At 44.8% G+C, this 115,343-nt stretch carries 96 protein-coding genes, 8 tRNA genes, 6 rRNA genes and 1 pseudogene (2 of these 111 cut by a window edge); 49 read left to right on the top strand and 62 right to left on the bottom strand.

Annotated features, from left to right (window positions below; genetic code table 11):
* The 7 genes from priA to rraA form a co-directional block, all read left to right on the top strand.
* Positions 1 to 810: the 3' end of a primosomal protein N' gene (gene priA, locus AB8613_RS09955; protein WP_210446818.1), read on the top strand. Its footprint begins 1,392 nt before the window's first position; only the last 810 of its 2,202 coding nucleotides appear in the window; the start codon falls outside the window, past its left edge; its stop codon occupies positions 808 to 810.
* Positions 811 to 1,050: 240 nt separating this feature from the next.
* Positions 1,051 to 2,055 (top strand): DNA-binding transcriptional regulator CytR, encoded by a 1,005-nt coding sequence (cytR, locus tag AB8613_RS09950; RefSeq protein ID WP_048659182.1) that lies wholly within the window; start codon positions 1,051 to 1,053, stop codon positions 2,053 to 2,055.
* Positions 2,056 to 2,177: 122 nt separating this feature from the next.
* Positions 2,178 to 2,717 carry a cell division protein FtsN gene (ftsN, locus tag AB8613_RS09945; RefSeq protein WP_327785129.1) on the top strand — a complete coding sequence of 180 codons (540 nt, stop codon included), beginning with the start codon at positions 2,178 to 2,180 and terminating at the stop codon, positions 2,715 to 2,717.
* 223 nt (positions 2,718 to 2,940) lie between these two features.
* The gene (gene hslV / locus AB8613_RS09940; protein WP_004729692.1) at positions 2,941 to 3,489 is read left to right on the top strand and encodes an ATP-dependent protease subunit HslV; all 549 of its coding nucleotides are present in this window, start codon (positions 2,941 to 2,943) and stop codon (positions 3,487 to 3,489) included.
* A 58-nt stretch (positions 3,490 to 3,547) separates the two neighbouring features.
* On the top strand, positions 3,548 to 4,888 hold the full coding sequence (gene hslU / locus AB8613_RS09935) for an HslU--HslV peptidase ATPase subunit (RefSeq protein ID WP_048605412.1): 1,341 nt from the start codon (positions 3,548 to 3,550) through the stop codon (positions 4,886 to 4,888).
* Between the two features lie 155 nt (positions 4,889 to 5,043).
* The gene (locus AB8613_RS09930) at positions 5,044 to 5,961 is read left to right on the top strand and encodes a 1,4-dihydroxy-2-naphthoate polyprenyltransferase (protein WP_210446820.1); all 918 of its coding nucleotides are present in this window, start codon (positions 5,044 to 5,046) and stop codon (positions 5,959 to 5,961) included.
* 73 nt (positions 5,962 to 6,034) lie between these two features.
* Positions 6,035 to 6,553 (top strand): ribonuclease E activity regulator RraA, encoded by a 519-nt coding sequence (rraA, locus tag AB8613_RS09925; RefSeq protein WP_017061152.1) that lies wholly within the window; start codon positions 6,035 to 6,037, stop codon positions 6,551 to 6,553.
* A 93-nt stretch (positions 6,554 to 6,646) separates the two neighbouring features.
* Here the strand turns inward: rraA and zapB are convergent, their stop codons facing one another.
* The gene (gene zapB / locus AB8613_RS09920; RefSeq protein ID WP_008219652.1) at positions 6,647 to 6,889 is read right to left on the bottom strand and encodes a cell division protein ZapB; all 243 of its coding nucleotides are present in this window, start codon (positions 6,887 to 6,889) and stop codon (positions 6,647 to 6,649) included.
* Between the two features lie 324 nt (positions 6,890 to 7,213).
* On the opposite strand from zapB, the gene glpX reads away from it, so the two are divergent.
* From glpX to AB8613_RS09905, 3 genes are all read left to right on the top strand, one after another.
* Complete coding sequence (glpX, locus tag AB8613_RS09915) at positions 7,214 to 8,221, top strand: class II fructose-bisphosphatase (protein WP_285953296.1); 1,008 nt, start codon at positions 7,214 to 7,216, stop codon at positions 8,219 to 8,221.
* A 198-nt stretch (positions 8,222 to 8,419) separates the two neighbouring features.
* Positions 8,420 to 9,040: a metalloregulator ArsR/SmtB family transcription factor gene (locus AB8613_RS09910; protein WP_146492418.1), complete on the top strand. Its 621-nt coding sequence runs from the start codon at positions 8,420 to 8,422 to the stop codon at positions 9,038 to 9,040.
* A gap of 122 nt (positions 9,041 to 9,162) precedes the next feature.
* Positions 9,163 to 9,510, top strand: coding sequence for a DUF3135 domain-containing protein (locus AB8613_RS09905; RefSeq protein WP_372384816.1), 348 nt, complete (start codon positions 9,163 to 9,165; stop codon positions 9,508 to 9,510).
* 61 nt (positions 9,511 to 9,571) lie between these two features.
* On the opposite strand, the gene AB8613_RS09900 is transcribed toward AB8613_RS09905, so the two are convergent.
* Positions 9,572 to 10,000 (bottom strand): DUF805 domain-containing protein, encoded by a 429-nt coding sequence (locus tag AB8613_RS09900; RefSeq protein WP_060983409.1) that lies wholly within the window; start codon positions 9,998 to 10,000, stop codon positions 9,572 to 9,574.
* A 45-nt stretch (positions 10,001 to 10,045) separates the two neighbouring features.
* Positions 10,046 to 10,393: a 5-carboxymethyl-2-hydroxymuconate Delta-isomerase gene (locus AB8613_RS09895; protein ID WP_017061157.1), complete on the bottom strand. Its 348-nt coding sequence runs from the start codon at positions 10,391 to 10,393 to the stop codon at positions 10,046 to 10,048.
* 249 nt (positions 10,394 to 10,642) lie between these two features.
* On the opposite strand from AB8613_RS09895, the gene tpiA reads away from it, so the two are divergent.
* The gene (gene tpiA, locus AB8613_RS09890; protein ID WP_146492416.1) at positions 10,643 to 11,413 is read left to right on the top strand and encodes a triose-phosphate isomerase; all 771 of its coding nucleotides are present in this window, start codon (positions 10,643 to 10,645) and stop codon (positions 11,411 to 11,413) included.
* Positions 11,414 to 11,564: 151 nt separating this feature from the next.
* On the opposite strand, the gene pfkA is transcribed toward tpiA, so the two are convergent.
* From pfkA to AB8613_RS09875, 3 genes are all read right to left on the bottom strand, one after another.
* Positions 11,565 to 12,527: a 6-phosphofructokinase gene (pfkA, locus tag AB8613_RS09885; RefSeq protein ID WP_017061160.1), complete on the bottom strand. Its 963-nt coding sequence runs from the start codon at positions 12,525 to 12,527 to the stop codon at positions 11,565 to 11,567.
* Between the two features lie 315 nt (positions 12,528 to 12,842).
* Entirely contained in the window at positions 12,843 to 13,751 is a 909-nt protein-coding gene (gene fieF / locus AB8613_RS09880) for a CDF family cation-efflux transporter FieF (RefSeq protein ID WP_210446822.1), read from the bottom strand.
* A gap of 163 nt (positions 13,752 to 13,914) precedes the next feature.
* Positions 13,915 to 14,424, bottom strand: a complete 510-nt coding sequence (locus AB8613_RS09875; RefSeq protein ID WP_372383788.1) for a CpxP family protein — start codon at positions 14,422 to 14,424, stop codon at positions 13,915 to 13,917.
* Positions 14,425 to 14,602: 178 nt separating this feature from the next.
* Between AB8613_RS09875 and AB8613_RS09870 the strand changes: the two genes are divergently transcribed.
* The 4 genes from AB8613_RS09870 to trmL all read left to right on the top strand — a co-directional run bounded on the left by AB8613_RS09870 (position 14,603) and on the right by trmL (position 17,922).
* The gene (locus tag AB8613_RS09870) at positions 14,603 to 15,292 is read left to right on the top strand and encodes a response regulator (protein ID WP_146492413.1); all 690 of its coding nucleotides are present in this window, start codon (positions 14,603 to 14,605) and stop codon (positions 15,290 to 15,292) included.
* Positions 15,292 to 16,671, top strand: a complete 1,380-nt coding sequence (gene cpxA, locus AB8613_RS09865; protein ID WP_285953292.1) for an envelope stress sensor histidine kinase CpxA — start codon at positions 15,292 to 15,294, stop codon at positions 16,669 to 16,671. The genes AB8613_RS09870 and cpxA overlap by 1 nt, the downstream gene beginning before the upstream one ends.
* Before the next feature lie 76 nt (positions 16,672 to 16,747).
* Positions 16,748 to 17,365: a superoxide dismutase gene (locus tag AB8613_RS09860; RefSeq protein WP_372383787.1), complete on the top strand. Its 618-nt coding sequence runs from the start codon at positions 16,748 to 16,750 to the stop codon at positions 17,363 to 17,365.
* A gap of 77 nt (positions 17,366 to 17,442) precedes the next feature.
* A complete protein-coding gene (gene trmL / locus AB8613_RS09855) occupies positions 17,443 to 17,922 on the top strand; it encodes a tRNA (uridine(34)/cytosine(34)/5-carboxymethylaminomethyluridine(34)-2'-O)-methyltransferase TrmL (protein WP_060983415.1) in 480 nt (159 codons plus the stop codon).
* 167 nt (positions 17,923 to 18,089) lie between these two features.
* Here the strand turns inward: trmL and AB8613_RS09850 are convergent, their stop codons facing one another.
* Positions 18,090 to 18,614, bottom strand: coding sequence for an FxsA family protein (locus AB8613_RS09850; RefSeq protein WP_060983416.1), 525 nt, complete (start codon positions 18,612 to 18,614; stop codon positions 18,090 to 18,092).
* Between the two features lie 284 nt (positions 18,615 to 18,898).
* On the opposite strand from AB8613_RS09850, the gene aspA reads away from it, so the two are divergent.
* The 11 genes and pseudogenes from aspA (at position 18,899) to AB8613_RS09795 (ending at position 33,503) form a co-directional block, all read left to right on the top strand.
* Positions 18,899 to 20,350: an aspartate ammonia-lyase gene (gene aspA, locus AB8613_RS09845; protein ID WP_146492410.1), complete on the top strand. Its 1,452-nt coding sequence runs from the start codon at positions 18,899 to 18,901 to the stop codon at positions 20,348 to 20,350.
* Between the two features lie 180 nt (positions 20,351 to 20,530).
* Positions 20,531 to 21,838 carry an anaerobic C4-dicarboxylate transporter gene (locus tag AB8613_RS09840; RefSeq protein ID WP_017630904.1) on the top strand — a complete coding sequence of 436 codons (1,308 nt, stop codon included), beginning with the start codon at positions 20,531 to 20,533 and terminating at the stop codon, positions 21,836 to 21,838.
* A gap of 507 nt (positions 21,839 to 22,345) precedes the next feature.
* A pseudogene (locus tag AB8613_RS09835) lies at positions 22,346 to 23,793 on the top strand (YfcC family protein).
* Positions 23,794 to 24,601: 808 nt separating this feature from the next.
* Positions 24,602 to 25,825 (top strand): arginine deiminase, encoded by a 1,224-nt coding sequence (gene arcA, locus AB8613_RS09830; protein ID WP_146492409.1) that lies wholly within the window; start codon positions 24,602 to 24,604, stop codon positions 25,823 to 25,825.
* 71 nt (positions 25,826 to 25,896) lie between these two features.
* Entirely contained in the window at positions 25,897 to 26,808 is a 912-nt protein-coding gene (gene arcC / locus AB8613_RS09825) for a carbamate kinase (RefSeq protein WP_285953290.1), read from the top strand.
* A gap of 141 nt (positions 26,809 to 26,949) precedes the next feature.
* Positions 26,950 to 27,960, top strand: a complete 1,011-nt coding sequence (locus tag AB8613_RS09820; protein ID WP_017063666.1) for an ornithine carbamoyltransferase — start codon at positions 26,950 to 26,952, stop codon at positions 27,958 to 27,960.
* Between the two features lie 484 nt (positions 27,961 to 28,444).
* Positions 28,445 to 29,374: an aspartate carbamoyltransferase gene (pyrB, locus tag AB8613_RS09815; RefSeq protein WP_004729720.1), complete on the top strand. Its 930-nt coding sequence runs from the start codon at positions 28,445 to 28,447 to the stop codon at positions 29,372 to 29,374.
* A 15-nt stretch (positions 29,375 to 29,389) separates the two neighbouring features.
* Entirely contained in the window at positions 29,390 to 29,854 is a 465-nt protein-coding gene (gene pyrI, locus AB8613_RS09810) for an aspartate carbamoyltransferase regulatory subunit (protein WP_060983419.1), read from the top strand.
* Positions 29,855 to 30,180: 326 nt separating this feature from the next.
* The gene (locus tag AB8613_RS09805; RefSeq protein WP_285953288.1) at positions 30,181 to 30,669 is read left to right on the top strand and encodes an arginine repressor; all 489 of its coding nucleotides are present in this window, start codon (positions 30,181 to 30,183) and stop codon (positions 30,667 to 30,669) included.
* A 175-nt stretch (positions 30,670 to 30,844) separates the two neighbouring features.
* Positions 30,845 to 32,662: a protein-disulfide reductase DsbD gene (locus AB8613_RS09800; protein WP_372383786.1), complete on the top strand. Its 1,818-nt coding sequence runs from the start codon at positions 30,845 to 30,847 to the stop codon at positions 32,660 to 32,662.
* Positions 32,663 to 32,873: 211 nt separating this feature from the next.
* Complete coding sequence (locus AB8613_RS09795) at positions 32,874 to 33,503, top strand: response regulator transcription factor (protein WP_012604978.1); 630 nt, start codon at positions 32,874 to 32,876, stop codon at positions 33,501 to 33,503.
* Here the strand turns inward: AB8613_RS09795 and AB8613_RS09790 are convergent.
* Positions 33,500 to 35,251 (bottom strand): potassium/proton antiporter, encoded by a 1,752-nt coding sequence (locus AB8613_RS09790; RefSeq protein WP_210446829.1) that lies wholly within the window; start codon positions 35,249 to 35,251, stop codon positions 33,500 to 33,502. The genes AB8613_RS09795 and AB8613_RS09790 overlap by 4 nt on opposite strands.
* Positions 35,252 to 35,689: 438 nt before the next feature.
* Between AB8613_RS09790 and AB8613_RS09785 the strand changes: the two genes are divergently transcribed.
* From AB8613_RS09785 to AB8613_RS09770, 4 genes are all read left to right on the top strand, one after another.
* Positions 35,690 to 35,956 carry a DUF4212 domain-containing protein gene (locus AB8613_RS09785; protein WP_010435433.1) on the top strand — a complete coding sequence of 89 codons (267 nt, stop codon included), beginning with the start codon at positions 35,690 to 35,692 and terminating at the stop codon, positions 35,954 to 35,956.
* A gap of 10 nt (positions 35,957 to 35,966) precedes the next feature.
* Positions 35,967 to 37,670: a sodium:solute symporter family protein gene (locus AB8613_RS09780; protein WP_017062715.1), complete on the top strand. Its 1,704-nt coding sequence runs from the start codon at positions 35,967 to 35,969 to the stop codon at positions 37,668 to 37,670.
* 202 nt (positions 37,671 to 37,872) lie between these two features.
* Positions 37,873 to 38,259, top strand: a complete 387-nt coding sequence (locus tag AB8613_RS09775) for a hypothetical protein (protein WP_146492406.1) — start codon at positions 37,873 to 37,875, stop codon at positions 38,257 to 38,259.
* A 12-nt stretch (positions 38,260 to 38,271) separates the two neighbouring features.
* Positions 38,272 to 39,657: a class II fumarate hydratase gene (locus tag AB8613_RS09770; protein ID WP_372383785.1), complete on the top strand. Its 1,386-nt coding sequence runs from the start codon at positions 38,272 to 38,274 to the stop codon at positions 39,655 to 39,657.
* A gap of 77 nt (positions 39,658 to 39,734) precedes the next feature.
* Here the strand turns inward: AB8613_RS09770 and AB8613_RS09765 are convergent, their stop codons facing one another.
* The gene (locus tag AB8613_RS09765) at positions 39,735 to 43,166 is read right to left on the bottom strand and encodes a PAS-domain containing protein (RefSeq protein ID WP_372383784.1); all 3,432 of its coding nucleotides are present in this window, start codon (positions 43,164 to 43,166) and stop codon (positions 39,735 to 39,737) included.
* Positions 43,167 to 43,297: 131 nt separating this feature from the next.
* Positions 43,298 to 44,479, bottom strand: a complete 1,182-nt coding sequence (locus tag AB8613_RS09760) for a 3-phenylpropionate MFS transporter (protein WP_372383783.1) — start codon at positions 44,477 to 44,479, stop codon at positions 43,298 to 43,300.
* Positions 44,480 to 44,708: 229 nt separating this feature from the next.
* Between AB8613_RS09760 and AB8613_RS09755 the strand changes: the two genes are divergently transcribed.
* The 9 genes from AB8613_RS09755 (at position 44,709) to fis (ending at position 54,500) form a co-directional block, all read left to right on the top strand.
* Positions 44,709 to 46,541: a DUF294 nucleotidyltransferase-like domain-containing protein gene (locus AB8613_RS09755; RefSeq protein ID WP_372384815.1), complete on the top strand. Its 1,833-nt coding sequence runs from the start codon at positions 44,709 to 44,711 to the stop codon at positions 46,539 to 46,541.
* An 11-nt stretch (positions 46,542 to 46,552) separates the two neighbouring features.
* The gene (locus AB8613_RS09750; RefSeq protein WP_372383782.1) at positions 46,553 to 47,185 is read left to right on the top strand and encodes a 3'-5' exonuclease; all 633 of its coding nucleotides are present in this window, start codon (positions 46,553 to 46,555) and stop codon (positions 47,183 to 47,185) included.
* A gap of 218 nt (positions 47,186 to 47,403) precedes the next feature.
* Positions 47,404 to 49,353 carry an acetate--CoA ligase gene (gene acs / locus AB8613_RS09745; RefSeq protein WP_009844693.1) on the top strand — a complete coding sequence of 650 codons (1,950 nt, stop codon included), beginning with the start codon at positions 47,404 to 47,406 and terminating at the stop codon, positions 49,351 to 49,353.
* Positions 49,354 to 49,675: 322 nt separating this feature from the next.
* Positions 49,676 to 50,125 carry a type II 3-dehydroquinate dehydratase gene (aroQ, locus tag AB8613_RS09740; protein ID WP_010435475.1) on the top strand — a complete coding sequence of 150 codons (450 nt, stop codon included), beginning with the start codon at positions 49,676 to 49,678 and terminating at the stop codon, positions 50,123 to 50,125.
* A gap of 74 nt (positions 50,126 to 50,199) precedes the next feature.
* Entirely contained in the window at positions 50,200 to 50,655 is a 456-nt protein-coding gene (gene accB / locus AB8613_RS09735; RefSeq protein WP_146492402.1) for an acetyl-CoA carboxylase biotin carboxyl carrier protein, read from the top strand.
* Positions 50,656 to 50,669: 14 nt separating this feature from the next.
* Complete coding sequence (accC, locus tag AB8613_RS09730; RefSeq protein WP_017062706.1) at positions 50,670 to 52,013, top strand: acetyl-CoA carboxylase biotin carboxylase subunit; 1,344 nt, start codon at positions 50,670 to 50,672, stop codon at positions 52,011 to 52,013.
* 170 nt (positions 52,014 to 52,183) lie between these two features.
* Complete coding sequence (prmA, locus tag AB8613_RS09725) at positions 52,184 to 53,071, top strand: 50S ribosomal protein L11 methyltransferase (protein WP_146492401.1); 888 nt, start codon at positions 52,184 to 52,186, stop codon at positions 53,069 to 53,071.
* 140 nt (positions 53,072 to 53,211) lie between these two features.
* Entirely contained in the window at positions 53,212 to 54,180 is a 969-nt protein-coding gene (gene dusB, locus AB8613_RS09720) for a tRNA dihydrouridine synthase DusB (protein ID WP_032546269.1), read from the top strand.
* Positions 54,181 to 54,203: 23 nt separating this feature from the next.
* Positions 54,204 to 54,500 (top strand): DNA-binding transcriptional regulator Fis, encoded by a 297-nt coding sequence (fis, locus tag AB8613_RS09715; protein ID WP_004729744.1) that lies wholly within the window; start codon positions 54,204 to 54,206, stop codon positions 54,498 to 54,500.
* 89 nt (positions 54,501 to 54,589) lie between these two features.
* Here the strand turns inward: fis and zntR are convergent, their stop codons facing one another.
* Positions 54,590 to 55,030 carry a Zn(2+)-responsive transcriptional regulator gene (gene zntR / locus AB8613_RS09710; RefSeq protein ID WP_048612394.1) on the bottom strand — a complete coding sequence of 147 codons (441 nt, stop codon included), beginning with the start codon at positions 55,028 to 55,030 and terminating at the stop codon, positions 54,590 to 54,592.
* A 325-nt stretch (positions 55,031 to 55,355) separates the two neighbouring features.
* Between zntR and purH the strand changes: the two genes are divergently transcribed.
* Positions 55,356 to 56,948: a bifunctional phosphoribosylaminoimidazolecarboxamide formyltransferase/IMP cyclohydrolase gene (gene purH / locus AB8613_RS09705; protein WP_076655838.1), complete on the top strand. Its 1,593-nt coding sequence runs from the start codon at positions 55,356 to 55,358 to the stop codon at positions 56,946 to 56,948.
* Between the two features lie 92 nt (positions 56,949 to 57,040).
* A complete protein-coding gene (gene purD / locus AB8613_RS09700) occupies positions 57,041 to 58,330 on the top strand; it encodes a phosphoribosylamine--glycine ligase (RefSeq protein WP_372383781.1) in 1,290 nt (429 codons plus the stop codon).
* Positions 58,331 to 58,500: 170 nt separating this feature from the next.
* On the opposite strand, the gene AB8613_RS09695 is transcribed toward purD, so the two are convergent.
* The 6 genes from AB8613_RS09695 to AB8613_RS09670 all read right to left on the bottom strand — a co-directional run bounded on the left by AB8613_RS09695 (position 58,501) and on the right by AB8613_RS09670 (position 63,184).
* On the bottom strand, positions 58,501 to 59,199 hold the full coding sequence (locus tag AB8613_RS09695) for a DUF1481 domain-containing protein (protein ID WP_146492397.1): 699 nt from the start codon (positions 59,197 to 59,199) through the stop codon (positions 58,501 to 58,503).
* A 659-nt stretch (positions 59,200 to 59,858) separates the two neighbouring features.
* Positions 59,859 to 60,419: a DUF4209 domain-containing protein gene (locus tag AB8613_RS09690; protein ID WP_372383780.1), complete on the bottom strand. Its 561-nt coding sequence runs from the start codon at positions 60,417 to 60,419 to the stop codon at positions 59,859 to 59,861.
* On the bottom strand, positions 60,385 to 61,557 hold the full coding sequence (locus tag AB8613_RS09685; RefSeq protein ID WP_372383779.1) for a hypothetical protein: 1,173 nt from the start codon (positions 61,555 to 61,557) through the stop codon (positions 60,385 to 60,387). The genes AB8613_RS09690 and AB8613_RS09685 overlap by 35 nt, the downstream gene beginning before the upstream one ends.
* Before the next feature lie 137 nt (positions 61,558 to 61,694).
* Positions 61,695 to 62,204 (bottom strand): hypothetical protein, encoded by a 510-nt coding sequence (locus tag AB8613_RS09680; protein WP_372383778.1) that lies wholly within the window; start codon positions 62,202 to 62,204, stop codon positions 61,695 to 61,697.
* Positions 62,205 to 62,212: 8 nt separating this feature from the next.
* Complete coding sequence (locus AB8613_RS09675; RefSeq protein ID WP_372383777.1) at positions 62,213 to 62,413, bottom strand: hypothetical protein; 201 nt, start codon at positions 62,411 to 62,413, stop codon at positions 62,213 to 62,215.
* A gap of 489 nt (positions 62,414 to 62,902) precedes the next feature.
* Complete coding sequence (locus tag AB8613_RS09670; RefSeq protein WP_372383776.1) at positions 62,903 to 63,184, bottom strand: hypothetical protein; 282 nt, start codon at positions 63,182 to 63,184, stop codon at positions 62,903 to 62,905.
* A gap of 408 nt (positions 63,185 to 63,592) precedes the next feature.
* Between AB8613_RS09670 and AB8613_RS09665 the strand changes: the two genes are divergently transcribed.
* Positions 63,593 to 63,772, top strand: coding sequence for a hypothetical protein (locus tag AB8613_RS09665; protein ID WP_241819636.1), 180 nt, complete (start codon positions 63,593 to 63,595; stop codon positions 63,770 to 63,772).
* Positions 63,773 to 63,855: 83 nt separating this feature from the next.
* Here the strand turns inward: AB8613_RS09665 and AB8613_RS09660 are convergent, their stop codons facing one another.
* The 17 genes from AB8613_RS09660 to hupA form a co-directional block, all read right to left on the bottom strand.
* Entirely contained in the window at positions 63,856 to 64,098 is a 243-nt protein-coding gene (locus AB8613_RS09660) for a hypothetical protein (RefSeq protein WP_016768170.1), read from the bottom strand.
* A 1,062-nt stretch (positions 64,099 to 65,160) separates the two neighbouring features.
* Positions 65,161 to 65,724, bottom strand: coding sequence for a reverse transcriptase domain-containing protein (locus tag AB8613_RS09655; RefSeq protein ID WP_372383775.1), 564 nt, complete (start codon positions 65,722 to 65,724; stop codon positions 65,161 to 65,163).
* Positions 65,643 to 66,230 carry a reverse transcriptase domain-containing protein gene (locus tag AB8613_RS09650; RefSeq protein ID WP_372384814.1) on the bottom strand — a complete coding sequence of 196 codons (588 nt, stop codon included), beginning with the start codon at positions 66,228 to 66,230 and terminating at the stop codon, positions 65,643 to 65,645. The genes AB8613_RS09655 and AB8613_RS09650 overlap by 82 nt, the downstream gene beginning before the upstream one ends.
* 333 nt (positions 66,231 to 66,563) lie before the next feature.
* Positions 66,564 to 67,748, bottom strand: coding sequence for a hypothetical protein (locus AB8613_RS09645; protein ID WP_372383774.1), 1,185 nt, complete (start codon positions 67,746 to 67,748; stop codon positions 66,564 to 66,566).
* 12 nt (positions 67,749 to 67,760) lie between these two features.
* The gene (locus tag AB8613_RS09640; RefSeq protein ID WP_372383773.1) at positions 67,761 to 69,650 is read right to left on the bottom strand and encodes a hypothetical protein; all 1,890 of its coding nucleotides are present in this window, start codon (positions 69,648 to 69,650) and stop codon (positions 67,761 to 67,763) included.
* Positions 69,650 to 70,162 carry an ABC-three component system middle component 5 gene (locus AB8613_RS09635; RefSeq protein ID WP_372383772.1) on the bottom strand — a complete coding sequence of 171 codons (513 nt, stop codon included), beginning with the start codon at positions 70,160 to 70,162 and terminating at the stop codon, positions 69,650 to 69,652. The genes AB8613_RS09640 and AB8613_RS09635 overlap by 1 nt, the downstream gene beginning before the upstream one ends.
* On the bottom strand, positions 70,156 to 70,701 hold the full coding sequence (locus tag AB8613_RS09630) for an ABC-three component system protein (RefSeq protein ID WP_372383771.1): 546 nt from the start codon (positions 70,699 to 70,701) through the stop codon (positions 70,156 to 70,158). The genes AB8613_RS09635 and AB8613_RS09630 overlap by 7 nt, the downstream gene beginning before the upstream one ends.
* Position 70,702: 1 nt before the next feature.
* On the bottom strand, positions 70,703 to 71,035 hold the full coding sequence (locus tag AB8613_RS09625) for a hypothetical protein (RefSeq protein WP_372383770.1): 333 nt from the start codon (positions 71,033 to 71,035) through the stop codon (positions 70,703 to 70,705).
* A gap of 417 nt (positions 71,036 to 71,452) precedes the next feature.
* Positions 71,453 to 71,932, bottom strand: coding sequence for a hypothetical protein (locus AB8613_RS09620; RefSeq protein ID WP_372383769.1), 480 nt, complete (start codon positions 71,930 to 71,932; stop codon positions 71,453 to 71,455).
* A gap of 21 nt (positions 71,933 to 71,953) precedes the next feature.
* Entirely contained in the window at positions 71,954 to 72,139 is a 186-nt protein-coding gene (locus tag AB8613_RS09615) for a helix-hairpin-helix domain-containing protein (RefSeq protein ID WP_372383768.1), read from the bottom strand.
* Complete coding sequence (locus AB8613_RS09610) at positions 72,136 to 72,660, bottom strand: hypothetical protein (RefSeq protein ID WP_372383767.1); 525 nt, start codon at positions 72,658 to 72,660, stop codon at positions 72,136 to 72,138. The genes AB8613_RS09615 and AB8613_RS09610 overlap by 4 nt, the downstream gene beginning before the upstream one ends.
* Before the next feature lie 7 nt (positions 72,661 to 72,667).
* On the bottom strand, positions 72,668 to 73,006 hold the full coding sequence (locus AB8613_RS09605; protein ID WP_372384813.1) for a VPA1267 family protein: 339 nt from the start codon (positions 73,004 to 73,006) through the stop codon (positions 72,668 to 72,670).
* Positions 73,007 to 73,085: 79 nt separating this feature from the next.
* Positions 73,086 to 73,508 carry a hypothetical protein gene (locus AB8613_RS09600; protein ID WP_372383766.1) on the bottom strand — a complete coding sequence of 141 codons (423 nt, stop codon included), beginning with the start codon at positions 73,506 to 73,508 and terminating at the stop codon, positions 73,086 to 73,088.
* Positions 73,508 to 76,150, bottom strand: a complete 2,643-nt coding sequence (locus tag AB8613_RS09595) for a hypothetical protein (RefSeq protein ID WP_372383765.1) — start codon at positions 76,148 to 76,150, stop codon at positions 73,508 to 73,510. Before AB8613_RS09595 ends, AB8613_RS09600 begins: the two co-directional genes overlap by 1 nt.
* Positions 76,143 to 77,711: a tyrosine-type recombinase/integrase gene (locus tag AB8613_RS09590; RefSeq protein WP_372383764.1), complete on the bottom strand. Its 1,569-nt coding sequence runs from the start codon at positions 77,709 to 77,711 to the stop codon at positions 76,143 to 76,145. The genes AB8613_RS09595 and AB8613_RS09590 overlap by 8 nt, the downstream gene beginning before the upstream one ends.
* Entirely contained in the window at positions 77,711 to 78,982 is a 1,272-nt protein-coding gene (locus tag AB8613_RS09585; RefSeq protein ID WP_372383763.1) for a tyrosine-type recombinase/integrase, read from the bottom strand. Before AB8613_RS09585 ends, AB8613_RS09590 begins: the two co-directional genes overlap by 1 nt.
* A gap of 208 nt (positions 78,983 to 79,190) precedes the next feature.
* On the bottom strand, positions 79,191 to 79,466 hold the full coding sequence (hupA, locus tag AB8613_RS09580) for a nucleoid-associated protein HU-alpha (protein WP_372383762.1): 276 nt from the start codon (positions 79,464 to 79,466) through the stop codon (positions 79,191 to 79,193).
* A 270-nt stretch (positions 79,467 to 79,736) separates the two neighbouring features.
* Between hupA and AB8613_RS09575 the strand changes: the two genes are divergently transcribed.
* On the top strand, positions 79,737 to 80,900 hold the full coding sequence (locus AB8613_RS09575; RefSeq protein ID WP_285953280.1) for a CNNM domain-containing protein: 1,164 nt from the start codon (positions 79,737 to 79,739) through the stop codon (positions 80,898 to 80,900).
* Between the two features lie 80 nt (positions 80,901 to 80,980).
* On the opposite strand, the gene AB8613_RS09570 is transcribed toward AB8613_RS09575, so the two are convergent.
* Complete coding sequence (locus AB8613_RS09570; protein WP_017062699.1) at positions 80,981 to 81,568, bottom strand: YjaG family protein; 588 nt, start codon at positions 81,566 to 81,568, stop codon at positions 80,981 to 80,983.
* Positions 81,569 to 81,638: 70 nt separating this feature from the next.
* Here AB8613_RS09570 and AB8613_RS09565 point away from each other — a divergent pair, with 70 nt between their 5' ends.
* Positions 81,639 to 82,565: a D-2-hydroxyacid dehydrogenase gene (locus AB8613_RS09565; protein ID WP_372383761.1), complete on the top strand. Its 927-nt coding sequence runs from the start codon at positions 81,639 to 81,641 to the stop codon at positions 82,563 to 82,565.
* Positions 82,565 to 83,212, top strand: a complete 648-nt coding sequence (locus AB8613_RS09560; protein ID WP_372383760.1) for a uracil-DNA glycosylase family protein — start codon at positions 82,565 to 82,567, stop codon at positions 83,210 to 83,212. Before AB8613_RS09565 ends, AB8613_RS09560 begins: the two co-directional genes overlap by 1 nt.
* Before the next feature lie 49 nt (positions 83,213 to 83,261).
* Here AB8613_RS09560 and hemE read toward each other — a convergent pair whose 3' ends face one another.
* Positions 83,262 to 84,329 carry a uroporphyrinogen decarboxylase gene (gene hemE, locus AB8613_RS09555; protein ID WP_372383759.1) on the bottom strand — a complete coding sequence of 356 codons (1,068 nt, stop codon included), beginning with the start codon at positions 84,327 to 84,329 and terminating at the stop codon, positions 83,262 to 83,264.
* Positions 84,330 to 84,628: 299 nt separating this feature from the next.
* Complete coding sequence (gene nudC / locus AB8613_RS09550; RefSeq protein ID WP_372383758.1) at positions 84,629 to 85,438, bottom strand: NAD(+) diphosphatase; 810 nt, start codon at positions 85,436 to 85,438, stop codon at positions 84,629 to 84,631.
* A gap of 165 nt (positions 85,439 to 85,603) precedes the next feature.
* Between nudC and AB8613_RS09545 the strand changes: the two genes are divergently transcribed.
* Complete coding sequence (locus tag AB8613_RS09545; protein WP_048605474.1) at positions 85,604 to 86,101, top strand: Rsd/AlgQ family anti-sigma factor; 498 nt, start codon at positions 85,604 to 85,606, stop codon at positions 86,099 to 86,101.
* A 344-nt stretch (positions 86,102 to 86,445) separates the two neighbouring features.
* Here the strand turns inward: AB8613_RS09545 and rpoC are convergent, their stop codons facing one another.
* From rpoC to AB8613_RS09480, 13 genes are all read right to left on the bottom strand, one after another.
* Positions 86,446 to 90,648 carry a DNA-directed RNA polymerase subunit beta' gene (rpoC, locus tag AB8613_RS09540; protein WP_017060527.1) on the bottom strand — a complete coding sequence of 1,401 codons (4,203 nt, stop codon included), beginning with the start codon at positions 90,646 to 90,648 and terminating at the stop codon, positions 86,446 to 86,448.
* A 91-nt stretch (positions 90,649 to 90,739) separates the two neighbouring features.
* Positions 90,740 to 94,768 carry a DNA-directed RNA polymerase subunit beta gene (gene rpoB / locus AB8613_RS09535; protein ID WP_017060526.1) on the bottom strand — a complete coding sequence of 1,343 codons (4,029 nt, stop codon included), beginning with the start codon at positions 94,766 to 94,768 and terminating at the stop codon, positions 90,740 to 90,742.
* 235 nt (positions 94,769 to 95,003) lie between these two features.
* Positions 95,004 to 95,372: a 50S ribosomal protein L7/L12 gene (gene rplL, locus AB8613_RS09530; RefSeq protein ID WP_017631516.1), complete on the bottom strand. Its 369-nt coding sequence runs from the start codon at positions 95,370 to 95,372 to the stop codon at positions 95,004 to 95,006.
* Between the two features lie 57 nt (positions 95,373 to 95,429).
* On the bottom strand, positions 95,430 to 95,924 hold the full coding sequence (rplJ, locus tag AB8613_RS09525; protein ID WP_010435550.1) for a 50S ribosomal protein L10: 495 nt from the start codon (positions 95,922 to 95,924) through the stop codon (positions 95,430 to 95,432).
* 250 nt (positions 95,925 to 96,174) lie between these two features.
* The gene (rplA, locus tag AB8613_RS09520; RefSeq protein WP_048659214.1) at positions 96,175 to 96,879 is read right to left on the bottom strand and encodes a 50S ribosomal protein L1; all 705 of its coding nucleotides are present in this window, start codon (positions 96,877 to 96,879) and stop codon (positions 96,175 to 96,177) included.
* Positions 96,880 to 96,883: 4 nt separating this feature from the next.
* Positions 96,884 to 97,312 carry a 50S ribosomal protein L11 gene (gene rplK, locus AB8613_RS09515; RefSeq protein WP_010435555.1) on the bottom strand — a complete coding sequence of 143 codons (429 nt, stop codon included), beginning with the start codon at positions 97,310 to 97,312 and terminating at the stop codon, positions 96,884 to 96,886.
* Between the two features lie 213 nt (positions 97,313 to 97,525).
* Positions 97,526 to 98,074 (bottom strand): transcription termination/antitermination protein NusG, encoded by a 549-nt coding sequence (gene nusG / locus AB8613_RS09510; RefSeq protein ID WP_010435556.1) that lies wholly within the window; start codon positions 98,072 to 98,074, stop codon positions 97,526 to 97,528.
* A 13-nt stretch (positions 98,075 to 98,087) separates the two neighbouring features.
* Positions 98,088 to 98,465, bottom strand: a complete 378-nt coding sequence (gene secE, locus AB8613_RS09505) for a preprotein translocase subunit SecE (RefSeq protein ID WP_010435558.1) — start codon at positions 98,463 to 98,465, stop codon at positions 98,088 to 98,090.
* Positions 98,466 to 98,688: 223 nt separating this feature from the next.
* Positions 98,689 to 99,873, bottom strand: coding sequence for an elongation factor Tu (gene tuf, locus AB8613_RS09500; protein WP_010435158.1), 1,185 nt, complete (start codon positions 99,871 to 99,873; stop codon positions 98,689 to 98,691).
* Between the two features lie 95 nt (positions 99,874 to 99,968).
* A tRNA-Thr gene (locus AB8613_RS09495) sits at positions 99,969 to 100,044 on the bottom strand.
* Between the two features lie 13 nt (positions 100,045 to 100,057).
* Positions 100,058 to 100,132: transfer RNA gene (locus tag AB8613_RS09490), tRNA-Gly, on the bottom strand.
* 39 nt (positions 100,133 to 100,171) lie between these two features.
* Positions 100,172 to 100,256 (bottom strand) — tRNA-Tyr (locus AB8613_RS09485).
* A gap of 44 nt (positions 100,257 to 100,300) precedes the next feature.
* Positions 100,301 to 100,376, bottom strand: a tRNA-Thr gene (locus AB8613_RS09480).
* 210 nt (positions 100,377 to 100,586) lie between these two features.
* Between AB8613_RS09480 and coaA the strand changes: the two genes are divergently transcribed.
* Positions 100,587 to 101,510 (top strand): type I pantothenate kinase, encoded by a 924-nt coding sequence (gene coaA / locus AB8613_RS09475; protein ID WP_019823834.1) that lies wholly within the window; start codon positions 100,587 to 100,589, stop codon positions 101,508 to 101,510.
* Positions 101,511 to 101,517: 7 nt separating this feature from the next.
* On the opposite strand, the gene birA is transcribed toward coaA, so the two are convergent.
* Together birA and murB are read right to left on the bottom strand one after the other, a co-directional pair.
* Positions 101,518 to 102,483: a bifunctional biotin--[acetyl-CoA-carboxylase] ligase/biotin operon repressor BirA gene (birA, locus tag AB8613_RS09470; RefSeq protein ID WP_372383757.1), complete on the bottom strand. Its 966-nt coding sequence runs from the start codon at positions 102,481 to 102,483 to the stop codon at positions 101,518 to 101,520.
* On the bottom strand, positions 102,480 to 103,526 hold the full coding sequence (murB, locus tag AB8613_RS09465) for a UDP-N-acetylmuramate dehydrogenase (RefSeq protein ID WP_146492022.1): 1,047 nt from the start codon (positions 103,524 to 103,526) through the stop codon (positions 102,480 to 102,482). Before murB ends, birA begins: the two co-directional genes overlap by 4 nt.
* 66 nt (positions 103,527 to 103,592) lie before the next feature.
* Between murB and AB8613_RS09460 the strand changes: the two genes are divergently transcribed.
* Positions 103,593 to 104,024, top strand: a complete 432-nt coding sequence (locus AB8613_RS09460) for a GNAT family N-acetyltransferase (RefSeq protein WP_060983728.1) — start codon at positions 103,593 to 103,595, stop codon at positions 104,022 to 104,024.
* A 91-nt stretch (positions 104,025 to 104,115) separates the two neighbouring features.
* Positions 104,116 to 105,456: a CDP-diacylglycerol--serine O-phosphatidyltransferase gene (pssA, locus tag AB8613_RS09455; RefSeq protein ID WP_146492021.1), complete on the top strand. Its 1,341-nt coding sequence runs from the start codon at positions 104,116 to 104,118 to the stop codon at positions 105,454 to 105,456.
* A 332-nt stretch (positions 105,457 to 105,788) separates the two neighbouring features.
* Here the strand turns inward: pssA and AB8613_RS09450 are convergent.
* From AB8613_RS09450 to AB8613_RS09405, 10 genes are all read right to left on the bottom strand, one after another.
* Positions 105,789 to 105,865, bottom strand: a tRNA-Asp gene (locus AB8613_RS09450).
* A 43-nt stretch (positions 105,866 to 105,908) separates the two neighbouring features.
* Positions 105,909 to 106,024 (bottom strand): 5S ribosomal RNA (gene rrf / locus AB8613_RS09445).
* 112 nt (positions 106,025 to 106,136) lie between these two features.
* Positions 106,137 to 109,030: ribosomal RNA gene (locus AB8613_RS09440) — 23S ribosomal RNA — on the bottom strand.
* 364 nt (positions 109,031 to 109,394) lie between these two features.
* Positions 109,395 to 109,470: transfer RNA gene (locus tag AB8613_RS09435), tRNA-Val, on the bottom strand.
* Between the two features lie 33 nt (positions 109,471 to 109,503).
* A tRNA-Lys gene (locus AB8613_RS09430) sits at positions 109,504 to 109,579 on the bottom strand.
* Positions 109,580 to 109,581: 2 nt separating this feature from the next.
* Positions 109,582 to 109,657 (bottom strand) — tRNA-Glu (locus tag AB8613_RS09425).
* A 123-nt stretch (positions 109,658 to 109,780) separates the two neighbouring features.
* A 16S ribosomal RNA gene (locus tag AB8613_RS09420) occupies positions 109,781 to 111,335 on the bottom strand.
* A 392-nt stretch (positions 111,336 to 111,727) separates the two neighbouring features.
* Positions 111,728 to 111,843, bottom strand: a 5S ribosomal RNA gene (rrf, locus tag AB8613_RS09415).
* Positions 111,844 to 111,955: 112 nt separating this feature from the next.
* Positions 111,956 to 114,849: ribosomal RNA gene (locus AB8613_RS09410) — 23S ribosomal RNA — on the bottom strand.
* A gap of 351 nt (positions 114,850 to 115,200) precedes the next feature.
* Positions 115,201 to 115,343: ribosomal RNA gene (locus tag AB8613_RS09405) — 16S ribosomal RNA — on the bottom strand (it continues 1,412 nt past the right edge of the window).
* Together the 16S, 23S and 5S rRNA genes with 4 tRNA genes alongside form the textbook arrangement of a ribosomal RNA operon.

Here is a 115,343-nt window from a genome sequence, read left to right as displayed (position 1 = left end):
CATTGTGGCTCGCAACAGCATATCGTGCACAATTGCCAAGGTTGTGGGTCTGCGAACTTAGTGACTGTGGGTGTCGGTACCGAGCAGTTAGAGGCTCAGCTTGGCCAACTATTCCCTGAATACAAAACCATTCGTATTGACCGTGACAGCACCCGCAGGAAAGGCAGCTTAGAAAGCGCACTAGAGTCGATTCGTAAGGGGGAATACCAAATTCTTATCGGTACGCAGATGCTTGCTAAGGGCCACCATTTCCCTGATGTGACACTCGTGGCGTTATTGGATGTCGATGGCTCTTTATACAGCAGTGACTTCCGAGCCTCTGAGCGTCTTGCTCAGCTTTTTATTCAAGTGGCTGGTCGTGCAGGTCGTGCTAGTAAGCCAGGTGAGGTGATCTTACAAACGCACCACCCAGAACACGGGTTGCTGCAGGCGCTACTACATAAAGATTATAACCACTTTGCTCAAACGGCCTTGGCAGAGCGTAAACAGGCTATGTTGCCACCTTATACCTTTATGACGCTGTTTAGAGCAGAAGCGAACGACACGCGCTTGGTGGAAGAGTTCTTACGTCAAGTTCGTCACACATTGGAATCGCATCCACTGTTTGATCAATATTGCATGGTGTTAGGGCCAACCCCGGCCCCGTTAGCAAAACGAGCGGGCAAATCTCGCTGGCAGTTAATCTTACAAACTCAGACGCGCTCGTTAATGCAGAAGCTATTAATGAGTGCCAAGCCGGCCATCAATATGTTACCTGCTGCGAAAAAAGTCCGTTGGTCACTCGATATTGAGCCGCAAGATTTGAGCTAAACCCACTTGGGTTAAAACTAATGATAAGTTTGTTCACAAATATTTCATATTTATCGTGAGCAACTTCACACTAGTCATGTGATTTTTGTTAATCTAGCCGTAACTTTACACGGACTAAACGAATAAAATATTGCAATAAAAAAAGTGTTAGCAACACTTTCATAATATCTATTCGATTACATTTATTATTCATGCCTTAGATACTTAGGCAGCAAAGGAACTTAAAAGAGGGTTTAATTTATGGCGACAATGAAGGATGTTGCCCAGCTAGCAGGCGTCTCAACAGCCACAGTATCACGTGCATTGATGAACCCTGAGAAAGTCTCAGTTTCAACTCGTAAACGAGTGGAAACAGCAGTACTTGAAGCTGGATACTCACCCAATACATTAGCTCGAAACTTACGTCGCAACGAATCAAAAACCATCATCACAATCGTTCCTGATATCTGTGACCCTTATTTCGCCGAGATCATTCGTGGTATCGAAGATGCCGCAGTAGAAAATGACTACCTTGTCTTACTGGGTGATAGCGGCCAACAAAAGAAGCGTGAGTCTTCGTTTGTTAACTTAGTTTTCACCAAACAAGCTGACGGCATGCTGTTACTTGGCACTGACCATCCATTTGATGTCAGTAAGTCTGAACAAAAGAACTTACCACCAATGGTGATGGCGTGTGAGTTTGCCCCTGAGCTTGAACTTCCTACCGTACACATCGATAACCTGACCTCGGCATTTGAAGCGGTTAACTACCTAGCTCAGTTAGGTCATAAACGTATTGCTCAAATCTCAGGCCCAGTATCAGCAACACTTTGTAAGTTCCGTCAACAAGGCTACCAACAAGCGCTACGCCGTGCTGGAGTCTCAATGAATCCAGCCTACAGTACCGTCGGTGATTTTACCTTTGAAGCGGGTGCTCAAGCAGTTCGTCAATTGCTAGCACTACCTGAGCAACCAACCGCTATCTTCTGTCACAACGATGCGATGGCCATTGGCGCTATTCAAGAAGCGAAGAAGCTAGGCTTACGCGTTCCTCAAGACCTATCGATTGTCGGCTTCGATGACATCCAATTTGCTCAATACTGCGATCCACCGCTCACCACCATCTCTCAACCTCGTTATGAGATTGGACGCCAAGCGATGTTGATGATGCTTGATCTACTGAAAGGCAACGATGTGCAAGCAGGTTCGCGTCTACTTGAAGCTAAATTAGTGGTTCGAGGCAGTACAGCACCACCTCGAATGTAACCCTCAAAAATACCCTTACAAATCTGCGGCACATTTTGATGTGCCGCTTCCATTTCTACACTATTATCCTCGCGCAATCTGGATTACCATGAGGGCAGAATCAGCAACTATTGAATTGTCTTGTGGCTAATAGAGATTATGTAAAGCGCGGTCGTGGTACGAAAAAGCCGACCAAGAAACAAGCCCCTCGCCGTAAACCTTGGCGCAGTGGTCTTTTGGCGATCCTCCTTGCCGGTGGTTTTGGTTACGGACTTTACCTATTGAGTAATGATCCTGAGCCGCCAGCACCAACACCTGTGGCTACCAAACCAAAACCTAAGCCAAAACCAGCGAAAGTGATTCCACCGCCTCCCGAAGAGAAGTGGGACTACGTTGAAACGCTGCCAAGCCGCGAAATTGAAGTAAAAGCCAAAGAACAACAGATCTCTAAGATCCCTTACGTGATGCAGTGTGGCGCTTACAAAACGTCAGCACAGGCAGAAACGCGCAAGTTAGATATTGCGTTCCAAGGTATCTCGAGTGAAATCCGTAAAAAAGACGGCAGTAGCTGGTACCGTGTGGTTCTAGGGCCATACAAATTGAAGCGTGACGCAGAACGCGATCGCCATAAGCTGCAACGAGCAAAAATCGAACCTTGTGCTATTTGGAAAGACACCGAGTAGTTTTGAGTTCAGCGTCAGTCTCTGTCTTAGTAAAAGCCAAAACCAAACACCGAAAACCTCCCATTGTGGAGGTTTTCTTTTATCCCCCTCCCCTTTAGCCAAATTTCCTTACAACTTCCACCGATAAGTTGCACGACATCACTCCCCCTTCCTTGAATTATCCGAGCACCATCCTCATATACTTTTTATACCCAAAGATAAGAAATATTAAGAGGCCCTACTCGTGACTACCATTGTATCTGTACGTCGTAATAATAAAGTCGTCATCGCGGGTGATGGACAAGTATCTCTAGGCAATACTGTAATGAAGGGCAATGCCCGTAAAGTACGTCGCCTATACAACAACAAAGTACTGGCAGGTTTTGCTGGCGGTACCGCTGATGCTTTCACGCTATTCGAAAAATTTGAAAGCAAGCTGCAAATGCACCAAGGCCACCTGACCAAAGCTGCCGTTGAGCTAGCGAAGGATTGGCGTAGCGACCGTGCTCTACGTAAGTTAGAAGCACTGTTAGCAGTAGCGGATGAGACCGCTTCACTGATCATCACAGGTAACGGTGACGTAGTTCAACCTGAGAACGATCTGATTGCGATCGGTTCAGGCGGTAACTTTGCTCAAGCAGCAGCTACTGCACTATTAGAAAATACTGATTTAGATGCGCGTGAAATCGCAGAGAAGTCGCTGAACATTGCAGGCGATATCTGTGTCTTCACCAACCATCACCACACTATTGAAGAACTAGAAAGCACCGTTGAGCTGCCAAAGCCAGAGTAACGACCGCTTCCATCAATAACGTTGTATTCAACAGTGATTAAAGAATTAAGGAAAAACCATGTCTGAGATGACTCCTCGCGAAATTGTTCACGAACTCAATCGCCACATAATCGGCCAAGACAACGCTAAACGTTCAGTTGCCATCGCTCTGCGTAACCGCTGGCGTCGTATGCAGCTTGAAGAAAGCCTGCGTGTTGAAGTATCACCAAAGAACATCCTAATGATTGGCCCAACGGGTGTGGGTAAAACTGAAATTGCTCGCCGTCTAGCGAAACTAGCAAACGCGCCTTTCATCAAGGTAGAAGCGACTAAGTTCACCGAAGTTGGCTACGTTGGTAAAGAAGTTGAGACCATCATCCGTGATCTAACGGACGTTGCAATCAAGATGACACACCAACAAGCGATGGAAAAAGTACAATACCGCGCTGAAGAACAAGCGGAAGAACGCATTCTTGATGCCCTTCTACCACCTGCTCGTGATGCGTGGGGTCAGAACGAGCAATCAACTGAAGACACCACCTCTTCAAACACTCGTCAGATTTTCCGTAAGAAACTGCGTGAAGGTAAGCTAGACGACAAAGAGATCGAAGTTGATGTAGCTGCACCGCAAATGGGCGTTGAAATCATGTCACCTCCAGGTATGGAAGAGATGACAAACCAGCTGCAAGGTATGTTCCAAAACCTAGCGGGCGACACCAAGAAAAAACGCAAGATGAAAATCAAAGACGCATTCAAAGCACTGACGGAAGAAGAAGCTTCAAAGCTTGTGAACCAAGAAGAGCTAAAAGAGAATGCGATCTTCAACGCAGAAAATAACGGTATCGTCTTCATCGATGAGATCGACAAAATCTGTAAGCGTGGCGACAGCTCAGGCCCAGACGTATCTCGCGAAGGTGTGCAACGTGACCTACTGCCTCTTATTGAAGGCAGCACAGTATCAACGAAGCACGGCATGGTTAAAACTGACCACATATTGTTTATCACATCAGGCGCATTCCAAGTGGCTAAGCCATCTGATCTGATCCCTGAACTACAAGGTCGTCTGCCAATCCGCGTAGAGCTTGAAGCGCTTTCAGCACATGACTTCAAACGCATCCTGACTGAACCAAAAGCATCTCTAACAGAGCAATACATTGCCCTAATGAAAACAGAAGATGTCAGCATTGAGTTCACTGAAGATGGCATCAACCAGATTGCGGACGCAGCATGGCGCGTAAACGAAACCACTGAGAACATCGGTGCGCGTCGTCTACACACTGTAATGGAGCGCCTAATGGATGAGATTTCATTCGAAGCAACAGACAAAGCTGGCAGCAAGCTAGTGATTGATGAAGCTTACGTAACATCAAAACTTGGTGAGTTCGTAGAAGACGAAGACCTAAGTCGCTTCATCCTGTAGCACACCAAACTCCAACTTATTGCTCTATCTCAAAGAAATAGCAGCTAATAAGCGAATTCAAGGCCCACTTTCGAGTGGGCTTTTTATTACCCGAAAAATGGGCGTATACTCAAATCACAGTATGAAACGAAGACTTACAAAGAATTAGACCTACGATGAAACAATCTCTACTGATTTGGCTTGATGCCGCACGACCAAAAACTCTGCCTCTCGCACTTGTCTCTATTCTTACAGGAAGTAGTTTAGCGTTCGCCGGTGGTCAGTTTTCTTTATCAATAGCATTACTGGCTTTTTTAACCGCCACCCTATTACAGATTCTATCGAACCTCGCCAATGACTATGGCGACGCCGTAAAAGGCACAGACAACGAAAACCGTCTGGGGCCTACACGTGCCATGCAATCTGGCGCGGTAACAGCGAAAACCATGAAGCAAGCGATCATCCTCAACGTCATGTTTACCGTGATTGCCGGGCTGATTCTTATTTTTCATGCGCTGAGCTCGCTCGAAAGTATCTTATCTTTCATTGCGTTAGGCATATTGGCCATTGTTGCAGCCATCGCTTACACCGTCGGTAACAAACCTTATGGCTATATTGGCCTTGGTGACTTATCGGTGTTTATCTTCTTCGGTTTGTTAGGTGTTTCAGGGACTTACTTCTTACACACTGGCCATGTTGAACCCAGCCTGTTTTTGCCTGCTTTAGGCTGCGGACTGATGGCGGTGGCGGTACTCAATATCAACAACATGCGTGATATCGAAAACGACAGCGAATGCGGTAAGCGCACCATGGCGGTTCGCCTAGGACAGCGCAAAGCCAAGCACTATCATTTTGCACTGCTTGGCCTCGCCCTTGCGTCTTTCGCTATCTACCTACTTATTCAAGAAAAACCGGCCTGGATCAGTCTGCCGTTTTTACTGAGCATTATTATCGTTTATAAGCATGGTAAGGCTGTTTGGGAAACCGAAAAACCAGCACAGATCGCACCAATGATGCCTGTGATTGTGAAATGTTCATTGGTCACTAACCTATTGTTTGCAGGGGTTGTCGTAGCTCAAACTCTATTGAGTTAATTGAGACTAATCATTGCAAAGGGATCAAGCACCGATATACTCAAAGTAAGCTCATTGTTCAAAAGGTATACGAATGGAATACAACACTTCAGCACTGTGCGACATATATTTGGATCAAGTTGATGTCGTGGAGCCAATGTTCAGCAACTTCGGTGGACGTGCATCCTTCGCAGGACAGATCACGACATTAAAGTGTTTTGAAGATAACGCTTTAATTCGCTCCGTATTAGAACAAGATGGTCTAGGGCGTGTACTGTTAATCGATGGTGGCGGATCACTACGCAAAGCGCTGATCGATGCTGAAATTGCCTTACTTGCCGAAGACAATGAGTGGGAAGGGATTGTAGTTTACGGCTGCGTTCGTGAAGTCGATGAGCTTGAAGACATGAACCTCGGCATCCAAGCCTTGGCTTCTATCCCTGTAGGTGCGAGCCAAGAGGGTGTCGGTGAGTTAGACGTTCCTGTGAACTTTGGCAGCGTGACCTTCTTACCCGAAGATTACCTCTACGCAGACAACACCGGCATCATTCTTTCAGCAGAACCTTTGGACGTAGAACTCGATCTGGATGTTGAAGAAGAAGACGTCGAGTAATTCACTCAGCTTTGAATAATAAAACAAAGATTAAGAACAAACAAAAACGCCCGCTACTGAGTAGCGGGCGTTTTTTTAAACCTGAAGAGTCGATTACTCTACTTCATCCATTTTACCAAGAAGGTTACGGATGCGATCTTGCCATGCTGAATGCTCTTCCTGCATTTGCTGAGTTTTTTGCTCTAACTCGTGACGGCTTGCTTTAAGCTCACCAGCTTCTGTTGCTAGTGCTTGTTTCTCTTCTTTAAGCTCTTCCACTTCCATTTGAAGAAGTGCAATTGTATCTACTGCTGTTTGAATTTTTGCTTCTAGCTGCTCTAGTACTTCAAAAGACATTCTGGCCTACCTTTAAGTTATCCGTTTGATGGTGAAGGTTCACTCCACTTATTTCCCCATTCTACTCAGCAGAGCAAGGATAAACACTCAATATATTCGATATTTTGCGCCATTCGATGAAAAAAACAGCGCTTTTTACCGAATATTGACGTGAATGATTACCGCCACAACGGCAAACCGATTATTTTGATGAATAATAACTGTTTTCCACTGCGAATTGATCGAGAGCAATCTCCAAAAAACAAAAAGGCAAACGTTTCCTTTTGGATATGGTAAAATTCGCCGCGAAATTTCTATTCCCCCTTTGAAAATTTTGGAGTCCGCATGAAACGCGATTTAGCAATGTCATTCTCTCGTGTCACAGAAGGTGCAGCACTAGCTGGTTACAAGTGGCTTGGCCGTGGCGATAAAAACGCTGCAGATGGCGCTGCTGTAGAAGTAATGCGTAGCCTATTAAACAAAACCGAAATTAGCGGCGAGATTGTTATCGGCGAAGGTGAAATCGATGATGCACCTATGCTGTACATCGGCGAAAACGTAGGTGTAGGCGGCGACGCTGTCGACATCGCAGTTGACCCAATTGAAGGGACACGCATGACAGCAATGGGCCAATCAAATGCATTGGCTGTATTGGCGGCAGGCGAAAAAGGCAGCTTCCTTAAAGCGCCTGATATGTACATGGAAAAGCTAGTTGTTGGCCCGGGCGCTAAAGGCGTGATTGACCTAGAACTGCCACTCACAGAAAACCTAGAAAACATCGCTAAAGCACTAGGTAAAACACTCGATACTTTAGTAGTAACCACACTTGCGAAGCCTCGTCACGATCAAGTAATTGCCGATATGCAAGCCATGGGCGTTCGTGTATTCGCAGTACCAGATGGTGATGTTGCAGCGTCTATCCTAACCTGTATGCCAGACAGCGAAGTAGACGTCATGTACTGCATCGGCGGCGCACCTGAAGGTGTGGTTTCTGCTGCGGTAATTCGCGCACTCGACGGCGACATGCACGGACGTCTTCTACCTCGTCATGAAGTTAAAGGCGACACAGAAGAAAACCGCAAGCACGGTGAACTTGAGCTTGAGCGTTGTGCTGAAATGGGCGTAACGGCGGGTATCGTGTTGAAGATGGAAGACATGGCTCGCAGCGACAACGTTGTGTTCTCAGCAACAGGCATCACTAAAGGTGACTTGCTAGAAGGCATTTCTCGTCAAGGCAATATCGCGACAACAGAAACCCTGCTTATCCGTGGCCGCTGCCGTACTATTCGTCGTATCAAGTCTATTCACTACCTAGAGCGTAAAGACCCAGAAGTGATTGGTCACATCCTGTAAACCTAAACTAGGTTCAACAGAACACGCGAAGGCTGATACCAAGTATCAGCCTTTTGTTTTATTAGCGCACCAGAATCTGACCATGGCTGCCAATAGAGTAAAACGCTAGCTATAGAGTAAATCCCCATCAATATAGTAAATAGTTTGCTTTATAAACACCTTACCTCATAATAGTAAGGTTCATAAGGTAGGGATAGTATGAAAACAAGCGACAAAATCTTACAGACCATCAAACGTCAAGGTGCGGTAACCGCGAAACAACTGTCAGAAGAATTTGGCATGACGACAATGGGGGCAAGACAACATCTGCAAAGCCTGGAAGATGACGGTATTCTTGCGTTTCATGATGTGAAAGTAAAAGTGGGTCGCCCGACTCGCCACTGGTCCCTGACGCAACAAGGTCATAGTCAATTTTCCGACCGACATGGTGAACTCACCATTCAAGTGATTGATGCTGTAGAAAACCTATTTGGTAAAGAAGGATTGGCTAAGGTTGCTGCCGAACGTGAACAACACACACTCAAGCAGTATCAAACTGCGCTGTCTGATTGCGACTCACTCATCAGCAAACTTAAAAAACTCACCCAACTTCGTGAAAACGAAGGCTACATGGCAGAACTTCAAGAGCATGACGATCACTACATCTTGATCGAGAACCACTGCCCTATCTGCAAGGCTGCGACTCGTTGTCCTAGCCTGTGCCAATCTGAGCTCAATGTGTTTACTGAGTTACTCAAAGATGAGTGTCATGTGAGCCGTACAGAGCACATCATTGCTGGCGAGCGACGCTGTACTTATACCTTAACACCCACACTTTGATCATCACGGTAAGCGGTTAATGACGTCTCAATATTGAGAAAATATAAATAGATTAAAATTTGTACAAATTTCTTTCTTAAGCTTATAGCATATGAAACACGCTTAATGCTAAGGAAGGAATGATGGCGCATCCACAACCCGCTCAAAAACTGCCACCCTTTGATGAACTTGTCCAACTCGCGAAAAGCGATCCTAAAGCATTCAACCAATTCAAACACGAGATGTGCGAGCAGATGATTTGTTCGGCTTCTGAAGCCATGCAAGACAGGCTACGCGCTCAGCAAAGTCACATCGACTTAGTGGTTAGCCGTTGTAAAAACCCACACCATGCCAATGTTGTGCTCATGCAAGAACTTCGTTGTCAGGTATGTAAATTCCGAGATGCACTCGAAGGACGTTGCAGATTCGAAGAACCTCTACCTGAGAATGTTGTGCCCTTCAGGCCGAATACAGAGCCAAAAATGTACTGAAAGTAGAATAGTATAAAAAAGAAAAAAGGGAGCGCGATGCTCCCTTCTTATCTATTCCTTGTTAATACTTACACGGGTCTTCGCCGTAGTCGTTGCGGCCTTCTGTACCTTTCAACAAGCCACACTCAATAAGAATCCATAAACCACACACTAATGCCGCAACGGTTGCCGCCATATGAACTGGCGATACCGACTCTGTGGTAGTCGCAGCCATTGGTGAAGCTAAGCGACCCAGAACTAGAGGCACATTTAACAATAACCAGTAATTCGACTTATTGCGATCGTGCCAGCGCTTAGCGGTAACCGCTAGATCTGGGATCACTAGCAGCAATAGGAAGATTGGTAGCAGGATATAAGAGTAAGCAGGGAATAATACAGAGATACCAGAAGCAAAACCAGTAATCGCTATATAGTAGAAAATATTCCAAATCCAGTAAGTCTTACGACCAATTCTCCCCTTGAAAGAGAGCAGTAATTCTTTCATCGACATCTTAAATACTCAAATTTATACGCCGCTAAAAGTCAGCAGCAATGGTTAGTTTATTACTTTTTGAAAGCAACTTTTATCCATATCACGAATATTCACCGTTAAGCTTCTTACATGACTCGCTTGTTCTTGCAGGATCTGCATTAACGATCGTGACAATTCTCGCTTTTGCTCTTCCGTTCGTCCCGAAAGTAACTCAAAGCTGATATGAATAAAGTCTACACTATCTTCCTCATCACCGACCAACCAATTATGGCAACGCAGTGAACGAGACTTCACTGACGGCACATCAAACAAGCCACATGTGAGAGCGACTTGATGGAGATCTTCCAGTAAGCCTTGGATATTTACTCGCTCATCCACTGAATTGGAGTACTCAAGAACTAGATTCGGCATTGTTACTTCCTGTTGTTAACGCAATCGTTTGTCCCTTAATAACAACTAACGGTGAAAAATCCGAGAAGTTAGCTATTATTCTGTCTGCCGGATCACTGATATATGCTCAAAATCTACTCTGACCATTGAGTAAGATCCAAGAAAGTCATGACCACAGTCATGATCTGTTGATATTATTCTGTTATATTATTTCGTAATAAAGTTTACTTTTTTACATTCGATTTATTTAAATACTTTGGAGATATTCCTATGCGTCATCCTGTAGTTATGGGTAACTGGAAACTAAACGGCAGCAAAGAAATGGTTGTTGAACTACTAAACGGTCTTAACGCTGAACTTGAAGGCGTAACAGGCGTAGACGTAGCAGTTGCTCCACCAGCACTTTTCGTTGATCTAGCAGAGCGTACGCTTACTGAAGCGGGCAGCGCGATCATCCTAGGTGCTCAAAACTCTGACCTAAACAACAGCGGTGCATTCACTGGCGACATGTCTCCAGCAATGCTTAAAGAGTTCGGCGCATCTCACATCATCATCGGTCACTCTGAGCGTCGTGAATACCACAATGAATCAGATGAGTTCGTAGCTAAGAAATTCGCATTCCTAAAAGAGAACGGCCTAACTCCAGTTCTTTGTATCGGTGAATCTGAAGCACAAAACGAAGCAGGCGAAACTGTTGCAGTATGTGCACGTCAACTTGACGCAGTTATCAACACTCAAGGTGTTGAAGCTCTTGAAGGCGCTATCATCGCTTACGAACCAATCTGGGCTATCGGTACTGGTAAAGCAGCTACAGCTGAAGATGCACAACGCATCCACGCTCAAATCCGTGCACACATCGCAGAGAAATCTGAAGAAGTTGCTAAGAAAGTTGTTATCCAATACGGCGGTTCTGTTAAGCCAGAAAACGCAGCAGCTTACTTCGCACAACCAGACATCGACGGTGCTCTAGTTGGCGGTGCAGCTCTAGACGCGAAAAGCTTCGCAGCTATCGCTAAAGCAGCAGCTGAAGCAAAAGCTTAATTTAAACGTCACCGTTTAGATTAGATGAAAGGTCAACTTAGGTTGGCCTTTTTTATTGCCTGTAGTTTTTGAAACCTCAAACGACAGGTACAAAAAAACCGCTGATAAATCAGCGGTTTTTAAATATTTTCAAGCGAACGCTAAGCGTGGCTTAGAACAACTCTTCTGCAACGCGGAATAGCTCAGAACGGTCTGGGTTCTGCATGTTCTCGATACAATCGATGATATCGTGGTGAACAAGTTCTTCTTTCTCGATACCAACACAACGACCACCGTGGCCTTCTTGAAGAAGGTGAACAGCGTAGTTACCCATGCGAGAAGCCAGTACACGGTCAAATGCAGTAGGACGACCACCACGTTGGATGTGACCAAGAACCGTTGCACGAGTTTCACGACCAGTTGAAGATTCGATCTCTTTAGCCAGTTCGTTCGCATCCATCATTAGCTCAGTTAGAGCGATGATTGCGTGCTTCTTACCTTTAGCAATACCATCTTGGATGTTGCTGATAAGCTGTTCTTTATCTAGACCAGTCTCTGGAGTAATGATGTACTCACAACCACCCGCGATTGCTGACATAAGCGTAAGGTCACCACAGTGACGGCCCATGATTTCAACAATAGAAATACGTTGGTGAGAAGAAGACGTGTCACGTAGACGGTCAATTGAATCGATAACAGTGTTAAGCGCTGTTAGGTAGCCGATTGTGTAGTCAGTACCCGCGATATCGTTATCGATTGTGCCTGGAAGACCGATACATGGGTAACCCATTTCAGTCAGTTTCTTAGCACCCATGTAAGAGCCGTCACCACCGATAACAACTAGTGCTTCGATACCGTGCTTCTTAAGGTTCTCGATGCCTTTCTCACGAACAGCAACGTCTTTGAACTCAGGGAAACGTGCAGAACCTAAGAAAGTACCACCACGGTTGATTACGTCAGATACGCTTGAACGGTCAAGCTTTTCGATACGATCTTCAACAAGGCCTTGGTAGCCATCGTAAATGCCGTAAACTTCAATGCCAACTGATAGTGCAGTACGAACTACGCCGCGAACTGCTGCGTTCATGCCTGGAGCGTCACCACCACTGGTCAAAACACCGATCTTCTTAATCATGCTCACCCTCGATTTTTGGGAATCTATTATTCAATTCTTTTGCTTGCTGACTGTATATCAACAAGATTTTAAATCTGTATTTGTGCTTTATGTTACATTTCCTCAAAGGGAATAGCACTTAAATCGCGTAAATTTATGTAACATTTCTACTTCTGTAAGAGTATTACAGTTTTACTCAATAACTTTGTTGATTCACATCAGAATCAACATTAATTGTTATCAGCTGTATTTTGTCTCACCAAAGAGCTAGCAATTTTTACTCACTTTAGTTCAAAAGCCACTCACTTACCATTTGCTACCCATTTTTTAGCACGCTTACCATGAGTGGGATTTCTGCTGCTTCTCTGGTCCAAATACGACCGAGTATGGATCTTGATGAATTAATACATCAGCATCAGGGAAAACAGAGATAAGCTTGTCTTCTACTTCGTCAGAAATGCGGTGCGCTTCAATAAGTGGGATATTATCTTCGAGTTCTAAATGTAATTGAATGAACCGAACAGGCCCTGAACGGCGCGTTCTTAGTTGATGCACACCCAATACCCCTTCCACACTCAACGATGTCTCTTTAATTAGCTTGAGCTCTTCATCAGGCAACTTCCTATCAAGCAGAGATTGAATCGCCTCCATCGCCATTTGATAAGCGCTGTAAAGAATGTAGATACCGATACCAATCGCGAATACTGAGTCTGCTTGACCGATGCCAAACCAACTAAGTGCCAATGCCAGCATGATCGCCGCATTCATATAAAGATCAGACTGATAATGAAGAGAATCGGCAGCTATCGCCTGGCTACCTGTTTGGCTCACAACGTACTTTTGGAATCGAACCAAACCAAAGGTCATTACAATCGCGAACAAGCTGACATAAATGCCAACTTCTGGAGAATTCAGCTCATGTGGTCGGAAGAAACGCTCTATACCATTAAGAATAAGGAAACAAGCGGAACCAGAAATAAACATCGCTTGTGCTAATGCGGCAAGAGATTCAGCCTTACCATGGCCAAAGGTATGCTCTTTATCAGCGGGTTGCAGAGAGTAGCGAACAACGACGAGGTTGACTACAGAAGCAGCGATATCCAACAGTGAATCAACAACAGAAGCTAATAAACTGACTGAACCTGTCACCCACCACGCTGCAACCTTCACAACCAATAATATGGTAGCAATGATGGTGGCTGCCCAAGCGGCGAGCGTAACTAAACGTGCATATTTTTGTTTCATAAATTGGCTATAAAGTGACTGATAGCACAAAGTATAACCCGCAAACAACCGATTGAATATGACAGCCATGATGTAAAATATTCATTTTTAAGGATCAAAAAAAGCGGCACACAGCCGCTTCTTTGCAAACACCTTCATTCAACTAGGTTTTTCAAACCATGAATTACTGATTTTTGTTCATATGCTTTTCCATTTTGTCCGCACACTTCGCCATGCGCTCTTGCTGGATTTCTTTCAGTTGAGTCTTTTGCTCAGGTGTTAGTACGCTCATCATTTGATGTTGTTTCTTAAGCATTGCTACGCGACGCTCAGTTTGCTTCTCAACCATTTGGCTTGCTAGGTCGTTTGCTGCCGCTTCGTCAAAGTTGTCTGCAAGTACCAATGCTTGAACTTTCTCGTGATGCGCTTTCATTTGCGCCATCTTGTCAGCTTTATTGCCTGAATGTTTTGCTTTCATCTCAGCGCGATTCGCTTCACGCATCTCTTTTAGTTCTGCTTTTTGAGCATCCGTTAGGTCTAGCTGACGCATCACTTTCTTATCGAAGCCGCCACATTTGCCGTGCATACCTTTGTGGTCGCCTTTATCACCACCACCGTAAGCATACGCGCTTGCTGTACCAAAGATAAGTGGAAGTGCCGCAGCTGCTAGTACAAGTTTCTTAGTCATTTTCATAATTGTTGCCTCAATTCGGTATAATAAGTCATGTGTTGCGTCTGTTTCTCAGCGCTTGAATATAGATTAGTCTTTCCCTCGTAAAGTGACGTTTAGAAAGCGTAAAGAATCGTAAAGAGTGAAAGTTGACGAATAATTAGCAGTATTATTAACCCAACTAAATGATTAAGGCTTCCCAATGGCGAACATTCTTCTTATTGATGACGACACCGAGTTAACCAGCTTACTCAAAGACATTCTGAGCTTTGAGGGCTTCACTGTTTCCGAAGCCAATGATGGCTACGCGGGGCTCGAGGCGATCAATGATGAGATTGATTTGATTCTTTTGGATGTGATGATGCCGCGTCTTAATGGCATGGAAACACTAAAGAAGCTGAGAGAAAATTGGGAAACACCCGTGCTCATGCTGACCGCAAAAGGCGAAGAGATCGACCGTGTGATTGGCCTTGAACTTGGCGCGGATGATTACCTACCTAAGCCTTTCAGTGACCGCGAATTGTTAGCGCGTATTCGAGCTATCTTGCGCCGAACGCAGACCACTGCGGCACCTAAAACCACCAGCGATAAGGTTCAATATCAAGACATCGAGGTATTCCCTGGCAAACAAGAAGCTTATTGTAATGGCCAGCTTATCGACCTCACCACTACCGAGTTCGCCCTGCTGAGCCACCTAATCCAGAACCCGGGGCAAGTGATCACCAAGGAAACGTTGAGTTTAGATGTGCTCGGTAAAAGACTAGCAGCATTTGACCGTGCGATAGACATGCACATATCCAACCTGCGTAAAAAAATTCCTGAACGCAGTGACGCCAAACCTCGCATCAAGACCTTACGTGGCCGTGGTTACTTATTGGTAGAGGAAGATTAATGCGTATACCTAAAATCACCAGCTTATATGGACGTATCTTTGCTATCTTTTGGTTCACCATGTTACTGGTGCTTTTGTCGGTACTGTCGCTTCCCCATTTAGACCCGCGTGTAGCACGCGATGTACCCGCGGATCATCTCAATAAATTAGAGCGTATCGCTAAATTCACAGAGAAACGCTACGCCAAAGAACCGAATCTGGGCAAAATTGTATTCCAACTTGAGGCACCACGTAGCCGCAAGGACTCACGAGCTCGCATCTACTTAACCGACCTTGAAGGAGCCGTCCTTACCTCTAAGAGACATTCAGACTACAAGTTGAAGGCAATTCGCAACTTTGTGACCTCAATTGAGAACCCTGAAGTGCCGAAACAAAAGCTCTACGGACATTACATGGTGGCCGGTCCAGTACCGATCAAACTGGCAGGTGAAGAGTTGTTGATGTATGCCGGAGTGAAATGGAATCAACCACCGCCATTCTTGTTACGCCTGTTTGATAGACCTTTACAGCTATTGCTTGCTGTCATGTTAGCGAGTACTCCGCTATTACTTTGGCTAGCTTGGGCACTGAGTCAACCAGCTCGCAGGCTAGAACGCGCTGCGCAACGTGTAGCAAAAGGCCAGTTTGAGGTCGACCCAACACTTGAAAAAGGTACCTCTGAATTCAGACAAGCGGGTGAAAGCTTTAACCAAATGGTCGAAGCGGTAAACCAGATGATTTCGGGGCAACAGCGACTACTCTCTGATATATCACACGAGCTCCGCTCACCACTGACTCGTCTGCGCATGGCGAATGCGCTGGCAATTCGTAAACAAGGTGAGAGCCAAGAACTTGAACGTATTGATACCGAAGCACAACGTCTTGAACAGATGATCAGTGAGCTACTGACGTTATCTCGTATGCAAGTCGACAGCCACATTACTCGTGAGGTTCAGCCTATCTCGAGTCTATGGGAAGAGATCTTGAAAGACGCACAGTTTGAAGCCGAACAGATGGGCAAACAACTGACGTTCTCAGAGATCCCTGAGCGTTCTATTTCGGGTAACCCTAAGCTGCTGATGAGCGCGCTAGACAACATTACACGCAATGCGATCTACTACGGCAAAGACCAAGTGGATGTGCAATTCCATGTGGTTCAGGATCAGCTAACAATTTGCGTCAATGATAATGGTGATGGTGTACCAGAGGATGAACTCGATTCTATCTTCAGGCCTTTCTATCGAGTTTCCACTGCTCGTGATCGTAACTCAGGCGGTACTGGACTTGGGTTAACCATTACTGAGAGTGCAATTCGTCAACACAGCGGAACCATCACTGCAAGCCGCAGCACGTTAGGCGGATTACAACTCGAAATCACCCTACCTATCTTACCGGTGTAATATCCCTACAAAGATCATAGTTGATAATGATTGTTATTATCATTATGGTAAATCCTCTAATTAAGGAGGATTTACCATGTCTCATACTTTCCCAGCTCTGCCCTACGCTTACGATGCCCTAGAACCTTACATCGATGCCAAAACGATGGAGGTGCATTACAGTAAGCACCATAAAACTTACTACGATAAGTTTATTACGGCTGTCTCTGGCAGCGAACTTGAACAGCAATCACTGACTGAAATCTTCGCCAACATCTCCCAACACAGCCCTGCCGTTCGTAACAATGGTGGTGGTTACTACAACCACATCTTGTATTGGAACTGCATGTCTCAAGACGGCGGTGGTGAACCAACGGGTCAACTCGCTGAGGCGATTAAAAGCACATTTGGAGATTTTGCAGCATTCCAAGACGAGTTCGCTCAAGCGGCAATCAACACCTTCGGCTCTGGCTTTGCTTGGCTAGTGGTAGAAGAAGGACAACTCAAGATCGTCTCAACCTCAAACCAAGATAATCCTTGGATGGATACAGTTGCCAGCGATGGTGAGCCGATTCTCGCGCTCGATGTTTGGGAACATGCTTACTACATCAGCTACCAGAACCGTCGTCCTGATTACATCAATGCATGGTGGAACGTGGTGAATTGGAATGCAGTATCAGAAAACTACGCACAAACATTAGCGAACAACGCGTAAGCTGATGGTGACGAACTGTACTCACTCAGCTTGCCACCGTATACTCTGGCTATCTTTGATTATTCTTGTGAACCAACATGTTTGATATCGCTTTATACGAACCAGAAATTGCACCCAATACGGGTAACATCATCCGCCTATGTGCTAACTGCGGCGCAAACCTTCACCTTATCGAACCGCTTGGCTTTGATTTTGAAGAGAAGAAAGTTCGTCGTGCAGGCTTGGATTACCACGACCTAGCGCGAGTTAAACGTCACAAGAACCTAGAAGCCTTCCTTGAGTATCTAGAAAATGAGCGCGAGGGTGGTTTCCGCATCTTTGCTTGTACCACTAAAACAACAGGTCACCACGTTGATGCAAAATTCCAACAAGGTGATGTGTTGATGTTTGGCCCAGAAACACGCGGCCTGCCAGCTGAGTTCATCGAAAGCATGCCGATGGAACAACGTATTCGCATTCCAATGATGCCAGACGCACGCAGCCTCAACTTATCAAATGCTGTAGCAATCATCGCGTTTGAAGCATGGCGACAAATGGGATTTGAAGGCGCGGTATAATGCCAATCGCAGTAAATAACCGCTCATCCGCCCTGTTATTTATTACTTGATATCACGAGTAAGTAATACTCAATAAAAAAGGCTGTTACCGTTATCACTTTCTGACGAAGGATAAAGGTAACAGCCTTTTCTGTTTTTCCCTCTATATAAAGAAGAGGGAAAGTGGATTAGTTTAGTCGGTTACGATCGTTATCGTCGTCTTTCTTCTCAAACTCACCTTCAAAGGTGTTGCCATCTTTTGACTGGTCAAATGGGTCACGATTGAATGGGTCTTGTCCAAAAGGACTCTGACCAAAGCCAGTTTGCCCACCCGCATGGAAACCACCAGACATATTTTTAACCACCATTTTTTCCATCATTTTCTTGGCAATCATCGCTCTTGGTGCTGGTAGCAACACCAACATACCCAGCGCGTCTGTCATGAAACCCGGAGTCAGCAGTAATACGCCTGCAACCGCAAGCATCACTCCTTCAAGAATCTGTTGTGCCGGCATTTCGCCTTGTTGCAATCGACCTTGAACAGACATAAGTGTCTGAATACCTTGGCTACGAACAAGAGATGCACCAACAAATGCAGTAATCAAAACCAACGCAATAGTTGGCCACAATCCTAAGAAGCCACCAACTTGAATAAATAGCCCAATCTCAATGATGGGTACGAAGATAAATAGTAATAATAAGATAGGAAACACACGCCCTCCTTTGTTACTTGCAGTTTACGCTGAAAGCCCTACCAATCTCAAATTTATCCTGTAAATGAGCGTGTTTATTGACCCGGAATAAGTTTGCTGAATATTGACGAAACAAAACCGAAAAAGGTGATCAACTTAATATTTTTATGCGCTAAGTACAGTATCATGTGCCACATAAGTCAGGACGGATTTATCAGCCCAATATTCTAGCGAACGGAGTATTTGCACACAGAATAGGCTAATAACTAACTATATAATCAGAATAATTCTCTAAGGATCCTGTTATGGCTACTCAATCAGAAGCTCAAATTGAAGCTCCTCAAGCTACTCGTCTCGAAGAAGATCTATTAGGTCAACGTCATGTTCCGGCTGATGCTTACTACGGCATCCACACTCTACGCGCAGTTGAAAACTTCAACATCTCAAATGTAACGATCTCAGATGTACCTGAATTCGTTCGCGGTATGGTAATGACCAAGAAAGCGGCGGCTTTAGCAAACAAAGAGTTAGGTGTAATCCCAAGCGAAGTGGCTAAATACATCATCCAAGCTTGTGACCTAATCCTAGACACGGGCAAGTGCATGGATCAGTTCCCATCGGACGTTTTCCAAGGTGGTGCTGGTACTTCTGTAAACATGAACGCGAACGAAGTTATTGCGAACGTGGCACTTGAACTTATGGGCAAAGAAAAAGGCCAATACGAGTTCATCAACCCAAATGACCATGTAAACCGCAGCCAATCGACAAACTGTGCTTACCCAACTGGCTTCCGTATCTCTGTTTACAACAGTGTTCGTAAACTGATCGACGCTATCGAATACCTAAAGGGCGCATTCGAGCTTAAGAGCCAAGAATTCAATACAATTTTGAAGATGGGTCGTACTCAACTTCAAGACGCAGTTCCAATGACGGTTGGCCAAGAGTTCCATGCTTGGGCAGTAACCATCAATGAAGAAATCAAAAACCTAGAATACACTTCAAAACTACTGCTTGAAGTAAACCTAGGCGCAACAGCTATCGGTACCGGTCTAAACGCAGCACCAGGCTACCAAGGTCTTGCAGTGAAACACCTAGCAGAAGTAACTGGTCTTGAATGTGTCGCGGCTGAAGATTTAATCGAAGCAACGTCTGACTGTGGCGCATACGTAATGACGCACGGCGCACTTAAGCGTCTAGCGGTTAAACTGTCTAAGATCTGTAACGATTTACGTCTACTTTCTTCTGGCCCACGTACTGGCCTGAACGAACTGAACCTACCTGAACTACAAGCTGGCTCTTCAATCATGCCTGCTAAAGTAAACCCAGTTGTACCTGAAGTAGTAAACCAAGTTTGCTTTAAAGTTCTAGGTAACGACAACACGGTTTCTTTCGCTGCAGAAGGTGGTCAACTGCAACTGAACGTTATGGAACCTGTAATCGCACAAAGCATGTTTGAGTCTCTAGACATCCTAACAAACGCATGTGTGAATCTACGCGACAAGTGTGTAGACGGCATTACTGTAAACAAAGAAGTATGTGAATCACACGTATTTAACTCTATCGGTATCGTAACTTACCTAAACCCATACATTGGCCACCACGAGGGTGACATTGTCGGTAAGATCTGTGCTGAAACAGGTAAGAGTGTACGTGATGTGGTTCTAGAGCGCGGTTTATTAACCGAAGAAGAGCTTGATGACATTTTCTCTGTTGAAAATTTAATGCATCCTCAGTATAAAGCAAAACGCTACGAATAACGTTAGCGAAAAAGGGCTCCAAGCGGAGCCCTTTTTTAGGCTCCAATACGGTTAACCCTGCTTATTATGTGGATTTCCATTGGTTGCGTTTTTGCTAAATTGAATCTAAACCATAGAACTATTATGTGAACATTCCATCGGCGAATGTTCACATAATAAAATCTAAATGAGGTGTTACTTATGATTGCAGTAGAACTATTTATCGTCCTGCTCTTTATCTTTTTGGGGGCCAGAATTGGCGGTATCGGTATTGGTTTTGCCGGTGGTGCTGGTGTTATTGCCCTTTCACTTATTCTTGGCGTTCCAACAAGCCAATCTTTCATCCCGATCGACGTAATCTTGATCATCATGTCGGTTATTACCGCTATTGCTGCAATGCAAGTTGCTGGCGGTATGGACTGGTTGGTGCAAATTGCAGAAAACTTTTTGCGTAAACACCCTGAACGCATCACCTTTTACGCGCCGATTGTGACCTTTGTAATGACACTAATGGCGGGTACTGGTCACACAGCATTCTCTACGCTTCCTGTTATTGCAGAAGTAGCGAAAGGCCAAGGTGTTCGTCCTTCGCGTCCACTGTCTATCGCGGTTGTCGCTTCTCAAATTGCCATCACAGCTTCGCCAATCTCGGCAGCGGTTGTGGCTTTCGCAGCAATGCTGGCACCATTTGGTGTTGATTACCTAACGCTATTGATGGTTTGTATCCCAACAACCTTCATCGCTTGTATGGTTGGTGCTGTTGTTGCGAACTACATGGGTAGCGAACTGAAAGACGATCCTGTTTACCAAGAACGTCTAGAGAAAGGTCTAATCAAACTGGCGACAGAAGAGAAACGCGAGATCCTTCCTACAGCGAAGAAAGCAACGTACATCTTCCTAGCTGCGATTGGTTTCGTGGTTTGTTACGCAGCGGCTATCTCTAGCTCTGTTGGCCTAATTGAAAACCCAGCGCTAGGTCGTAACGAAGCGATCATGTCTGTGATGCTGGCAGCGGCAGCGGCTATCGTGATGTTCACTAAGATTGATGCAGCGAAGATCTCTTCAGCGCCAACGTTCCGCTCTGGTATGACAGCGTGTGTTTGTGTACTTGGTGTGGCTTGGTTAGGTTCAACGTTTGTGAACGCACACGTTGCTGAAATCAAAGACGTAGCAGGCGCTCTACTGGCTGATTACCCATGGATGCTGGCTCTTGTTCTGTTCTTCGCTTCTATGCTGCTTTACTCTCAAGGCGCAACAACGGTTGCACTGATGCCTGCAGCACTAGCAATTGGCGTAGCACCACTAACAGCCGTTGCTTCTTTTGCTGCGGTAAGTGCTCTGTTCGTACTGCCAACTTACCCTACGCTACTAGCGGCAGTTGAGATGGATGACACAGGCTCAACACGTATTGGTAACTACGTATTCAACCACCCATTCTTCATTCCAGGTGTGGTAACAATCAGTACTGCGGTAGCACTAGGCTTCGCATTCGGCGGTCTGTTTATCTAACATACGCTGGCGATTGAACATTTAAAAGGAAGCTTCGGCTTCCTTTTTTGTTTTCTGCTCAATGTATTATTTGATACGCATCAAATAACCATTATAAAATTTAAAAACGTCTTAAAAATAAAGTTTGAATAAAATTCCAAGATTATTCTAGCCGTTCATAAACAACACCTACCAAATCAATCATCCCCCACTTACCCTTAATCCACAACGAATATTAATCCAAGCTAACTAACCAAAAAACCTTGCCATTTTTTTACCATTTTCTAACCCATTCATTGGCCATTATTTTTGTGAACAGCACCAAACTTAAATTCCAACGTAAGGAATAAAATAACCGCAGCTAAAATAAATCTAACTTCATTTGGATTGGTAAATATAAAAACATTAATTTAAAACATCCAACTTTATATCGTTGGATATTTTATAAGTGTCAATGTATTTACAATCTATAAATCATTAGTCGCTAATTCACATCACTTCTATTTAAGATGATGTAAGGAGATAGCCATGACAACTCAAACGATACCAAGCGAGAAAAAAAGGGCGGCTTCTTTGCCAACTTTAAATTCCCTTCTGCCTACACCATTCTATTTATTCTCATTGCGTTCGTCGCTCTGCTTACCTGGATTGTTCCAGCAGGCCAATACGACCGCGCAATGAATGAAGAGCTAGGTCGAGAAGTACCCGTAACCGGCACCTATCAAGCGGTAGAAGGTAACCCTCAAGGCGTGATTGATGTACTGCTAGCGCCTATTGATGGCTTCTACGACCATAATAGTTATGAAGCGGCCGCAATCGACGTTTCACTATTCATTTTAATCATTGGTGGCTTCTTAGGACTAGTAACCAAAACTGGCGCCATTGATGCGGGTATCGAGCGCGTCACCGCCCGCTTAGAAGGGCGAGAAGAGTTGATGATACCAATCCTGATGGCACTGTTTGCCGCTGGCGGTACTGTCTACGGCATGGCGGAAGAATCACTCCCATTCTATACATTGCTAGTGCCTGTAATGATGGCTGCTCGCTTTGACCCTCTAGTTGCCGCTGCAACCGTACTGCTTGGCGCAGGCATTGGGGTGCTGGGTTCAACAATTAACCCATTCGCAACCGTGATCGCTGCTAACGCCTCTGGTATTCCATTTACAGACGGTATCGTGTTGCGTATTGCGATGTTGATTATTGGTTGGGGTATTTGTGTTGCCTACGTGATGCGTTACGCAAGAATGGTTCAAGCCGATCCAACAACATCAATTGTCTACGATAAATACGAAGAGAACAAAGCGCACTTCTTAGGTAATGCGAGCGGAGAGAAACTTGAATTCACCGCGACTCGCAAACTGATTCTGACCATTTTTGGTGGCTCGTTCGCTGTGATGATTTACGGTGTATCCGTTGCTGGATGGTGGATGGCAGAGATCTCAGCAATGTTCCTAGCAGCAACCATCATCGTCGGTATTGTGGCTCGTATGAGCGAAGAAGAGTTTACCACCAGCTTCATTGATGGTGCCCGCGACCTACTTGGCGTTGCGCTTATCATAGGTATTGCACGGGGTATCGTGGTGGTGATGGACCGCGGTATGATCACTGATACAATTCTCTTCTCTGCAGAGCAAATGGTAACGGGGCTTTCTTCAGTTATCTTCATTAACGTGATGTTCTTCTTAGAGATTCTACTGTCGTTCTTAGTTCCATCGACGTCTGGTCTAGCAGTATTGACCATGCCAATCATGGCACCACTGGCTGACTTTGCCGGTGTAGGTCGCGACTTGGTTATCACTGCGTACCAATCTGCATCCGGCTTGGTCAACCTAATCACCCCGACCTCTGCGGTGGTGATGGGCGGCTTGGCGATTGCTCGCGTCCCTTATGTACGCTGGGTTAAATGGGTGATGCCATTAGTCGGTATCTTGATGGTGTTCTGTATTGTTGTACTGAGTATTGGTGCGCTGATCTAACTAACAGCACTTCACTCCTTTCTCATCCAAAGCCGCTTCTCACAGCGGCTTTTTTATTGCTTCCTCTCCCAATGTAACCCTCTGCTACTAAAACAGCTCCTCAAAGCCATACACGCGATATTCAAGCTATCTTCTGTTCGTAGCAAAGCTCAGCCAAACCCAAAGCACTCGCAATAGAAGAATCAATCCGACTTTTAAACATCAAATTAGCTTGAGGAAATAACACTCTATTTTCAACTGTGATGTTTAAACAAATAGTTAGTCACTTATTAGCGTTAATTATATTTAAAGTAATTTACATACTAATAGACAAACGATAGTTAATGCCATTTTTTATCAAAAAACACACTTAAACAGACGATTTTAAAATGTGATCACAACAGCTTTATTCGCATTTACTTTGTTAATAAATAATTAATTCCATATCCAAAATTAAATATCTAAATAAAAACACTGCATACTTCCAAGCTAAGTACACTCTTATCAATAAAAACATTCTGCATATAATCCCTCGTAAATTAGATTCTAGTAAGTTTCGTCAAAAAAGCGTGCATAAAGTTCCCAAACAGCTAACTATTTAGAATGTATTGCTCATAACTAAAAGTGCATAAAGTTTGTTAAAACCCTTAATTTTAAAGGGCTGCGGGATAAAAAACGATTTGTGATAGATCTCTAAGAATACCTGACTAGCAGGCGTAATATTAATTCCAGACAAGAGATGTGAATAAATAATTCATTCTTCTCAACTGAAAATAAATAATTACTCTTAGCGATAAAAGTAATTCAAATATATAAGAGAGAGACGATCATGAGTAAGTTCTATGTTGGTTCTGAAATAGGTCAATTACGCCGCGTTCTAGTTCACCGCCCAAGACGCGCACTGACTCACCTAACACCCTCTAACTGTCACGATTTGCTATTTGATGACGTACTGGCTGTTGAGCGCGCAGGTAAAGAGCATGATGCATTTACTAAAACGCTACGTGATCAAGGTGTTGAAGTTCTTCTTCTTACTGACCTACTAGCAGACACACTAGCAGTGCCAGAAGCGAAAGATTGGCTTTTGAATCATCAAGTTTCTGATTACCGCTTAGGTAAAACTTTTGCTAATGACGTGCGTTGCTACTTAGGCGACTTACCGAACTTAGAGCTAGCAAAAATCCTAACGGGCGGTCTGTCTTACGCTGAAATGCCAATGAAATCATCTTCAATGATGCAAGGCATGCACGCACCGACCGACTTCATTATCGAACCGCTACCAAATCACCTATTTACTCGTGACACATCTTGCTGGGTATACGGTGGCGTATCTATCAACCCGATGGCGAAACCTGCTCGCCAACGTGAAACCAACCATGTTCGCGCTATTTACCGCTGGCACCCAACATTCGCAGGCCAAGACTTCATTAAATACTTTGGTGATGAAGAAAATATCAGCTACGACAACTCAACGATTGAAGGTGGTGACGTTCTTGTTATCGGTCGTGGCACAGTTCTTATCGGTATGTCTGAGCGTACAACAGCACAAGGTGTTGAGCACTTAGCGTCTAGCCTATTCAAACACGGTCAAGCGAAACAAGTTATCGCAATGCAACTACCAAAACACCGCTCTTGCATGCACTTAGACACCGTTATGACTCACATGAACGAAGATACCTTCTCTGTTTACCCTGAAGTTGTAAGTAAAGACGTGCAGTGCTGGAACCTAACTGGCGATGAGTCTGGCGCAGTGAAAGTGAAAGAAGAGGGCTACTTCGTAACGGCTATCGAAAAAGCACTTGGCGTAGACAAGCTAAACCTAATCACGACCGGTGGTGACAACTTCCATGCAGAACGCGAACAGTGGAACGATGCGAACAACGTTCTTACCGTTAAACCAGGCGTTGTTATTGGCTACGAAGGCAATACATACACCAACGAAAAATACGACAAAGCAGGCATCACGGTTCTTCCTATCCCTGGAGATGAACTTGGCCGCGGTCGCGGTGGCGCACGCTGCATGAGCTGCCCAATTGAGCGTGATGGTATCTAATCACTAAGACGAAACGGCCAAGTTGAACGACCTTAAATAATCTCAGCTTGGCCAAATGAGAGAACACAATTATGACTAAGCAAACTGTTGTTGTCGCACTCGGTGGAAACGCCCTACTTCGTCGTGGTGAGCCGTTAGAAGCCGATGTTCAGCGCCGTAATATTGAAACAGCTGTTAAAACCATCTCTGAAATCGCGAAAGTGTACAACGTGGTTTTAGTTCACGGTAATGGCCCACAAGTTGGTTTACTTGCTCTGCAAGGTTTGGAATACAAAAAAGTAAATCCGTATCCATTGGATGTGTTGGGCAGTGAGACTCAAGGCATGATCGGCTACATGTTGATGCAGGAGTTCAAAAACTATCTGCCTAACCGCAACATCTCATGCATGTTGACGCAAATGACAGTTGATCCAAACGATCCTGCATTCGCAGATCCAACCAAGCCGATTGGTCCGATCTACGAAGAAGCTGAAGCGCGTGAATTGGCTGAGAAATTCCACTGGATCGTTAAACCAGACGGCCAACACTTCCGTCGCGTGGTGCCAAGCCCACGCCCTACTGGCATTGTTGAGCACGAAGCAATCACCCAACTTATCGGTGCCGGCCACCTAGTAATTTGTACTGGCGGCGGTGGCATCCCAGTCAAAAAAGAAAACGGCAAATTAGTCGGTGTTGAAGCGGTTATCGACAAAGACATGTCAGCGGCTTTCTTAGCGAAACAACTGGATGCGGATGCGCTGCTTATTTTGACCGACGCTGACGCTGTTTACCTTGACTGGGGCAAACCGACTCAACACGCACTGCGTAGCACTACACCAAGTGAACTGGCGCAATTCGAATTTGATGCAGGCTCAATGGGGCCAAAAATTGAAGCGTCGTGCGAATTCATCCAACAAGGCGGCAAGGTCGTCGGTATCGGTGCGCTCGAAGATGGTTTGCAAATCCTGCAAGGCCTGGCGGGCACCAATATCACCAAAGATTAATCCACTCGCGAGCTTTTCAAGCCTTGCGAGAAAACTGAATCACCGTTTGAACTGAAATTAATACACAAAAATTGAATCGCGCTTTCTTGAATTTTCTTTCCCTGTAACAGGAAAGCGCCTAAATCTAAGAAGGAATACATCATGGCTTTTAACCTACGCAATCGTAACTTCCTAAAACTACTAGATTTCACTCCACGCGAAATTCAACACTTGTTAGATCTTTCTATGGAGCTAAAAAAAGCGAAGTACAACGGTTACGAACAGCCGACACTGACTGGCAAAAACATTGCACTTATCTTTGAGAAAACCTCAACTCGTACTCGCTGTGCATTCGAAGTCGCGGCATTCGACCAAGGTGCTCGCGTGTCTTACTTAGGTCCATCTGGCTCTCAAATTGGCCACAAAGAATCTATGAAAGATACCGCTCGCGTTCTTGGCCGTATGTACGATGGCATTGAATACCGCGGCTTCGGTCAAGAGATCGTTGAAGAACTAGGCGCTTACGCTGGTGTACCTGTATGGAATGGTCTGACTGACGAATTCCACCCAACTCAAATCTTGGCTGACTTCCTAACCATGACGGAATACGGCCGTGGTAAACAACTGCATGAAATCAGCTTTGCTTATCTAGGCGATGCTCGTAACAACATGGGCAACTCTCTGATGGTTGGCGCTGCGAAAATGGGTATGGACATCCGCCTTGTAGCTCCAAAGCAATTCTGGCCACAAGAAGAGCTACTAGCTCAATGTCGTGAAATCGCAGAACACACTGGCGGCAAAATCACGCTAACAGAAGATGTTCAAGAAGGCGTGCAGGGTTGTGACTTCCTATACACCGACGTTTGGGTATCCATGGGCGAAGCGAAAGAAGCATGGGCTGAGCGTATCAACCTAATGATGCCTTACCAAGTGAACATGGAAATGATCAAAGCAACAGGCAACCCACATGTGAAATTCATGCACTGCCTACCGGCTTTCCACGGCGAAGATACAACAGTCGGTAAGCAACTTGCTGCTGAATATCCGCAACTTAAAGATGGCGTAGAAGTGACAGATGAAGTAGTCGAGTCTGAATACTCAATCGTATTCGATGAAGCAGAAAACCGCATGCACACCATCAAAGCAGTCATGGTTGCGACACTAGGCAGCTAATAAATTAAAAAGTTACGAAGTTAAAAAATTAAGCACTCACTTGTTCGCAAGACATTGACAAGTTAAGTGCAATAACAGGGAAATGCGGGTGGCGTTCTTGGGATTTTGACCTTGGATAAAACCCGCATTTTTTTTCATGTACTAAAAAAGATTATTACCTGAAAAACCCTGAGATTCGCAGTTCCGACAAAGGCTTAAATGGAAGCTACAAACGGACGTGATTTCGCATAAAAATCCATTAAATGAATACTTTACAGAAAGTATTGCATGGCCTTTTTATCTGAGTATAATCCTCCGCAATTTGTCTAAAGAGAGCAAAAAATGAACCGCAGTTCTGTCGCACATAATTGTCAAACTACACGCCAAAGAGTGGCGTTAGTGTCATTTTTATTTTGCTCTATTGATCGTTTCGAAGCCTCCTATTTTTAGGGGGCTTTTTTTTGTCCGCAATTTGACTGTATGCATAGAAAAAGGAAGACCCGTTATGGCGCATTCGTTATTTAACAAGCACATCATCTCCATTCCAGAGCTCTCTCGTGATGAACTGGAGCTTATCGTCGATACTGCAGCAAGACTCAAAGCAGAGCCAAACCCAGAGCTGCTGAAAAATAAGGTGGTTGCGAGCTGCTTCTTTGAGCCTTCAACTCGAACTCGCCTTTCATTTGAAACCGCAGTTCAACGCCTAGGTGGCACTGTCATCGGTTTTGATAATGGCGGTAACACGTCATTGGCGAAAAAAGGCGAAACACTTGCCGATTCGGTGCAAGTTATCTCTTCTTACGTTGATGCCTTTGTGATGCGTCATCCACAAGAAGGCGCAGCACGTTTAGCCTCTGAGTTCTCTAACGGTGTGCCAATTGTGAATGGTGGCGATGGTGCCAATCAGCACCCAACACAGACCTTGTTGGATCTATTCTCGATTTACGAAACGCAAGGCACGCTCGACAACCTCAATGTGGCATTCGTTGGTGACCTAAAATATGGCCGCACCGTACACTCATTGACGCAAGCACTATCAAAATTCAATAACGTACGTTTCTTCTTTATTGCGCCAGAAGTGTTAGCGATGCCTGATTACATCTGTGAAGAACTGGAAGAGATGGGTATCCAATACAGCACCCACAGCAGCATTGAAGAAGTGGTGCCTGAGCTGGATGTTCTGTACATGACTCGCGTACAGAAAGAGCGCTTTGATGCATCAGAATACGCGCACATGAAATCGGCTTACATTCTAACAGCTGATACGCTGAAAGATGCACGCCAAAACATGAAAGTGCTTCACCCACTACCACGTGTCGACGAAATCACAACTGATGTAGATAAAACGCCACACGCTTACTACTTCGAGCAAGCTGAAAATGGTGTGTATGCTCGCGAAGCCCTATTAGCCCTAGTTCTAAACGACACTTTATAAGCAGGAGAAACAGTCATGGTTAAACAAACTCAGCTACAAGTAGAAGCCATTCGTAACGGCAGCGTCATTGACCACATCCCTGCTCACCTTGGGATCAAAATCCTCAAGCTGTTTAAATTGCACAAGACCGAGCAACGCATCACCATGGGATTAAATTTGCCATCATCAGCACTGGGTCATAAAGATCTGATCAAGATTGAGAACATCTTTCTAACCAAAGAACAAGCCAACCAATTGGCTCTGTATGCTCCGCAAGCGACGGTGAATCAAATTGAAGAGTACAAGGTGGTCAACAAGTTAACACTGGTACTGCCAGACCAAATCAATAGTGTGTTCGCTTGCCCAAATAGCAACTGTATTTCACACGGTGAGCCTGTTGAAAGTAGCTTTAAAGTTCAGCTTAAACAGGAAAACGTGCAACTAAAATGTCACTACTGTGAAAAAGTATTCTCTCGCGAGATCATGAGTGAAATTCGCTAACCCTTAGCGCTATTACCTCCGCAACAAAAACCCTTTATAAGTTATGGATATTTATTCCCAACGCGGAATAAATATCCACTTAACCAAAGAATAAAACTCCACAATAAAAGCAATTAACCAGAATTTTGTTTGGTGATCGCCTTCAAAAAGATAACTATCCTTTAGTGGTAAACTCAATGCATAGATGATCATACATCTCGCATACCCTCCCTCTTATTTCGGGGTTCATCGGTAAGCCCTAATTAACAATCGTACTCTACGGCTTTGGGAGTGCGTTCTGCGCTATGGACAAGCGATATCAACACGTTGACCTTAAGGAGTTGTTCATGAACCCAATCACTGAGCACGGTTGCTTGTATTCAGCTGAAGATAAAACACTGACTGCCGCGTGCAAACGCTTACTACAACAGCAAAGCTTCTCGACCCAGAACCAACTGCGCGAGAAACTCGTCGATATTGGCTATACAGGCATTAGCCAATCGACCGTCTCTCGCATTTTGTCACAGCTTGGCGTTGTCAAAATTCAGAATGCCTGTGGCAAAAAGGTTTACTGCATCACGGTTGAAAGCGCGCCTGTGCGTGTCGATGCCTCAATCTCATCACAAATCGAATTAATTACTCACAACCAAGCGATGGTGATTGTAAAAACAAACCCTGGTTGCGCACAGTTGGTCGCAAGATTAGTCGATATCGACCCACATACCGAGATTATCGGTACGGTTGGCGGCAATGACACCGTGCTCATTATTCCAAAAGACACGATGAACATTGATGCTTGTGAACAAGTAGTAAGAGCACGCTTAGGTGTTGCCTAAATGTCTTATTGGCAAGGGCTGTTCACTGCAGTTGCGCAGCTAACCCTCTCTCGACTGCCTAAGAAAGTGGCTCACCCGCCCTAGCGGATATTTGCTGGTCGATGAAACTAATCACAAACTATTACGGTCTGATTGAGTTAAGATACCTTCAACTCCATTTTGATGACTAAATAGTATGCGACGACTTGCCACATTACTTTTTGTTTGCGTTTCCCTGTTCACCCAGCCTGCGTGGGCGCTTTTTGGAAACGACAACGCCGAGCCAAGCTTCGGAGGCAATAACAACGGTTTTGTCCCTGTAGACCAAGCTTTCCCTTTCAATTACTACCAGCAAGACGGCAAGGTCCTTCTCGACTGGCAAGTAAAAGAGGGCTACTACCTCTATCAACATAGCCTCTCGTTCACTGGCCAAAACCTCGCTATCGGCAACGTTGAAATGGAAGATGGCCAACCACACCAAGATGAATTCTTCGGTGAGGTGAGCATTTATACTCAGCCGTTATTCGTGCAAGTTCCGCTACAGAGTTACCAAGATGGCTCACAGCTGATCGTTAAGTATCAAGGCTGTGCAGATGCTGGTTTCTGCTACCCACCAGAAACTCGAGTAATCGACATAGCACCGTTTGAAGCAACGGGTTCAAGCGACACTACCAGCAACCAAGCGAACACCGCACCACAAGTTGCTTCTCCAAAAGCAGATGTGGCAAATAACACGACACCACAATCAAGCGCACCCGTTTCAAAAGAAGCGAGCCTAGCCGATAAACTCGGTGACAGTTGGTGGACTCCATTATTATTCTTAGCACTCGGTGTTGGCTTAGCCTTTACGCCGTGCGTTCTGCCTATGTACCCAATTCTGACGGGTATCGTATTGGGTGGCGGCAAGCTCAGCCAAGGTCGCGCTTTGATGTTGTCCTTCATCTATGTGCAAGGCATGGCGTTAACCTACACCTTATTAGGTTTAGTGGTTGCTTCTGCAGGCATGCAGTTCCAAGCTGCTATGCAACACCCTTACGTGCTGATCGCGCTGAGTGTTCTATTCGTGGCGTTAGCGATGTCAATGTTTGGCGTTTATAACCTGCAACTGCCAAGCAGCATCCAAACTTGGCTTAACAATCAAAGCAACAAGCAGCAAGGTGGCAATAGCTTGGGCGTGTTCGCGATGGGCGCTATCTCTGGCTTGGTATGTTCACCTTGTACCACGGCGCCATTGTCAGGTGCGCTGCTGTATGTAGCTCAGAGTGGCGACCTATTTACCGGTGCGATTGCTCTGTATGCGTTAGCTATGGGTATGGGTATCCCGCTGCTCTTGGTTGCGGTATTTGGTAATAAGCTACTGCCAAAAGCAGGCAGCTGGATGGATAAGGTGAAGATCGTATTCGGCTTTATCTTGCTGGCAGCGCCTATCTTCCTGCTAGAGCGCATCATCCCAGAGCTATGGGCAACCGTGCTTTGGTCTGGCCTTGGCTTCATTGCCTTCGGTTGGTTGTATCACAGCAAGAATGCACTGCCATTTGGCGGCTGGAAGCAGAGCGCTGTGGGCATCATCGCAATGCTTGGTCTGTTTGCTTCTGCACAACCCGCATTGAATTACTGGTTTGCAGAAAAGAGCGTGGTGGTTGAACAGCAAATCCAATTTGCACGCATCAACACGGTTGAAGAATTAGAAATCCAGCTCATCGAAGCCAAGAAACTGGGTAAGCCTGTAATGCTCGATTTCTACGCCGATTGGTGTGTGGCGTGTAAAGAGTTCGAGAAGTACACCTTCCACCAAGCTGATGTGGAAAACAAGCTTTCTGACTTCGTACTGCTACAAGCGGATGTAACGAGAAACATGCCTCAAGACATTGAACTTCTTAAACAATTACAGGTGCTCGGCTTACCGACGATTGAGTTCTGGGATGGTGAGGGTAACCATGTTCCAAATGCTCGTGTAACCGGTTTTATGCCTGCCGATGTATTCTTAAAACACATGCAAAACCACCAGCTATAACGGTAATATTCACTAAAATATAGCCGAATCGAAAGCCGCACCGCCCCTCCGTAACGAGATGGCAGTGCGGCTTTTTTGCTATTCAGAGTAACGCTTTCTTATTCCGGGGATAAAAGTCGATATGGTTCAGACTTTTAATGCATAGATATTGTCCACATACTCAATCAGGATGATAATAAATATTAACTAAATTGTTAAAAGTATGAACGTCATGGACTCGACCTATACCATCATCATTGCTGATGACCATCCTCTCTTTCGCAACGCCCTGTTTCAGTCAGTTCATATGGCGATCAGTGGTGCGAACCTGCTTGAGGCTGATTCCCTCGATGCCTTACTGACTCTGCTAAAGAAAGAAGATGAACCAGACCTGTTGCTTCTCGACCTTAAGATGCCGGGTGCCAATGGGATGTCTGGCTTAATTCAACTGCGTGCTGAATACCCAGATTTACCGATTGTAGTGATCTCTGCCAGCGAGGATGCCAGCGTTGTCACTCAAGTGAAGAGCCATGGTGCCTTTGGCTTTATTCCTAAGTCGAGTGATATGCGTGAATTGGTCAGCGCACTCAATCAAGTGCTGAATGGCGACCCGTTCTTTCCTGAAGGGCTGATCACCAACAATGCAGCCTGTAGCGACCTTGCGGAAAAGCTTTCCACATTGACGCCTCAGCAATACAAGGTATTAGGGATGCTTTCAGACGGCCTGCTGAACAAGCAAATCGCGTATGAATTGAATGTTTCGGAAGCGACCATCAAGGCACATATGACAGCCATCTTCCGTAAACTGGATGTGAAAAACCGAACTCAGGCGGTTATCTTGCTACAAGAAGTCCACAACTAAGCTTCACTGATATCCTCTTCTAAAGTCGTCTTTGGTAAACATAAACCCAACCTGACGACTTTATGATCATCTATCTCTGCAACCACCCAAGTAATGTCATGCCACACAAAACTATCGCCTAATACAGGATGTGCACCAAGCTCTCGCTCAGCCAATTGTTTTAGCGTTATTTCTCGCTCTTCTTCCGAGCCCAGTTCAATACCATAACAATCACTGACCGCTCCAACCGATAGTTCGACATCCAAGAAGAAATCACCAAAGAATCGAGCGGTCTCTTCAGCTAGAGGAGCCTCACTGAATAGCGCACTTAAGCTATCTAGGTCTTTATCTTGGCCAAGCACACAAAGAATATCGTTCGCCTCTAACACGGTGCTACCCGATGGGTGAAGCAAAGCATCTTTTCTAAACAGTGCCGTAATTCGTGTCCCTTCAGGCATGGACAAACGCTTAAGCGGTTCACCAACACACCACTTTTCCTCTTTCAGCTTGTAGACAAACATCTCCCACTCACTGGTCGGATAAATCTCCATGCCGGTACGAGAAATTGGGGTTGGTGTCGGTGGTAAGGTCACCTGAGCCAACCTCGCAACTTTCATCAAGCTACCGCCCTGAACAATCAGCGAAACCATAACCACGAAGAAGGCGATATTGAAGTAAAGCTGGGCATTAGGCAGGCCAGCCATCATCGGGAACACCGCCAAAATGATCGGCACAGCGCCACGTAAACCTACCCAAGAAACAAACCAACGTTCTTTGGTGGTAAAGCTTCTGAACGGCAGTAAACCCAACCAAACAGACAACGGGCGAGCAAACAAAATCATACCGAAAGCCAATGCTAACGCAGGAAGTGCAATGTCCATCAATGTCGATGGCGTCACCAATAATCCCAGAACCAAGAACATCACGATCTGGCTTAGCCACGTCATGCCATCAAGAACATTAAGGATAGAGTGTCGAGAGCGAGTTGGACGATTACCAATGAACAAGCCAACGAGGTAGATCGATAAGATACCGCTGCCGCCAAGCATGTTAGAGAACGCAAACAGAGCCACACCGCCACTGAGCACCAGAATAGAGTAAAGACCATCAGCCAGTTGCACTCGATTGATAAGACTCCATAGCACCCAGCCCCCACCAAGGCCGATAAGAGTGCCGATACCAAACTGCATCGCGAAGCTTTTCAGTAGGAAGTTCATCCCCATTTCAGCATCAGGAGTGCCCAGCAGCGCAATTAAGGTCACCGTCAGGAACACCGCCATTGGGTCATTGGTACCGGATTCGATCTCTAGGGTTGAGCCAACACGTTCATTGAGGCTCTGCCCTTTCAACAAAGAAAATACCGCAGCTGCATCGGTCGAACCCACAATCGCACCAACTAAGATACCCTGCATCAATGACAGATCGAACAGCCAAGCCGCCATTAAGCCCGTTAGGGTTGCAGTACATGCGACACCTATCGTCGCCAGCGAGAGCGACGGCCAAAAAGCGACCTTAAAGCTAGCGACCTTAGTTCGCATACCGCCATCAAGCAGGATCACGGCAAGCGCAAGGTTACTCACCAAGTAAGTGAGGGAGTAGTCGTCGAAATTGATGCCACCGGGCCCATCTTCACCGGCTAACATGCCAACGAAAAGGAAGATCAAAAGAATAGGAACGCCCAATCGAGAGGACACTTGTGAGAAAAGTACACTGATGGCGATGAGTACGGCACCAGTCAAAAATAAGTGATTAATGGTTATTGCGTCCAATTCGTTCCCCCAAAGAATAAAACTCGAGCTTTAAGCCTGTTGATCTTTTGCCACTAGCTTGTTGATCTTATGCCGTTAAGCAAGTCACAGCCGGTGAAAGTACCGTAGTTACTATAACAAACTTATGTTTCGCTTCGTGTCATAGGCAGGACTAAATACCGTTTCTCGGTCATTTAGTTGTTAAATTTTATGACTCGCCGCCTAATTCATACGTTTTTGTTAGACCTTAGGCTAATTTAACAACATTGCAACATCACATTTTTCTATGGTTATGCCTTCTAACTCCCATATTTCAGTGGATTAGCGCTAATAGCGTCCCGACTAAAGTTGCACAGATCACTTTACTTATCCTTGCTACATTCTAAGTCGTAACATTACGTTAACACGGTAATTTTCTACAGAAACAGTTTCTACGGAAACGAAATAAAGGAGAAGGCAATGGCGTTCGAATCTACGGAACATGCTCAAGCCTACTGGAAGGAAAACTTGGGAATTATGGGAACACTGCTCGCGGTCTGGTTTGCAGTGTCTTACGGCGCTGGCATCTTATTTGTGGATGCCCTCAATACCGTTCAGTTTGGCGGGTTCAAGCTAGGGTTTTGGTTCGCTCAGCAAGGTTCGATATACACCTTCGTGGCGCTGATATTTATTTACGTTGTTCGCATGAATGCGCTCGACAAAAAATACAACGTACAGGAAGACTAGAGGCTAGAACATGGATATTCAAACTTGGACGTTTATTCTCGTCGGTATTACTTTCGCGGTATATATCGGCATCGCAATCTGGGCTCGTGCAGGGTCTACTAGTGAGTTCTACGTTGCTGGCGGTGGTGTACACCCAGTAGCAAACGGCATGGCGACTGCAGCTGACTGGATGTCGGCAGCATCATTCATCTCAATGGCAGGTATCATCTCATTCGTTGGTTACGACGGTGCAGTTTACCTAATGGGTTGGACAGGTGGTTATGTACTACTTGCACTATGTTTAGCACCTTACCTACGTAAGTTTGGTCAGTTTACGGTTCCTGATTTCATCGGTGAGCGTTACTACTCGAAAACAGCACGTATGGTAGCGGTATTCTGTGCAATCTTTGTATCGTTTACGTACGTTGCAGGTCAGATGCGTGGTGTGGGTGTTGTATTCTCTCGTTTCCTAGAAGTCGACATTAACCTAGGTATCATCATTGGTATGGGTATTGTGTTCTTCTACGCAGTACTTGGTGGCATGAAAGGCATCACTTATACGCAGGTAGCTCAATTCTGTGTCCTCATTTTCGCCTTCCTTGTTCCAGCAATCTTTACATCAATTATGATGACAGGTAACCCACTTCCACAAGTTGGTATGGGTTCTACGCTATCAGGCACAGATGTTTACTTACTTGATAAACTGGATGGACTCACAGAAGAACTCGGATTTACCGCCTATACCGAAGGTAACAAGAGCATGGTGGATGTATTCTTCATCTGTGCGGCTCTAATGGTCGGTACTGCAGGTCTTCCACACGTAATCATTCGTTTCTTCACGGTACCAAAAGTACGTGATGCTCGTATCTCAGCGGGTTGGGCTCTACTATTCATCTCATTGCTATACACAACAGCACCAGGTGTTGCAGCCTTCGCTCGTGTAAACATGATCGAAACAATCAACGGCCCTGACATGCAAGGTGTCGCAGCAGCAGATGCACCAAGCTGGTACAAAAACTGGGAAAGCACTGGCCTAGTGGGTTGGGAAGATAAGAACGGCGATGGCAAAATGTTCTACTCGGGCGATGAACGAAACGAGATGAAGATTAACCGTGACATCATCGTACTGGCTTCTCCAGAGCTAGCGAAACTACCAAACTGGGTTGTAGCACTACTAGCAGCAGGTGGCCTAGCAGCCGCACTATCAACAGCCGCGGGTCTACTATTGGTAATCTCAACGTCGATTTCACATGACTTGCTGAAGAAAGGCTTCAGACCAAACATGACCGACAAGCAGGAGCTATTAGCCGCTCGTCTAGCAGCCATGGTCGCGATTGTCGGTGCTGGTTACTTGGGTATTAACCCACCAGGCTTCGTAGCACAGGTAGTAGCGTTTGCCTTCGGCTTAGCCGCAGCATCCTTCTTCCCAGCGATTATCCTAGGTATCTTCTACAAGAAGATGAACAAGGAAGGCGCAATTGCAGGTATGTTGTCAGGTATTGCCTTCACAGCAAGCTACATCATCTACTTCAAGTTCATCAACCCAGCAGCAAGCACACCTGAAAACTGGTGGTTTGGTATCAGCCCTGAAGGCATCGGTACGCTAGGTATGTGTCTAAACTTCGTAGTATCGATTGCTGTAAACAAAGTAACAGCTGAAGTACCACAAGACGTACAAGATATGGTTGAGAACATCCGATACCCGAAAGGTGCTGGTGAAGCTCACGACCACTAAGCACGACCACTAAATAAAGATGTTTAGCAAAAAATGAATCAGTACTTACATTGTAGGGATTAGGTACTGAATCTCAGAAAGCCGATACGTTATGTATCGGCTTTTTCTTTTCCCGTTTCATTTTATAAAAAGACAAACAAAGGGTTGTTTTTAAAATCTCATTTGATAATAATTATCATTAACATCCAATAAAGAGATGTAAATGATGATGAAAGAACAGCAGGGTCTCTATTCGAGGTTTTACAAAGCACAAGATCGCTTTGTTTCATTAGAACAAGTGCAAGGCCATGAGCCATTTGTGATTCGAGACTACATCGAGTGCGCACTGACGCTTTCCGCTTACTATGAAAAGCACGCCGCCCAAGAAAACATCTTGTTGTGCGAGCTGTACCTGCGCCAAGTTTTCTTCCATTTGATTGAAGCGATTGAGTCTCCTGAGCGCAGTTTCGCCTTTCGTCATATCTGCCTAGACTCTATTCACTCACCACTATTTTATCTAAAACGCCATTACTGCCAGCAGCCTCAAGGCCAAGCGCGTTTTTTGAATCTCAGCCAAACACTACAACAAGTCCAAGCCCCACTTGGCTAACAAGGATAGAAGATGACCCTACAATATCGAATTGAGAAAGACAGCATGGGCGAAGTGAAAGTCCCTACTGATGCGCTATACCAAGCACAAACTCAACGTGCTGCAGATAACTTTGCTTTTAGTTCACACAAGATGCCCACCAGCTTCATTCAAGCATTGGCATTCATTAAACAGGCCGCCGCAGACACCAACGCTCAGTTGGGTTTTTTGGAAGGTGATATTGCCAATGCGATTGCAGAAGCGAGCCAAGAGATCATCGATGGTAAATACCTCGATCAATTCCCGATCGATGTTTACCAAACTGGCTCTGGTACTAGCTCCAACATGAATGCCAACGAAGTGATTGCAACACTCGCTTCAAGAAGTTTGCAAGGGGACGTGAATCCGAATGATCACGTCAATATGGGCCAAAGCAGCAACGATGTGGTACCAACCGCAATTCAAGTCAGTGTCGCCCTTATGGCTGAAAACAAACTGCTACCGGCATTAACTCACCTTTCAGAAGCACTTACCGTTAAACAGCAAGAGCTGGCTGAGGTAGTAAAAACAGGCCGTACTCACCTAATGGATGCGATGCCAATTACCTTTGCTCAAGAACTTGGTGGTTGGAAGTTCCAGATTGAACACGCTAAGCAAGCCATTGAAAGCACCCTGCCCACTATTAAAGCACTTGCTCAAGGTGGAACGGCGGTAGGAACGGGGATCAATGCCGACCCACGCTTTGCCGATAAGTTTGCAAATAACTTGTCTCAATCGACAAAGGTCAGCTTTAACGCGAGTGAGAACTTCTTTTTTAATCTCAGCAGCCAAGACGCGATCGTTGCATTCTCGGGTCAGCTCAAAACTGCAGCCGTTGCGATCATGAAGATCTCAAACGATCTTCGTTGGATGAACTCTGGCCCATTGGCAGGCTTAGGTGAAATTGAATTGCAAGCACTACAGCCAGGTTCTTCTATCATGCCAGGCAAAGTAAACCCTGTGATTCCAGAAGCCGCAGCTATGGCGGCAGCACAAGTAATTGGTAACGACACCACCATTACTGTCGCAGGCCAATCTGGTAACTTCCAGCTAAACGTGATGCTGCCAGTGATTGCTCATAACGTATTAGAAAGTATAGAGCTTTTAGCTAACAGCTCCGTCGCCCTAGCAGATAAAGCCATCGCGACCTTCACGGTACGCCAAGACAATCTCGATTTGGCACTGTCAAAAAACCCAATCCTAGTGACGGCACTTAACCCTGTGATTGGCTACTTGAAGGCAGCTGATATTGCAAAGAAGGCCTACAAAGAAGGCTTACCAATTCTGGATGTGGCAGAACGAGAAACGGACCTCAGCCGGGCAGAGCTCAGCAAGTTGCTTGACCCAACCGCCCTCACTCAAGGTGGTATTGCGAGTTAAATCGGTAACCCATAACATAGCGACCAGATCGAAAAAGGCCTCATACGAGGCCTTTTTCACACTTGGCGTTAATTTAATTAACTCACACGATTCAATACCGCTCTGAGTTTTAACGGTTTCACTGGCTTGGCAATGAAGCTAAAGCTGTTGGCCTTTATCGCAGCCAACATGTCATCGGTTCTATCGGCACTAATGATGACCCCTTCAAAAGAGTCTCCAAGGCGCAAGCGACACTGTTGTAAGACTTCAAGCCCGGTTCGACCATTGTCGAGACGATAATCCGAGAAAATTACATCCGGCTGCCAGCCATCGTCGAGACACTTCAAGCTTTCGACCAGATCAACCGCCGTCTTAACCTCACAGCCCCAACGTCCAATCAAGTTTTCCATACCGACTAAAATTTCTCGTTCATTGTCGACACACAATATCTTGAGATGCTCGATGTCGCTGGTCACCATTGGCGTTGAAGCTTGCACAACTGGAGCCACTTTTTCCGCTCGAGCTAAGGTGATGGAAAAAACACTGCCTTGGCCCGGCCATGAGCGCATCGAAATTTGATGACCAAGTACATGAGCAATACCTTTAGAGATAGCTAACCCTAGTCCCAATCCTTGATCAGCACGAACTTGGCTGCCACGAGTAAACTCTTCGAAGATCTCTTGTTGCTTGTCTTCATCGATACCGGTTCCGTTATCCCACACATCGATTCGTACCTGGCCGTTCACTCGCCTTGCACCCAGGACCACTTTTCCTTCAGGGTTATAACGGAAAGCATTGGTCAAAAAGTTCTGAATCACACGCCTCAATAACTTAGGATCTGAGTGAATGAACAATGACGATGGGATCATCTGAAACTCAATTTTTTGTTGTCTCGCTAACGCGCTAAATTCCGCGTTCAAGTTGGTTAGCACATCGTGCACGGCAATCGCGTGAATGTTGGTTTCTAATTTCCCTGACTCCAAGCGAGAGATATCCAACAAGTCGCCAATCAGATCTTCTGCGGCCCCTAACGCACTCTCGATATGAGATGACAACTGCTTCACCTCTTGCTCTTTTGCCACCTCAGAAAGTGACGAAGCAAACAAGCGCGCAGCATTGAGCGGCTGCATTAAATCGTGGCTTACCGCGGCTAGAAAACGACTCTTGGATTGTGATTCTTGATCCGAAATCTGAGTTGCTTTTACCAAGCGATGGTTCAGTTTTTCGAGCTCTTGAGTTCGCTCATGTACTCTCGACTCCAAGCTTTCATTAGCATCTTTTAGCGCTTGCTCTGCTTGCCTAAATACCGTGATATCGGTAAAGCTCATTACAAAGCCACCACTTGGCATCGGGTTACCTTGCACCTCAATCACTCGACCATCAGGACGAATACGAGAAGAGGTGTGTCTAGTGCCTTGTTCAAGGTGATAAACACGGCGGCGAACGTGATCTTCTGGGTCACCCGGACCACACAAACCTTGCTCGGCATTGTGACGAATCACATCTGAAATGGGTCGCCCTACCTGAATCAAACCCGCAGGAAATTCAAACAGTTCTAAGTAACGTTGGTTCCACGCCACCAGCCTCATTTGCTTATCGATCACTGCGATGCCTTGACCAATGTGTTCAATCGCACCTTGTAGTAAACCACGGCTAAAATCGTACAGCTCAGAGGCCTCATCAACGATGGTCGCGACCTCTTCAAGCTGCATGTTTCTACCCTGTAAAGCAGAAGTAAGTACTAACTTAGCGGAAGAGGCACCGAATACACCCGCGAGTACGCGCTCTGCATGTCGAATCAAACTCGCAGGTGCTTGTTGATTGGGAAGCAGCGGTTGTCCGTGTTGTTGCCAATAGCTGTGTAAGGCGCTTTTCGCTCGCTTTCGACCGACAAAGCGTGATGCCAACATCTCTAGTTCCGCAACCGTCACACGATTCTGGTAAAGGCTGATGTTTTCATTCTCAGGCAGCGGTGTACCAACAAATGCTGCTGATTGTAAGCGCTCACTTAGGCTTGGTCTTGTCGACATCGAAACCACGGCATAGCACAAGGTATTAAGCACAATACTCAGCACAATTCCCCAGTTTGAACTACTGATATCCCAACTGCTGAGCAACTCTGGTGGCGTGATAATCCACAGTAAAAGGTTACTTTGGCTGTCGCCTGCCAACATGCTAGTTTGACTCATTAGGGTAATAAGCCAAATCAACGAGCCCACCATTAAGCCGACATACACACCCTTGCGGTTACCCGGGCGCCAGTACAAACCACCAATCAATGCTGGCGCGAATTGAGCAATCGCAGCAAACGAAAGAAAACCAATCGCTGACAGTGAATGAATGGTATCGAGAGCCTGATAAAACAGCCAAGCACCCAGTAACAGCAGTAAAATTAGCCCGCGACGAATCACTAATAACAGGCCAGAAAAGTGTCGATGTGTTCTTTGGGTTAGACGCATACGGCGCAGTAGCAATGGCATCACTAAGTCATTCGATACCATGATCGCCAGTGCAATGGTCGATACAATCACCATGCCACTCGCCGCAGAAGTACCACCAAGGAAAGCTAATAATGCAATGTGATTAGCGCCTTCTGCAATTGGTACACTGATCACGTAGGTATCCGCAGGCATGCCAGTAAGTAGCCCTTGCCCAGCCCAAGCAATTGGCAGCACGAACAGTCCCATCAAAATCAGGTAAAGCGGAAATAACCAGCGAGCGGTATGCAAATCTTGCGGACGTTCGTTCTCTACCACCATGGTGTGAAATTGACGCGGCAGACAAACAATCGCCAACATGGTTAAAACGGTATGAATAATTAATGTCGGAATATTGGGCGATTCGTAGGTGGAAGCAGCCACATCAAGCAAATCAATTTTATCGCTGCTCAACGCCAGATACATGATGAATAAGCCAACAATCAAAAACGCCGCCAGTTTAACGATGGATTCAAACGCTACCGCCATCATCATGCCACGGTGATGCTCTGTGTTATCAATGTGCCTTGTACCAAACAGCATGGTAAAAATGGCCAAAGCACCGACCACGAACCAAGATACGTGATAGTCCTGATAACCGAAATCAGCCGCTAGGTTTGGCGCAACAATATCCAGCCCCATGGTGATACCACGCAATTGCAGAGCGATATAGGGAAGGATACCGACCACTGCAATAACGGTCACTGCTACCGCTAAGCCCTGAGATTTTCCGTAACGAGCCGCGATAAAGTCGGCAATAGAGGTGATATGTTCACGCTTCGCGATGAGGATTAGCCGAGCTAAGATCCGCCAGCCGAGAGTGAAGACCAAAATCGGTGCAAGATAGATAGGTAAAAAAGACCATGGGTTATTGCTCGCCTGACCAACAGTTCCATAGAAGGTCCAAGAGGTACAATACACCGCAATGGAAAGGCTATAGATCCACGGACGCCAGCGTGATAACCAACGAACCTGCCTGTCTCCATACCAAGCGATCAGAAATAACACGCCCAAGTAGGCTAAAGAGACTGGAATTACTACCCATCCTTGCATTGAAAACCCTTTCTTCATCCATAAAAAAACCTCTCCATAAGGGAGAGGTTTCATTTAACTAAGGATGAGTCATTAACTCAATCGCATCGCTTAAATTCTGTGCTTTAGACTCTAATAATCACTATTGGTTATCAGCTATGAACTTCGGAATCAGGTTGATTAACTTCAACCACAGAGCTTCTTTCATCCAGTTTGATGAACAGTGCCAGTCCACCCATCGCAGCCATTGCCCAGAAGATATTGGCACCCCATAGCTCATAGCCCCAGCCACTCAGTGTTGTCATTAAAGCAATGAATGCACCCAGCGGGATTGCGTTGTACAGAGCTTGCAACGCCACCATCTTGTTCTGTTCTTCAGACTGAATGTATTGAATAGCAGCGATGTGCGCCATCGCGAAGGTCACGCCATGCAGTAGTTGCACCAAAATCAGAGCAGCAATGGCCGTGGTTGATGCTGTGATACCCCAACGAGCCATCACACCTAATGCCGCCACAACAAACAAAGTACGCAACGTTAATCCAGAGAACAGTCGCTTGCTCAGAGCAAACACCGCCACTTCGGCAACCACACCTAAACTCCATAGGTAACCAATAATGGCTTCAGAGTGCCCCGCTTCTTTCCAGTAAATCGCACTAAAGCTGTAATACGCAGCATGGCTACCTTGCAACAACGCCATTAAGGCCAAGAACTTCACAACAGAAGATTCTCGCAGCAGTTCACCCAGCTTAGGACGAACGGCCTGTTGTTGAGAATGCGTCACCGGCATCACGTTCGGATTTCTCATCGCCAACACTAATGACACCAGCACACCAGCAAACGCCGTGTACAAGATCATGTCCGTGCCAAATTTCGCGACCAAGTAACCCACCACTGTCGAACCTGCGATAAAGGCAATCGAACCCCACAAGCGAGTGCGTCCGTAGTCGAGCATATTAAGGCGACTGTAGTGGTTAGCCATCGCATCCGAGAGCGGAATGATCGGCCCATAACAGAGGTTAAACATCACCGTTACCAACAGCATCAATATAAAACTGCCGCCAGTGAAAAAGTGGAAGCCAACAAATAGCAGTGCCGCAAAACTCAACCAACGCAGAGCCGGCATTAAGTGTTCAACTTTATGGATACGAGGCGTAATCACGAGGTTTGCCACACAACGCGTCGCAAAGCCGATACCAATTAAGACACCAATGTCACCCGCAGAAACGCCTTGGTCTTCAAACCACAGCGCCCAAAATGGCAAATAAACACCATAGGCAAAAAAGAAACCAAGAAAGTACTGGGAGATCCAGCCATAGGGAGAAGGACTAAACATAGGCGACCTATAAAATGTGCAGAAAGAAGCAGCACCAATTATGCCTACGTCGCATAGGATGAAAAAGGGAATTATTGCAGAGATAGCATTCCTGTATTCAATGAATATCGATATCCCATTTGGTTCAAGTATCCAGTGTTCAACAGCCCTCACGATCGCATTTAGACTAAAGTCGTCTGGAGCTTCGCTGGTAATTTGTCAGACTGAAAAGAGACTCCTAACTCTTTCGATGCTTATGCCTGATAAATTTAATATGCAGCACCCGCCCTTCGATAGCCTGTCCGACGCGGAACAGTTAACGCTGCGTTCCTCATTAGATGTGGTTTATTACCGAGCACACGAGGTGATATTGGAGGCCGACCGACCGAGCCGCCACCTGCATATTCTGATTAAAGGGGCCGTCGAAGAGCGTGCCAGCAGCGATGGTGAGATCTACGCGCACTATGCCAATGACGATATTTTCGATGTGCGCAGCCAGTTTGAGCCTCACACTAAGCACCAATATATTGCGCTGGAAGATACCTTAAGTTATCTATTGCCAACTGATGTCTTCCTTGAGCTTTACCACGCCAATGGCCAGTTCGCGGCTTACTTTGATAGTAACCTATCGACACGCAAAGCACTGATTGAAGCCGCTCAGCAGCAACAGAACCTTGCCGAGTTCATACTGACCAAAGTAGACGACTCTATTTATCACCCACCACTGATACTTGAACCCGAACAACCGATTAACCAAGTGACTCAAACCCTGAAAGAACAAGGGTTAGACTCGGCTCTAGTTCATTTAGATCATGATGTTCCAAAAGCTTTTGGATCATCATGTACCTTTCCGTATGGAATCGTCACACGGACCAATTTATTGCACGCAGTAATGCTCGATAATCGCCCTCTAAATACTGCGGTTGGCGAGATAGCAACCTTCCCTGTGTTGCATGTTAATCAAGGCGATTTCTTGTTTAATGCCATGATCACCATGACCCGAAATCGTGTAAAAAGGCTGATGGTTTGCGATGGTCAAAACGCAGTGGGTATGGTCGATATGACGCAAATACTCAGCGCGTTCTCCACTCACTCGCACGTACTTACTTTGCGAATTGCGCGAGCCACCAGCATTGAAGAGTTGGCCATGGCTTCCAACAAGCAGCGTCAATTGGTCGAAAGCCTACTCAGTAATGGCATTCGCACACGCTTTATCATGGAGCTAATTTCAGCCGTAAATGAACAGATTATAGAGAAAGCATTTGAGTTAGTTATCCCGCCAGCGCTGCACAATCATTGCTGTCTGATCGTGTTGGGTTCTGAGGGGCGTGGAGAACAAATTCTCAAAACCGATCAAGACAACGCTCTGATTATTCAAGATGGTTTGGAGTGGCATCAATGCCAAAGCGCCATGAACGACCTCACCCACACACTGCAGCAATTGGGTTATCCGTTATGCCCGGGCAACGTGATGGTCAACAACCCGAAATGGGTGCATTCAGAGCAAGAGTGGAAACAAACCCTCACCAGTTGGGTAAGAAAAGCAACGCCAGAGACAGTGATGGATATCGCCATCATGGCGGACGCACACGCTGTGGCGGGTAACAGGGAACTACTCAAACCGGTCAAGCAGCACTTGAGTGATTTGATGCTCGGACAAGAATTGATTCTGACCGAGTTCTGCCGCCCTGCTCTGAACTTCTCGGTTCCCCTGACCCTGTTTGGTAATGTGAAACAATCCAAGTCAGGACTCGACATCAAACAAGGCGGTATTTTCCCAATTGTTCACGGTGTGAGAGCGCTGAGCCTTGAACATGGTGTGACAGTCAATAACACCTTTGAACGCATTGAGCACCTCGTGAACAAAAAGGTACTAGAGCAAAGCACCGCGGATAACCTCAATGAAGCGCTCAAGCAGTTCTTTAAGTGGCGCTTATCACAGCGCCTATCGCAACAGCACAGCAGCAATAAAATCGACGTCAAACTGATGGAGCGAGCAGACAGAGATCTGCTTCGTCATAGCCTGCACGTGGTGAAGAAATTCAAGCAATGGCTCGGCTACCACTACCAGATACGGGATTAGGCAATTGAACGATGAATAGGTTGGTTCGCTATTACTGGCATCACAAGCTCAAAGGCTCTCTCTATCAGCCTCTGTTTACTGCGCCTATTGATCATGAATATGTTTCACTCGATTGTGAAACCACCAGCCTAGACCCCAATCAGGCAGAATTAGTCACTATTGCCGCGACCAAGATCATCGGTAACCGAATCATTACCAGCAAACCTTTTGAAGTCCGATTGCGCGCCCCTCAATCGCTCGATTGCAATTCAATAAAAATCCACCGCATTCGTCATCAAGACCTAAAGCACGGTATCGAAGAAAAACAGGCTTTAGTTGAGCTACTGAACTTCATTGGAAATCGTCCTTTAGTCGGCTATCACATCCGTTATGATAAAAAAATTCTCGATCGCGCCTGTTTAAAACAGCTTGGATTTCCACTGCCTAACCGATTAGTCGAAGTGAGCCAACTCTATCAAGATAAGCTCGAAAGACAGCTGCCCAATGCCTATTTTGATCTCAGTATGGACGCCATCTGTCGCCAGCTCGATTTACCTATCCCGGTCAATAAACATGATGCATTACAAGACGCTATCTCCGCTGCGCTGATCTTTGTGCGCCTAAAACATGGTGACCTGCCCCGTTTCAACTCTTCTTATTCTTAATTCAACCACTGGCGCTTCACATAGAGAGCAACATCTCAAAAATGAACTTAACTCGCTATTTTGTAAGTGAAAAGCAGCGTCTCATCCTAAAGTCTAATTGTGGAAATCGCCGTCCTAGCCGAGAGTGATAACACAAAGACGGTTCTGTAATAGACCTAGAAACTGAACACAAAGGAAGTTGCCAGTTCATTAGGAATGTAGGCACAAGGAGAGATGCAATGAGTGAAGCCCACGTTTATCCGGTAAAAGAAAATATTAAATCAACCACACACGCGGATAATGACACTTACCTAGCCATGTACCAGCAATCTGTTTCTGACCCTGAAGGCTTTTGGGGTGAACACGGAAAAATCGTTGATTGGATTAAACCTTTCACACAGGTAAAAAATACTTCTTTCGACCCAGGCCACATTGATATTCGCTGGTTTGAAGATGGCACGCTTAACGTTTCGGCTAACTGTATCGACCGCCACCTTGCTGAGCGCGGTGATGAAGTCGCTATCATCTGGGAAGGCGATGACCCGGCTGATGATAAAACTCTAACTTTTAATGAACTACATAAAGAAGTGTGCCTGTTTTCAAACGCTCTGAAAGAGCAAGGCGTACGCAAAGGTGATGTAGTTTGTTTATACATGCCGATGGTGCCAGAAGCAGCAGTAGCAATGCTGGCATGTACCCGTATCGGTGCGGTGCACACGGTAGTATTTGGTGGTTTCTCACCAGAAGCACTGTCTGGTCGTATTATCGATTCAAATTCTAAAGTCGTTATCACTGCCGATGAAGGCGTGCGTGGCGGCCGTGCGGTTCCACTGAAGAAAAACGTCGATGAAGCTCTGACTAACCCTGAAGTTAAGAACATCGAGAAAGTTGTGGTATTCAAACGTACTGGTGGCGATGTTGCTTGGCATGAACACCGTGATGTGTGGTGGCACGATGCTATTGCTAATGTATCTGCAGATTGCCCACCAGAAGAGATGAATGCAGAAGATCCACTATTCATCCTTTATACGTCAGGCTCAACAGGTAAACCTAAAGGGGTTATGCACACCACAGGTGGCTACCTTGTTTATGCAGCAATGACATTCAAATACGTATTCGACTATCAAGAAGGCGAGACTTTCTGGTGTACAGCGGATGTGGGTTGGATTACGGGTCACACATACCTTGTATACGGGCCACTAGCTAATGGCGCAAAAACCATTCTGTTTGAAGGTGTGCCAAACTACCCGAACACCAGCCGCATGAGTGAAGTAGTCGATAAGCACCAAGTTAATATTCTTTATACTGCGCCAACGGCTATTCGTGCACTAATGGCGAAAGGCAATGAAGCCGTTGAAGGTACTTCTCGTGACAGCCTAAGAATCATGGGCTCTGTGGGTGAACCTATCAACCCAGAGGCGTGGGAGTGGTACTACAAAACGATTGGTAACGAGCAGTCTCCTATTGTAGATACATGGTGGCAAACAGAAACGGGCGGTATCTTGATTGCACCGCTACCAGGCGCAACCGACCTCAAACCAGGTTCTGCAACGCGTCCATTCTTCGGTGTACAGCCAGCGCTAGTTGATAACATGGGTAACATCATTGAGGGCGCAACTGACGGCAACCTAGTCATTCTAGATTCTTGGCCGGGCCAAATGCGTACCGTTCATGGCGATCATGACCGCTTTGAACAGACTTACTTCTCTACATTTAAAGGCATGTACTTCACCAGTGATGGCGCTCGTCGTGATGAAGACGGCTACTACTGGATTACTGGCCGTGTTGATGACGTACTTAACGTGTCTGGTCACCGTATGGGTACTGCAGAAATTGAATCGGCTCTAGTCGCGTTTGATAAGATCGCAGAGGCAGCGATTGTGGGTATCCCTCATGATATTAAAGGCCAAGCGATTTACGCTTACATCACGCTGAATGATGGCGAGTTCCCAACTGCTGAACTTCATAAAGAAGTGAAAGACTGGGTACGTAAAGAGATTGGCCCAATCGCAACGCCAGATGTGCTGCACTGGACCGACTCATTACCGAAAACTCGTTCAGGTAAAATCATGCGTCGTATCCTGCGTAAGATTGCTACCGGTGATACAGGTAACCTAGGTGATACCTCTACTTTGGCAGACCCAAGTGTGGTTGATAAGCTGATTGCCGAGAAAGCAGAACTGGCATAAGCAACCGGTCACACCCTGAATTACTGTTTAAAACAGACCTTACCTAAACCGTCACCTATGTGGCGGTTTTTTTATGGCTGATCTTGATCTCAAATATCCAGCCCCAAATTAAGGCTAAGGCGCTTTTTTGTTAAGTTGGTAACAATTCCACGCTGTATCAATAGGAGATTAGACCAGTAAATTGCTGCGATTTGCGCTGAATTAGCTATAATCTGGTTCTAATTTTTAAATTTGGGTTTTTCTCACTGGAAATTAACCGCAAATTTTCAATAAAATGGCAACATTCACGTTCGTAAACACGATAAAGGAAGATAGCCCCACGATGTCTACAAAGTTTCGCATTCTAGTTTTAAATGGCCCAAACCTTAACCTGTTAGGCCTTAGAGAGCCTGCACACTACGGTTCTCAAACACTTGACCAGATTATTAGCTCACTGACCGAGCAAGCGAAAGCACACGATGTTGAGCTATCTCACTTACAGTCAAATCGTGAGTATGAACTGATTGAAGCTATCCATAGTGCATACCAAAATGTTGATTTTATTATTATCAATCCAGCAGCCTTTACACATACCAGTGTGGCACTGCGTGATGCACTACTTGGCGTTGCAATCCCCTTTATTGAGGTTCACCTATCGAATGTTCACGCACGTGAACCATTCCGTCACCACTCTTACCTATCTGATAAAGCAGAAGGTGTGATTTGTGGCTTAGGTGCCCAAGGTTATCAATTTGCTTTGACCGCTGCGCTCAGCAAGCTCAACTCAAAGTAAACATAAACAACGAACTATTACTAACCTACTCAGTCAAAGAGTAAGTTCAATTAACAGATAAAGAGAAAGAAACAATGGATATTCGCAAAATCAAAAAGCTAATCGAATTGGTTGAAGAGTCTGGTATTTCTGAGCTAGAAATCTCTGAAGGTGAAGAGTCAGTACGAATCAGTCGTAACAGCACTGCACCTGTAGCACCTGTTCAATATGCAGCAGCTCCAGCACCTGTAGCAGCGGCAGCAGCTCCTGCGGCGGCACCTGTAGCAGCAGAAGCAACGGCTCCTGCAGTTCCAGCTGGTCACCAAGTTCTTTCTCCAATGGTTGGTACTTTCTACGGCGCTCCAAGCCCAGACGCAAAACCATTCGTTAAAGTTGGTCAATCTGTAACTGCTGGCGAAACTCTATGTATCGTTGAAGCAATGAAAATGATGAACCAAATCGAAGCTGATAAATCTGGTGTTGTAACAGCTATCCTAGTTGAAGACGGTCAACCAGTAGAATTCGACCAAGCTCTAGTAATTATCGAATAATAGAGAGCACTCATATGTTAGATAAATTAGTAATCGCGAACCGTGGTGAAATTGCACTACGTATTCTGCGTGCATGTAAAGAGCTTGGCATTAAAACGGTAGCGGTTCACTCAACTGCTGACCGTGATCTTAAGCACGTACTGCTTGCAGACGAAACCATTTGTATCGGTCCAGCTCGTGGTATCGATAGCTACCTAAACATCCCTCGTATCATCAGCGCAGCTGAAGTGACAGGTGCAGTAGCTGTCCACCCTGGCTATGGCTTCCTATCTGAAAATGCAGACTTTGCAGAACAGGTAGAGCGCAGCGGCTTTATCTTTGTTGGCCCTAAAGCTGAAACCATTCGCATGATGGGTGACAAAGTGTCAGCTATCACGTCAATGAAGAAAGCTGGCGTACCTTGTGTACCAGGTTCTGACGGTCCTCTTGACGATGACGAAGCGAAAAACAAAGCGCACGCTAAGCGCATTGGCTTCCCAGTTATCATCAAGGCATCTGGCGGCGGCGGCGGTCGTGGTATGCGTGTTGTTCGTTCTGAAGCAGAACTAACAGAAGCTATCGCGATGACTCGCGCTGAAGCAAAAGCATGTTTCAACAACGACATGGTTTACATGGAGAAATTCCTAGAAAACCCACGTCACATTGAAGTACAAGTGCTTGCAGATGGTCAAGGCAATGCTATCCACCTAGGTGAGCGTGACTGTTCAATGCAGCGTCGTCACCAGAAAGTTGTGGAAGAAGCACCAGCTCCAGGTATCACTGAAGAGATGCGTAAGTACATCGGTGAACGCTGTACTCGTGCATGTATTGAGATCGGTTACCGCGGCGCAGGTACATTTGAATTCCTATACGAAAACGGTGAGTTCTACTTCATCGAAATGAACACTCGTATCCAGGTTGAACACACGATTACTGAAATGGTAACGGGTATCGACCTAGTGAAAGAACAGCTACGTATTGCAGCTGGTCAGCCTCTATCATTCACTCAGGATGATATTAAGCTGCGCGGCCACTCAATCGAATGTCGTATCAATGCTGAAGATCCAGTTCGCTTCCTACCTTCACCAGGTAAGATTGAACGTTTCCACGCACCGGGCGGCATGGGCGTACGTTGGGAATCTCACATCTACACGGGTTACACAGTGCCACCACACTACGATTCAATGATTGGTAAGCTGATCACTTACGGTGAGAACCGTGATGTTGCTATCGCTCGTATGAAGAACGCATTGGGTGAAATGATTGTTGAAGGTATTAACGTTAATACCGAGCTTCAATTGTCTATTATGAACGACGAAAACTTCCAACACGGTGGTGCAAACATCCACTACCTTGAGAAGAAACTTGGTTTGTCATAACCCGTTCGTTTAAGAACAGTCAAAATGCTCACTTCGGTGAGCATTTTTGTTTTTGAGCCGCCGAAAAAATCAATCTTTAATCCCCATTATATTCCGTGGGGTTTTGGTGAATTTGCTCATATTTTCTGCTAGACTCGCCATCCAATTTTTCTCATATAGAAGATGCAGCCATGCCTTGGATTCAAATCAAGCTTAATGCTACCAATGAAAATGCCGAACAAATCGGCGACATGTTAATGGAAGAGACTGGTGCTCTTTCTGTAACTTTCCTGGATGCACAAGATACCCCTGTATTTGAGCCTCTGCCGGGCGAAACTCGCCTTTGGGGTGATACTGACATTCTCGCGCTTTACGACGCTGAGACTGATACTAGTGTCGTTCTAGCGCAGATTAAAGCAAGCAACATGTTCCCTGCAGACTTTGCTCATAAAGTAGAGCAAATTGAAGACAAGGATTGGGAACGTGAATGGATGGACAACTTCCACCCCATGAAGTTTGGTGAGCGTTTATGGATCTGCCCTAGCTGGCGCGATATCCCTGAACCTGACGCTGTCAACGTAATGCTAGACCCAGGTCTTGCATTTGGTACAGGTACCCACCCGACAACGGCATTGTGTCTTGAGTGGCTTGAAGGCTTAGACCTAACCGGCAAAACCGTGATCGACTTCGGTTGTGGCTCAGGCATCCTAGCGATCGCTGCGATCAAACTAGGCGCGGCAAAAGTTATCGGGATCGATATTGATCCTCAAGCTCTGCTTGCATCAAAAGACAACGCACAACGCAATGGCGTTGCTGAGCAACTAGAGGTGTTCTTGCCACAAGATCAACCGGAAGGTTTGCTAGCTGACGTGGTTGTTGCCAACATTCTTGCCGGTCCATTACGCGACCTTTCTGGCATCATCAAAGGCCTAGTTAAGCCAAATGGTGTGCTTGCGATGTCGGGTGTTTTAGATACACAAGCAGAAGATGTTGCGACTTATTATCGTGATGAGCTTCACATTGATCCGATCATTGAGCAACAAGAATGGTGTCGAATCTCAGGTCGCAAGCAAGGCTAGACAAGACTTTGGGCGCTAATTGACTGAAATTTAAACAAATTACAAAAACAATTTGTAAATGCTCAAATATTAGTCTTTTCACGCAGCGAAAAAATGCGTAAAATGCGCGCCCTTGCTGGTACAGAACTGTGATGACATTTTTGAAAATCGGAAATTATCAACTTAAGAACAATCTAATCGTCGCTCCTATGGCTGGCGTAACGGATAGACCATTCCGTGAGTTGTGTCTTCGCTACGGTGCGGGGATGGCAGTCAGTGAAATGATGTCCTCCAATCCGAAGGTTTGGAAAACGTCAAAGTCTCAGCAGCGTATGGTACATGAAGGCGAATCGGGCATTCGTTCAGTACAAATCGCTGGTGCAGATCCACAGCTTATGGCCGAGGCTGCTCAATTTAATGTCGATAACGGTGCGCAAATCATCGATATCAACATGGGTTGTCCAGCCAAAAAAGTGAATAAGAAGCTTGCGGGCTCAGCCCTACTGCAGCATCCAGAACTCATTGAAGACATTCTGAAAGCGGTGGTAAATGCTGTCGACGTTCCAGTAACGTTGAAAACGCGCACAGGCTGGGATACAGACAATAGAAACTGTGTCCAAATCGCGAAAATAGCCGAAGACTGCGGCATACAGGCACTTGCCCTTCACGGGAGAACTCGCGCTTGTATGTACAAAGGTGAGGCAGAATACAAACACATTAAAGCAGCGAAACAAGCAGTATCTATTCCGGTTATCGCTAACGGTGATATCGATAGTCCGGAAAAAGCGAAGTTTGTGCTGGAGTACACCGGCGCTGATGCTTTAATGATAGGTCGACCTGCCCAAGGACGTCCTTGGATTTTTAACGAAATCCTACACTATTTGGAAAACGGCACCACGATGGACCCACTCCCGATTTCGGAAGTGAAAGACATCATGCTTGGTCATGTGCACGCTCTACATGAATTTTATGGAGAGTTTTTAGGCCCTCGCATCGCTCGTAAGCATGTGGGTTGGTATCTAAAAGAGCATGAACAAGCGAGTGAGTTTCGCCGTACCTTCAACGCATTCGAAGCAGGTGATCTGCAGCTTGAAGCGCTAGAAGGTTTTTTTGATAACGTTGCACCATAATTACGAGAAGAGCTAGACCGAATATGTTCGAACAAAATCTGACTTCAGAAGCATTGACAGTAACTACAGTTACATCACAAGACCAAATCACGCAGAAGCCACTACGTGACTCAGTTAAAGCATCATTGAAAAATTACCTTGCTCAATTAAACGGTCAAGAAGTCAGCGAGTTATACGAATTAGTATTAGCTGAAGTTGAACAGCCACTACTAGACACTATCATGCAGTACACTCGCGGTAACCAAACTCGCGCAGCAACCATGATGGGTATTAACCGCGGTACTCTTCGCAAGAAACTTAAAAAATACGGTATGAACTAATCATTCTTTCGTAATTTATTGAATTGAAAGCCAAACTCATTTTTGAGTTTGGCTTTTTTTTGGCTTGTATAGCCCTGCTCGGTGGCTGACTACTCCCCAGTGCGACAACAGCGCCCTTTGTCGACGTTTGCAGAATCCAAAGCTGCCAGAATCGAACAATGGCTTGCATCGTCATCTACATGGCCACAACACGCATCATTAATCTTTTTAAGTGCGGTGCGAATCTTAGTTAATTCGGTAATCTTCTCATCAATCATCTCTAGCTTTGCTGAGGTAATCGACTTCACTTCAGCGCAACTGTGCTGTGTGGCCTCGAGGCGAATCTCAAGCAATTCTTTAATCTCGTCCAAACTCAGCCCCAACGCTTTAGATTTAAGAATAAACGTCACCTGTTTCTGGTTATTTTCATCATACAGACGATAACCCGACTCACTGCGACTGGCTGGCGCGATCAGGTTATTCTTCTCATAAAATCGCAAGGTATCGGCTGTCACACCGCATCGTTTCGCTAATTCACCGATCTGAAACATGTTTTTTCCTACTGTTTCGTCCATTCCACAATTAACCTTATCGTTACTTTTCAGGCTGAAATGGCACTTTTCATAATTAATTTTGAGATACCAAACGATTGCGCGAGCTTTTTTGTAATAAATTAGTTAGAATCTGCGCCATCAAATTTGGAGTTGGTTATCTTATAGCTTAATCATAAGACTAACCCAAAAGGTCTTTACCAAAACTGGCCAATATTTTATCTCTTACTGGTATCTAAGATAATCCACGCTAAGAAGATAGAAACAAGTTCTTTTTTGGCAAATATCTTTATTTTAACCCCATGAATTTGAGGAAGATGGAAGCATGAATAACGCTCGTCCAATTCGCCGCGCTCTAATCAGCGTATCAGACAAAACTGGTATCGTTGAATTTGCACAAGCTCTTGCTAACCGTGGTGTAGATATCCTATCTACTGGTGGCACTGCTCGCCTGCTTGCTGAAAAAGGCATCTCTGTTACAGAAGTATCTGACTACACTGGTTTCCCAGAAATGATGGATGGCCGTGTTAAGACTCTGCACCCAAAAGTTCATGGTGGTGTTCTAGGCCGTCGTGGTCAAGATGATGACGTGATGGAAACTCACGGTATCAACCCTATCGATATGGTTGTTGTAAACCTATACCCATTCGCAGAAACCGTTGCTAAAGAAGGTTGTACTCTTGCTGACGCTGTTGAGAACATCGACATCGGCGGTCCAACAATGGTTCGCTCTGCAGCGAAAAACCACAAAGACGTCACTATTGTTGTTAACGCACACGACTACGAGCGCGTTGTCGCTGAAATGGACGCGAACGAGAAATCTCTAACACTAGAGACTCGCTTCGACCTCGCTATCGCAGCATTCGAGCACACCGCTTCTTACGACGGCATGATCGCAAACTACTTCGGCACTATGGTTCCATCTTACGGTGAGAACAAGGAAGGTGACGAAGAAAGCAAATTCCCTCGCACGTTCAACCAACAGTTCGAGAAGAAACAAGACATGCGCTACGGTGAAAACAGCCACCAAGCAGCAGCATTCTATGTTGAAGCAAACCCTGAAGAAGCATCAGTTTCTACTGCTCGCCAAATTCAAGGTAAAGCGCTTTCTTACAACAACATCGCGGACACTGACGCAGCACTTGAGTGTGTGAAAGAGTTCGACCAGCCAGCATGTGTGATTGTTAAGCACGCCAACCCATGTGGTGTAGCACTAGGTGAAGACATCCTAGAAGCTTACGACCGTGCATTCAAAACAGACCCAACGTCTGCATTTGGCGGCATCATCGCTTTCAACCGTGAACTAGACGCAGCAACAGCAACGGCTATTACTGAACGTCAATTCGTTGAAGTAATTATTGCACCTTCTGTTTCTGCTGAAGCAGTAGAAATCGTAGCGGCTAAGAAAAACCTTCGCCTACTTGAGTGTGGCGAATGGACAACTAAGACAACTGGCTTTGACGTGAAACGCGTTAACGGTGGTTTGCTAGTTCAAGACCGCGACCAAGGCATGGTATCTGAAGACGACCTTAAAGTAGTGTCTAAGCGCCAACCTACAGCTGAAGAGCTAAAAGACGCGCTATTCTGCTGGAAAGTAGCGAAGTACGTGAAATCTAACGCTATCGTTTACTCGAAAGGCGATATGACGATTGGTGTAGGCGCAGGCCAAATGAGCCGCGTTTACTCTGCGAAAATCGCAGGCATCAAAGCGGCAGACGAAGGTCTACAGGTTGAAGGTTGTGTGATGGCATCAGATGCATTCTTCCCATTCCGTGACGGTATCGACGCGGCAGCAGAAGCTGGCATCAAGTGTGTTATCCAACCGGGCGGCTCTATGCGTGATGACGAAGTCATCGCAGCAGCAGACGAACACGGCATGGCGATGATCTTTACAGGCATGCGTCACTTTAATCATTAAAAATCACTTGGTTTCTAGTTCTAAGTTCTAGAAACAGTTCAAAGCCTCGAATGACCTTCGAGGCTTAAGCAATTTAAGTTAAGGATTTTACAATGCGAGTTCTTATTATTGGTGCTGGCGGTCGTGAGCACGCACTTGGTTGGAAAGCGGCACAAAACCCAAATGTTGAAACGGTATTCATCGCTCCAGGTAACGCTGGTACTGCACTTGAGCCGAAACTTGAGAACGTAAACATCGGCGTTGAAGACATCGCTGGTTTAGTCGCGTTTGCTCAAGAGAAAAAAATCGAACTGACCATCGTTGGCCCGGAAGCACCATTAGTAATTGGCGTGGTTGATGCATTCCGCGAAGTGGGTCTGCCAATCTTTGGTCCAACTCAAGCAGCAGCACAGCTTGAAGGTTCGAAAGCATTCACTAAAGACTTCCTAGCTCGTCATGACATCCCAACGGGTTACTACGCAAACTTCACTGAGATTGAGCCAGCTATCGCTTACGTCCGTGAGCAAGGCGCTCCAATCGTAGTAAAAGCAGACGGTCTTGCGGCAGGTAAAGGCGTTATCGTTGCGATGACGCTTGAAGAGGCTGAAGACGCAATCAAAGACATGCTAGCAGGCAACGTATTTGGCGAAGCTGGCAACCGCGTGGTTATCGAAGAGTTCCTTGAAGGCGAAGAAGCAAGTTTCATCGTAATGGTTGACGGTTCTAGCGTGCTTCCTATGGCCACCAGCCAAGATCACAAACGTGTTGGCGACGAAGACACTGGTCCTAATACTGGCGGCATGGGTGCTTACTCTCCTGCTCCAGTTGTGACGCCTGAAATCCACAACCGTATCCTTGAGGAAGTTATCTACCCAACGGTACGTGGTATGGATGCCGAAGGCGCACCTTACACCGGTTTCCTTTACGCTGGCCTAATGATCGATGCTGACGGCACACCTAAAGTTATCGAATACAACTGCCGCTTCGGCGATCCAGAAACGCAACCTATCATGATGCGTATGGAGTCAGACCTTGTTGAGCTTTGCCTAATGGCGATCGACGAGAAACTAGACGAAGCAGAGTCAAAGTGGGATCCACGCGCTTCTATCGGTGTTGTTCTTGCGGCTGGCGGTTACCCTGCTGACTACGCAAAAGGTGACGTTATTTCACTACCAACAAGTGAAGTTGAAGGCCAAAAAGTTTTCCACGCGGGTACGACAAATAACGAAGCTGGCGATGTGGTGACAAACGGTGGTCGTGTACTTTGTGCAACGGCACTGGGTAACACGGTTTCTGAAGCTCAAGAGCGCGCTTACGCGTTGACTAAGCAAGTTAGCTGGAATGGTATGTTCCACCGCAATGACATTGGTTACCGTGCGATTGCGCGCGAGCAAGAGCAGTAATCAATCTTGTTACTCGCTTACTTTCCAATAACAGTAAGCGAATAACAGCAAAAGGCACCTCAATAGGCGCCTTTTTTATTACTCAATCTTTACTAAGAATCTGTACCTGTACAGACAAATCAGCATTTGGCCTACAGTAGGCTAAACACTCTCAACCCTTAAATTGATCGCTATTCTTTCAACAATGATGGCCTAACGACACAATCATGGCTGTCTTCAGCTAGCATCAGCAACTCTTCCACACTCATCTTACCCAGTGAATCACTGCCAAGAAACGCTGCATAACTTTCCACAGCTGCTAGTCGGTTGATCACGAAGCTTGGTAAGGTCTGGTTAAATTCAAAGCGATCAAACTCACCACCAGCGCACGTTTCAAAAGAGCTGCCATTCCAATACCCTTGAACCAGTCTGAGCCCTTCGTCATCCTGCTTCATCGTAGTTTCTAGAACCGATTTAGCTTCTTTCTGATAGTTTTCAAGTTGCTTAGCTTGGATAGGTAAAATTTTGCTGTCGATACGATACTGTTGATACACAGCTTCGCCTGACTTATTGAAACGCACATGGACACGATAAGGAACAAGCTCATTCGAAGAATTACGCTGCTCGCCTTCACGAATAAATTCACGAAGCACGCCTTCTGACCAAGCATAGTCAGTTTGATACCAGCCGTAATCGCCGACAGTGACGTAGTCAGCTGAAGTATGAGGTTGTGTTAGCTTGTTTGTAACCCAGTAGAAACTTGTCGCGTCGCCCATGACTTGGCCGCCGGTGTGAGTTTCAAATTGCTCTAGGTTTTTGCGAGGGCTTGTTGAAGAACAGCCAATAAGAAATGTAGATAATAGTGAAACGAGAAGAAATGCTTTTTTCATAAAAACCTGTACCGAGGTGGAATACGACTACCTCGGTACAGTTTAGATTATTTCACTGAATCTTTCAGTACATACAGTAAAATTCGTTTCATTCACCGAGTGAGTGAGTAAATCCATTGCTATACGGGCAATAACTATCATACTAAAGCATGTAGCAACTAAAAATCGTTTCAATATTACCTTTTATAGGCCATTTAAGACCTTAAGGAAAAGTATATGAAACAATTTAGCAAAACAACTACAATATAAAACTAAACCCAAACCACTTCACAAATGAAACAAAATGCTCCGAATCCATCTGCGGTGCTCATTCATTTTTCTTCACTAGTAAACGTTCATTTATGAGTGTAACTGGTTTGATTGCGCAGGATATTTAAGGACAGGATGGTAAAGTAAAATAATAAAGCCATTCCTGACGCTCGCAAAGCTCACTACTCGCTAGGCATCTATGACTTTCCTTGAACATCGGTATCACACTTGTAGAAGAGCCTCCCGTAACTCGTTTTTGGACAAAAATGAGTTTCGTTTTCACGGAAGTACCTTTTTTTTCGATTAGTGCAGGTAGCCAAAAGGTCAGTTTTGATGGCCTTATCTGGCATCCAAGTTGTGGTTTGAATGCCAGATTACGGTTTTGTCGGGTAGCGTAAGATAAACGTTGGTTATTGGATTGCCCTATAAATGTATACCCACTTTAAGCAAACCCACCAAACATATACGGCCCCATAGCTATTACCAGAATAATCATCAATCAAACCATGAGCGACTTTGTTTCTGAAGTTAAACCCTAGTGGGTCAGTAAATAGAGCTTCAGCCTTAAAGACTGTTTCTCGATTGAGTATCCCGTGGTTAGACGCTATATCCAAAAGCAACGTCATACTCTTTTCTGATTCAGATGTTTCATTTATTGTGACTGTTGGGATTTCCGCTCTTTTTAGTACATTTCTCAGAATCGCTTCAACCATAGGGCAGAACATCATCAATGCACTATGAAAATCCATGTTGTAACCGTGATAAAGCGCTTTTGACATAATATTCTTTTGCTCTTCTGGAACCAGTACACAATCTCGAACAACACTCTCAAAATATTCCAGATCGAGTTTTAGGTTTTCGCGAAGCTTTCTGAGCGCAGGAATAATGAAACCTGCCGCGGTACAATGGGCACTTCTTTCAAATGTTTTGAAGCATTCAACACGCTTGGCTTCTGTCTGAACCTGTAGCAAATCGTCCCAACTGTCTACCGTCAACATCACTATAAACATGGGAACCGATGAAGAGGCGACTAAACAATCCTTGTGATTCACGAGCCTTGTTGATCTTTAGAAGGTGACTGTATTCCATTTCTGGGAACTGGATTAATTCATCTAATGACTGCCCTTTGACGGTTTCGCTTACAATTTCCAAGTAAGGAGTAAGATCCATCTCAATTGCGACTGCACTCATTCGAGCCTGATTTTGAATAGCTTCACGTAGGTGAACCAATCGAGCTTCAATCAATTGAATTCTGGTCTGCACATCATTTTTCTTTTTGTATTGGTTATTCAAACCACGAAGAAGAACAATCGCTTCTCTGTATCTTTGAGCCGACACCTGAAACTGTCCGCTATTTTCATCCTCTGCGGCACGAAATTGCAAGCTATCACATAATAAATCAATGATAGCTTCCCTAGATAATTCGATTTTCGGATGTTTTTCTTTCACCTCTAAGGCAAGCTTTAAATAGGACTCTGCTAGGTAGTGTCCCTTTTTTTCGATAGCCTTGTTAGCTAGGCACTTTGATAGTTCTTGAGCATAGGGCTCGATTTCACCGAGTTGTAAAAGCAGTTTTGTAATAGCATAGGTGCAGTCTTCAACTAGCGCTGTCTCTGCCAATGTTCTAACTAGATTATCCTTGTTTCTTTTTCGTTTAGCAGCCTTAGATAGGTAAACTGCTCTTTGCCAGTAGGCTAAATCACCTAACATATATTCAATTGGAAAGTGTTGATAGGCATTGATAGCGCACTCAATATTATGCTCTATTCTGTTGCCAAAAGTGGACCACAATACATCGTAGTATCGCGCTACTAACCAATCTGAATCTAGTTGAGTGATCCAGTCTTTTATGAGCTGAAGGTCGTTTATGTCAATTTCGTTGACAGACCAAATGTCAGAAAACTCTAGCTTCATTTTCCCAGGAACAATCTTATAGCTAAGTATGTGAATCAGTGCTTCTGCTATAGACTTCTGTTGATATGAAAGCTTTAAAGCTGGCTTTGAGATTAGCTCTTTAATCGCATAAGCGTAATCATACTCTTTATTATGGCTGTGCTTGGAATTCTCAAAAATTGTATTTAATTCAGATAAAAAATCACTTTGATGCATTGTTCAACCCATCTTACCTTTGGTGAGATGATACTAGCGGTGTTTATTCCCCTTTTTAAAACTTTAAGTCAAAAGAAAGCCCTAGCTCACTACATCAGCTAGGGCTTTTTGTTGTTGACATGGGCAAGCTATTGCTACTAACTCAACCACCAAGCTTTAAAGCTATGCCAGTTACCCATCGGCTCTATGTACTTATCTTCTAAGTCGTAAACTTTAACCAATTCGTTGTGACACTTATCAATTAACGAATCAAATATAGGTGGTTCTTCAATCTCAATATTGATCCGTTTTTGTTCAAACGCCTTAGTATCTTCATCCACAACTTGAGTGATGTCTGACAGCTCCAGCTCAAGGGCTAAATACTTCTGGCGCAAAGAGGCGTGCAAAAGCGCTTTACCCTTGGTATCGATAACCAAATCTAAAATCTGTGCCAAAGCCACAATACAAGCCAGAACTTTTGCAAGGTTTTGTTCTTGGGCCCAAAGGGTTGCAAATGCAGCGGAGCTAGTAACTAACGAAAGAACAGTAATTCCTTTGCCTATACGGCTATAGTAATTTTGTAGGTGCATGTGATAGCGCACTCCTAAGCGAGTGTTCCACAACAAGTCCCAATGTCTTTTGTTTGCTTTCTTTTCTAGTTCGCTCATCTAAAATCCTATTTTTTGTTTTGTTCCCCAGAGTCAGGGTTGGGCGGAGTGGCGCTACGTTGCATGATCGTTTCTACGTCTTTTCTTCCGCCTTGGGGCATCTGTCGGTTAAGGGCTGTATCAAATGCCTCACCTATAATTACCCGTTTACCGTTACCGCCGCCACTGCGTTGCGGTTTTACACCGTTTTGATCAGACTTCTTTGTCATGTTTTTAATCCTTACCAACATTAAAAATAGTTTAGATTAATAAGGATTACACAACCAGAGGCATAGTGACACCTCCATCTACTCAAAAAAACTCTTCTGCTTCACAGATTCTCTTATCAAATCTACACATCAAAATTAAACAGGCGTTAAACGGGGTAGATTCAATTTTATTCGCTCAAACAACATGAGCTAGCACTTGGATAAATCACCTTGCTTAGAATCGCTTACAGAACGTTTTCGCCGTTTTGGCAATAGTTTCTGCAAACCATGTCAAAGCATATACTCAATAGAGCGAATGTGACACGGTGATATTCTCCCGGCCGTAACACGCAGCAAGCCTAGCTTGTGTGAGTCGGAGTGCTATGTGGGGTTGCTGGCTTAGCCAGATAGGGAGGCCCCACCGTTAGCTCTACTTGCCACGCTTTCTTCTTAATCTTTTCAACCCTCTGTCTCGCTTAGCCTCGTCACTCGATAGGCGTCTAAAGCCGCTTAGAAATACTCCTTTCCTGACTTGGTATCGACACATAGCCCGCTTGCTCGTGAATGTAGATGAGTGTGGTCGCGGTATCTTGGACCACTTCGCCCAAGTCTTCCATCAAGGTTCACCAATCCAGTATTGCTGTCGGTGTAACTGCCCATGTATTGGCGTGACATCAACTGACCAAGTTGCTTGTTGGCATTGACGCCTGCGTTAATCTTCCACTGCGTTTTGTCATTGTGTTTGCGATACACCTGATCAAATGGGCTGTAATCTATGACCAATTTATGCACGCATTCCAGATACCATTTTCTAAGGAAAAATGAAGCTCAGCATTTTAAGAGGAATAATTCCGCTAAAACGTTTCGGGGCAATTCCGTTTTAGAAAGATCGCTAATTTAGCGAAGCATGAATTATTAAAAGGATGACAAAAGTTGCTAACGAGAGTGTCTGATAACACTGAAGCAGTCACTCCGAAATGGTCAAAAAATCCGAGATACTGAACTAGATGGAAAATTTGGGCATTTTTAGGTTTGACTTTTCATAGTATTGCTACACAAACTCGAAGTTGAGTATAGTTGAATTAGGGTTCCCCCCCCCAAAAAAATCACTGAAGAAGGTCTTTTACTATGAAATGCAATGAATCTAAAGGGCAGAACATTGGAAGCCTGTTGGAAAATATTAGAGAGGTTGTTTCTAGCGTGGATACTGAGTTAATTATGGATAGGCTGTGTCATCTAGGTGAAGATTATGTAAGTTGGTATACCTCCTACTTGGTGGCTAGCTACGGACATATAACACCTCAAGACATTATCAACAAATATGGTGCTTCTGCATTACTGCAGTACATTGATATGAAGCTTGAGGGAGGTTACGAATAGTCAGATTTCATTATTCTTGTAGTATTTACAACTTAGACTCTCTCTGACCATACACATGACTTCAGCCAATCCCTTTTTATAAGTCAGAGGATTACTTTCTTAAATTCAATATCAATACCAAACCGGAGTGCAATTTTTTCTACATCTGATGGGTAAAAAGCATACTCTTTATCGATAATCCTGACTGTTGTTACTTCTAGCGCCCCTTCATCTTTTAAAAATTCGGGATAGAGTGCAGGGTAACTCTCTTGAATGCTGCTCAAAAGCTCGGATGTTAATATGTACGGTGCGTTAACAGAACCAAAATAAACATTTAGTGTAATCATCTATCGCCTTAGCTACCCTTAAAAATATAATCACCAAAAATTGTCAAAGTACTCTTTGATTCCATTTATCTCGATTACGTATCAGACGAGCGAGTTGATTTCATCAAGTAAAACCAGTTATATACATGTACCATCATAAGCATAACCAGCATTTTTGATAGGTATTTCTTGGTATTAAGTTAGTTTCAAACTTAATACTGGCGTCTATTACGCTGTTTAATAGAACCCTACACTCTTCAAGTGTTGAGCTTTTACCTTGGTTAAATGTACTTACACCGGACCTAAAACCGCCACCAATCGGATTTTCCCTACCAAACCGTGACGAATTGACTTAAAAACCGCGTGAAGAACGAATTTAGCTACCATAGTCCATAGAACCAACCAAAAAACGCCTCAACCCCGCGTTTCCCTACCATAAGGCAAAGGACAAAGGTATTGATGATTGATTCCCGTCTGCCTACTAACCTTCAACCAGTGCCAATATGAAGGCTATTAACCTTCAAGTTGTCACGATTTCGATTGAACTTGGATCTATTATAGCCTTTTAAAAACATATATATAGAGTATTTTAGCTCTGACCTGGAAGTACATAACCCATAGGCAATACGGCTATAGGTTTCTAAGCCTTGTTGGTTTCCAGTTCCCATAGTTTAATAGGCGTTTTTTGGTTGGCCGCACCTTTCACAGTCGGTTAATGGCACCAAACGCCCCGTTTCGAAATGACCTAAAACCGCGAGCACTGCGAATTTAGCTACCACAGTCCATTGGGCTTAACAAAAAAACGCCTCAGGCCCCAATTTGCCTACCATTAGGTAACGAACAAAGGTAAACCATGATTGACTAGCAGCTTACCAGCCTTCGAAGGTACGTCTTAAACCGAAAATTGTCACGATTTCAGCAGGTCATCAGAGCAGCCCTAGTTACTAAGTACCAACTGTATCGAACCTAGTCTGGAGTGAGGTAAACTGTCCTTTTAGCGCATTTTTGGACAAAAGCTTGTCAGCTGTATTGCTAAATTTATTTGGATGACTACGTAGTAGAGTGCGGCAGGTTTTAACCGATTTAGGTGTAGGAAAGTCCTGAGCTGCGAAGGCAGTCTTGAAGATCTTGATACTTTGTATATCCAAAATCTGGTTCAATTGTTTTTGCATAATTTATCAAGCCAAAAACGTGATCAATCATACCAAATACACTATCGAAACCTCGATGGATAGCATGCTTATCAACTCCAAATTTTACCATTCCGTAAATATGAGAATTTATATTTTGTTTGTATTGCTTAGTTAGTCTTACCTGCTTGTCATTTACACTTAGCCCCAAAATTACCTTATTTGAACCAGGGGGAATTACCTTAATCTTAGATTTTCTAAGATTATAACCATAAGACTTTACTTGGCTTAAAACACTGCCTATTACCTGGCTTACTTGCTGTCTATCAAAGTTATTCTGGCTAAAAGACATAAATAAGTCATCAGCATAACGTGTATAGATGCCGCCACGTTTTTGAGCATAATTGCTTAGTTTTTCATCTAGGTTGGCTAATACTAAGTTTGAGAGCATAGGACTAGTCGGAGCCCCTTGGGGAACACGCCCAAAATAACGAATATGCTTCTTCTGAAACGGCATTTCGTCAGAGTTTTTGTTGAACTGAACCCAATTTTTTTGTTCTGGATTACCGATTTAGGTTGATAGGTACAAATTCTAGCTAATCCAAAAGCAATAAGTGGTTTATATCCTATCTTTCGATAAACCTTGTAGACTTCAACTTCGTTAATTGTGTCGAAAAAGTTCTCTATGTCTAATTTAATCAACCATTTAGAGCCGCAGTGCTTTTCTGCGCACTGTACTATGGAGCTACCCTTATGGTACGAATAACAACTTGAATGCACAGGTAATCGATTAAGAATTTCGCCATTTATCCAACGTTGCAAAGCCTTTAGTTCATCGCTCGGGCTATGCAAGTATCGACTTCCTCCTGATCTCTTTGGTATGGAGTATGAGGTATAGTTTGAGTTACGTCTGTTTACTATGGATCTTATATAAGACTCTGAAAGTTTGGTTAGGTGGGCGAAATGCAGAAAGCTGTGTATGTAGGGAATTCCTAACCCCTCCAACTTATGAGCTTGAGCCATAAGAGAGTATAGCGCCTGCTGGGAGCGGCCCTTTTCCAGCCCTTTTAGTAAGTAAGGGTGAGTCGAGACAATAGTCAAAATGCTACCTTTATCGATTTGCGCTGTATCTCTTCATCTTGCGATCTAAGACTCACGCCGTGAGTAAGATGAAGAGATAGAGTACGCATGAAAGCGATACATATTCCATTGTGCAAGTTAACAACAAACACAAGGCATGTGGTTAAGTTCTATATGCCAAGCTTCATGAAACGAAGCCTAGATCCCCTCTTTGTTGAGGAGGTTAACTGTAAACCAGCTAACTAACACTAGCATAGAGACATAGAGTCTCGCTCGCTAATAAGGATAATAAAATTCTTCATTTTTTTCAATAGTATAACTTGCACCAGCGGGTCGGGATAATTCATATAAACCCTGGTTAGTTATACCAATAAGCGCTCTATTCTGAGTCAGAAAACCCATTCTTTCACATAAATCCAAAAGCGTTTGTATATATGCGGAACCCCTATTCATAAGGTGAGCTATATCCTCACGCTTGTTGGCACCGTTTTTCAAGAGTTCAAGTAGGTGTAGTATGTCTACTCTTGAAGATGGTTTTCTTTTTATAGCCGCTAAATCTTGCTTGAACTGCTGGGGAATTGTCCGATTTGGGAACATTGGATCCCATTTAGAAAGATTTAGGCATGGGGCATTATTTGGACGAAATTTTTTATATATAGGGCGATATAAGATCGATGGAAGGTTATTGGGTGCTGAATGTGTAAAAACGACACGAACAGCGCTTTCTTTGTAGCCTAGTGGGTATTGTGTCTTCTTGTCTGCATACGACTTGCACAAAGATTCTAACGCTTTACTACCTGCAAGGTCACTTATAGATGGTGCTCTATGCATTACATGTAAAGACACATTTTTCCGCCGCTTGATTGCTCTAGATACAATGCGCTTGCCTTCATCAGTGGCCATAAAACTAACAATATGAACCTTGATGTAACCATATGAAACCCAACTATTAATCGTTTTGTTGCGAAATAACGCATCAATATACGATACGACTCTATCGCCAGAGCCAATAAGGTCATCAACTAAGAACAGGCTTTTAAACTTATGTTGTTTCATAAAGGATAGTGATGGGGCTAACTCTTTATCCTCGCCATTAACTCGAACCTTTTCTAGCATAAATTGGCGCTTTCTGGCTCGAGTAAGTTCTGTGTATAAGTTACTGACGAATGCTTCGCTCCCTAAACTCTCAGTTGCAGATTGCAAGACTGGAGAAATAGTGGGGTTTTGAGTGTCGTAAATAGATTCTTGAGCTGTACACTCTCTAATCGGAAGTAACGCCGCTTTCTGTAAGCGATCCCATGCAATATCCTCAATCAAAACTCTTAGGTCACTACGCATATCCTCAGAAGAAACTATATGCAAGCTGTCTAGAAGTTGCTCCGCAATACTACGGTGTTCAGGAAGAAATTGTGAGAGCCAATTTTGGCTTGATTGCACTTTAGATAACATATTAATAAACAATACCGTATCGTATTAAAGCTCTAAGGTATGGCACCCTTTAGGATAAAATGGCCCTACACACATTGTCGTTCCTTCAAGCTCATCAGCTATCATTGAGGTTGTATATATCAGCTGAAATTCACTCTCTATAGAATCACAAACGTTAACCATATGACGCTGGAAGTTTTGACTGCGCTCTTCGCGCATCCCTTTGTCTTCTATATTATCCATGAGAATTAGGTTAGGAAGTCGAGCATAGGTGTCATCAACAGCATGAGAAAATATTGAAAAGCGTATGCTGTTTTTCATTACAACCATTGAGCTTGCTGAAAACTTGCTTCTTCCATTCACAAACATTTTGTCTTTAGCAAAATCGAATATTATCTCCTCAGGCTCTTCAAATGCTATCTCATAACCTCCATCTAGCATCAGAAGGTCTTTGGCTTTTGACTCAATAGATTCATATACCGATACATACCTGTTCTCTTGAAGGACTGTAATTTTCTCTAACTGAGCTTGAATATCTGTTATACGTTTTTGGGCTTTTGCTTTCTTTGTTTGTAAGACGTCAACCTTTGTCACTTGCTCTTTCTTATCTTCTAGCGAAATGATCTGGCTCTGACAAAATCCGATTTCCGTAGATAGATTTTGTAAAATGGCATCTTTGTCATCATTAGATACATTTATCGCATTTAGTTCTGCTTTTGAAGCTGAAAGCTTTTGTTTTACGTATGGAACTTTAGATTCAATTAGGGCGATATCAGCTTGAAAACTATTGATGAGCTTTTGACTTTCTTTGATCTGGAAGTTTAACTCGTTGAATAACTGAGAGTACGCGAAATCTTTATCGTTATGCTGTTTTGATGACTTACAAAGGCAACATGAGTCGTCTTCACTTACAGCCAAAGGTTCAAGGCATGATGGGCAATATTTGAATGTGATTGAGCCTAGACTGCTGTAGGTAACCTGAGATTGCGCTAGGGAATCTTTTCTATACTCGAGAGACCTCAAAAAAGCAGAAGTTTCACGTATCTCTGCTGCTATAGCATCACGCTTAGAGTTTAGTGTCGTTAACTCTTGTGCAAGGTCATCAATACCTTTAACCAATGATTTGATTTTAAGTGCAACATCGTTAGAAACCTGCTCAGTAGGTGTACTTTTGACTTGCTGACGCATCTTTTCTAGTTCAGTTATATCTGATTTTACTTTATTGATTTCGGAATGCAGAGATTTAAGGTTAATCAAGGTCTCATCATGACCGAACATGCGATATATCGCATTTAACTCTGCATTTACCTTCTCGAATGTCTTGTTGGCTTCTATTAAATCTTGCCTTAAGTTGTACGCCTCAAGAGTATCGATCCCCAGCAAGTATTCACCAATAGCTCTGCGGGTTGTGATGTTGTCAAACTTTGTCTCTTCTTTGAGGAGCTTATTAGTTGCAGAAAGCTGATCAACGTACATCACTCTAAGAATCTGATGCATAGTTAAGTTTTTACTATCATCAGTCTGATGGCGGGGTAGATTTAATAACTCGAATAGGTGCTGAGAGAAACTATGCGTATCTTGGTTGCGACGCATAGAAAACTTGTTCCATCCCTCTTCAGTCGCAAGGGCACGTGTCATATCGCCATCAAAGAAAAGTGCTCGCTCTTGCCCTGTTGGTGTAATGGTGCGCTTAATTGTTGCGATATGACCGTTAATGCTTACTTCAGCAATGACATAGTCGCATTTGAGCTGTTCTCTTGTCCAATCGGTAATTTCTGCCCCCAGAGCGTAACTAATCAAGTCTATAATTGTAGACTTGCCCGTACCGTTTTCGCCCCTGATAATGTTTACTCCAGTGTGGAAGCTTTCTTCGTAAACAAACTTACCCAATGCATAGACCGCAAAGCGGTTGATAAATAGTTTAGAGCGACTCATTATTTCTCCAGATCGTAACGGTATTCCATTAAGCCAGTCCTAGCTTTCAGTCCCGTTTTTCCACCAAATTTAACGTTAGGCAAATCATCAATTAGAGCACGAAACCAACCTTCTTGAGCGAGAGTTGAATTGATGAGTTCTTTTTCAAGTGAAGATGGTAGTGATAGTTCGGTTCGTTTGATAAAGCCTTTATCAAAATATTCTTTATCCAAAAGATTTTTTGCCAATAAGTTCTGAATGGCTACGGTTTGCAAATTCTCGAGTTCAAATAGAATTCGGCGAGTATTCTTAAGCGCTTCGAAAGGTTCAGAAACATCACTAAACTTACTTCTATGTCTATCCAGAGGTTTCGGTAGCGGTTTGATCAGCGATACTAAGTAAGGAAAAAGAGTATAAAAATCGATTAATCGATAAGTATCTAGTTTGATTTTTTGATGTGTGGTGTTTTCCATTATCGAAAGTAAACGATATACACAATGGTTGATATCTTGTGCAGGATGATAAATCAGCATGATGGCTCCCACACTAAATGGCACTTGCCTGTAAGAAAGTAAAGCATACCGCTGACCAACTCTGATGTGGCCAAAGTGTCATAGCGAACAACTGCTTTATGGACAGGCTCTATGAGGTCATCAAATATGGCTTGATCTATGCTGTTTTTTGAAGTTTCAAGGTCAATTAGTGGTTTGATCTTCGAATGCCAAATACAGCTAATTGTAGATAGTAGTTGAACATATACGTGCTGCTCTGCCAGTGACATTTGGTTTTTTGCTAGTTTTCTTTCAAATCTATTTTTAAGCAAAACTGCTCTATCTGTGAGCTCTTGGCGGTCGCCTTTTGAAAGCTTGGCTTCTAAACCTATGATCTCTCTGTTGGGGTGATCTGTGATGTAATCCGCTAGGTTTTCGATGATTTCCACTGCTTCGTTTTGACTTCCCAGAGTTTTTTTGATTTGTTCAACAGCTTGTTCAAGAGAGCTCAATGGAGTAAAAATATTATCTCCATTGTGAGCTGATTCATCGTTATAATTGACAGAAACTTGTTGGTTCATGCTAGAAGTGATTATCGCCGTTGTGGGTTGAGTTGCCGTTATATGTTACTGAAATGTCTTTTTTCAAGGATTCTGATTGCGACTTGGGCGTTCCTGATTCAGAAACATTTCCATTGGAGTCGCTATCGCTTTGGCGTCGAGGCTTGAATAAAGCGACTAAAGTGCATATGGCGAAAATAGATATAAACGCGACGATGATGTAGAAGACTTTTTCTGAGCCAAGTAAATCTACGATTTTTTCGCTAAACACATGACCCATAAGTAAACTAAACAGAAAAGCAAATACACCTACAGAACCAGTAATTGCTATTACTTTTACCCAAGAATTGTTCAAAATGACCTCTCAAATTGCATCTCATTGACACCTAAACAAACTGCGCTTAGTAAGTTTTGTTGCAGTGTTTTTGGGTGCATATTATGTCCAAATTCCAGTTTTTACTATCTTTAACTTGCAGAGCTTTGCTCTTAGTCAACAATTACTTAATAGAAGTTGTGCCTCAACCAATTGCAGAACTAAACGCTCCCCCGGCGTTCTCTGGCTACAGTTTATGATTCACCCACCTTCATATTGGCTTATTGATTTTTCTAGTGAAGTCAGAATCAGCATAGCGTGAGTATCCTTTTCATTCATTTTATGCAAAGGGAAATGGAGTCAAGGTTATCATTTTGCCTCTCACTTCTTTTTGAATATAAAGGAGAATTGAACGTTGTTTAAACTTTAAGGCGTAACTCATTTAGGGGCAAAAGCTTGCTACAACAAAAGACAGACTAGGACAAAGAGCATCAAAAATTTTCGGACTTTATTGGAATAGAACAAACTATATTGTCTTCCGACACTGAGTACCGTTGCCTTACCTGTTCCTGCACCGCCCGTAATACAGCTTACCGAGTTATCCAGACACGTTGCGACGGCTTCGATTTGTTTAAGCGTTAATTCGTAGGGAAGCTCCGCAACCGCAGAGCAATACGCAGCATTGGCGTTTTCATCAAACAAGTTATTTCGCTTAATCAGTGTATTTAGCCGTTTGGCAACAACACTTTCCATCAGAATTTGCGCCGTTGGATGGTAAGCTCCTGTGTCGGGATTTAAAATGTACTGAGCTTTATCATGACCTGATTGGAACGCCTGTGTGACCAGTGTTTTGTCTTTCAGTAGCTTTTTGAGGTAAGGGCGCACATTGGCATGAGTGGTATAGGTGTGACCTTTTTCAATCTCTTTGCGAATCGCCATTTCCAGAGCAGCGCTGAGTCTTCATGGGTCATCCTTCGCAACATCGCTCTTAAAATCCGTTACCTTGATAATATCTTCAATGGCACTGAACGAAAGACTAAAGCCCATCAAAGCATAAGGATTATCCTTAATGACCTCTATGGAAGCTTCACCGTGATGTTTGAGCAACCGTTGCTGCACACTGACGGGGATGTCGTGCTCGCTCATCCAGTTGCAATGTGCCAGATTTTATATTTGGCGTACCCCTTAAAGAGCGCTTCCACTGAATCTTCGCTCAGAATCGATGTTAGACGCTTTCTAGAGTCTGGGGTGTCATTTCTCTGTGTAGCATGGAAGTCTTTACCCAAGAGCTGCCAGAGCGCCCTAGCTTTGCTTTCGCCAATACCCTTGAAGTTACTTTCTCTGGCGATAAAGCGTATCAGTTGCTCTCCTGCTTCGGGTAAAGTGCATTCAATATACCTGGGTGATTCATAAGTATGCTGCTGCAAAACATAATCACCCATCTCCATATTTTCTATCTTGCGAGTGCCTTTGGCTGACCAATGCAGACCCAGCTTTGGAAGCGCAGGGATGCTATCGGGGTCGGCTTTGATGGTGACGTAATACTTCCCACTATTGGTTTTGTAAGAGTCTTTCGCCAGCGGTACACCGCTGAATATCACCATCTTGGCCGAGCGATAAGGGATGCTGGTGACACGCATTTGGTCTTCATGCAAAGCGTTATTCATCGTGGCATCAATCCCATTTCGGATAAGGTTTCAGATAGCTCACCAAAACGCTCAAGTCGCTTTCAAGCTCCTTGAGCTTGGCTTTCAATTCAATGTTCTCAGCTTCTAATGACGCCCTCCGCTTTGAATCGAGATGCTTTCGATTTTCTGTGTTGTCGTAGGCTTGAGGTTTGCACTCATTCTTCTTGGCAGCGCCGGTCAACGATGGCAGGACACCTTTACCGCGCAGCTCATCTTCTAAGGCTTTGAGTGTTTTCTTGAGGGCTGAACTTTGGTTTAAAGCCGCTTTTCCACAACCAATCCCCTTTGCCACTTCAATACGATTAAGCTGACCTCTGAATACGATTTGTTTAAACTCATCGATCGTCTGTGTGGCTTTCCAGGCCTCAAATGCCTCAAGGTTTTGTTACGCTTTTTGTTGTCCGTTAGCCATATTTTTTCTTCCGTCCAATAGCCCCCAGAAGAGGAGAGTTTTCTTCAAACTTAATAGGATCAATATTCTCTCGTCTTGCTACTACTGCGGCATAAGCAAGCCTTTCTCTTTCTCTGGACAATTGATGTTCTAGATCTTCAATTTTCCTTTTTAGTTTGTTTATCTCAGCATCCTTAGCTGATTCCTTCGAAGCATTAAGATCATAAATTGCCTTCCCACCTTTGTAAGCCCTAACCAGTATCTTTACGCGATTAAATTCATCACGAAAGTCCTGGTTTCTCCATAGAGTTGGCTTTGAAGGCTTCACTCGGCTGGTAATGTACTCCCAGCCAAACTCTTCAGCAGGTATGAGTTGTCTTTCAAATTGACTTAATATTTTAAATGCACTTTCAAACTCTTCTTTGGTCGTCGCCATTACTCATTACCTCCACACTGAAATGGGCAATCATCAGGAAATGAACCATCCTTTTTAAATGGCATAAAGTCTTGGAGCTTATCGAGCTGACTATCATTTAGAATGATTTCTGCATTATCCAATATCGATGTAGTGTTTCTAAGGATTACCATATGGTGCTCAATGTGCATCTTGGCTGCTTCAACCCCTTTTTCGTATACCTCAAATAGCCTGGATAGCTCTAAGGAGGACCTATCGCGCTCTGCGGTGATTTTTTCCCTATGAGAAGGATCATGTAAATCATATATGTAGTGTTTACACCCTTTACCTTTATTACCTGTTAGGCATTTTAAGTTAAACTCACAAGGCTTTAGGTATAAGGGCCTCGTGCAATAACCTACTGGGCTATATTGAATTGATTGAAGTGTAGAATTTAAATGTTCAGGCAAACTACTGGTTGGAATTTTTTGTTGTTTCCACATTCTTACCTTGTCTGGGACATCACCTAAAAAGCGCTCTGAGTCATTTAACATGGCATCACCTACAACTTTTGCTCGTTCACGCCCAGTATTATGATCGTAGTTTTCACCTTGCCCTGTTGTTCGTCCCATCCACTTATTCACGACCAATTCAGCCAAGCCTGCTCTAAATAAGCTAGTCGTTTGCCAGTGCCTTCCCTTGTGGCTTTGCCAACTATTAGCTACATGATCATCAACGTCGATTTCGTAACGAACAAAAGCGCTGTCCTGCCTATCATTACCTCCAAAGAAATAAGTTACAGCGAAATACCCTAAAACCTGAGGTAAGTGTTCATAGGATTTTCCTCCGCTTATTCCTGCACGCAGAAATAAATGCTCTGATGGTTTTTGACGAATACTGAAGGATTTCGAGCTTATCTTGATATGATCTTGTTCATATTCATGAATAGACTTTTCGATTAACTCCCGTTCGATATCTAAATTCATGCGTTCATACTGCGCCCGAAAATGGCTCTTTACTTTATCAAAATCAGCCAAGTAACCTTTTACCTTCGTAAACTCTCTTTTTCCTATCGACGCTACATAAAAAGTGACCTTTTCATTACTCACAAGCTTTTGAAGGTAAGTCTTATTCGCTGTATTTTGAGTAAAAAATTCAGGCAAGATGTTTTCTAGTTCTTTGAGAGGTATCTGTTTGTGGTGATCGTAACCACCAAGTGTATAGGCTCGTATGATATCTAGTGCATCCTCGCGACTAATAACCGCCACCTTTGATACCTTTTCTAATTTAACGTCATTAGCAAAGGTAAGTGCAATATAGTTACCATATAGCGTAATTACCTTTTTTCGGATAAAGGTATCTTTTGAACGATAGTTCTCACCATCAGCTGAGCAAATGTTGAGTATTTTAAGTAGCTCCAACACAGTAACGTGTGTAGCTCTCACTGTTACTATTTCATCAATGCCATTTACAATGGCTTCGCCTGTAGCATAGTGATTATTTTTAAAAGTCCCTAGCGATTCACTTACCACCTCAAACCCCATATTTCTGTAATATTTCAGTAGGGAAGTGGCACCTTTAGCGCCAGAGGATATAGGTAAAATACTGGCTAGTTCCTTAAGCTCGAATCGTTCACCGTTGCTGATTTTTGTTTTTAGCTGCCACAATTTTTCTGCGGCCAACTTCTTTGACAATAATAAGCCATCTAACTGACGAACCTTTTTTTCAAAAGAAGATTCCTTTTTTTGAACATAAACATCAAATCTTTCATCAAAAAAACTCAATGCCCCATGTTGTTCAAACTGAATTGCTATGTCCCTATAGACTTTGGTGAGCTTGTGTATTTCATCAACGGCATCTTTAAATGGTTTACGCCATATTGTTGGAACATATCTCGCCATTGGCTCGGAGCCTTTCTCAGTCCACACAAGGCAGAACACTTCTCCATCCATTTCAATTAACGGATTGAGCGGTAAGCGCAATACTTCTCCAAGCCTTAAACCTAACCCATACTGGAATACTTGGGTCAGAATACACAATTTGTCGTTGATAGCTTTTGTACTGCCATCAAACCTATCATCTATAGCCCATTTAAGATGAATCACCGCTTTCACCAGCTCTGGCAAAGGCATCTTTTCTTTTTTTGCTTGAACTCGACCAAATTCATCTGTGTTTCCCAATGCTTTACATATATTCACTGTATCGATATTGGACGACAACAAATGGCAATCATTGAGGTAATTTATGACTCGATTTAAGCTCACGCCGTTAGTGGTTGGCTCGGCGTACCTTTCACCCAAGTAAGCGATCAACGCATCATACGCACGTTGATTTATATCTGATAATTGTTTAAATCCCTTTTCTGCCCATACCTTAATGGGTTCAATAGAATTTTTAACATGGGAGAAAGAGTACGGCTCTGCTCGCAACCTTTGATTCCAAAGCATGTTAACTAAGAAAACTTTACTTAAGGTGATCAATTCCTTCGGCAAAGGTTCTCCACCTATCATTTTAAAAAGAACCTTTTGGTTAAGTTTCAGATATGACCAACTATCATCCCCCCAGACACAACCAACTATCAACGGCAACGATTCAAAACGTTCTTTTGCTTGCTGCTCAAGTTCGGATAAGCTCTGAGTATTAGTTCCTTGCTTTAATTTAATTAGGTTAATTACATCACTCATCGCCATTTCCTTCATTAATGCTGATTACTTCTGCACCTTCAGCATATGCAATTGCAGCTTCACAACCCGCTATGGCTTCATCAAGCTGTTTAGATAGAGCTGTTAATGCACTATCGGCGACCCGTTGTTTTCGGTCTTGAATTGAGGCTAACGCATTATTATGGGACGTTTTATCTTTGTTAGGGCAAAATTTATCGCAGGTATAACAAGCTACTGCTGGCTCCAAGTAACAAGCCGCTTCTTTTTGGCATTTACCTATCGCTGTATAGGTGTCAAGTTCGATTATCTCTTTGCCGTAAATATTACCGCTTAAATCCTCTTCTCGACTCCATGCTGCTGTAAAGTGCTGCTGCTCAGTTCTTTTTGCCGTGGAATTTTCAAGCAACTCCCACATTTCTCGGGTATATCGGAAATAATGCTTAACGCAAAGCGTTGAGCTATGATCTAATAAGTCTGCAACTTCCTCTTCGGTCATGCCTTCCATGACTGCGTTAGAGCCAACGGTGTACCTGAAACGATAAGGCGTTAGGTGAAATTGCTTTCCTGTTCTTGGAGATGACGGTAAATAATTAACCAAGCTTTGTAGTCTTGAACGCACAGTTTGAGGCTGTAAGTGGTAAACAAAGTCTAACTTATGATCAAGGTAAAACTCTCTAACATGTTTAGCCAGATAAAGTCTACCTCCCCAATTACGCATACTCTTCCTATAAAACATTGGAGGTTCTGAGGAAGAAATGTAATCGAATTTTTCGCGATTGTTGTTAATAACCCTTTTAATTAGATCAGCCAATTCAACATCAACAGGGCGCTTAGTAAATTCATCACGTCGATGCGGCGCACCTTTCTGCTTTATTCTTGGAACGTTGAGATAACAAAGCCCCAACTCAACATCTTCAATGAAATCCTTTTCCTTGAGTAACGATACTTGTATCGGTCTTAAACCAAACTGGATACAGAGCGCGAGAATCAACCTATCATCAATATAAATCTCTTCATCTTTCAGTGCTTCGTTTAATACTCGTAACTCCTCGCGAGTAAAAGGGCCTAGTTCTTCATCCATCGTGAATAGGGTCAAGTAGGCGTTTTTATTCGATGTATATCCCTCAAGCCTTAAAATATCCTCCGCTTTGTCAAAAGATAACGCATCGTATTCATGTATTATTAAATAGCGAATAAGTAACTTAATAGGGCTAACAAAACGTGCAGGGTTCGCCATCACAGCGTCATCTATTGCTTCATCAAATTTATTACCGATAAGAATACTATCAGACAAACAAACAATGGCTTCATGATGCGCTCTTATTGAATCAGGCAGGTAACGAGGTAATAAGTAGGCGTAGTAACCTTTAAGTATTTCTTTCAGCTCAAATTCCAACTCATTGATACTGGCAAAATGGAACCTATGAACCACACTAGTATCATCGGGCATGAACACAACATCATTAAACTCGCCCGTTTCACCGTACAGCTCAACTTTATATCCTAATCGATTCTGAACTGTTCTCTCTTCGAGCGTTAACAACGACTCATTAGCGCTAATAACACCATTGCTTGTAATCATTAGCTATTCATCCATTCTTCAAACTCGGCGTCTGATTGGTCAATTTGTTCTTTTCTCTTAGCCTCTGCGTACTCAGTTGGCTCTAATATTTTACCTTGAATGATTTGGTGTAATTGCCCAACCTCTCGCTGTATTGAGCCTTTAGGGTAACGATTAACCATTTCACTACCTCGCTTCCATCCCCCTGCGTATTCCTGTATTGGGGTTTTATTTAATTTCTTACTTAACGAAGACTCACCAATGTTCATCAAGTTCAGCGCATCATTAAGTACGTCGTGGAATGTATTTCGAAGTCTATGAGGGGATAACCTGCCTGAAAATTCTGGATGTTTCTTTATTAGCTCATTGAGTATTGCGTTTGGCGTTTGCACGCTAAGTGGTTTTCCGTCCACATTTGAAAGGAACACGTACATACTCTCATTAGCCCCTCTATATTGAGTTCGCCAGTGGGATATATAGTGTTCGAATATATTTGCCATCATATCGTTTAGTTCAACTTCTCTACCTAATGTTTTAACAGATGGAGCTTCACTTCTAGGGTAGTCAATGTCACCAGATTTCAATATTTCAAAATATTTGCGACGACCTGATAATGAGAAGTGATTGAGCTTAAGTAAAAGGGACTCTCCTTTGCGATTCCCTCCCAATACCATCGTCAACAAGAGGGCATAGTTTCGCCATCGAATCTTTTGGGACCTCCAAGGATTAGAGTGATTTTCTGAGAGAGGATTAATAATATTAAAGAATTTACCTCTTAACTCTGGAGGCAAACCTTCTTTGTTAGACACCGCAGAGGCATATGGAGATTTTAAATACAACTTAAATCCTTCTTCCATAGCGGTAAACTGTATTTTAGCAGCCTGTAAACTGTCTAAACTATTCTTTGCTCGATTCTGATAAAACAACCATAGCCACTTGATATAGTGCCAGCTCACTCTCATGCGTTGTTCGTAATGCCCACTACTAACCTGCTCTCCAGTGTTAATATCTGCTGAACAATAAGCTGAATATGATTCGATAAACCCCATCGAAAACGGTGTCAGTGAGGAGATATGTCTGTGAATATCTATATGGTCAGATATACAAAAACGATAAAGGTGCTGAATTGACTGGGCATCTTTTTTTACTGTGTTGGGCTTACTCCCACTATCGAAACGCTGGAGCAGGTAACCCGCACTTAGCATTTCAATCTGCCCATCTATTTCAACAAGCTTTAGTTTGACGTTACCGAGTTTTGCAAATGTGACATCGACTAGATTTACCTCGCTCACATTGAAACTCCATTTTTCATACACGAATATTTATAGAGTAGAGAACAACGAAATACGCGTCAATTATGAAACGATTTTTTTATTAATGAATATGTTTAAAGGTGCAAATTAAATGAAACGAAATTTCGAAGAATTTTTACTTAGAATAAAAAAAGCCCTTGGTAAACAAGAGCTTTTGAAGTTATCCACAAATTATGAAACTATATAACTAAGACTTACATGCATCTTTCAGCGCTTTACCTGCAACAAATGCTGGAACATTTGCAGCAGCGATTTGGATCTCATCACCAGTTTTTGGGTTACGACCAGTGCGAGCTGCACGGTGGTTTACTTTAAAAGTACCAAAACCAATTAGCTGAACTTGATCGCCATCTTTAAGAGCATCTGTAACACCGCCAAGAGTCGCTTCTAGAGCAGCTTTAGCTTGTGCTTTAGAAAGGTCCGCTTTTTCAGCAATAAAGTCGATTAATTGAGTCTTGTTCATTTTAGGTTTCCCTTCTTTGTATTTTTGAATTCAATTCACTCTAAAACATAAATGCCCCATCTGGCAAAGGTTTGTCGTCGATCTTTAGCTCTAATGCCGTAGTTTTAGCCATAATATGAGTAATAACTCACAATTTGTTACTGATTTTATTAAGCAAGTCCTTGTTTAAAAGGGGCTGAGAGCAAAATTAATGATGACCTAGCCACTACTTTTTCACTATAATCCACGCTGAATCGCTGCTAAAGCGTACAATTTAATTTAAGGGCAAACATGCTGCTGCTAACTATTTACGTCTCCATTGCTATTGGAGTTTCTTTCATTTGTTCTGTTTTGGAAGCTGTACTTTTGAGTATTAGTCCGAGCTACATTGCTCAACTAAAACAAAATGGGCACCCTGCAGCAGAGTCTTTAGACAAACTGAAAACAGATATTGACCGCCCGCTTGCGTCAATTTTAACGCTCAACACCATCGCGCATACTATCGGTGCTGCGACAGCAGGTGCACAAGCGGCTGTCGTTTTTGGTAGCCAATGGTTAGGTGTCTTCTCTGCCGTGCTAACGCTGGGTATCTTGGTATTGTCTGAAATTGTTCCAAAGACCATTGGCGCAACCTACTGGCGTCAACTTGCTCCTGCTTCGGCAAGCGTGCTTCGTTGGATGGTGTTCTTCCTAACACCGTTTGTATGGTTCTCAGAACAGATCACCAAACGTCTTGCTCGTGGCCACCAAGCACCAAAAATGCGTGATGAGTTATCTGCAATGGCGATCTTGGCAAAAGAGAGTGGCGAGTTTGCAGAAGGCGAATCAAAAATCCTGAGCAACCTACTGGGTATTCAAGATGTACCCGTGACTCAGGTAATGACGCCGCGCCCAGTAGTATTCCGTGTTGATGCGGAAATGAGTGTGAACACGTTCCTAGAACAACATAAAGACACGCCATTCTCACGTCCGTTGGTTTACAGTGAGCAGAGTGACAACATCATCGGTTTTGTTCACCGCCTAGAGCTGTTTAGATTGCAGCAAGCCGGTTGTGGTGAAAAAGCTCTGGGTGAAGTAATGCGCCCTATCCACGTGTTGCTGAACAACATGGGCTTGGCTAAGGCCTTTGACCAGATGATGGCAAACCGCCTGCAACTGTCTTTAGTTGTGGACGAATACGGCACTATTCAGGGCATCATCACCCTAGAAGATATCTTTGAGCACCTTGTAGGTGAAGAGATCGTCGACGAAGCGGATAAAACCACCGACATGCAAGAACTGGCGTTTCAACGCTGGGAGAAGTGGAAAGAGACACACGGTGTTATCGAAAACCGCGATGAAGAGGACGAGCTAGAGGAAGAAACTCCAACAGACAACGATGCCTCAGACGCAAAATCAACGGACGACGACGCCTCAAAAGATAAAGCGCAGAACGAAGACAAAAAAGACGCTTAATCTAAATTTGAGACCGTCAGATACAACAAAGGCTCCCTAGGGAGCCTTTGTTTTTATTCATGCTTTGGTGCAATTGCGAATTATAGCGCAACACCAATGTTACTGACTGGGTCTTCACGCAGTTCGTGGCGTAGATCTTTGATCAGCTCTAAGTCACGCTCAGTCGTTTCACGTAGAGGTCGGAAAATGGCCCACTGAACGTCCCACTCTTCACATACCGCTTCGTTTTCTTTCTGGTTTTCGTTGGTCACTTCTTCAGCGCCTTGAGCAAACTCAAGCTCAGCAACCGTCTTCACCGATTGTTGACTCACTTTAATTACCGCTTCCAACATATGTTCACGGTCAAGCAGGCCATGAATTAGCGTTGCTAGGCCTTGGCATGCGTCCATTGCTGGGTAAACACCATAAAAATCAAAATCATCACCGCTAGGGAATAGCTCTTCAACCTTCTCAAGTTGACGCTCAAAGTTCACCTTTGCTGTTTTAACCGTCAAGATTTCCCAAATGCTATCCAAAACATCACGATAGATTCGAGCTTCCGCAAATTCTGTATTCTCACAAAACATGGCATAGTTAGGGTACATACGCTCACATAGACACGCCATAAAGGTAATTTGTTGCCAAGGTTCTAACTTTTCAAGACGAACCTGCAGTGGATTCTGAAGCATAGTCACTCAATAATTGCAGAAAAAGACAGCGAAAGTGTACTTGATAAACCCTGGGGGAAAAGGTAAGCCGATGAACAATTTTACGAATAAGCTCTATATTCTTACTGAGCATGACGATACCTATACGCAACTGATTCTAAAACAGGATTTACCCGACCTAGAAATCACTCGAAACCCCAAATCAGCACAGATTGTCTTGGCATCACCGCCTCTAATCGCAGAACGCCTCGGCGAGTTTAAAGAGCTAGACTGGGTACAGAGTACCTATGCTGGAATCAATAAACTCACGCAGCCAGATCTGCGTCAGGACTATACGCTAACCAACGTCAAAGGCATCTTTGGCCCGGCTATCGCAGAATACGTGTTGGGTTACACAATCAGTCACTGTAGACACTTCCCTCATTACCACCAGCATCAACAACAACGAAACTGGCAGCCACAGCTTTATACTAGCTTAACTGACAAAACTATGGTGATTTTAGGAACAGGGTCAATTGGCAGTCATTTGGCAAAAACCGCGGCGGCTTTTGGTATTCATACCATAGGTGTCAACCGTACGGGTATCCCATCCAAACAAGAAGCCTTTAAAGAGACTTTCCACATCAATGAGATAGAGGCTGCCCTTAAGCAGGCCGATATTGTGGTGAATACTTTGCCATCAACGCCTGAAACCTATCAATTACTCAATCAAACGACCTTAGGTTACTGCTCGAATGTGCTGCTGTTCAATGTCGGTAGAGGTGAATGCCTAGACAATAAGTCCTTGCTGCTCGCCATAAAAAACAGATGGGTAGAACACGCATTTTTAGATGTATTTGAAAGTGAGCCCCTCTCTCAGGAACACCCTTTCTGGAAACTACCGCAAGTGACGATTACGCCACACATTGCTGCACTCAGTGAGCCAAGACAGGTGGTAGAGATCTTCGCAGAGAATTACAAACAGTGGCGAGATGGTTTTACACTTAATCATGTCATCGATTTTGATAAAGGTTACTGATGTCCTCTTCGTTACTTAAAGAGATACGACAATGCCGAGCATGTGAGCCTCACCTCTCGCACGGCGCCAATCCAGTGATTCAAGCACACCCAAACGCACGCTTACTGATCATAGGTCAAGCACCGGGCATCAAGGTGCATGAGTCGTCGATCCCTTGGAATGATGCCAGTGGTGAGAGATTAAGAGAATGGTTAGGGATAGATAGCGATACTTTTTACGACGAGCAAAAGGTCGCGATTGTGCCTATGGGGTTTTGTTATCCAGGTAAAGGAAAGAGTGGCGATCTGCCACCACGCAAAGAGTGCGCGGAGCTTTGGCATAACAAAGTGCTGCAATCTCTACCCAATATTCAAATGACACTGCTGATTGGCCAGTACGCACAAAACCATTACCTAACAAACAAAACCACCAGCACACTGACCGAAACCGTGCGAGATTGGCAAAGGTGGGCGCCTGAGTTTTTGCCATTACCTCACCCTTCGCCACGCAATAATATCTGGCTAAAGAAGAACCCTTGGTTTGAAAGTGAAGTCATTCCCTATATCAGGAAACATATCTCAGAGCATTTGGCCTACCATGATCCAAATGCCGAATTAACTGCACACAACAAGATTAAACCGCGATCAAATACCAATTTCAGGCAATAAAAAAGCGCCGTTGGTTTCCCAACAGCGCTTTCAATCATCTTACTCAGAATTACTTGTGGTAAGGCTTAGATAATTCGTGAACAGCGTCAACGAATATACCTGCGTTCTCTGGCGGTACATCTAAGTGGATACCGTGGCCTAGGTTAAATACATGACCTGTAACACCGTCGCCGAAGCCTTCTAGGATGCTGCCCACTTCTTCGCGAATACGTTCAGGCTGAGCGTAAAGCATTGAAGGATCCATGTTGCCTTGCAGAGCAACTTTGTCGCCGATGCGAGCTTTTGCATCTGCGATGTTGATTGTCCAGTCTAGACCAACCGCATCACAACCTGTTGCTGCGATAGATTCTAGCCACATGCCACCGTTCTTAGTGAACAGAGTCACTGGTACACGACGACCTTCGTTTTCACGGATTAGGCCATCAACGATTTTGTGCATGTATTGCAGTGAGAATAGGTTGTAGTCACGAGGAGTCAGCACACCACCCCATGTATCAAATACCATTACCGATTGAGCACCCGCTTTAATTTGCGCGTTCAGGTATTCGATAACACTGTCAGCCAGCTTGTCTAGAAGCAGATGCAGCGTTTGTGGTTCTGCGTACATCATCTTTTTGATCTTAGTGAATGCTTTAGAGCTTCCACCTTCAACCATGTATGTCGCTAGAGTCCATGGGCTACCAGAGAAACCAATCAGAGGCACTTCGCCTTTCAGGTCTTTACGGATCTGACGAACGGCATTCATTACGTATTGAAGCTCACCTTCTGGATCAGGTAGGCCAATCTTCTCTACGTCAGCTTTACACGTGATAGGACGCTCAAACTTAGGACCTTCACCTGTTTCAAAGTACAAACCTAAGCCCATTGCATCAGGGATAGTTAGGATGTCTGAGAACAAGATTGCCGCATCAAGCGGGAAACGACGTAAAGGTTGAAGTGTTACTTCTGATGCCAGTTCAGCGTTTTTGCACAAAGACATGAAATCGCCTGCTTCAGCGCGCGTTGCTTTATACTCAGGAAGATAGCGGCCAGCTTGGCGCATCATCCATACCGGTGTGTAATCAACAGGCTGTTTTAAAAGTGCGCGTAAATAGCGATCGTTTTTTAATTCGGTCATTCCGTTAAATTCCAATTCAATCTTGTCTAGTTTTGATGGCAAGTATTCTAACACTGATTGAAGGGTAAAAGCTGTGTGCTTTGCAACCTAGATCAAGTTATTAACTTTTAAATCAATGCTTAATTTGCACCCAATTGCGGGGGCATGTTAAAAATTTGTTCGCTAGCGAAAATTACAATTATAACATCTGAGTAGTCACTACTCAGCATCTCATAACGACATCTTACTTACCCCCTCCACTTGTGGAGGGTTTTTTTTCGCTTTTGACCACTTATAGGCCAAATACTATCACAGGCAAATTAGTGCTCTAACACCTGCTCCATAACGGCATCTTTCATCGCGTCATCAACGGTTTTCTCAATCAACTGTCTCGCAATGGTTCCTACAGGGGCAACATCAGGTAGGCTTGTTACGTCAAACCATTGAGCATCCGATAACTCGCTGTAGTCTGGCTTAAGCGTACCACCAGCATAATCTGCAAGAAAGCCCATCATCATACTCGATGGAAACGCCCACGGCTGGCTGCCAAAGTAACGAATATTATCGACATCGATACCCGTTTCTTCTTTTACTTCTCTTGCCACACACTTCTCTAGGGTTTCTCCGACCTCTAGGAAGCCCGCTATCACGGTATACATACCTGTTTTATGTCTTGGGTGCTGTGCAAGCAATATCTTGTTGTCGTTTCGTACAGCGACAATGATGCATGGGAAGATACGAGGGTAATGAAGTGTACGGCAATCTCCACACTGCATCGCCACCTGGTTATGGTTGAGATGATTTCGACCACCACACTGAGGGCAAAAACGCATACTTTGAGTCATATGCCCATATTGGATGGCTTTGCTTGCAGTCAAGAAACTCGCTTCAGGCCAGTGCAGTAACTCTCTTAGGCTGACCATGCTCAGCTCATTCTCCACATCACAGTCGTTGAGCCAATACACCTTACGACCTTGATGCTGACCAATACAGATTGCATGCTCAACACTCAGCCCAAGCTCTTCAGCAGAGCCAAACGGAAACTGATCATTATTAACCCAAATATCACTACCAGAAACGACGCACCAATAAGCTTGCTCTGTCATTTTGTTATCACTTTTTTCTAACATCCCTATGCCTCATTGCTTGCAGTTCGTTCATTTTACTGGCAATCTAATTTCATACTAGAGTTGTAGCAGAGAATATTTCAAGCTATTACTTTTAGTAGCTACCAATAAAACGGACCCTGCTTAGGCAATTACTTGATCACAAGGTTGTGATCAGATCATGAGGACATGGTCATGCTAAATAAATTCAAACAAATACAAGAACAATGGGGTGGCTCTAATGAGGTCATCGATCATTGGCTCGAAACTCGACAGTCTCTAATCGTTGAGTATTGTAAGCTTGCCGCTCTACAGCCTTCATCGTCGAAAGCAACTGCAATCACCGAACTGCCTTCTCCAGAAGAGCTCCAAAAATTCAGCCAACATCTTGTTGATTACATCTCCGAAGGTCATTTCAAAATCTATGACATGGTGATGGACAAATGGCAGTCTACTGGCTTCAAAGCAACAGACGAAATCAACCAATCTTATGGTCATATCGTTCTTACCACAGATCCACTGCTCAACTTCACCGATAAATACGCTGCCATTGAAGCGACCGATACATTAGAAAGCTTTGATAGTGAGCTGTCACTCGTTGGTGAGATTCTTGAGGCGAGGTTTGCGGTTGAAGACCAGCTGATACAACAAATTGCCGACAGTCTAGCGGTTCCACCAGGGGCGTAATGGCTTAACACCTTCTAAGCTTGCCTCAGTGCAAGCTTTTTGTTTTGTCTGTAGCGTTACCTAAAACATCCAACTCTTCTACCAGAGCCTATTGATTCGTCCCTACTCTGATGTTTTGCGACAACCAGACGTAACACTTGTCACCAGTTTCATCCTCATGATCTCCCTGCAAACACCCCAAAATGCCTTCGAGAAAGTACTCGCGACTAAGTCCACCAGCTAAGAAAGCAATCAAACCTATCTGATTCTGAACGATAGGCCTCTCGTTAAACACCTATGCGCCAGATACAAAAAAGGCACCCGAAGGTGCCTTTTTCTTATCTCTTAGAGACTACTCGTAGAGCTTACTCTTCTGAAGAGAAACCAGCGTTTAGAAGTGCTGCTAGATTGTCAGTAGCTTGTTCAGCTGAAGGACCTTCTTGCTCTTCTTCACGTTGCTTTTGACGCTCTTGGTGGTATGCGAAACCAGTACCAGCTGGGATCAGACGACCAACAATTACGTTCTCTTTCAGACCGCGAAGGTCATCACGCTTACCAGAAACCGCAGCTTCTGTTAGTACGCGAGTCGTTTCTTGGAACGATGCAGCTGAGATGAATGACTCAGTTGCAAGAGATGCTTTAGTAATACCTAGTAGGTCACGTTCGAAACGTACTAGTTCTTTACCTTCAGCTTCTAGCTTACGGTTAGCAATCTTAACATTGTGGTACTCAACTTGTTCGCCAGGTAGGAACGGAGAGTCACCAGAATGAGTGATTGTACACTTACGTAGCATTTGACGAACGATAGTCTCGATGTGCTTATCGTTAATCTTTACGCCTTGTAAGCGGTAAACTTCTTGAACTTCGTTCGCGATGTACTGAGTTACTGCGTGGATACCACGTAGACGCAGAATATCGTGTGGAGTTTCAGGACCGTCGGCGATTACATCACCACGTTCAATCTTCTCACCTTCGAACACGTTCAATTGACGATGCTTAGGAATCATCTCTTCGTAAGCGTCACCGCCTTCACGAGTGATTACTAGACGACGCTTACCTTTCGTTTCTTTACCGAAAGACACAGTACCTGTGTGCTCAGCAAGGATCGCAGGCTCTTTAGGCTTACGAGCTTCGAATAGGTCAGCTACGCGTGGTAGACCACCGGTGATATCTTTGTTTCCGCTCGATTTTTGAGGGATACGAGATAGTGTGTCACCGATGCCAACTTCAGCGCCATCTTCGATGTTTACAATCGCTTTGCCAGGTAGGAAGTAGTGAGCTGGCATATCAGTACCAGGGATCATTACGTCGTTACCTTGCTCATCAACAAGTTTGATAGCTGGACGCATATCTTTACCTGCTGCTGGGCGAGCTGCTGCGTCTGTAACTTCACTTGAAGAAAGACCAGTTAGATCGTCAGTTTGACGAGAAACTGTAATACCATCGATCATATCTACGAATTGGATACGACCTGCCACTTCAGTGATGATTGGCATGGTATGCGCTTCCCAGTTAGCTACAACTTCACCAGCAGTAACTGCTGCGTTGTCGCCTTTGGTTAGCATCGAACCGTAAGGAAGTTTGTGCTTCTCTTTAGTACGGCCGAATTCATCAATAATCGTCATCTCAGATGCACGAGAAGTGATAACCAGTTTCTTATCTTTGTTAACTACGAACTTAGCATTGTGAAGTTTCACAGTACCAGTTGTCTTAGCTTGGATGCTGTTCTCTGCTGCTGCAGTAGATGCCGCACCACCGATGTGGAACGTACGCATCGTTAGCTGTGTACCCGGTTCACCGATAGATTGTGCAGCAATAACACCAACTGCTTCACCTTGGTTCACTAGGTGACCACGTGCTAGGTCACGACCGTAACACTGTGCACAACAACCGAAGTCTGCATCACAGGTAACTACAGAGCGCACTTTCATGCTATCTACTGAGTTATCTTCCATGATTTGACACCACTTCTCATCAATCAGAGTATTACGTGGAATCAGTACATCTTCAGTACCAGGCTTAAGAACGTCTTCAGCTACTACACGACCAAGAGCAAGCTCAGAAAGTGCAACTTTAACGTCACCACCTTCGATGTGAGGCATCATGTCGATACCTTCATGCGTGCCACAGTCATGTTCGTGTACTACAACGTCTTGAGCAACGTCTACTAGACGACGAGTTAGGTAACCCGAGTTTGCTGTTTTCAGTGCTGTATCCGCAAGACCCTTACGAGCACCGTGCGTTGAGATAAAGTACTGAAGGACGTTTAGACCTTCTTTAAAGTTCGCTGTGATCGGCGTTTCGATGATTGAACCATCTGGACGCGCCATCAGACCACGCATACCTGCTAGCTGACGAATCTGAGCTGCAGAGCCACGTGCGCCCGAGTCGGCCATCATGTAGATGCTGTTGAACGATTCTTGCTGTTCTTCTTCGCCGTCACGGTTGATAACTGTTTCAGAAGATAGGTTATCCATCATTGCTTTCGCAACGCGGTCATTCGTAGATGCCCAGATATCGATAACTTTGTTGTAACGCTCACCCGCAGTAACAAGACCAGATTGGAATTGCTCTTGGATTTCGCGAACTTCTTCTTCAGCAGATTCAATTTCATCGTATTTCGCTTGAGGTACAACCATATCGTCGATACCTACAGAAACACCAGAAAGTGCAGCGTATGCAAAACCTGCGTACATGATTTGGTCAGCAAATACTACTGTATCTTTTAGACCAAGCTTACGGTAACACTCGTTAAGAAGAGTAGAGATCTGCTTCTTACCTAACTTTTGGTTAACGATGCTGTACGGTAGGCCAGCTGGAACGATTTGCCATAGCATTGCACGGCCGACAGTTGTATCAACCATCTTCGTTTCAGTAGTGCTGTTACCATCTTCGTCTACTACAGTCTCGGTGATACGTACTTTAACGCGAGCGTGTAGCTCAGCAGTCTTAGTACGGTATGCCTTTTCAGCCTCAGCAGGGCCAGCAAGGTACATACCTTCGCCTTTCACGTTGATCTTGTCACGTGTCATGTAGTAAAGACCCAATACAACGTCCTGAGAAGGTACGATGATCGGATCACCTGACGCTGGCGACAGAATGTTATTCGTCGACATCATCAGTGTACGTGCTTCAAGCTGTGCTTCTAGAGTTAGAGGCACGTGTACCGCCATTTGGTCACCATCGAAGTCGGCATTGTATGCCGCACACACTAGTGGGTGAAGCTGAATCGCTTTACCTTCGATTAGTACTGGTTCAAACGCTTGGATACCTAGACGGTGAAGTGTAGGTGCACGGTTAAGTAGTACTGGGTGTTCGCGGATGACTTCGTCTAGGATATCCCAAACGATAGCTTCTTCGCGCTCTACCATCTTCTTAGCAGCTTTGATTGTCGTAGCCATGCCACGAGTTTCTAGCTTGCTGTAGATGAACGGCTTAAATAGCTCAAGTGCCATCTTCTTAGGAAGACCACACTGATGTAGACGAAGGTATGGACCTACTGTGATTACAGAACGGCCAGAGTAGTCTACACGTTTACCTAGAAGGTTCTGACGGAAACGACCTTGTTTACCCTTGATCATATCAGCAAGAGATTTCAGAGGACGCTTGTTAGAACCAGTGATAGCACGACCACGACGACCGTTATCTAGAAGTGCATCAACAGACTCTTGCAGCATACGCTTTTCGTTACGTACGATGATGTCCGGAGCAGCTAGCTCTAGAAGACGCTTCAAACGGTTGTTACGGTTGATCACACGACGGTAAAGGTCGTTCAGATCTGAAGTCGCAAAACGACCGCCATCTAGTGGTACTAGAGGACGTAGATCTGGCGGCAGAACCGGAAGTACAGTCAGAATCATCCATTGCGGATCGTTACCCGATGCAATGAACGCTTCAACTAGCTTCAGGCGCTTAGTAACTTTTTTACGCTTAGTTTCTGAGTTAGTTGTTTCTAACTCTTCGCGCATTTCTTCCACTTCTTGATGAAGGTCCATTGTTGCAAGCAGATCTTTGATCGCTTCAGCACCCATCTTAGCAGTGAATTCGTCACCCCACTCTTCTAGACGATCCAGATACTCTTCTTCAGTAAGCATCTGAGATTTTTCTAGATCAGTCATACCTGGTTCAGTTACTACGTACATCTCGAAGTAAAGAACACGTTCGATATCACGTAGAGGGATATCCATTAGTAGACCGATACGAGACGGTAGTGATTTTAGGAACCAGATGTGAGCAACTGGTGAAGCTAGCTCGATGTGGCCCATACGGTCACGACGAACTTTAGTTTGTGTAACTTCAACGCCACACTTCTCACAGATAACACCACGGTGCTTCAGGCGCTTGTATTTGCCACAAAGACATTCGTAGTCTTTAACTGGGCCAAAAATACGTGCACAGAACAGACCATCACGTTCAGGTTTGAACGTACGATAGTTAATTGTTTCCGGCTTTTTAACTTCACCAAAAGACCATGAACGGATCATGTCTGGTGAAGATAGACCGATTTTGATTGCATCAAATTCTTCGGTCTTATGCTGTGCTTTTAGAAAGTTTAATAAGTCTTTCACATTCAGCTCCTGTAAGGAGTTAAAGGAGCTCACTGCTGTAGCAAGCTCCCTTTTACCAAATAATCCTATCTTCTTTTAAAAAGAGGAGGGATTACTCTTCGTCTTCTAGCTCGATGTTGATACCTAGCGAGCGAATCTCTTTCAACAGTACGTTGAACGACTCAGGCATACCAGGTTCCATGCTATGGTTACCGTCTACGATGTTCTTATACATCTTAGTACGGCCGTTAACGTCATCTGACTTAACTGTTAGCATTTCTTGTAGAGTATATGCAGCACCGTATGCTTCTAGTGCCCATACTTCCATCTCACCGAAACGCTGACCACCGAACTGAGCTTTACCACCAAGTGGTTGCTGAGTTACTAGGCTGTAAGAACCAGTTGAACGAGCATGCATCTTGTCATCAACCAAGTGGTTCAGTTTCAGCATGTACATGTAACCAACAGTTACAGGACGCTCAAACGAATCACCAGTACGACCATCAAACAGTTTAAGCTGACCAGATTCTGGCAGATCACCCAGTTTAAGTAGTTCTTTGATTAGAGACTCAGAAGCACCGTCGAACACAGGAGTAGCAATCGGTAGACCGCCACGTAGGTTCTTGATCAGTGTACGAACTTGATCATCAGACAGTTCAGCAATATCAACTTTCTGACGAGTATCACCAAGATCGTAAACCTTCTGTAGGAACTCACGGAACTTATGCAGTTCTTGTTGCTCCTTAACCATTTGGTTGATCTTGTCACCGATACCTTTCGCAGCCAAACCTAAGTGAACTTCTAGGATCTGACCGATGTTCATACGCGATGGTACACCCAGCGGGTTAAGTACGATGTCTACAGGCTGACCTTTCTCATCGTATGGCATGTCTTCAACAGGGTTAATCTTAGAGATTACACCTTTGTTACCGTGACGACCGGCCATCTTATCACCAGGCTGGATACGACGTTTAACCGCTAGGTAAACTTTAACAATCTTAAGAACGCCAGGCGCTAGATCATCACCTTGAGTGATTTTACGACGCTTAGTTTCAAACTTCTTATCGAAGTCTGCTTTTAGCTCATCCCACTGCTCAGCAAGTTGCTCAAGCTGTGTTTGTAGCGCATCGTCTTCTAGAACTTGCTCTAGCCATTGCTTACGACCGATAGTATCAAGCTTAGCTTCAGAGTAACCACCAGACAGAAGTACAGCTTTAACACGGTTAAGAAGGCCACCCTCAAGAATTTGGAACTCTTCAGTTAGGTCTTTCTTAGCTTCTTTAAGCTGCATCTGTTCGATTTCAAGTGCACGCTTGTCTTTCTCTACGCCATCGCGAGTGAAGACTTGTACATCGATGATAGTACCCGAAACAGAGTTTGGTACACGTAGAGAAGTATCTTTAACATCAGATGCTTTCTCACCGAAGATAGCACGTAGTAGCTTCTCTTCAGGAGTCAGTTGAGTTTCACCTTTAGGGGTTACTTTACCAACTAGGATGTCGCCACCCTTAACTTCAGCACCAATGTAAACGATACCTGACTCGTCTAGTTTAGACAGAGCAGACTCACCTACGTTTGGAATATCAGCTGTGATCTCTTCAGAACCCAGCTTAGTATCACGAGCCACACAAGATAGTTCTTGGATGTGGATTGTCGTGAAACGGTCTTCTTGAACTACGCGCTCAGATACTAAGATCGAGTCTTCGAAGTTGTAACCGTTCCAAGGCATGAATGCGATACGCATGTTTTGGCCAAGAGCTAGTTCACCAAGGTCTGTTGAAGGACCATCAGCAAGAACATCGCCGCGTGCAACTGGTTCACCAGGAAGTACAGTTGGACGTTGGTTAATACATGTGTTTTGGTTCGAACGCGTGTACTTAGTTAGGTTGTAGATATCGATACCAGCTTCGCCAGGTACCAATTCATCTTCATTAACCTTAACTACGATACGAGAAGCGTCTACAGACTGAACTTGACCACCACGTTTAGCAACCGCTGTAACACCAGAGTCAACTGCGATGTTACGTTCGATACCTGTACCTACTAGAGGCTTATCAGCCTTAAGTGTTGGTACAGCTTGACGTTGCATGTTGGCACCCATCAATGCACGGTTCGCATCATCGTGTTCTAGGAACGGGATAAGCGAAGCAGCGATAGATACTACTTGGTTTGTCGCAACGTCCATGTAGTCAACGTGATCGCGTGGGTGAAGACCAGATTCACCTTTTTGACGAGCTGTGATTAGCTCATCTGCAAACGTACCTTCTTCAGTAAGAATGGTGTTTGCTTGCGCGATTACGAATTGACCTTCCTGGATTGCAGACAGGTAATCAACTTCTTCTGTTACTACACCATCAACTACACGACGGTACGGAGTTTCTAGGAAACCGTAATCGTTACAACGTGCAAACGCAGATAGCGAGTTAATTAGACCGATGTTTGGACCTTCAGGCGTTTCGATCGGACATAGACGACCGTAGTGAGTTACGTGAACGTCACGTACTTCGAAGCCTGCGCGCTCACGAGTAAGACCACCAGGACCTAAAGCAGAGATACGACGTTTGTGCGTAACTTCTGACAATGGGTTGTTTTGGTCCATGAACTGTGAAAGCTGTGAAGAGCCAAAGAATTCTTTAACTGCAGCAGAGATCGGCTTAGCGTTGATAAGATCTTGAGGCATGATTGCATCAAGGTCACCAAGGCTTAGGCGCTCTTTAACGGCACGTTCTACACGAACTAGACCAACACGGAATTGGTTTTCTGCCATTTCACCTACAGAACGGATACGACGGTTGCCAAGGTGGTCGATATCGTCCACTTCACCAATACCGTTACGGATACCAATCAGTTTCTTCATCACTTCGATGATGTCTGATTCATCCAGAGTACCGCGCTCTTCTTCTTCTTCACGCTCGATAGAGCTGTTGAACTTCATACGGCCTACAGTTGATAGGTCGTAACGTTCTTCAGAGAAGAATAGGCTTTCGAATAGAGACTCTGCAGCTTCTTTCGTTGGTGGCTCGCCAGGACGCATCATGCGGTAGATTTCTACCAATGCAGAGATGCGATCTACTGTGCTATCTGCACGTAGAGTGTCTGACATGAATGGACCGTGATCTAGGTCATTCGTGAACAGAGTTTGTAGAGCCTTGTGACCTGCTTGAGACAGGTTAGCAAGTGCTTCTAGGCTAATCTCTTGGTTCGCGCCAACGATGATCTCGCCAGTTGCTTCATTGATGTAATCTTTAGATGCAACTTTACCAACGATGTACTCTACTGGTACTTCGATGTGCTCAACGCCATCTTTTTCAAGTTGACGGATATGACGAGCAGTAACACGACGACCAGTCTCAACGTAAGTTTTGCCGTTTGCTTCGATGTCGAATGACGCAGTTTCACCACGTAGACGATCAGGAACCAACTCCATAAGAAGAGTTTGGTCTTTCACTTCGAAGTTCACTTTGTCGAAGAACAGATCTAGGATCTCTTCAGTCGATTTACCAAGTGCACGAAGAATGATCGATGCTGGTAGCTTACGACGACGGTCGATACGTACGAATAAGTTATCCTTAGGATCGAACTCAAAGTCTAACCATGAGCCACGGTAAGGAATTACACGTGCGTTATAAAGAACTTTACCTGATGAGTGGGTCTTACCCTTATCACTGTCGAAGAACACGCCTGGGCTTCGGTGCAGCTGGGATACGATAACCCTCTCGGTACCATTAATTACGAAAGTACCATTGTCTGTCATAAGCGGAATTTCGCCCATGTAGACTTCTTGTTCTTTAATGTCTTTTACAGTACCTGCTGGTGCATCTCGATCAAAGATAACTAGACGTAGTTTTACGCGTAGTGGCTTTGAGTAAGTAACACCGCGGATTTGACATTCTTTAACGTCAAAAACTGGCTCACCAAGACGGTAGCTAACGTATTGCAGCTCAGAATTGCCGTTGTAGCTCTGAATTGGGAATACAGAACGGAAAGCAGCTTCAAGACCGTATTGACCTTCTGGATCCTGTTCGATGAATTTGTCGAAAGAATCAAGCTGGATCGATAACAGGTATGGAATGTCCAAAACTTGTGGACGAGTACCAAAATCCTTACGGATGCGCTTTTTCTCGGTATAAGAGTAAACCATGGGGTTCCTCAGCTCGCTGATAAGTGACCCAAACCACCCAAAACACTCTTCAAGAGGGGGCGGTGACAAACAGCTGTTTACTGTAGTGAACAATCATTTCGAAAAAATGACTGTTTTTTTGCTCGGATTATGACGGTTAAACAGCGGAAAATTCGTCATAGCCCTACAGCGCAAAAAGGCCGGTGGTTAATAAACCACCAGCCATTAGCCTTGCGGCTAAGAAATTAAGTAATAATTACTTGATTTCAACAGAAGCGCCAGCTTCTTCTAGCTGTGCTTTAAGAGCTTCAGCTTCAGCTTTGTCAACGCCTTCTTTAAGCGCTGCAGGAGCTGAGTCTACAAGACCTTTAGCTTCTTTAAGACCTAGGCCAGTTGCGCCACGTACAGCTTTGATAACTTGTACTTTGTTAGCGCCAGCAGCAGTTAGGATAACGTCGAATTCAGTTTGCTCAGCAGCAGCGTCGCCGCCAGCTGCGCCGCCAGCTACAACAGCAGCAGCTGCAGTAACGCCGAATTTCTCTTCCATAGCTTCGATAAGCTCAACAACTTGCATTACAGACATTTCTGCAACTGCGTCTAGGATTTGCTCGTTAGTAATAGACATAACAATTCTCTTTTAAGTCAACAATAAGTTTAAATAGCAACCAGTGAAAAGCAAGGCTTATGCCGCAGCTTCTTCTTTTTGGTCGCGAACAGCAGCGATAGTACGAACCAGCTTGCCAGCAGAAGCTTCTTTCATGCACATCATTAGGCGTGCGATAGCTTCGTCGTAAGTTGGTAGTGTCGCTAGTACTTCAGCATCAGTAACTGCGCCTTCAAATGCAGCAGCTTTGATCTCGAAATCTTTATTCTCTTTAGCGAAGTCTTTGAAAAGACGCGCTGCAGCACCTGGGTGCTCATTAGAGAATGCGATCAGAGTTGGACCAGTGAAAGTGTCTACTAGACACTCGTAGTCTGTACCCTGAACCGCACGGCGTGCTAGTGTGTTACGAACAACTTTCATGTAAACACCCGCTTCGCGAGCTTGTTTACGTAGAGAAGTCATTGCGCCAACTTCAACGCCACGAGAATCAGCTACAACTGCAGAAAGTGCACCACTGGCAGCTTCGTTGACTTCAGCAACAATTGCTTTTTTGTCTTGAAGATTTAAAGCCATTTGGATTAACCTCTGGTTGTGATTACAGCACTCAATACAAAATGTAATGAGCGTTTACGATGTTATTTAAAAATGAATAAATTCACTTCAAACCACAACATCGCCTACGTAGGTTTTATTAAGCTATCAATAATCTAATGAAAATCGACAGCGCCTACGGTCTTGGGATAGATGATTTCAAATTGCTTTAAAACCACCCAACCACAAATATTAGGCGCAGAAGTATACACTAAATCTGCGCCTAAGCAAATTAGTTTGCTTGAGTGTCAAGACTAGCTTGATCAACAGCAACACCAGCACCCATAGTAGTAGAGATGCTTACTTTCTTCAGGTAAGTACCCTTAGCTGAAGAAGGCTTAGCTTTCTTAAGAGCAACTAGAAGAGCTTCTAGGTTCTCTTGAAGCTGGTTAGCTTCGAAAGATGCTTTACCGATAGTAGTGTGGATGATGCCGTTCTTGTCGTTACGGTAACGAACCTGACCAGCTTTAGCGTTCTTAACCGCTTCAGCAACGTTAGGAGTTACAGTACCAACTTTAGGGTTTGGCATAAGGCCGCGTGGACCTAGGATTGTACCTAGTTGACCAACAACACGCATTGCATCTGGAGAAGCAACAACAACGTCGAAGTTCATTTCGCCTTTTTTCACTTGCTCAGCAAGATCTTCCATACCAACGATATCTGCGCCAGCTGCTTTAGCTGCTTCTGCGTTTGCACCTTGAGTGAACACAGCAACGCGGATGTCACGGCCAGTACCGTGAGGTAGCACAGTTGCGCCACGAACGTTTTGGTCAGATTTACGAGCATCGATGCCTAGGTTAACAGCAACATCTACAGACTCAACGAATTTAGCAGTTGCTAGTTCTTTAAGAAGAGCAACAGCTTCGTTGATTTCGTATTCTTTAGTCGCGTCAACTTTGTCGCGGATTACGCGCATACGCTTAGTAAGTTTAGCCATGATCTTATCCCTCTACCACTAGGCCCATTGAACGAGCAGTACCAGCAATAGAACGCTTCATTGCTTCGATGTCAGCACCAGTCATATCAGCAGCTTTAGTTTCTGCGATTTCCTGAACTTGAGCGTCAGTTACAGTACCAACTTTCTCAGTGTTTGGACGACCTGAACCAGACTTAACGCCAGCAGCTTTCTTAAGAAGAACAGCAGCAGGTGGAGTCTTAGTTACGAACGTGAAAGAACGGTCGTTGTAAACAGTAATAACTACTGGAGTAGGTAGACCTTTCTCAACAGATTCTGTTTTTGCGTTGAACGCTTTACAGAATTCCATGATGTTCACGCCGTGTTGACCTAGAGCAGGACCAACCGGTGGACTTGGGTTTGCCATACCAGCTGCAACTTGCAGTTTGATATAAGCTTCAACTTTCTTAGCCATGATATTTCCTAATATTTTGGGTACATACGCTAGCCGCAAGGCGAGCTCCCCATAAATTCAATTAACTCTTTTTCGCTTCAACAGAAGCAAAAAGGCGCGAAATTATAATCATAATTCGCGCCTTTAACAACCCTAAAAAGGTGATTTTTTATACTCTTTTATTTTGAACAACTTATGAAGTATTTATCCACAGCTTGCTCAAAGGTCAGAGTTTTAGTCCAGTTTTTCAACCTGACCAAATTCAAGCTCAACCGGTGTTGCACGACCAAAGATCGATACAGATACCTTAATGCGGCTTTTCTCGTAATCTACTTCTTCAACAGTACCGTTAAAGTCAGCAAATGGACCATCGTTCACACGAACCACTTCACCCGCTTCGAACATTGTCTTAGGACGTGGAGACTCGCTCGCTTTCTCTAGACGGTTCAAGATAGCATCAGCTTCTTTATCAGTGATTGGTGCAGGACGATCAGAGGTACCACCAATGAAGCCCATAACACGCGGAATGCTGCGTACTAAGTGCCATGATTCATCATTCATGATCATTTGAACTAATACGTAGCCAGGGAAGAATTTACGTTCACTTTTACGACGTTGCCCAGCACGCATTTCCACTACTTCTTCAGTAGGTACTAGCACATCGCCAAATAGTTCTTCCATGTTGTGCATTTTAATATGCTCGCGTAGCGACTGTGCAACACGACCTTCAAAGCCAGAAAAGGCTTGAACTACATACCAACGTTTTTTTGGAGCTTCACTCATGAATCAGAACCCTCTACACTCCAGTTGCTAGAGAAACTAGACGGACCATGATGCCGTCAATTCCCCAAAGCACTAGAGACATAACAATACATACAGCTAAAACGATCAATGTAGTTTGCATAGTTTCTTGGCGAGTAGGCCAAACAACTTTACGAATCTCCATACGAGATTCTTTTGCAAAATCGATCGCAGCTTTACCTTTAGTTGTTGTTGCTGCAACGCCTAGTGCGGCAGCAATCAGCACAACTACACCTGCAGCGCGAATTACAACAGACAATTCACCATACAGGTAATTACCCACAACAGCAGCAGCCAACAGAACAAAAGCGACAATCCACTTCATTGTATCTGCTGCACCTGAGCTATCAGGAGTTTCAGCGTTTGCTTTCATAAAACCAACCTGTGATAAGTCTTAAATATAGACGACAATAACCCCGCTGTTGCAGGGCACATTCCTTTGCGTTGCAAAACAACACATCTAACAGTCATTTTAGTCAAAAAGACCGTTTAATTCTTTGCTAAGAGCGAAAATCGATGTCAAAACATCCAACTCTTTTTTTAGCGCAGAAAAAGGGCATCAAATGATGCCCTTTTTACTAGTGGTTCGTCAAATCTTATGCAAAGATTTTAGCTACAACACCAGCACCAACTGTACGGCCACCTTCGCGGATTGCGAAACGTAGACCTTCGTCCATTGCGATTGGAGCGATTAGCTCAACAGTCATTTGAACGTTGTCACCTGGCATTACCATTTCTACGCCTTCTGGTAGAGTGATGTCGCCTGTTACGTCAGTTGTACGGAAGTAGAACTGTGGACGGTAACCTTTGAAGAAAGGAGTGTGACGGCCGCCTTCGTCTTTAGAAAGTACGTATACTTCAGACTCAAACTTAGTATGTGGGTTGATAGAACCTTTCGCAGAAAGTACTTGACCACGTTCAACGTCATCACGCTTAGTACCACGTAGAAGTGCACCAACGTTCTCACCTGCACGACCTTCGTCAAGCAGTTTACGGAACATTTCAACACCAGTACAAGTAGTAAGAGTAGTCTCTTTGATACCAACGATTTCTACTTCGTCACCTACACGTAGGATACCGCGCTCGATACGACCAGTTACAACAGTACCACGACCTTGGATTGAGAATACATCTTCAATTGGTAGTAGGAACGGTTGGTCAACTGCACGCTCTGGCTCAGGGATGTAAGAATCTAGTGCTTCTGCAAGCTCAACGATCTTGTCTTCCCACTGCTTCTCGCCGTTTAGTGCGCCAAGTGCAGAACCTTGGATAACTGGTAGGTCATCACCTGGGAAGTCGTATTCAGAAAGAAGTTCACGAACTTCCATCTCAACTAGCTCAAGTAGCTCTTCGTCATCAACCATGTCACATTTGTTCATGAATACGATGATGTAAGGGATACCAACTTGACGACCAAGTAGGATGTGCTCACGAGTTTGAGGCATAGGGCCGTCAGTCGCAGCAACAACTAGGATACCGCCGTCCATTTGTGCAGCACCAGTGATCATGTTTTTAACATAATCCGCGTGTCCTGGACAGTCTACGTGTGCGTAGTGACGTGCTGGAGTATCGTACTCAACGTGAGAAGTTGCGATTGTGATACCGCGCTCGCGCTCTTCTGGAGCGTTATCGATAGATGCGAAATCTTTAGCAACACCGCCGTATACTTTTGCAAGAGTAGTACAGATAGCAGCAGTTAGAGTTGTTTTACCGTGGTCAACGTGGCCGATAGTACCAACGTTTACGTGCGGTTTCGTACGTTCAAATTTTTCTTTAGACATGGGGTGTCCCTCTAGGTACGGATTAGGTGGCTTAAAATAAGACCACGCAACCAAAAAAAATGGTTTTCTTTATTAAAGGAGAAGAAGCTTTAGACTGGTGCTAATACCCAGAGTCGAACTGGGGACCTCACCCTTACCAAGGGTGCGCTCTACCGACTGAGCTATATCAGCACACAAAATGAGTTGGAGCGTGCAGCGGGAATCGAACCCGCATCATCAGCTTGGAAGGCTGAGGTAATAGCCATTATACGATGCACGCAACACGTAACTCTGTTTGAGCTATTTAACCTTTAGAATATGGTGGAGAGGGACGGATTCGAACCATCGAAGGCAGTGCCAACAGATTTACAGTCTGCTCCCTTTGGCCACTCGGGAACCTCTCCAAATTTTGAGCTTTCTCTCGCTTGCCTTAAAGGAAGGGAGAAAGTGGTGCCGACTACCGGAATCGAACTGGTGACCTACTGATTACAAGTCAGTTGCTCTACCTACTGAGCTAAGTCGGCACAAGTGGGGCGCATTTTATTGAATGATTTTCCACCTTGCAATAGGAAATTGAAAAAAAGTGCAAAATTCTCTCACCAAACTCCTACATACGGCTATTTAGCTCAAGGTTTACGTCTTTAACCCGCATCTAGTACAGGAAGATATTTTATTTATCTATCGCTTGATGTATTTTCCATGCACTTGTTTTGTTATCCACTATAGAGTTTTGTATGAGCCCATTTATGTCATTTGACCGCGAACGTTGGTCTGAGCTAAGGAATTTAGTTCCGATGACACTTTCTGAGAGCGACTTAAAGGAGCTTCAAGGCATCAATGAAAAGCTCACAATGGAAGAGGCAGTAGAGATCTATCTACCACTATCTCGTCTATTGAACCTCTATGTGGCAGCCAGACAGAATAGAAACTCGGTACTCCACCAATTTCTAGATAAAAAAGAGAAAGCGCCACCTTTTATCATCGGTATTGCGGGTAGCGTAGCCGTTGGCAAAAGTACCACTGCGCGTCTGCTTAAAGCCCTACTCTCTCGCTGGGAAAACCACCCAAAAGTTGAACTAGTGACAACCGATGGCTTTTTATATCCAAACGAGGTGTTAGAAGATAAAGGGTTGATGAGCAAAAAGGGCTTTCCGGAGTCTTACGATATCAAGCGTTTAGTGAACTTTGTTTCGGATGTAAAAGCTTGCAAGAGAAATGTCACAGCCCCTGTTTACTCGCATCTTACGTACAATATTACTGATGACGTTAAGTGCGTCGACCTACCAGATGTGCTTATTATTGAAGGGCTTAATGTTTTACAAACCGGAATGAATTATCCACACGAGCCACATCGCGTGTTTATTTCAGACTTCCTTGATTTCTCACTCTATGTTGACGCTGATAGCCAACAAATCAAAGAGTGGTACGTCAATCGTTTTATGAAATTCCGCGATGGTGCGTTTACTAAGCCTGGCTCTTACTTTAGTCATTACACTAAGTTATCAAACCAAGCCGCATTGGATAAAGCGGAAGGTATCTGGAGTTCAATTAATGGCTTGAACCTTGAACAAAATATCCTTCCGACAAGAGAAAGGGCTCACCTGATTCTACGTAAAGGCGCAGATCATATGGTTGAAGAAGTGTTACTAAGAAAATAGTAACGCCTTAGTCGCCTTTTCTTAGCGATATCTCGCCACCAATATAGCTCTCGACACCATTCTCAGTTTTGAGCAATACAGCACCTTGTTCATCGATGCCTTGAACAACACCTTCAATTTCTCTAGGTCCAATGATCAACCTAACATTGCGGCCTAAGAAATTATCCAAGCGGTTCCAACGCTCTACAAAATTGGACATCCCTTTCAGCTCATAATCAACAAGAGATTTATCCCAGGCATTGATCAGAGCCTGCGCTAACTGATTTCGGTCTGGCACCTGACCGTCACACACCTCTTTAAGAGAAGTCCATGGCTGTCCAATACCTGATGTTGTAGGATCCATGGATAGGTTTAGCCCTAAACCAATAACAATATGAGCAGCGCCACCGGACTGTCCTGACAGCTCTACCAAGATACCAGCAAGCTTCTTGTCATTGTGGTAAAGGTCGTTCGGCCATTTGAGCTTTACACCTTCTACACCCATCTCTTCCAAAGCTTCAACAACAGCGACACCAACCACAAGGCTTAAGCCCATTGCGGCAGCCATCCCTGCGTCGAGTCTCCAATACATTGAAAGATAGAGGTTTGCACCGAATGGCGATACCCACTCTCGTCCACGGCGTCCACGTCCTGCAGCTTGATATTCAGCAATACAAACAGAACCCGATTCGAGGGTGTTAGTTCGCTCTAATAGATGCTGGTTTGTAGAACCTATGATTGGAATGAGCTCAAGAGAAGCATCGCGACTAACTGCAGACAATTTTTCTTGGTCAAGCATATCTAAACAGCTTGCTAGCTTATAGCCCTTGCCTTGTACTCGGTAGATATCTAAACCCCACTCTTGAATACCTTTAATGTGCTTACTGATAGCCGCTCGTGATACACCTATCATTTCACCTAGGTCTTCACCTGAATGAAACTCACCGTCAGCAAGACATCTCAATAGCGCTAGCTTGGTACTGTGTTCTCTCATGTCAGGGACTCCAAAGCCTTATCTAGGTTTGTCTCGCGGTCTCGCCCCATAAAACGTACTTCATGTTCCAATCGAATATCGAATTTATTCAAGACGGACTGACGCACTCGCTCTGCAAGCTTAAGGATATCCACAGCAGAAGCCTCATCATAATTGATGATAACCAATGCTTGATTGGGGTGAACCTGAGCACCACCTTCTATCACGCCCTTGAACTGGCATTGATCAATCAGCCAACCAGCAGCGACTTTGATCATATCATTACTCTCATAACCGACAATGTTTGGGTATAGAGCTAACAGGCGATCAAAATGATCTTTGGTGATCACAGGGTTTTTGAAGAAGCTGCCTGCATTCCCTTGTACTCTAGGGTCTGGCAGCTTACTTGAACGGATAGCACACACTTCATCAAATATAGTACGAGGAGAGAGACTATCGGCTGCTAGGCTTTTCAACGGACCATAGTGATTACATGGCTCCCACTCTTTAGGCAACGTTAAACCAATCGCAACAACAATCGCTTTACCGTAGAGAGCATGTTTGAAAATAGAATCTCGGTAACCAAAGAGACACTCTTCGTTGCTTAACCGTTTAACTGTATAAGTATCCAGGCACAGGGTATCGACATACCCGCATACGTCTTGCAGCTCAACACCATACGCACCAATATTCTGAATCGGAGCAGAGCCTGAACAGCCGGGTATCATTGCTAGATTTTCTAGCCCACCAAGCCCTTTATCCACACTCCACTCAACTAAGCTTGGCCAATCCTCCCCACCACTTACATGTAGTAGGTGGTGACTGTCAGTCTCGGTCAACTCAATCCCGGCTAATTTATTCACAATGACCAGGCCTGCGAAGTGCTCAGTAAAAAGCATATTACTGCCCTTACCCAGTATCAACTTAGGTAAAGCTGACCATTTAGGGTCTTTGTAAAGCGAAATCAGTTCTTCGGTAGTGGTTACTTCAACCAACGCATCACACGTCTGATCGATGGAAAAAGTATGAACATTTTTTAAACTAGCATTGAGATGGAATTGCATGGCGATATTCAATTAACTTACACTGCGGTCATTCTACAGCAGATAAACCAATGGCGCAGTGACTGAATGAACAATGTCATCATTACTCAATTAGACCCAGTAAAGGTTCCCCTAGTTAAACGTTTCTATAAAGAACATTACCCAACGGGAAAAGCGAATAAAAGTGAACTGATCTATTCTTTATTACTGGATAACGAGCTGTGCGGAGTCGTGCGTTTTCGTACAATAGAAAATAATCGCTTACTTACCGGTATGGCTATATCAAAACAACATCGCGGCAAACAATTAGGCTCGCAGCTTATGGATTATTGTGCGCAACATACGCTTACGGAAGACGATTACTGCTTTGCTTACGCTCATCTCACCAATTTTTACGCGCGACATGAATTCGTACGAGTAGACCCTAAAGATCTGCCAAATGGATTAAGAGTTTTATACGAGCGCTATTCGAATAGCGGAAAAGATCTCATTCCTATGCATTATCAGCAAAATTGTTAGAGAATGCCTCGATTATCTAGTATTTGGTGCTATCCCTTTGGTAAAATTAAAGGTTCGCAATTTTGCATATTTTTAAGGTAAAACAGTCAATATGATTGCCAGTAGGAATCCATTCATACAGTTGCCAACCATAGCGCAGAATCCTGACAAGTTTGAAGTACTACTATCAGCGCAAGAGTTTCGAATTCGCCTACTTGATGAGATATCTCGCGCAACGACTCGTATTAGTTTAGTCGCTTTGTATCTTGAAGATGATGAGGCTGGCCGTGAGATCCTAACTGCCTTATATGAAGCAAAGCAAAAGAATCCAGAATTAGACGTAAGCGTTTGTGTCGATTGGCACCGAGCGCAGCGCGGATTGATTGGTGCAGAGTCTTCTGAAGGCAATGCTGCCATGTATAAAGAGTTTGCAGAAAAATATCAGCACTCTGTACCTGTCTATGGCATTCCAGTTCGCGGCAAAGAAGTCTTTGGCGTATTGCACTTAAAAGGCTTTATCGTCGATGATAGCGTGATATACAGCGGTGCAAGCCTTAACAATATCTACCTGAATTACCATGACCGCTATCGCTTTGATCGTTACCACGTTTTAAACAACGCAGCGCTTGCGGACTCGATGTTTACCTACGTACACGAACAGATGGTTGCGGACAGCGCTGTTTATGACTTGGCTGATAAGAATAAGCCGGTAACCAAAGAACTGAAACCAGCGATTCGTCAATTTCGTGCATCGTTGGCAAGATCTCAGTATCAGTTTGATGGTCAAGAGGTTTCAGCAGATCAAGTTGCTGTAACACCATTGGTTGGTATCGGTAAGAGACGTAACCGTCTAAATCAGGGAATCAATCAACTCGTAGCTCAAGCTAAAGATGAAATCTTTATCTGCACACCTTACTTCAACTTCCCACCTAGTCTAGCTAAAGAAGTGAAGAAAGCGCTTAAGCGTGGCGTAAAGGTCAGCATTGTTGTTGGCGATAAGACAGCAAATGATTTCTTTATCTCACCAGAAGAAGAGTTTAAAACGATTGGTGGTTTACCATACCTTTACGAATTGAACTTACGTCGTTTCGCTAAGGCCAATGAAGCTCATATTGCTAGCCGCAATCTATCAATTCGACTTTGGCAACACGATTCCAATAGCTTCCACCTAAAGGGCATTTGGGTCGATAAGCGCTACATGCTACTAACAGGTAATAACCTAAACCCTCGCGCATGGAAGCTGGACCTAGAGAACGGTATCTTTATCCAAGATAACTACCACCACCTAACAGACAAGTTCCAGGCTGAAGTGGATAATATCCTTCAACACACTCAGCTTATCTGTACTTATAAGCAGTTAGATAAGATAGAGAGCTACCCGATGGAAGTTCAGAAGTTGATTCGTAAGATCACTCGTGTAAAAGCCGACAGAGTGCTTAAACAAATACTGTAGTCGATGTACTAGAAACACTATTTATCAACGCCTAGCAAATGCTAGGCGTTTTTGTATCTACAAGATAGCCTAGCAGCTCCTGTCGATTTCTAGAGAGACGCCTCAATAGGTAGCGATGAGGTGTGTAGCAAAAATCCGAAGCTCATACACCAAAAGCGACGAAGCCTAGTCGTCAGACTAGGCTTTCTAATATATGCCGAAATAGCGAGGGTACTTAATGCAGATTTACCCACTAGGGACAAAACCTTAACGGAGCCCATTCTGCTGGAGAAAAACACTTTTCTTCAAATGTAAAAAAGCCCTGCTATTGCTAGCAGGGCTTTTCTAATAAGTGGCGGAGTGGACGGGACTCGAACCCGCGACCCCCGGCGTGACAGGCCGGTATTCTAACCAACTGAACTACCACTCCGCAGTGGAATACTTGTCGTCGCTGACAAGTGTTCAAATTTAAAGCCTGGCGATGTCCTACTCTCACATGGGGAAGCCCCACACTACCATCGGCGCTATTGTGTTTCACTTCTGAGTTCGGCATGGAATCAGGTGGGTCCACAATGCTATGGTCGCCAAGCAAATTTTAAAATTCGGAAAGCTGCTTCTCTATTTAATAGAGCTATAAAAGTTATTCTCTTCAAACTCATTCAAGGTCTGTCTTTGAGTCCACAAAACCCCTTGGGTGTTGTATGGTTAAGCCTCACGGGCAATTAGTACAGGTTAGCTCAATGCCTCGCAGCACTTACACACCCTGCCTATCAACGTCGTAGTCTACGACAACCCTTTAGGACACTTATAGTGCCAGGGAAAACTCATCTCAAGGCTCGCTTCCCGCTTAGATGCTTTCAGCGGTTATCGATTCCGAACTTAGCTACCGGGCAATGCCATTGGCATGACAACCCGAACACCAGAGGTTCGTCCACTCCGGTCCTCTCGTACTAGGAGCAGCCCCTTTCAATTTTCCAACGCCCACGGCAGATAGGGACCGAACTGTCTCACGACGTTCTAAACCCAGCTCGCGTACCACTTTAAATGGCGAACAGCCATACCCTTGGGACCGACTTCAGCCCCAGGATGTGATGAGCCGACATCGAGGTGCCAAACACCGCCGTCGATATGAACTCTTGGGCGGTATCAGCCTGTTATCCCCGGAGTACCTTTTATCCGTTGAGCGATGGCCCTTCCATTCAGAACCACCGGATCACTATGACCTGCTTTCGCACCTGCTCGAATTGTCATTCTCGCAGTCAAGCGGGCTTATGCCATTGCACTAACCACACGATGTCCAACCGTGTTTAGCCCACCTTCGTGCTCCTCCGTTACTCTTTGGGAGGAGACCGCCCCAGTCAAACTACCCACCAGGCACTGTCCGTAATCCCGATTCAGGGACCAACGTTAGAACATCAAAACTACAAGGGTGGTATTTCAAGGACGACTCCACCACATCTAGCGACGCGGTTTCAAAGTCTCCCACCTATCCTACACATGTAGGTTCAATGTTCAGTGCCAAGCTGTAGTAAAGGTTCACGGGGTCTTTCCGTCTAGCCGCGGGTACACTGCATCTTCACAGCGATTTCAATTTCACTGAGTCTCGGGTGGAGACAGCGTGGCCATCATTACGCCATTCGTGCAGGTCGGAACTTACCCGACAAGGAATTTCGCTACCTTAGGACCGTTATAGTTACGGCCGCCGTTTACCGGGGCTTCGATCAAGAGCTTCGACCGAAGTCTAACCCCATCAATTAACCTTCCGGCACCGGGCAGGCGTCACACCGTATACGTCATCTTACGATTTTGCACAGTGCTGTGTTTTTAATAAACAGTTGCAGCCACCTGGTATCTGCGACTCTCGTCTGCTCCATCCGCAAGGGACTTCACTGATAAGAGCGTACCTTCTCCCGAAGTTACGGTACCATTTTGCCTAGTTCCTTCACCCGAGTTCTCTCAAGCGCCTTGGTATTCTCTACCCGACCACCTGTGTCGGTTTGGGGTACGATTCCTTACAATCTGAAGCTTAGAGGCTTTTCCTGGAAGCATGGCATCAATGACTTCACTACCGTAGTAGCTCGACATCGTATCTCAGCGTTAGTAGCGGTCCGGATTTACCTAAACCACCCGCCTACGTACTTGAACCTGGACAACCGTCGCCAGGCCCACCTAGCCTTCTCCGTCCCCCCATCGCAATTGTAAGAAGTACGGGAATATTAACCCGTTTCCCATCGACTACGCCTTTCGGCCTCGCCTTAGGAGTCGACTTACCCTGCCCCGATTAACGTTGGACAGGAACCCTTGGTCTTCCGGCGAGGGAGTTTTTCACTCCCTTTATCGTTACTCATGTCAGCATTCGCACTTCTGATACCTCCAGCAGCCCTTACAGACCACCTTCAACGGCTTACAGAACGCTCCCCTACCCCACATACCCTAAGGTACGTAGCCGCAGCTTCGGTGTATAGCTTAGCCCCGTTACATCTTCCGCGCAGGCCGACTCGACCAGTGAGCTATTACGCTTTCTTTAAATGATGGCTGCTTCTAAGCCAACATCCTGGCTGTCTGAGCCTTCCCACATCGTTTCCCACTTAGCTATACTTTGGGACCTTAGCTGGCGGTCTGGGTTGTTTCCCTCTCCACGACGGACGTTAGCACCCGCCGTGTGTCTCCCGGATAGTACTTACTGGTATTCGGAGTTTGCAAAGGGTTGGTAAGTCGGGATGACCCCCTAGCCTTAACAGTGCTCTACCCCCAGTAGTATTCGTCCGAGGCGCTACCTAAATAGCTTTCGGGGAGAACCAGCTATCTCCAGGTTTGATTGGCCTTTCACCCCTAGCCACAAGTCATCCGCTAATTTTTCAACATTAGTCGGTTCGGTCCTCCAGTTGATGTTACTCAACCTTCAACCTGCCCATGGCTAGATCACCTGGTTTCGGGTCTAATCCTAGCAACTGTACGCCCAGTTAAGACTCGGTTTCCCTACGGCTCCCCTAAACGGTTAACCTTGCTACTAAAATTAAGTCGCTGACCCATTATACAAAAGGTACGCAGTCACACCACGAAGGTGCTCCTACTGCTTGTACGTACACGGTTTCAGGTTCTATTTCACTCCCCTCACAGGGGTTCTTTTCGCCTTTCCCTCACGGTACTGGTTCACTATCGGTCAGTCAGTAGTATTTAGCCTTGGAGGATGGTCCCCCCATATTCAGACAGGATATCACGTGTCCCGCCCTACTCGTTTTCACTGATGATGAGATGTCGATTACGGGGCTATCACCCTTTACTGCGGCACTTTCCAGAGCCTTCATCTGTCTCATTAAAAGCTTAAGGGCTAATCCAATTTCGCTCGCCGCTACTTTCGGAATCTCGGTTGATTTCTCTTCCTCGGGGTACTTAGATGTTTCAGTTCCCCCGGTTTGCCTCCTATTGCTATGTATTCACAACAGGATACTTACTTATGTAAGTGGGTTTCCCCATTCAGGAATCCCAGACTCAAAAGGTTATTACTACCTAATCTGGGCTTATCGCAAGTTATTACGCCTTTCATCGCCTCTGACTGCCAAGGCATCCACCGTGTACGCTTAGTCACTTAACCATACAACCCGAAAGGGTCTTATGTATGGCAACTAACCAAGGTTTTTGGTTGTCATCAAGAAGGGTTAATTCTTGATAACTGTTTGCCGGACTCAATGTGATTCAAACAAGTTTGAATCGAATACAAGACACTTGAATGTGTTTGTTGTGTTTATCTAATGAAAGATAAACATTGAGAACTTTTAAATTTGATTGAATTACTCGTAAGTAATCAATCAGTCAGCTTTCCAAATTGTTAAAGAGCATGAGACTTTAAGAACCAGTGTTCTAAAATTCACATTTTCTAAAGACTCTCACAGTCGAAAAATCAAACCAGCGACATAAGAAGTGGTTTGGAGTTTTAACTTCCAAGAATATTTAGAGAATGGTGGGCGATACCGGGCTCGAACCAGTGACCCCCTGCTTGTAAGGCAGGTGCTCTCCCAACTGAGCTAATCGCCCACTAAAAGTTTTAATTCCTTCGTGGAGAAAGAATGGTGGGTCGTGCAGGATTCGAACCTGCGACCAATTGATTAAAAGTCAACTGCTCTACCAACTGAGCTAACGACCCAATGGTATCCCGTAGGGGAGTCGAACCCCTGTTACCGCCGTGAAAGGGCGGTGTCCTAGGCCTCTAGACGAACGGGACACTGCTAATTTATCTCCACTTTAAAAAGTAGAAACAAACTTTGAAGAACTTGGGAGTTCTTCATCTCTTTGCTTTTCTAAACCTAATCAATCTGTGTGGACACTTATCGTGAATATCTTCGTATAAGGAGGTGATCCAGCCCCAGGTTCCCCTAGGGCTACCTTGTTACGACTTCACCCCAGTCATGAACCACAAAGTGGTGAGCGTCCTCCCCGAAAGGTTAAACTACCCACTTCTTTTGCAGCCCACTCCCATGGTGTGACGGGCGGTGTGTACAAGGCCCGGGAACGTATTCACCGTAGCATTCTGATCTACGATTACTAGCGATTCCGACTTCATGGAGTCGAGTTGCAGACTCCAATCCGGACTACGACGCACTTTTTGGGATTCGCTCACTATCGCTAGCTTGCTGCCCTCTGTATGCGCCATTGTAGCACGTGTGTAGCCCTACTCGTAAGGGCCATGATGACTTGACGTCGTCCCCACCTTCCTCCGGTTTATCACCGGCAGTCTCCCTGGAGTTCCCGACATTACTCGCTGGCAAACAAGGATAAGGGTTGCGCTCGTTGCGGGACTTAACCCAACATTTCACAACACGAGCTGACGACAGCCATGCAGCACCTGTCTCAGAGCTCCCGAAGGCACACCTGCGTCTCCGCTGGCTTCTCTGGATGTCAAGAGTAGGTAAGGTTCTTCGCGTTGCATCGAATTAAACCACATGCTCCACCGCTTGTGCGGGCCCCCGTCAATTCATTTGAGTTTTAATCTTGCGACCGTACTCCCCAGGCGGTCTACTTAACGCGTTAGCTCCGAAAGCCACGGCTCAAGGCCACAACCTCCAAGTAGACATCGTTTACGGCGTGGACTACCAGGGTATCTAATCCTGTTTGCTCCCCACGCTTTCGCATCTGAGTGTCAGTATCTGTCCAGGGGGCCGCCTTCGCCACTGGTATTCCTTCAGATCTCTACGCATTTCACCGCTACACCTGAAATTCTACCCCCCTCTACAGTACTCTAGTTCACCAGTTTCAAATGCAGTTCCGAGGTTGAGCCCCGGGCTTTCACATCTGACTTAATGAACCACCTGCATGCGCTTTACGCCCAGTAATTCCGATTAACGCTCGCACCCTCCGTATTACCGCGGCTGCTGGCACGGAGTTAGCCGGTGCTTCTTCTGTTGCTAACGTCAAGAGATAGCGCTATTAACACTACCCCCTTCCTCACAACTGAAAGTACTTTACAACCCGAAGGCCTTCTTCATACACGCGGCATGGCTGCATCAGGCTTTCGCCCATTGTGCAATATTCCCCACTGCTGCCTCCCGTAGGAGTCTGGACCGTGTCTCAGTTCCAGTGTGGCTGATCATCCTCTCAGACCAGCTAGGGATCGTCGCCTTGGTGAGCCATTACCTCACCAACTAGCTAATCCCACCTAGGCATATCTTGACGCGAGAGGCCCGAAGGTCCCCCTCTTTGGCCCGTAGGCATTATGCGGTATTAGCCATCGTTTCCAATGGTTATCCCCCACATCAAGGCAATTTCCTAGGCATTACTCACCCGTCCGCCGCTCGACGCCCATTAACGCACCCGAAGGATTGTTAGTGTCGTTTCCGCTCGACTTGCATGTGTTAGGCCTGCCGCCAGCGTTCAATCTGAGCCATGATCAAACTCTTCAATTTAAGATTTTGTGACTCAACGAATACTGACTTCAAAACTAATATTCATGTAAACATGAATATGTAATTCTAAAGCTATTACCATTCCAACAGAATGGTAATGAATTGACTGTGCCAAATAACCGAAGTTATTTGTATTGGTCACTCAGTTCATTGAAATCAATTTTGATTCCGAAGAATCTGTTTTATCTAATGATAAAACGTTTTGATATTCATCAACGAGTGCCCACACAGATTGATAGGTTTAAATTGTTAAAGAGCTTTGCTTTCAGTGCCTTAGCACTTAAGCAGGACGCGTATAATACGCTTTCTACTTTGAAAGTCAACATAAAATACTAAGAAAACTTAGAACTCTATGGTGACTTGTCTACTTTGTAGACAAAGTCGAAATTAAAGCCTGGCGATGTCCTACTCTCACATGGGGAAGCCCCACACTACCATCGGCGCTATTGTGTTTCACTTCTGAGTTCGGCATGGAATCAGGTGGGTCCACAATGCTATGGTCGCCAAGCAAATTTTAAAATTCGGAAAGCTGCTTCTCTATTTAATAGAGCTATAAAAGTTATTCTCTTCAAACTCATTCAAGGTCTGTCTTTGAGTCCACAAAACCCCTTGGGTGTTGTATGGTTAAGCCTCACGGGCAATTAGTACAGGTTAGCTCAATGCCTCGCAGCACTTACACACCCTGCCTATCAACGTCGTAGTCTACGACAACCCTTTAGGACGCTTATAGCGCCAGGGAAAACTCATCTCAAGGCTCGCTTCCCGCTTAGATGCTTTCAGCGGTTATCGATTCCGAACTTAGCTACCGGGCAATGCCATTGGCATGACAACCCGAACACCAGAGGTTCGTCCACTCCGGTCCTCTCGTACTAGGAGCAGCCCCTTTCAATTTTCCAACGCCCACGGCAGATAGGGACCGAACTGTCTCACGACGTTCTAAACCCAGCTCGCGTACCACTTTAAATGGCGAACAGCCATACCCTTGGGACCGACTTCAGCCCCAGGATGTGATGAGCCGACATCGAGGTGCCAAACACCGCCGTCGATATGAACTCTTGGGCGGTATCAGCCTGTTATCCCCGGAGTACCTTTTATCCGTTGAGCGATGGCCCTTCCATTCAGAACCACCGGATCACTATGACCTGCTTTCGCACCTGCTCGAATTGTCATTCTCGCAGTCAAGCGGGCTTATGCCATTGCACTAACCACACGATGTCCAACCGTGTTTAGCCCACCTTCGTGCTCCTCCGTTACTCTTTGGGAGGAGACCGCCCCAGTCAAACTACCCACCAGGCACTGTCCGTAATCCCGATTCAGGGACCAACGTTAGAACATCAAAACTACAAGGGTGGTATTTCAAGGACGACTCCACCACATCTAGCGACGCGGTTTCAAAGTCTCCCACCTATCCTACACATGTAGGTTCAATGTTCAGTGCCAAGCTGTAGTAAAGGTTCACGGGGTCTTTCCGTCTAGCCGCGGGTACACTGCATCTTCACAGCGATTTCAATTTCACTGAGTCTCGGGTGGAGACAGCGTGGCCATCATTACGCCATTCGTGCAGGTCGGAACTTACCCGACAAGGAATTTCGCTACCTTAGGACCGTTATAGTTACGGCCGCCGTTTACCGGGGCTTCGATCAAGAGCTTCGACCGAAGTCTAACCCCATCAATTAACCTTCCGGCACCGGGCAGGCGTCACACCGTATACGTCATCTTACGATTTTGCACAGTGCTGTGTTTTTAATAAACAGTTGCAGCCACCTGGTATCTGCGACTCTCGTCTGCTCCATCCGCAAGGGACTTCACTGATAAGAGCGTACCTTCTCCCGAAGTTACGGTACCATTTTGCCTAGTTCCTTCACCCGAGTTCTCTCAAGCGCCTTGGTATTCTCTACCCGACCACCTGTGTCGGTTTGGGGTACGATTCCTTACAATCTGAAGCTTAGAGGCTTTTCCTGGAAGCATGGCATCAATGACTTCACTACCGTAGTAGCTCGACATCGTATCTCAGCGTTAGTAGCGGTCCGGATTTACCTAAACCACCCGCCTACGTACTTGAACCTGGACAACCGTCGCCAGGCCCACCTAGCCTTCTCCGTCCCCCCATCGCAATTGTAAGAAGTACGGGAATATTAACCCGTTTCCCATCGACTACGCCTTTCGGCCTCGCCTTAGGAGTCGACTTACCCTGCCCCGATTAACGTTGGACAGGAACCCTTGGTCTTCCGGCGAGGGAGTTTTTCACTCCCTTTATCGTTACTCATGTCAGCATTCGCACTTCTGATACCTCCAGCAGCCCTTACAGACCACCTTCAACGGCTTACAGAACGCTCCCCTACCCCACATACCCTAAGGTACGTAGCCGCAGCTTCGGTGTATAGCTTAGCCCCGTTACATCTTCCGCGCAGGCCGACTCGACCAGTGAGCTATTACGCTTTCTTTAAATGATGGCTGCTTCTAAGCCAACATCCTGGCTGTCTGAGCCTTCCCACATCGTTTCCCACTTAGCTATACTTTGGGACCTTAGCTGGCGGTCTGGGTTGTTTCCCTCTCCACGACGGACGTTAGCACCCGCCGTGTGTCTCCCGGATAGTACTTACTGGTATTCGGAGTTTGCAAAGGGTTGGTAAGTCGGGATGACCCCCTAGCCTTAACAGTGCTCTACCCCCAGTAGTATTCGTCCGAGGCGCTACCTAAATAGCTTTCGGGGAGAACCAGCTATCTCCAGGTTTGATTGGCCTTTCACCCCTAGCCACAAGTCATCCGCTAATTTTTCAACATTAGTCGGTTCGGTCCTCCAGTTGATGTTACTCAACCTTCAACCTGCCCATGGCTAGATCACCTGGTTTCGGGTCTAATCCTAGCAACTGTACGCCCAGTTAAGACTCGGTTTCCCTACGGCTCCCCTAAACGGTTAACCTTGCTACTAAAATTAAGTCGCTGACCCATTATACAAAAGGTACGCAGTCACACCACGAAGGTGCTCCTACTGCTTGTACGTACACGGTTTCAGGTTCTATTTCACTCCCCTCACAGGGGTTCTTTTCGCCTTTCCCTCACGGTACTGGTTCACTATCGGTCAGTCAGTAGTATTTAGCCTTGGAGGATGGTCCCCCCATATTCAGACAGGATATCACGTGTCCCGCCCTACTCGTTTTCACTGATGATGAGATGTCGATTACGGGGCTATCACCCTTTACTGCGGCACTTTCCAGAGCCTTCATCTGTCTCATTAAAAGCTTAAGGGCTAATCCAATTTCGCTCGCCGCTACTTTCGGAATCTCGGTTGATTTCTCTTCCTCGGGGTACTTAGATGTTTCAGTTCCCCCGGTTTGCCTCCTGTTGCTATGTATTCACAACAGGATACTTACTTATGTAAGTGGGTTTCCCCATTCAGGAATCCCAGACTCAAAAGGTTATTACTACCTAATCTGGGCTTATCGCAAGTTATTACGCCTTTCATCGCCTCTGACTGCCAAGGCATCCACCGTGTACGCTTAGTCACTTAACCATACAACCCGAAAGGGTCTTATGTATGGCAACTAACCAAGGTTTTTGGTTGTCATCAAGAAGGGTTAATTCTCGATGACTGTTTGCCGGACTCAATTGTGAATCAATGTAAACATTGATTCGAATACAAGACACTTGAATGTGTTTGTTGTGTTTACCATAAAGATAAACATTGAGAACTTTTAAATTTGATTGAATTACTCGTAAGTAATCAATCAGTCAGCTTTCCAAATTGTTAAAGAGCATAAAGCAAAAAGCTTTAATCAATAACTTACGTTATTAATTAAAGCTCTGGCTTTAACTAAATCTAAACCATCAATCTGTGTGGACACTTATCGTGAGTATCTTCGTATAAGGAGGTGATCCAGCCCCAGGTTCCCCTAGGGCTACCTTGTTACGACTTCACCCCAGTCATGAACCACAAAGTGGTGAGCGTCCTCCCCGAAAGGTTAAACTACCCACTTCTTTTGCAGCCCACTCCCATGGTGTGACGGG

This window comes from Vibrio sp. BS-M-Sm-2, assembly GCF_041504345.1.
Taxonomy (GTDB): Bacteria; Pseudomonadota; Gammaproteobacteria; order Enterobacterales; family Vibrionaceae; genus Vibrio; species Vibrio satsumensis.
The sequence above is the reverse complement of the archived record's forward strand: the minus strand, read 5'-3'. Positions and strand labels throughout refer to the sequence as shown.

Bases quoted from the DNA above. Each gene is read 5' to 3' on its own strand.
- cytR (WP_048659182.1), top strand. From the start codon at position 1,051: ATGGCGACAATGAAGGATGTTGCCCAGCTAGCAGGCGTCTCAACAGCC.
- hslU (WP_048605412.1), top strand. From the start codon at position 3,548: ATGTCTGAGATGACTCCTCGCGAAATTGTTCACGAACTCAATCGCCAC.
- AB8613_RS09930 (WP_210446820.1), top strand. From the start codon at position 5,044: ATGAAACAATCTCTACTGATTTGGCTTGATGCCGCACGACCAAAAACT.
- rraA (WP_017061152.1), top strand. From the start codon at position 6,035: ATGGAATACAACACTTCAGCACTGTGCGACATATATTTGGATCAAGTT.
- zapB (WP_008219652.1), bottom strand. From the start codon at position 6,889: ATGTCTTTTGAAGTACTAGAGCAGCTAGAAGCAAAAATTCAAACAGCA.
- glpX (WP_285953296.1), top strand. From the start codon at position 7,214: ATGAAACGCGATTTAGCAATGTCATTCTCTCGTGTCACAGAAGGTGCA.
- AB8613_RS09910 (WP_146492418.1), top strand. From the start codon at position 8,420: ATGAAAACAAGCGACAAAATCTTACAGACCATCAAACGTCAAGGTGCG.
- AB8613_RS09905 (WP_372384816.1), top strand. From the start codon at position 9,163: ATGGCGCATCCACAACCCGCTCAAAAACTGCCACCCTTTGATGAACTT.
- AB8613_RS09900 (WP_060983409.1), bottom strand. From the start codon at position 10,000: ATGTCGATGAAAGAATTACTGCTCTCTTTCAAGGGGAGAATTGGTCGT.
- AB8613_RS09895 (WP_017061157.1), bottom strand. From the start codon at position 10,393: ATGCCGAATCTAGTTCTTGAGTACTCCAATTCAGTGGATGAGCGAGTA.
- tpiA (WP_146492416.1), top strand. From the start codon at position 10,643: ATGCGTCATCCTGTAGTTATGGGTAACTGGAAACTAAACGGCAGCAAA.
- pfkA (WP_017061160.1), bottom strand. From the start codon at position 12,527: ATGATTAAGAAGATCGGTGTTTTGACCAGTGGTGGTGACGCTCCAGGC.
- fieF (WP_210446822.1), bottom strand. From the start codon at position 13,751: ATGAAACAAAAATATGCACGTTTAGTTACGCTCGCCGCTTGGGCAGCC.
- AB8613_RS09875 (WP_372383788.1), bottom strand. From the start codon at position 14,424: ATGAAAATGACTAAGAAACTTGTACTAGCAGCTGCGGCACTTCCACTT.
- AB8613_RS09870 (WP_146492413.1), top strand. From the start codon at position 14,603: ATGGCGAACATTCTTCTTATTGATGACGACACCGAGTTAACCAGCTTA.
- cpxA (WP_285953292.1), top strand. From the start codon at position 15,292: ATGCGTATACCTAAAATCACCAGCTTATATGGACGTATCTTTGCTATC.
- AB8613_RS09860 (WP_372383787.1), top strand. From the start codon at position 16,748: ATGTCTCATACTTTCCCAGCTCTGCCCTACGCTTACGATGCCCTAGAA.
- trmL (WP_060983415.1), top strand. From the start codon at position 17,443: ATGTTTGATATCGCTTTATACGAACCAGAAATTGCACCCAATACGGGT.
- aspA (WP_146492410.1), top strand. From the start codon at position 18,899: ATGGCTACTCAATCAGAAGCTCAAATTGAAGCTCCTCAAGCTACTCGT.
- AB8613_RS09840 (WP_017630904.1), top strand. From the start codon at position 20,531: ATGATTGCAGTAGAACTATTTATCGTCCTGCTCTTTATCTTTTTGGGG.
- arcA (WP_146492409.1), top strand. From the start codon at position 24,602: ATGAGTAAGTTCTATGTTGGTTCTGAAATAGGTCAATTACGCCGCGTT.
- arcC (WP_285953290.1), top strand. From the start codon at position 25,897: ATGACTAAGCAAACTGTTGTTGTCGCACTCGGTGGAAACGCCCTACTT.
- AB8613_RS09820 (WP_017063666.1), top strand. From the start codon at position 26,950: ATGGCTTTTAACCTACGCAATCGTAACTTCCTAAAACTACTAGATTTC.
- pyrB (WP_004729720.1), top strand. From the start codon at position 28,445: ATGGCGCATTCGTTATTTAACAAGCACATCATCTCCATTCCAGAGCTC.
- pyrI (WP_060983419.1), top strand. From the start codon at position 29,390: ATGGTTAAACAAACTCAGCTACAAGTAGAAGCCATTCGTAACGGCAGC.
- AB8613_RS09805 (WP_285953288.1), top strand. From the start codon at position 30,181: ATGAACCCAATCACTGAGCACGGTTGCTTGTATTCAGCTGAAGATAAA.
- AB8613_RS09800 (WP_372383786.1), top strand. From the start codon at position 30,845: ATGCGACGACTTGCCACATTACTTTTTGTTTGCGTTTCCCTGTTCACC.
- AB8613_RS09795 (WP_012604978.1), top strand. From the start codon at position 32,874: ATGGACTCGACCTATACCATCATCATTGCTGATGACCATCCTCTCTTT.
- AB8613_RS09785 (WP_010435433.1), top strand. From the start codon at position 35,690: ATGGCGTTCGAATCTACGGAACATGCTCAAGCCTACTGGAAGGAAAAC.
- AB8613_RS09780 (WP_017062715.1), top strand. From the start codon at position 35,967: ATGGATATTCAAACTTGGACGTTTATTCTCGTCGGTATTACTTTCGCG.
- AB8613_RS09775 (WP_146492406.1), top strand. From the start codon at position 37,873: ATGATGATGAAAGAACAGCAGGGTCTCTATTCGAGGTTTTACAAAGCA.
- AB8613_RS09770 (WP_372383785.1), top strand. From the start codon at position 38,272: ATGACCCTACAATATCGAATTGAGAAAGACAGCATGGGCGAAGTGAAA.
- AB8613_RS09765 (WP_372383784.1), bottom strand. From the start codon at position 43,166: ATGCAAGGATGGGTAGTAATTCCAGTCTCTTTAGCCTACTTGGGCGTG.
- AB8613_RS09760 (WP_372383783.1), bottom strand. From the start codon at position 44,479: ATGTTTAGTCCTTCTCCCTATGGCTGGATCTCCCAGTACTTTCTTGGT.
- AB8613_RS09755 (WP_372384815.1), top strand. From the start codon at position 44,709: ATGCTTATGCCTGATAAATTTAATATGCAGCACCCGCCCTTCGATAGC.
- AB8613_RS09750 (WP_372383782.1), top strand. From the start codon at position 46,553: ATGAATAGGTTGGTTCGCTATTACTGGCATCACAAGCTCAAAGGCTCT.
- acs (WP_009844693.1), top strand. From the start codon at position 47,404: ATGAGTGAAGCCCACGTTTATCCGGTAAAAGAAAATATTAAATCAACC.
- aroQ (WP_010435475.1), top strand. From the start codon at position 49,676: ATGTCTACAAAGTTTCGCATTCTAGTTTTAAATGGCCCAAACCTTAAC.
- accB (WP_146492402.1), top strand. From the start codon at position 50,200: ATGGATATTCGCAAAATCAAAAAGCTAATCGAATTGGTTGAAGAGTCT.
- accC (WP_017062706.1), top strand. From the start codon at position 50,670: ATGTTAGATAAATTAGTAATCGCGAACCGTGGTGAAATTGCACTACGT.
- prmA (WP_146492401.1), top strand. From the start codon at position 52,184: ATGCCTTGGATTCAAATCAAGCTTAATGCTACCAATGAAAATGCCGAA.
- fis (WP_004729744.1), top strand. From the start codon at position 54,204: ATGTTCGAACAAAATCTGACTTCAGAAGCATTGACAGTAACTACAGTT.
- zntR (WP_048612394.1), bottom strand. From the start codon at position 55,030: ATGTTTCAGATCGGTGAATTAGCGAAACGATGCGGTGTGACAGCCGAT.
- purH (WP_076655838.1), top strand. From the start codon at position 55,356: ATGAATAACGCTCGTCCAATTCGCCGCGCTCTAATCAGCGTATCAGAC.
- purD (WP_372383781.1), top strand. From the start codon at position 57,041: ATGCGAGTTCTTATTATTGGTGCTGGCGGTCGTGAGCACGCACTTGGT.
- AB8613_RS09695 (WP_146492397.1), bottom strand. From the start codon at position 59,199: ATGAAAAAAGCATTTCTTCTCGTTTCACTATTATCTACATTTCTTATT.
- AB8613_RS09685 (WP_372383779.1), bottom strand. From the start codon at position 61,557: ATGCATCAAAGTGATTTTTTATCTGAATTAAATACAATTTTTGAGAAT.
- AB8613_RS09680 (WP_372383778.1), bottom strand. From the start codon at position 62,204: ATGAGCGAACTAGAAAAGAAAGCAAACAAAAGACATTGGGACTTGTTG.
- AB8613_RS09675 (WP_372383777.1), bottom strand. From the start codon at position 62,413: ATGACAAAGAAGTCTGATCAAAACGGTGTAAAACCGCAACGCAGTGGC.
- AB8613_RS09660 (WP_016768170.1), bottom strand. From the start codon at position 64,098: ATGATTACACTAAATGTTTATTTTGGTTCTGTTAACGCACCGTACATA.
- AB8613_RS09655 (WP_372383775.1), bottom strand. From the start codon at position 65,724: ATGCCGTTTCAGAAGAAGCATATTCGTTATTTTGGGCGTGTTCCCCAA.
- AB8613_RS09650 (WP_372384814.1), bottom strand. From the start codon at position 66,230: ATGGCTCAAGCTCATAAGTTGGAGGGGTTAGGAATTCCCTACATACAC.
- AB8613_RS09640 (WP_372383773.1), bottom strand. From the start codon at position 69,650: ATGAGTCGCTCTAAACTATTTATCAACCGCTTTGCGGTCTATGCATTG.
- AB8613_RS09635 (WP_372383772.1), bottom strand. From the start codon at position 70,162: ATGCTGATTTATCATCCTGCACAAGATATCAACCATTGTGTATATCGT.
- AB8613_RS09630 (WP_372383771.1), bottom strand. From the start codon at position 70,701: ATGAACCAACAAGTTTCTGTCAATTATAACGATGAATCAGCTCACAAT.
- AB8613_RS09620 (WP_372383769.1), bottom strand. From the start codon at position 71,932: ATGGCGATTCGCAAAGAGATTGAAAAAGGTCACACCTATACCACTCAT.
- AB8613_RS09615 (WP_372383768.1), bottom strand. From the start codon at position 72,139: ATGAGCGAGCACGACATCCCCGTCAGTGTGCAGCAACGGTTGCTCAAA.
- AB8613_RS09610 (WP_372383767.1), bottom strand. From the start codon at position 72,660: ATGAATAACGCTTTGCATGAAGACCAAATGCGTGTCACCAGCATCCCT.
- AB8613_RS09600 (WP_372383766.1), bottom strand. From the start codon at position 73,508: ATGGCGACGACCAAAGAAGAGTTTGAAAGTGCATTTAAAATATTAAGT.
- AB8613_RS09595 (WP_372383765.1), bottom strand. From the start codon at position 76,150: ATGAGTGATGTAATTAACCTAATTAAATTAAAGCAAGGAACTAATACT.
- AB8613_RS09590 (WP_372383764.1), bottom strand. From the start codon at position 77,711: ATGATTACAAGCAATGGTGTTATTAGCGCTAATGAGTCGTTGTTAACG.
- hupA (WP_372383762.1), bottom strand. From the start codon at position 79,466: ATGAACAAGACTCAATTAATCGACTTTATTGCTGAAAAAGCGGACCTT.
- AB8613_RS09575 (WP_285953280.1), top strand. From the start codon at position 79,737: ATGCTGCTGCTAACTATTTACGTCTCCATTGCTATTGGAGTTTCTTTC.
- AB8613_RS09570 (WP_017062699.1), bottom strand. From the start codon at position 81,568: ATGCTTCAGAATCCACTGCAGGTTCGTCTTGAAAAGTTAGAACCTTGG.
- AB8613_RS09565 (WP_372383761.1), top strand. From the start codon at position 81,639: ATGAACAATTTTACGAATAAGCTCTATATTCTTACTGAGCATGACGAT.
- AB8613_RS09560 (WP_372383760.1), top strand. From the start codon at position 82,565: ATGTCCTCTTCGTTACTTAAAGAGATACGACAATGCCGAGCATGTGAG.
- hemE (WP_372383759.1), bottom strand. From the start codon at position 84,329: ATGACCGAATTAAAAAACGATCGCTATTTACGCGCACTTTTAAAACAG.
- nudC (WP_372383758.1), bottom strand. From the start codon at position 85,438: ATGTTAGAAAAAAGTGATAACAAAATGACAGAGCAAGCTTATTGGTGC.
- AB8613_RS09545 (WP_048605474.1), top strand. From the start codon at position 85,604: ATGGTCATGCTAAATAAATTCAAACAAATACAAGAACAATGGGGTGGC.
- rpoB (WP_017060526.1), bottom strand. From the start codon at position 94,768: ATGGTTTACTCTTATACCGAGAAAAAGCGCATCCGTAAGGATTTTGGT.
- rplL (WP_017631516.1), bottom strand. From the start codon at position 95,372: ATGTCTATTACTAACGAGCAAATCCTAGACGCAGTTGCAGAAATGTCT.
- rplJ (WP_010435550.1), bottom strand. From the start codon at position 95,924: ATGGCTTTAAATCTTCAAGACAAAAAAGCAATTGTTGCTGAAGTCAAC.
- rplA (WP_048659214.1), bottom strand. From the start codon at position 96,879: ATGGCTAAACTTACTAAGCGTATGCGCGTAATCCGCGACAAAGTTGAC.
- rplK (WP_010435555.1), bottom strand. From the start codon at position 97,312: ATGGCTAAGAAAGTTGAAGCTTATATCAAACTGCAAGTTGCAGCTGGT.
- nusG (WP_010435556.1), bottom strand. From the start codon at position 98,074: ATGAGTGAAGCTCCAAAAAAACGTTGGTATGTAGTTCAAGCCTTTTCT.
- secE (WP_010435558.1), bottom strand. From the start codon at position 98,465: ATGAAAGCAAACGCTGAAACTCCTGATAGCTCAGGTGCAGCAGATACA.
- tuf (WP_010435158.1), bottom strand. From the start codon at position 99,873: ATGTCTAAAGAAAAATTTGAACGTACGAAACCGCACGTAAACGTTGGT.
- coaA (WP_019823834.1), top strand. From the start codon at position 100,587: ATGAGCCCATTTATGTCATTTGACCGCGAACGTTGGTCTGAGCTAAGG.
- birA (WP_372383757.1), bottom strand. From the start codon at position 102,483: ATGAGAGAACACAGTACCAAGCTAGCGCTATTGAGATGTCTTGCTGAC.
- murB (WP_146492022.1), bottom strand. From the start codon at position 103,526: ATGCAATTCCATCTCAATGCTAGTTTAAAAAATGTTCATACTTTTTCC.
- AB8613_RS09460 (WP_060983728.1), top strand. From the start codon at position 103,593: ATGAACAATGTCATCATTACTCAATTAGACCCAGTAAAGGTTCCCCTA.
- pssA (WP_146492021.1), top strand. From the start codon at position 104,116: ATGATTGCCAGTAGGAATCCATTCATACAGTTGCCAACCATAGCGCAG.